The organism is Streptomyces sp. CB01580 (assembly GCF_001905795.1).
Classification (GTDB): domain Bacteria; phylum Actinomycetota; class Actinomycetes; order Streptomycetales; family Streptomycetaceae; genus Streptomyces.
The window spans coordinates 1-115,343 of the sequence record NZ_LIXJ01000004.1; the positions used below are offsets into that span (position 1 = coordinate 1).

Below are 115,343 nucleotides of genomic sequence, written 5' to 3' on the forward strand. Positions count from 1 at the left end.
TCGCCGCGAAAGCCGCCGAACTACAAGCCGCGGGCTGGCGGCACTGCTCGGCCGGCACCATCGAACGCCGCTACCGCGCCTGGCACCGGCACGGCCTGGCCGGGCTGATCCGCCGGACCCACGAGACACTAGGATTCCTGCCGCGACAACGGATCAAGTGAATTCCAGAGGAGAACCCGAATTGAGTTCGTCAATGATTCCACGCCGCCGGCTCGGCAATACCGGACTGGAGGTTTCCGCTCTCGGGTTGGGATGCATGGGGGTGAGTCAGACATACGGAATTCCGGACGATACGGAATCCACGAGGACCATCCATCGCGCCCTCGACCTCGGCTGCGATTTCTTCGACACCACGGAGGCCTACGGCCCGTTCGTCAACGAAGAACTCTTAGGCAGGGCACTGCGCGGCCGCCGGGACCGCGCGGTCGTCGCGACGAAGTTCGGCTGGGAGTACGAGGGCACCGCGCGGGGCACGCTCAACAGCCGGCCCGAACACATACGCGAGGCAGTCGAAGGGAGCCTGCGCTGGCTGGGCACGGACCGGATCGACCTGCTGTATCAGCACCGGGTGGATCTGGAGGTGCCGATCGAGGACGTGGCCGGGGCGGTCGGCGAACTCATCGCGGCCGGAAAGGTTCTTCACTTCGGGCTCTCGGAGGCGGGAGCGAGCACCGTCCGCCGGGCTCACGAGGTCTGTCCCGTATCGGTTCTCCAGACGGAGTACTCCCTCTGGGAACGCCATCTGGAGCAGGAGATCCTGCCGGTGATCCGAGATCTGGGAATCGGTCTCGTTCCCTATTCACCGCTGGGTCGAGGATTCCTGACTGGCACGGCAGTCCGCGCGGAGGAATGTCCGGAGAACGACTACCGAAGGCACGATCCGCGATTCCAGGGCGATAATTTCAGGATCAATTCCGCGGCCGCCGATGTGGTCCGGGACGTCGCCCGCGGGTGCGGTGCGACCCCGGCGCAGGTGTCGCTCGCCTGGCTGCTGCACCGGGGCGACGACATCGTGCCGATCCCCGGTACGAAGCGCAGGCAGACGCTGGAGGAGAACCTCGCGGCGGCGGAACTCACGCTCGGCCCTGACGAGCTGCGGCGCCTGGACGCGGCGCTGCCGCCGTCGGTGGTCGCCGGCAGCCGGTACCCCGAGAGCGTCATGCACATGAACGGCCGCTGAGGGCTGTCCCGTAATCCGTGGCGGATCGGCGCGCGGCGTCGGATGTGGCGCATCGCAAGACGGAGAGGTGCCCGCATACGGGACGTATGTGGGCGTTCCGACAACGCGGCGAGGTGCCGCAGCTGTCGTCGGGCGCCCGTCAGGGATTACGGGACAGCCCTGAGAGGCCGCCTCACCGGACCGCGGCGTACCCGGTACGGGAGGATGGGCAGGTGAGCGATGTGAGACATGTGCTGGTGCTGCCCGACCGCGATGCCGCGGAGGAGGTGGCCGGAGAGCTCGCCGACCGGTTCGGGGTCGCCGAGGAGCCCCAGCTCGTACGCGATGCGCTGGCCGGTGAGGACGATGCCGAGGACGCCCAGTGGCTGGTGGTCGTGGAGGACCCGTCCGGGCGGCTGGACTCCTCTGCGCTGGATGCCTTCGCCGCGGAGTACGAGGGGTGGCTCGAAGCGCCCTAGTGCTGCGACCGGAAAGGTTCACCGGCTCGCGACGCCCGGCACGGCACCTCGCCGCGTTGTCGCATCACCCGAGTACGTCCCGTACGAGGGCGATCCTCCGCCTTGCGATGCACCGCACCGGACGCCGCGAGCTTCCCGGCAAACCCTTCCGGTCACAGCACTAGCGAGGCACCCGCGGCTCAGGTCTTGGGGACGATCTGGATGTCCATGTCGATGGAGATGCTGGAGCCGACGGCGGCGATGCCCCGGGCCAACATGGTCTGCCAGGTGAGGGTGAAGTCCTCGCGGTGCAGTTCCGTGGTGGCCCGGCAGGCGGCGCGGGTCTCGCCCTCCAGGCCGTTGCCCAGGCCGAGGTACTGGGTGTCCAATGCGATCGTGCGGCTGACGCCGTGCAGCGTGAGTGCGCCGGTCACGCCCCAGCGGGTGCCGCCGCGGTGGACGAAGCGGTCGCTGTAGAACTCCATCGTCGGGTAGCGGCCGACGTCCAGGAAGTCGCCGGACCGCAGGTGGTCGTCACGCATCTGGACGTTCGTGTCGATCGACGCGGCGTCGATGACCACGTGCATGGCGGATTCCTCCATGCGGTCGGCGATCCGGACGGCACCCGCGAAGGTGTTGAACCGGCCGTGGATGCGCGCCATGCCGATGTGCCGGACCGTGAAGCCGATCTGCGAATGCGTCGGATCCACCTCCCACTCGCCCGGCGCGGGGAGCTGCGGGGGCGCGACGATCTGCAGGGTGATGTCGCCCAGGCCCGCGTGGCCGCCCTCGACGACCGTGGCCGCGCCGTGGAACGGGGTGAAGCCCTCGGCCGTGACGGCCAGTCGGTACTCACCGGTCGGGACCGTGGCGAGGATGTTGCCGTACGGATCCGTCTCACCGCCGACGACCTTCCGGCCCGCGCCGTCCGTGACGACGAACTCGGCCTGCTGGACGGCATCGTTGACCGGGTCGAGCACGCGGCAGCTGAGCACTCCGGCGGTGTGCGGCACATCCAGCCCGGTGAGGGCGTTGCCACGCGGAACGTTCGCCGATTCCCTGCTTCGCAGCCAGCGACCGAACATCTCTTGCCTACCCCCTCGGGCTGAGTCACCTTGGGGCCTGACGACTGGACATACGCGTCGGAGCACCGGCCCACCGACGAGCATGCATTCGACCACCCTTGTGGCGTTCGAGGCAAACGGAGCAGCTCGCAGGTGCTTGTGTAGAGGTGTTACCGAAGGTCCGAATTAGCCGTTCCGTCTGCGCCGCGGTCGGTGGCGCGGCACGCCGGCTCCCCGCTGACGAACTGCCCGGCCCACCGGTCCCTGCGGTCGACGTCACACCGCCTGGGCGCCCGGAACCTCCTCCGCCCGCACCCGACGTCCCACGACGGACCGCCGACGGCCGTCCGCGGCGGCTGGCGGCGGTCCGTGTGGCCGGGGCCACAGAACGGTCCACGACGGCCGACGGAGTCCGAGGCAGCCCGACGGCCTCCGCGTGGCCGTGGCCACGGAGCGGTCCACGGCCACGATCGCGGCCGCTCGCGGCCACGACGGCATGCCCGTGCGGGCAATCCGCATGACGGTACGTCGCGGTGGCGTTCACGAGCGACCGACCGCCCGCAGTGCCGCCCCGGCTCCCGAAACGGCGACCGCGCCGTCCGTGTCCGTGCGCAGCACCACCGCGCCGCCCGCTCTGAGCGCGTCGAGGGTGCGCGGGGAGGGGTGCCCGTACGGGTTGTCCCTGCCCACGCTCACCAGGGCGAGCCTCGGGTGCACGCCGCGTGTCAGAGCGGGGTCCTGATGAGCGGAACCATGATGGGCGACCTTGAGCACGTCCACGCGCGGCAGCTGCGGGTGTCTTCGCAACAACCCCTGCTGGGCCGGTGGTTCGAGGTCACCGAGGAGCAACAGCGTCGGCCCGCCGGTCCGGACGTACAGCGTGATGCTGGCGTTGTTGGGCTCCCTCGGCAGGAACTCCCCCGGCAGCACGGAGGCACCGCCCGCCGCCCCGCCCGGCCCCGCACCACCCGTCGGCCAGAGGACCTGCCAGTCGAGCGGGCCGAGCTGTCGCCGTTCACCGGGGACGGCCCGGATCAGGGGTACGCCCGACGCGGCGGCCGTTCTCCGCACGAACGCGGCCTGGTCCGGGGGTTCGTCCAGGCTCGTCGTCTGGATCGCCCCCACCGCTCGGCCGCGCAGTACCCCCGGCAGTCCCCGGACGTGGTCCGCGTGGAAGTGTGTGAGCACCAGGAGAGGCACCTCGGAGATGCTCAGGTCGTCCAGGCACCGGTCGACGAGCCCCGGGTCGGGCCCGGTGTCGACGACCACGCCCCTGGTACCTCCTGCGGCCAGCACCAGCGCGTCCCCCTGCCCCACGTCGCACATCGCGAACGCCCAGTCGGGAGGCGGCCATCCGGTCAACACTCGGGTGAGCGGCACCGGGCGGAGCACCGCGAGGACCAGCAGCAGCGCGGCTGCCGCACAGACCCAGGGGTGGCGCACCGCGCGACGGACGAACAGCACCACCAGGACCGTCAGCGCGGCGAGCAGCAGCGCCCCCTTCCCGCCATCGGGCCAGTCGATCGCCGCTCCAGGCAGCGCCGCCCCGGTGCGGGCCACCGAACCGATCCACCCGGCGGGCCATCCGGCGACCCGGGCGAGCGCCTCCGCCACCGGCATGGCCACCGGCGCGACGGCGAGCGCGGCGAACCCCAGGACCGTGGCCGGTGCCACCGCGAACTCGGCCAGCAGATTGCACGGGACCGCCACCAGACTGACCCGCGAGGCTAGCAGCACGACGACCGGCGCGCACACCGCCTGCGCGGCGGCGGCCGCGGCCAGTGCCTCGGAGACCCGGGGCGGGAATCCGCGCCGCCGCAGCGCGCCGCTCCAGTGGGGCGCGATGGTGAGCAGGGCCCCGGTGGCGAGCACGGAGAGGACGAAGCCGTAACTGCGCGCCATCCACGGGTCGTACAGCACGAGCAGCAGGACCGCTGCGGCCAGGGCCGGGATCAGCGATCTGCGGCGGCCCGTGCCGATGGCGAGCAGGGTGATCAGTCCGCAGGCCGCGGCCCGCAGCACGCTCGGCTCGGCCCGGCAGACGATGACGAAGGCGAGCGTGAGCCCTCCGCCGAGCACCGCTGTCAGCCGCAGCGGGATGCCCAACCGGGGCGCCAGGCCACGACGTTCGGCGCGCAGCGCGGTGCCCGGCGGCCCGATCAGAAGGGCCAGCAGGATGGCCAGGTTGGCACCCGAGACCGCCATCAGGTGGGTGAGGTCGGTCGCCCGGAAGGCCTCATGCAGTTCCGGCGAGATCCGGGACGTGTCGCCGACCACCAGGGCGGGCAACAGCGCCCGGGCGTCGGGATCGAGCCGCTCGGTCGCCCGCCGCAGACCTCCCCGCAGCGCACCCGCCGTGCGCTGGACCAAGGAGGGCGGCCCGATGATGCGGGGTGGGCCCTTGCCCTCCGGCCGCAGCACGGCGGCGCTGCGCTCCCCCTCGTGCAGGGGCGGCGCCAGCCGGCCGCCGATGCGCAGTCGGGTGGAGGGGAGCAACTGCTGCCACCGGGCCATCGATCCGCCGGGCGGGACGATCAGCAGCACCGGCGTGCTCAGCCGCGTGACCGCGCCGCCGGGCCCGGTCAGCCGCGTGATCTCGGCGTCGATGAGGAGCGAGACGGGTGTGCTGTGGTCCCCGCGCACCCGCGGCACGGTCCGTCGTGCGTCGGAGGTCACGGTCACCTCCGCCTCGACGCTCTCGAAGCGCTGCGCCAGGTCGCGCACCGGCCCCTTCCGCACGTCCGCGCTGTGCAGTCCGGCCGACGCGGCACCGGCGGCGGCACAGAACAACGCCGCCGCGATGGCGGTCGCGGTGGTGTACGGCCGCTGCCGGCCCGCCGTGCTCCCGCCGTCGGCCGCCTCTCCCTCGGTGCCGGCTCCGGGCTCGCGGGGACCACCGGCCGTCGAGACCCTCGGCAGCGCCAGGAACACCAGGGCCGTGCCGACACAGAGCATCGCGCCTGTGGCCGTCCACCACCCGGGCGCGCTCAGCGCGAGTGCCGCCCCGGCCCACGCCGCGATCGCCGGTGGGACCAGCCTCAGATCCGCCGGCCCCTCCCGCCGAGGGTCTGACACCCCGGGACGACCGCTCGACACCGGCCGACTGTCCGGCAACGCCTGGGTCTGCGCCGGATTCATGGCCCCACCAATGGCCGGAGGTCGGCGAACCGCCGTTCGCCGATGCCGTTGACCTCGCGGAGCTCGTCGACCGACCGGAAGCCGCCGTGCCGCATGCGGTAGTCGATGATGTGCTGAGCGAGCACCGGTCCGACGCCTGGCAGTGTGTCGAGTTGATCGACGGTCGCGCTGTTGAGGCTGACCGGCCCGGTCGCGGAGCCGGAACCGCCGCCCGTGCCGCCGGCGGATCCCCCGCCGTCGGCGACGGGAGTGCCCGGCGGGGCGCCCACCATGATCTGCTCCCCGTCCACGAGAACGCGTGCCCGATTGAGCCCGGTGAGGTCGACGCCCGACCGGGCTCCGCCCGCTGCCCGCAGCGCGTCGGCGACCCTGGCACCGGACGGCAGTCGCTGGATCCCCGGTCGCCGCACCTTCCCGCTCACGTCCACGACGACGTGAGCGGCCTCCTCTGCGACGGGCTTTGCTCCGGGCGACGGCCCGGGGACGGCGGCGTCACCGGGCGCCGGACGCACCGCCCCGGCCCGTGCGGCCTCGCCGACCAGGTCGGGTGGCCGTACGGGATGCGGACGCGCCGACCAGAAATGTGCCGTCGCGAAGCCCACGGCCACGGCGAGGACAACGGCCAGTGCGGCAAGGGTCCTGGGCTCCACCCCGCATCTGAGCTGAAGCCATACCGGAATCCGCTCCCGCAGCGCGGGCCCCAGCCGCGCCCGCAGGCCCGGCAGGGCGGAGCCGTTCCCCGGGGGCGGGGCCGGTGGGGGCGTCGTGCTCGAACGAGGGGGTGGCGTGGGGACGGCGTCCGATGCCGTCGCCGGTAACGGGCCCGGCGCCACGAGCGGGTCGGGGTCCGGACGGGTGGGCGCCTCAGGCACGGACCGCGTGCCCGGTTCACCGTCCGTCCCTCCCATGAGCACGTCCGCGCGACGGCGCGCGGCCGCCGCCACACTGTCCCTGCTCCTGCGCGACGCCCGCCGTCGTCCGGGGCCGAGACCGGAGCCGCCACGGCCTCGCCCCGGCCCGCTGCTACTGCCGCTGCCGCCATCGGTCGCGTGAAGTGTGCTGGTCGTACGGAGTGTTCGCAGAGTCATGCCTCACGACGGTAGGCACATTCACCCGAACCTGCTGAGCCGACCCGATTTCGGTGGACAACGGGCCAGTTGTGAATAACTCGGCCACACCGAGGAGTGAAATCCGGGGACCTGCCGGAACGCGGGCTGGCAGTCCCGAAGGCTGGAGACCTCGAGGCCCACCGGTCGCAGACCACGAGCCGGACATCGAACCCGAGGGCTGCGGCCCCGAACCGAAGACAGGATCCGCGGACTGCGGCTCCGAGCCGAAGGCGGGATCCGAGGGCCGAAAGCCGACGGGCGCGGGCCCATTGCCAACGGGCGCGGGCCCAGAGCCGGCGCGGTCGGGCCCGGAGTGGAAGGCCGGGAGCGGTCCGGCCTCAGCGTGGCGAGACCACCGCTCCGAGCAGACCGGGTCCGGTGTGCGCGCCGATCACCGCACCCACCTCGCTGACGTGCAGATCGACCAGGCCGGGCACCCGCTCGCGCAACCGTTCGGCGAGCCGCTCGGCCCGCTCCGACGCCGCCAGGTGGTGCACGGCGACATCCACCCGCGTGCTGCCCGCCGCCTCCGCGACGATCTCCTCCAGACGCGCGATCGCCTTCGACGCCGTCCGCACCTTCTCCAGCGGTTCGATACGGCCGCTCTCCAGCCGAAGCAGCGGCTTCACCGCGAGCGCCGATCCCAACAGCGCCTGAGCGGCACCGATACGGCCGCCCCGGCGCAGATAGTCCAGCGTGTCGACGTAGAAGTACGCGGATGTGCCCGCGGCCCGCTTCTCCGCGGCCGCGACGGCCTCGTCAAGGCTTCCGCCCTCCTCCACCGTCTCCGCCGCCTCCAGCGCGCAGAACCCGAGGGCCATGGCGACCATTCCGGTGTCCACCACACGTACCGGAACCGGCGCGTCCTTCGACGCGAGCAGCGCGGCGTCGTATGTGCCCGACATCTCGGCGGAGAGATGGAGCGAGACGATGCCGGAGGCTCCGGCGTCGGCCGCCGCCCGGTACGCAGCCGCGAAGACCTCCGGGCTGGGCCGGGACGTCGTCACGGGGCGGCGCTTCTGGAGCGCCGAGGCGAGCTCGCGGGCGGAGAGCTCCGTGCCGTCCTCCAGGGCCTGATCGCCGAGGACGACGGTCAGAGGCACCGCGATGATGCCGTGCCGCTCCATCGCCTCGGGCGGCAGATAGGCCGTGGAATCGGTGACGATCGCGACATGGCGGGACATGAGCGGGAGGTTACCTGGCGGGCCCACCGCTCGGCAGTCCGACCCCGACCGATGGACCGCTCCCGCTCACTTCGGGCCACATCCTGGCGCTTTCGGCCACCGAACGGTTCAGGTGGTCGTTTCCGGCCGAGCCGTCTTCTGCCACGGGTATTCGGGCTGGATACGGGGGTCCGGAGCCGGTATGGCCCGCTCCCGGCCGTCGGCCGCCCCGTGCTCGTGCCGCTGGTTCCCCTGCCCCTGCCCGCCACGGTCGGCCTGCCCCCGGCCCTCTGCCTGTGTGCGACCGTCGGCCCGTGTGTGAGCGTCGGGCCACGGGTCGTGGCTCCGCTCCCCGACGGGCTCGTTCGGCTCGACCGTCCAGTGCCGCAGCGCTCCGGCCTCCATGTCGATCTGCGCGTTCAGCGCCTCCAGATCGTCGTCGACGAACCGCCGTGCCCGGTCCCGGGCGGCCCAGCGCAGCGAGTCCGCCGAGTGCGTGATCCGCTCCGTGCGCTCCTTCAGCTCCGGCAGCAGCGCGGCGACCGTCGCCCGGTCGGGCTCGCGCTCCAGTCTTCTCAGATCCTCGTCGAGCTCGCGTCCGTGCACACTGAGCCGCCGGAAGAGGTCCAGTGACTCCGAGAGCGAGGCGTCCTCGACGACCCCCGCCCGCAGCGCCTCCTGCGTGGCCCGCATCGACGTGCGCAGCGAGAGCCGCAGCTGCGCGAGCTCTCCGCCCACGCCCGTCTGGCCGTAGCTCTTCGCGCGCAGCGTGGTGTCCTCGACCGCGCGGCGCGCCTGGACGATCGTGCGGTCCACACCCCGCTTCGCCGCGCCGATGGCCTTGACGCTCGCGTACACCCCCAGGGCGATGAACGCGAAAAAGAGCAATCCCAGGATCAGGATCACGGCTTCCATGAGCGCCCCTCGGGTGTCGTATCGGTGCCGGCCACTCCACCGTAAACGCTACGGGCAGGCCGAGGGTTCCTTCGGAACCCCCAACCTGCCCGTAGGGGAACGCCCCCAGTCACACGGGGCGGCCTGCCGGTCGCCTGTCCGTGCCCGTCACGCGGGGACGATCGGCGCCGTTCACGCGGGAACGATGTTGACCAGCTTCGGCGCTCGGACGATCACCTTCCGGATGCCCGCACCGCCCAGGGCGGTGACCACGGCCGGGTCCGCCAGGGCCTGGGCCTCCAGTTCCTCGTCCGAGATCGTCGGGGGGATCTCCAGGCGTGCCTTGACCTTGCCCTTGACCTGCACCACACAGGTCACGGTCTCGTCCACGACATACGCAGGGTCGGCGACGGGGAAGTCCTGGTGCACCACGGAGCCGGTGTGGCCCAGACGCCGCCACAGCTCCTCGGCGATGTGCGGGGCCAGCGGCGCCACCAGCAGCACCAGCGACTCGGCGACGCTCCGGGGCACCGGGCCGCCTGTCTTCGTCAGGTGGTTGTTCAGCTCGGTGACCTTGGCAATGGCGGTGTTGAAGCGCATGCCGGCCATGTCCCGGCCGACCCCGTCGATCGCCTTGTGCAGCGCGCGCAGCGTCTCCTCGTCCGGGTCCGCGGCGACGACCGTGACCGCGCCGGTCTCCTCGTCGACGATGTTGCGCCACAGCCGCTGCAGCAGCCGGAACTGACCGACGACGGCCCGCGTGTCCCACGGCCGCGACACGTCCAGGGGGCCCATGGCCATCTCGTACAGGCGCAGCGTGTCCGCCCCGTATTCGGCGCAGATCTCGTCCGGCGTGACGGCGTTCTTCAGGGACTTGCCCATCTTGCCCAGGACGCGGCTGACCTTCTCGTCCTGGTGGTAGAACTTCCCGTCACGCTCCTCGACCTCGGCCGCCGGGACCGCGATGCCGCGGCTGTCCCGGTAGACGTACGCCTGGATCATGCCCTGGTTGTACAGCTTGTGGAACGGCTCGGAGGACGAGATGTGCCCCAGGTCGTGCAGCACCTTGGACCAGAAGCGGGCGTACAGCAGGTGCAGCACGGCGTGCTCCTGGCCGCCGATGTACAGGTCGACGCCCCCGGTCGGCTGCCCCTCGCGCGGGCCCATCCAGTACTGCTCGATCGTGGGGTCGACCAGCTTCCGGTCGTTCCGCGGGTCCAGGTAGCGCAGCTCGTACCAGCAGGAGCCGGCCCAGTTGGGCATGGTGTTGGTCTCGCGGCGGTACTTCTTCGGGCCGTCGCCCAGGTCCAGGGTGACGTTGACCCACTCGGCGTTCCGGGACAGCGGCGTCTCGGGCTGGGTGTCCGCGTCGTCGGGGTCGAAGGTACGCGGCGAGTAGTCGTCGACCTCCGGCAGCTCCAGGGGCAGCATCGACTCGGGCAGCGCGTGGGCGACGCCGTCCTCGTCGTAGACGATGGGGAACGGCTCGCCCCAGTAGCGCTGCCGGCTGAACAGCCAGTCGCGCAGTCGGAAATTGACGGTGCCCTCGCCGACACCGTGCTCCTTCAGCCACTCGGTGATCTTCGCCTTGGCGTCGACGACGCCCAGTCCGTCCAGCGAGATCTCGTCGTTGGCGGAGTTGACCAGCTTCGCGTCGTACGAGGCGAAGGCGTCGTCCCAGGTCGAGGGGTCCGTGCCGCGGTCGTCCGACGGCTCGACGACACAGCGCATCGGCAGCTCGAAGGCGCGCGCGAAGGCGAAGTCGCGCGCGTCGTGCGCCGGAACGGCCATGATCGCGCCGGTGCCGTACCCCATCAGGACGTAGTCGGCGATGAAGACCGGGACCTTCTCGCCGCTGACCGGGTTGGTCGCGTACGCGCCAGTGAAGATGCCGGTCTTGTCCTTGGCCTCGGCCTGCCGCTCCACGTCGGACTTGGCGGCGGCCAGCTTGCGGTACGCGGCGACGGCCTCGGCCGGGGTGGCGTGTCCCCCGGTCCATACCGCGTGGGTACCCTCCGGCCAGACGTCCGGAACGATCCGCTCCACCAGCTCGTGCTCCGGCGCCAGCACCATGTAGGTGGCCCCGAACAGGGTGTCCTGCCGGGTGGTGAAGACGGTGATGGCGTCCGCGCCGTCGACCGGGAAGTCGACCCGCGCACCTTCGGAACGCCCGATCCAGTTGCGCTGCTGCAGCTTGATCGCCTCGGGCCAGTCCAGCCCGTCCAGATCGTTCAGCAGCCGGTCGGCGTAGGCCGTGATACGCATGTTCCACTGGCGCAGCTTGGCCTTGAAGACCGGGAAGTTCCCGCGCTCGGAGCGCCCGTCGGCCGTCACCTCCTCGTTGGCCAGCACGGTGCCCAGGCCGGGCGACCAGTTGACCGGCGCGTCGGAGGCGTACGCCAGGCGGTACTCGCTCAGGACGTCCGCGCGCTCGACGGCGCTCAGCGCGCTCCAGTCACGGCCGTCCGGGGTGGGGCGGGCACCGCTCTCGAACTGTGCGACTAGCTCGTCGATCGGACGGGCCCGGTCGGCCTCGGTGTCGTACCAGGAGTTGAAGATCTGCAGGAAGATCCACTGGGTCCACTTGTAGTACTCCGACTCGATCGTGGCGAACGAGCGGCGCTTGTCGTGGCCCAGACCCAGCCGGCGCAGCTGGGCCGTCATGTTCTCGATGTTGGCCTCGGTGGAGACCCGCGGGTGTGTGCCGGTCTGCACGGCGTACTGCTCCGCGGGCAGACCGAAGGCGTCGAAGCCCAGGGTGTGCAGCACGTTGTGCCCGGTCATCCGCTGGTGACGCGCGAAGACGTCGGTGGCGATGTAGCCCAGAGGGTGTCCGACGTGCAGCCCCGCACCCGAGGGATACGGGAACATGTCCATGATGAACTTTTTCGGTTTTGCGGCCAGCTCCGGGTCGCCCGCCAGGTCACCGGTCGGGTTCGGCGCCTCGTACGTGCCCTCGGCGTCCCAGAAGTCCTGCCAGCGTGCCTCGATGTCGGCGGCCATCGCCGCCGTGTAGCGGTGCGGCGCAGCCGCCTCGGCTGCGGAATTCGTCTCGCTCATGATCCTCAAAGCTCCATCGATCGTCATCTGCCGGCGCCCACGTCTACGGACACGCGTCTACGGAAACGAAAAATCCCCTCGCACAGGAGGGGACGCCGCGCCGATTCCGACCAGGCATTCTCACCGGTCGGGACTGATCAGCGCGGCTCGCTAAGCAGAAGGCGTACGGCACGCATGGCGCCAGGGTACCGCACGGCCCCGGAACCGGTCCGGGCGTGACCGGCCCCCGGACAAGCGGCAGGGCCTGCTCCGCACAGCTCACCTTCCACCGCCCGGGCGAACCCCCGCTTCGGGACATGCTTCCGCGCACGGCGCCGACCGACTCGCCCGGGCCGATGCGCCGGATCGGCCGCCCCGCGCGTGTCCGACGCACGGACCGGGACGCACGAGCCCGGCGTAGGTGTCCGATGTGCCCGATGCACGAGCCCGACACTCTCGATGCGCCCGGCGCTTCGGCGCCGCGCTCATCGCGCTGGAGCCCCCGGCATGCACATACGAGAAGCGGGTCACCCCTTGAAGGATGACCCGCTTCTCGTTCTTCACTGTGGAGCTAAGGAGAATTGAACTCCTGACCTCCTGCATGCCATGCAGGCGCTCTACCAACTGAGCTATAGCCCCGCGTTGTCGGCCTTCCGGTTCCCCGTGGCGACATCGAGAACATTACCGGTGACCCCGCCACTCCACCAAATCGTTTCGCGCCCGACCGGATCCGACCTGTTTTGTCGGCGTCATGAGCGTACCTGTCACGCGGGCTCAGGCGGTGGCGAAGGAGTAGAAGCGCTTGAGTGTGCAGTGCTCGTCCAGCAGCCGTCCGTAGATCGGCTCCCCCTCCAGCTCCCGGTAGGTCTCGATGGGATCGCCTTTTATGATCAGCGCCCGCGCGCACTCCTCGCACCAGTACTGGTACTCGGGATTGACCGGGTCCATGTCTCTGACGATGGGCGTACCGCTGCCGCACCAGTCGCACTTCCGCCTGTGAGCACCCATGGGTCAGCTCCGGCTTCGCTCGCCGACGGCGGACACGTGAAGGATCCGGCCGTCGTCGCCGAGCGCGCGGGGCCGACCACCGGTGGGCCGGTCGGCACGGGTGCCGTGGGCACGGATGCGACGTCTGGGGGCGAGGGGCAGGTCCGGGACCTCGTGGCGGCTCGCAGGCATCGCGCGCTCCCTCCCGTTCGGTCCGTAGCCCCCTCCGGCGTTCCGATTCTGCCATGAGCCTGCAAGAGGGGCAGCCCACCGCGGATCCGGCCGGTCACCACCGCCTCCCAAGCACCGGCCAAGGCCCCGCCAACCGGGATCCGCCGGGGCGAATCCGCCGGTGAACAGAGCCCCTTGGCATCGCACCGGTCGCGATCCGACCCGCACGGAGCGGCCCGGCCGGAACAGGAGCGAGCGGCCACGCCACGCCAACTCCCTTGGGGGACAACGATGACGAGGAACGTGGACGGTGACGATGCGTCAACAGGGCCGAAACCGACGGCATCTCGCCCTCGGGCGGCACCGGGAGAGGAACGAGGGGCAGAGGATAACGGGCGGACATCGTCGCCACGGGCGCCGCAGAACCGGGCGCTGAGCGGCTGGGCGGCGCAGCCGTACGGAGCCAAGACTCATGTCGACGGAAACGCAAGGATCCCGCCCCCTGACAGGGACGGGATCCTTGATTGTGGAGCTAAGGAGAATTGAACTCCTGACCTCCTGCATGCCATGCAGGCGCTCTACCAACTGAGCTATAGCCCCGCTGTCCGCTTTGTTTCTTGCGTTTCCGCCCCGCGAACAAGAAGAACTTTAGCCTGTGACCAGCCAGAAAGTGAAATCCGGCAGCTGCCGCCCCACACGAGGCCCTCCTGGGGCTCCGCAAGGACCTTCTTGCGGCGCCGAGCCCGGCGAGAGCCCTGCCACGAGGGCCCGGCTATGTGTCGTCGCCCAGCACCGGCTCGGGGAGCGTGCCCGCGTTGTGCTCCAGCAGTCGCCAGCCGCGCGCGCCCTCACCGAGCACCGACCAGCAGCAGTTGGAGAGCCCACCGAGCCCTTCCCAGTGGTGCGACTCCAGGCCCAGCAGCCGACCGATGGTGGTGCGGATGGTGCCGCCGTGGCTGACCACGACGAGCGTGCCGTTGTCGGGCAGCTTGTCGGCGTGTTCGAGTACGACCGGGGCGGCCCGGTCGGCGACCTCGGTCTCCAGCTCCCCGCCGCCGCGGCGCACCGGCTCGCCGCGCTTCCACGCGGCGTACTCCTCGCCGTACCGTCCGACGATTTCCTCGTGGGTGAGCCCCTGCCAGGCGCCGGCATAGGTCTCGCGCAGCCCCGCGTCGTGCGCGACCTCCATGCCGGTGAGCGCGGCGAGCTCGGCGGCCGTGGCGGTCGCCCGTCGCAGATCGGACGCGACGATCGCGTGCGGCCTCAGCGAGGCGAGCAGCCGGGCGGCCCGTCGGGCCTGTCCGACGCCTGTCTCGGTGAGCGGGATGTCCGTGGAGCCCTGGAACCGGTGCTCCAGGTTCCACGCTGTCTGGCCGTGTCGCCAGAGGACGATCTTGCGGCTTCTGCCGCTCCTGCTGCCGTTCAGCTCCGCTCGCCTTCCGTGCCGCCGGTGAGCTGGGCGTGCTCCTCGGCCTTGCCCCGGGTCTTGACGGCGTCCTCGGGGAGCTCGATCTCGGGGCAGTCCTTCCAGAGGCGCTCCAGCGCGTAGAAGACCCGTTCCTCGTTGTGCTGGACGTGGATGACGATGTCGACGTAGTCAAGGAGGATCCAGCGGGCGTCGCGGTCGCCCTCGCGGCGCACCGGCTTGGCGCCGAGCTCCTTCAGGAGCCGCTCCTCGATCTCGTCGACGATGGACTTGACCTGGCGGTCGTTGGGCGCCGAGGCCAGCAGGAAGGCGTCCGTGATCGACAGCACATCGCTGACGTCGTACGCGATGATGTCGTGCGCGAGCCGGTCGGCGGCAGCCTGGGCGGCGGTGTTGATGAGCTCGATGGAGCGGTCCGTGGCGGTCACAAGCAGGCTTTCGTCGGCGGTCGGTTCACCCTCGCGGGGGTCGCTGAGAACCTCCCGGAGGCTGCTGCTCGTCCCGGCCGTGTCGGCACGCGGCCGTCCGGTACGCACGACCGCGGTCCCCCGGGGCGGCCTCCTGGCGGAGCAGTCGGGCCGTTTCGGCGGCGCCGCAGACGTACGCGCCGGGCGTCGGGGCCCGGCCGAGATCTTCAGCACCCTCCTAGGGTCTCACGGACCACCGACAGCCCACACAACAAGCGTTCGGAGAGCTTCCGGCACCGGCGGGGGGGCGGACCCGCCCGGCCGAGCGACGGGGACCGGCCGGGCCCCGGTCCCGGACCCCGGGCCGAGTGGCCGAGGTCCGACACCGGGGCCCGGGGCCCGGCTCAGGTCATTTGGCCTGGTAGTCCTGCCCGAGCAGGACGGACACGGCCGCGTTGGAGAAGGGGCTCCCCTGCTTGACCGCACTCGTCGGCAGCCCCAGGGTCTTGGCGACCTGCGTCGCCGTCTCCTTGTCCTCGGGCTTCTTGTAGATCACCTCGGACGACGCCGAAGTCTCGGTCGCGCTGCCGCCGACGAAGATGTACCCGCCGTTGACCAGCTTGATCCGGGCGGATTCCGAGTTGCCCTTGTCACCGGTGGCGTTCTTGATGGCGACACGTACCGCCGCACCGGCCTCCGGAGCCTTCACCGTGCCGCCCAGGATGTCCTTGACGACACTCTCGGCGGCCGTGTCACTGAGCGTGCCGTCGGCCTGCGCCGCCAGCAGCGTCGTCTTGTGGTCACCCATCTTGGCGTGCCGGGCGAGCTTCGCCAGGGAGACGCCGAGGTCCTTCTCGGGAAGCGAGGGATCGAGGATCTGCGCCAGGGTCTGCACGGTGACGGTGGCGGCCTTCGGGTCGTCCGAGATCTTCCGCAGCACGCCCCGCAGCACCTCGCCGAACCGCATGAGCTGCTTCGCCTCGTCCTCGCCCGGTGCCTGGTAGGTGGCGTACGCGACGGCCATCCGGCCGCTCAGGGTCTGCGCCTCCCCCTTCTTCACCAACGGAGAGGCGTCCTTCTTCGTGTCGGGCACGTCGGTGTCGGTGTCGATGTCGATGTTGCCGACGAGGTCGACAAGGGTCTCCAGGTAAGGAGTGTCGAGCCGCCACGTGCCACTGATCCTGGTGCCGAGCAGCGTGTCGATCGACTCTCGGGTGCCGGTGGTGCCGTCGTCCTCGACGGACTTGCCGAGGGTGGTCGTGGCTCCGTCGTCGTCGGCGACCGCGAGGGAGTTGGGGAGCAGGACGGTGCTCCCCTTCTTGGCCGTCACGTTGTCGACGAGCAGCGCCGTGGAGGTGCCGCCCTTCTTGGTGTCGTGGAGGTGGACCACGATGACGTCCCGCTGCTGCGGGCCCGTCGACGCGGTGCCGTCCTTCTCCGAGTCGGAGAGACCGGGGAGCATCCCGGCGGACCACAGATAGCCCACCCCGCCGACGATCACGAGAGCCGCCACGACTATCAGCGCGACCATGCGGTTGCGGCCGCGGCGTCGCGCCTCCTCGCGCCGTTCGCTGCGGCTCTCGGTGAACTTGAGCCAGTCGATGACGTCTTCGGAGTCCTCGTCGGGCTCCTCGATGAAGGAGAACTGCTCGGTGCGGTAGTCCGGACGGCGCTGCCCCGGAACCGTCGACTCCGATTCGACCCCGGACTCCGGCCGCTGTTCCGGCTCGGCCCGGTCGGGAGCCGGTGCCCCTGGCGCGGTCGGCGCCGACGCCGTGGACGGCACCGCTTGCGCGGCGGACCGCTGCTGCGCATACGCCTCGGCCTCCTGCGGGGGAGCCGCCGCCTGCTGCGGGATGTTCCACTGCTGCGTGGTGTCGACGGCGGCGGGCTGCCGACCGGTGTCGTAGCCGTAGCCGTCGTAGCCGCCGTACGTCTGCTGTTCAGGCTGGTGCTGCTGGTGGGATTGGGTCTGATGTGCCTGCTGGGGCGTCTGGGCGGCATAGGGGTCGTACGTCTGCGGCTGAGCCGGATGCGCCTGCTGGGGCTGCGCGTAGGGGTCGTACCCGTACGCCTGACCCGTTCCGTAGCCGCTCTGATCAGTGCCGTTGCCGCTCTGGCCGGTTCCATGGCCACCCTGGTCGGCAGGGTACGAGTGCTGCTGGGGCTGCTGCGGGTGCTGAGTCTGCTGGGACGCGTACGGGTCGTAGGTGTCGTACGCCTGCGGTCCGGCCTGCTGGTACACCGGCTGCCCGTACTCGTCGTAGCCGACGATCTGCGGCTGCTGGTAATACGGGTCGTACGGGTTCTGTCGGTCGTTCACCGGTGCCCCTCTGGCTCATTCGCCGCGGTACAGCTGGCGCTTGTCGATGTAGCGAACCACACCGTCCGGCACCAGATACCAGACCGGCTCCCCCTGCGCGACCCTCTCGCGGCAGTCCGTGGACGAGATCGCGAGCGCGGGCACCTCCACGAAGGAAACGCCGCCCTCCGGCAGTCCGGGGTCGGTGAGCGTGTGGCCGGGTCGTGTCACGCCGATGAAGTGGGCGAGCGAGAAGAGTTCGTCGGCGTCCCGCCAGGTGAGGATCTGGGCGAGCGCGTCGGCACCGGTGATGAAGAAGAGATCCGCGTCGCCGTGGATCGCGCGCAGATCCCGCAGCGTGTCGATGGTGTACGTCGGTCCGCTGCGGTCGATGTCGCTCCGGCTGACCGAGAACTGCGGGTTGGAAGCCGTCGCGATGACCGTCATCAGATAGCGGTCCTCGGCCGGGGAGACGCGCTTGTGGCTCTTCTGCCAGGGCTGCCCGGTCGGAACGAAGATCACCTCGTCGAGGCGGAACTGGGCGGCCACTTCGCTGGCCGCCACCAGGTGTCCATGATGGATCGGGTCGAACGTCCCGCCCATCACGCCGATACGGCGTTTTCCGCTGCCGGTAGGCATTTCCTGCTCTTCCATGCATGCAGAGCCTACTGGCACAGTTGTTCGCCTTCGCTTCAGCGGTCGCGGTTGAAGCGGGTGGTGATCCACAGCAGGAGCATCAACGCGATGAACGCGCCGCCGCCGACGACGTACGGGCTGAGGCTCGGGTGGTTGCCACCGTGCTCGCCGCCCTCGGCGGCAAGGGTGACCAGCTGGTGCGCGGTGCTCGTGAGGCTCATCTTCGGCAGGACCTTCGATCGGGGGTCGGAAGCAGGACGTCGCGCACATCGTATGCGGGCGCCCCGGGCGTGCTCACGGCGACTCAGTCGTTGTCGCCGTCATCACCGTTGCCGCGGTACCCGCGGAGCAGGAACCAGGCGAGCAGCACGGCTCCGACGAGCGCGGCGAGCAGCACGATGCGGAACGTGCCGCCGAGCCCCTGGTCCTCGGAAGCGGCGGCGAGCAGGGCAACGGTGTGTGGCATCTCCGGCGTCTCCTCAGTTGTCCACAGCCCCCCGCACACCGTAGCCCCAGCGCCTACGCTGGGATCCGTCAGGGGGCGAGCGACGTCTCGTACGAACAGGGGGCCCATTCATGACCGAACACAACTACGAGAGCGGCGAGAACGTGCCGAGCAGGCAGCGTCGGCGTTTCGCGGGGATCTCGTCCCGGGCCTACGAACACCCGGCGGACCGCTCGGCCCTCGTGGCCCTGCGCAAGCTGAGCGGTTTCGACACCGTCTTCAAGACGCTGAGCGGTCTTCTGCCCGAACGCAGCCTGCGGCTGCTCTTCCTCTCCGACTCCGTCCGGGTGAGTGACGCGCAGTTCGTCCATCTCAACGACATGCTGCGGGACGCCTGTTACATCCTGGACCTGGAGAAGGTCCCGCCGATGTACGTCAGCCAGGATCCGCAGCCCAATGCCATGTGCATCGGTCTCGACGAGCCGATCATCGTGGTGACCACGGGGCTGGTGGAGCTGCTCGACGAGGAGGAGATGCGGGCCGTCATCGGCCACGAGGTGGGACACGCCCTCTCCGGCCATGCCGTGTACCGCACGATTCTGCTGTTCCTCACGAACATCGCGTTGAAGGTCGCCTGGATCCCGCTCGGCAATGTGGCGATCATGGCGATCGTGACAGCACTGCGCGAGTGGTTCCGCAAGTCGGAGCTGTCGGCCGACCGCGCGGGGCTGCTGGTCGGACAGGATCTGCAGGCGTCGATGCGCGGACTGATGAAGATCGCGGGCGGCAACCATCTCCACGAGATGAACGTGGACGCCTTCCTCGCGCAGGCCGACGAGTACGAGAAGGGCGGCGACCTGCGCGACTCCGTGCTCAAGATCCTCAACCTGCTGCCCCGCTCGCACCCGTTCACCACGGTGCGCGCGGCCGAGCTGAAGAGGTGGTCCGAGAGCCGCGACTACCAGCGGATCATGGACGGTCACTACGCGCGGCGGGAGGAGGACAAGGACACCTCGGTCACGGATTCCTTCCGGCAGTCCGCGGCGCACTACGCGGACGCGGTGCGGACCAGCAAGGATCCGCTGATGAAGCTCGTCGGCGACATAGCGGGCGGTGCCGGGGACCTGGGGGGAAGGCTCCGCGACAAGTTCACCGGTCAGGGCGGGGGCGCGGCCGGAAAGGGCGGTGCTACGGGTGACTCCCCGGGCTCGGCGCGGCCGGATGAGCCCCGGGACCCCGAGGGGCCGGAGCCGACGGGGAACTGACCACGAGCGTTCCGCAGAGCGCCCCCGTGGGCCGGCCCGTGTCGTACGGGTCGGTGCCCGCGGGACCGCGCGAGGCGGCGCGCTCACCGGCGAGCAGGGGCCGCAGGACGCCCGTGGTGTCCGACGGGCAGGCCTGCGGCCCGGCCTGGACGTAGCTGGTGCGCAGCTCCAGCCGGTGCAGGCGCAGGTCCTCCCGGTCGAAGCGGAAGTGCAGCTCGCGCCGCACGGTGAAGAGCGAGGCACCGCCCATGCGCTGGGATCCGGAGGCGGCGGGCCGGAGCGTGTACGTGAAGGTGTGGTCCGACACCACCTCCAGCGTGTCGGCCCCCGCCTCGCTGTAGCTCAACGTGCCCCGGACACGGATGTCGGGACTGGCCAGGGCCACCTTCGCCGGGTCGAAGCGGACCAGCCAGCCGGCGGGTGCGTGCTGCCCGTCGTCGTCCGGCCGGTGCATGCTGCGCTCGAACTGAGCCATCTGGTCGGGGTCGAGCAGCATCTCCACCGGCCGCAGCGCGTGCCCGGTGAGGACGTCGGGGTCGAGCGAGGACGCGACCAGGTAGTCCTTGACGGTGGCCAGGGCCATCGCCACCTGGTTGTCCGAGAAGTTGTCGGTGGCCCTGATCGGCGGCGAGTTGATGCCCGCGGCGCCCTTCGCGAACTGTGCGGCGGGGCTCCGGGAGAGGAGGTCGGAGGCCGTTCCGCCGGGTACGGGCTCGCGCGGGGCCAGCGGGACGACGGTCGATCTCAGCACTTCGGCCTTTCGGCCGACGGGCGTCTGGTAGGGGTGGCGAAGGCCCATGTACACGGCCGTTCCGAAGGCCAGCGCGATCAGGAGGACCAGGGCGATGGCGGCTCGGGAGCCGGCCTTGAATCTTCGGGGAGGGAGACTGCGCACGGCAGGAGTGTGATCGGTGATGCGTTCCTGTGCGGAGAATTCCTTCAGGCGGGCAGCCCGAACGAACGACTCGTCGAAGACGAGTGACCTGTACTCGTCCTCACTGCCGCCCGGTGTGTTCTCGGACGGGCCTTCTGGTGGTTCTCCGCGGTGTGCCATGACTTCTCCCGACTCCACGTCACCGACCGAGGTCGAAACGCATCGCTCTGTCTCGGCCGATGGCTTCGGACAGGGCCCGCCCGTCATGGCGCGTACGGCGCCCCATGACCACCCGTGTGCGGACGAGTGAGAAGCCCCCTCGGAGAGAGGGGTCACACCTTCAGGGTAGGTCGATTGCGGCCGCGGTAAACGCGGAGGCGTGAGAGAACCGCCCGGGGCGTGAGAGAACCGTTCGGGAGCGGTACGCGAAGGCTCGGACACCCGGGCTCGGTGCGGGGACGCCCCGGGCAACGACCCGGGCGCGGCACGGGGCCACCCCACGAAGCCGGACATGCGCCGGGCGCGGCCCGGGAAGGTCCAGCACACGGACCGGGCGCGGTGAGGGGGCCCGTGCCGCGCGGGAAGCGGCCCGGAGACCGGACGGGAAGCGACCCGGAGACCGGAGGGGAAGGCTCGCGCCGCGCGGGCAGAGCAGCACGGGGTACGGAGAGGGTTGGCCGAGCGGTGCGGAGGACGGCCCGGGGCGCGGGCAGCGGGCCCCGAGGGGCTCGGTGGGCGGTCCGGCGGGTCAGCCGCTGCTGGGGATCGCGGAGGCCGTGAGGCGCGGCTTGTGGACCGATACCGAAGGCAGGGCGGTGGGGGCCGGCCCGGGCACCGTGTCCACGCCCGTGGTGGCGGGTGGCGGGACGGGGTTCTGCCGATTGCCCGACGCGTTGCGGTAGACCGCCCCGAAGGCCAGCGCGACCATGCCGATGCCCATCAGCACGGCGAGGATCCAGGCCACGGGCCGGTGCCAGCGCGCCGACCCCCGGTAGGGGCGCAGCGCCCCTCCGTGGCGGCCGTAGGGGCCGCCGTCGGGGTCGAGCGGGTCGTAGGAGACTCCTTCGCCGCCGTACGGGCCGTCCTGGCCGTACCCCTCGCCGGAGAAATCGTCGTCCAGCGGGCCACCGCCCGCCCGGGAACGGCTCGCCTCGGCCTCCGCCCGTGCCTGCGCGGCCGCGAGCAGCCGTTCCACGGCAGTGGGTTCATGGATCTCTGCGGCCCGTACGAAGTCCTCGTCGAACACCACGGAGGCGAAGTCCTCGTCCGCGCCCCCGCGGTCGTCGTCGGGCTCCCAGCCGTCCGGGAACGGCCTGCCCCCCACGTCGTCCGGCACGGCCCCAGACTAGCCCCGGCGGGTCGTTCTGGGCAGGGAGCCCGCGTGACATTCACCGAACCCGGGCGGTCACCCGGTCACCGCACGTGACCGTCGCCCGTGACGATGTACTTCGTCGAAGTCAGCTCGGGCAGCCCCATCGGGCCCCTGGCGTGCAGCTTCTGTGTGGAGATGCCGATCTCGGCGCCGAAGCCGAACTGCCCGCCGTCGGTGAAGCGCGTCGAGGCGTTCACGGCCACCGTCGTGGAGTCGACCAGTTGGGTGAATCGGCGGGCCGCGGCCTGGGAGGTGGTCACGATCGCCTCGGTGTGGCCGGAGGACCAGAGCCGGATGTGCGCGACGGCCGCGTCCAGCGAGTCCACGACGGCCGCGGCGATGTCGTAGGAGAGGTACTCAGTCTCCCAGTCCTCCGGGGTCGCCGGCACCACCGTGGCCTTGGAGCCCGCGGCGTGTCCGAGGACCCGTTCGTCGCCGTGCACGGTCACCCCGGCCTCGGCCAGCGCGTCCAGGGCGCGCGGCAGGAACTCCGCGGCCACGTCCTTGTGCACCAGGAGCGTCTCGGCGGCGTTGCAGACGCTGGGGCGCTGGGCCTTGGAGTTGACCAGGATGTCGACGGCCATGTCGATGTCGGTCCGCGCGTCCACGTAGACGTGGCAGTTGCCGGTGCCGGTCTCGATGACCGGAACGGTGGACTCCTCGACCACCGTGCGGATCAGCGAGGCGCCGCCGCGCGGGATGAGGACGTCGACGAGACCGCGGGCCCGCATCAGCTCGCGCACCGAGTCGCGGCTCTCGCCCGGCACCAGCTGCACCGCGTCGGCCGGGAGGCCCGAGCCGCCGACCGCGTCGCGGATCACCCGTACCAGTGCGGTGTTGGACGCGTATGCCGAGGACGAGCCGCGCAGCAGCACGGCGTTGCCGGACTTCAGGCAGAGCGCGGCGGCGTCGACCGTGACGTTCGGGCGGGCCTCGTAGATGATGCCGACCACGCCGAGCGGCACCCGGACCTGTCGCAGATCGATGCCGTTGGGCAGGGTGGAGCCCCGGACGACCTCGCCGACCGGGTCGGGCAGCGCCGCCACGTCGCGTACGTCGGCGGCGATGGCGCGGATCCGCTCCGGGGTGAGGGTGAGGCGGTCGACGATCGCCTCGCTGGTCCCGGCCTCGCGGGCGCGGGCGACGTCCTCGGCGTTGGCCTCGACGATCTCGCCCGTCCGCACCTCCAGCGCGTCCGCGATCGCGAGCAGCGCGTCGTCCTTCGCCGCGCGCGGCGAAGGCGCGATGTCGGCGGCGGCGGCGCGCGCCCGGTAGGCGGCCTGGGCGACCGGGGACATGTTGTCGTACGGCGAGAGCGTGGTCATGCCCGCAGCGTAGTGCGCACACTGCGGGCATCCATCACGTATCCCGTGATGCGAGACGACTGCCCCGGGGCCGGTCATGCCCAGAACCCGTGCCGGATCGCCCGTGGCGGGGCATGCGCGGAATCCGTGCCGCGTACCCGCGCGCCGACCCGTGCGCGAACCTGTGACCGGCCGCACGCGGGACCCGTGCCGAACACCCGTGACCGGCCGCGCGCGGGATGCGTGCCGACGCCCCTGGCCGATCGTGCCGGGGCCCCGGGCAGTCGCGCCCGGGGCCCGTGGCCGGTGCTACGGGTACTCAGAAAGGATGCACGCCGACCGGGGCCGCCGGGGGCGGCCCGTATCCCTCGGCGACGCGCTGGTGGTACGTCTCGCGGTCGATGACCTCCAGACCGACGATCTCCCAGGGCGGGAGCCCGGCGGTGGAGCGGTGCTCTCCCCAGAGCCGCAGCGCGACCGCCGCGGCGTCGTGCAGGTCGCGGGCCTCCTCCCAGTAGCGGATCTCCGCGTGGTCGTTGGCATACCGGCTGGTCAGCAGGAAGGGGTGGTCGTGCGCGAGCTGTTCGAGGCCGCGCCTGACCTCCCTGAGCGGGATCTCGACACCCGAGACGCTCAACGTGATGTGCCAGAGCCTCGACGGGGTGCGCTCCGGGGCACGCCCCTCGCCCGTCGGCCCCGGTTGCACCGCTGCGGGCCCGAACCCGGTGGTCCGGTCGTCCGTACGGTCCGCGGACCGGCTCCCGTCGAAGTCGGCACCTGCTCCGACACTGGTCAGGGCCCGGCCACCCGTTCCTCGGGGCGGCGCCCCCGGGCGCGCTCGTCTCACCGGCGGCCTCCTGTGTATGCGTTTACTGTGCGGTACCCCGCTGTGTCCCCGTTACAAAGTTGACCAGCCCGCGGCCCGGGATGGGGTGGTTTTCATGAAGGTCTCCGTCCTGGGACGGGACTTTCAACCGTTTCAGGGGGTCTGTCAGCGGTGCAGAACGACAAGATCGTCCCTGTGTACGATCTCGCGCTCGTACGCCGGACCGAGTTCCCGTGCCAGGTCGCGGGTGGAGCGGCCGAGCAGTTGCGGGATCTCCTTCGCGTCGAAGTTGACGAGCCCGCGGGCCACGGGACGCCCTTCGGCATCGCGCAGTTCCACCGGATCACCGGCGGTGAACTCGCCCTCGACCGCCACGATCCCGGCGGGCAGCAGCGAGCCGTGCCGCTCGACGAGCGCGCGGACTGCCCCGTCGTCGAGGGTCAGCGAGCCCTGCGGGGTGGAGGCGTGGGCGAGCCAGAGGTGCCGGTCGGCGGACCGCCGCCCGGTGCGATGGAAGTACGTGCCGGTGTCGCGTCCGGCCAGGGCGTCGGCGGCCCGGCTCGCCGAGGTGAGGACGACGGGGACTCCGGCGGCGGTGGCGATCCGGGCGGCCTCGACCTTGGTGACCATGCCTCCGGTGCCGACGCCCGCCTTCCCCGCGCTGCCGATGACGACCCCCGCCAGATCCTCGGGACCGGCCACCTCGGCGACCCGCGAGGCGCCCGGGACGCTCGGATCGCCGTCGTAGAGACCGTCCACGTCAGAGAGGAGGACCAGCAGGTCGGCGCGGACCAGGTGGGCGACGAGGGCCGCGAGCCGGTCGTTGTCGCCGAACCGGATCTCGTCCGTGGCCACGGTGTCGTTCTCGTTGACGATCGGGAACGCGCCCATGTCCAGGAGTTGGTCGAGGGTGCGGCAGGCGTTGCGGTAGTGGGCGCGGCGGCTGGTGTCGTTGCTGGTCAGCAGCACCTGCCCGACGCGTACGCCGTACCGCGCGAAGGAGGCGGTGTAGCGGGCTACGAGCAGCCCCTGCCCGACGCTGGCCGCGGCCTGCTGCCTGGCCAGGTCCTTGGGCCGCCGGTGCAGGCCGAGCGGGGCGAGCCCGGCGGCGATGGCGCCGCTGGAGACGAGCACGATCTCGCGCTCCCCGCCGCTGCGCACCTTGGCGAGCACGTCGACGAGCGCGTCGACCCGGTCGGCGTCGAGGCCGCCCGCCGCCGTGGTGAGCGAGGAGGAACCGACCTTGACCACGATCCTGCGGGCCTCTGTGACGCCCTGCCTTGCCCCTGACACGTCCATCCCCAATGATTCGGCCTCGCCCAGCCCCCGCAATCTACGCGAAAGAGGGGAACGGGCGCCCACGCGTTTCGCCCCGTGGACGCACGGGCCCCGGTTCTCCCGTTCCCGGACGGTCCCAGCGCATTCGCACATACGTCATTCGTACATGTGTTGGTACGTATGCGGTACGGCCATCCCGGAACAGGCCGCCCCACCCCCTGTGGATGTCGTAGCCCTGTCGCCCCGCCCCGCGCCCTTACGTCATTGCCTCCGACCTCATGAGCCCTTTCCCCCGTACGCGTACACCCTTGCCCGCACGCCTGTGCGCTTTGTCCGATGCCTGCGCGGAACTGCGGAAACGCATTCGAAACGGCCGTCTTCCCGGCGGTGTGCGTCCGCGCCGAGGGGCACGGAAGAATGCCGGCGCACGCCGAACTCCGCGCAACCATCGGGTCACTTCGTTCATCTAAGAGCCGATAGGGTGCAATGCGGCGGCCCTCCCCCGTTCGCTTCGGCAGTGGCAGTGTCGGCCCCGCATCCGCCGCCATCTCCAGAGACCTACCAGACATGGGACAGCAGCGATGCCAGTCAAAGTTAGTGTCGTCATTCCGGTGTACAACCCGGGCAAGTACATCGACCCCTGCATCGACTCGCTCCTGCGGCAGTCATTGCCCCCGGAAGAGTTCGAAGTTCTGTTCGTGAACGACGGGTCGACGGACGACACCGCTGCGCGGCTGGAGAAACTGGCGGCGGAGCACCCCCATTTCCGGCTGATCACCATCCCCAATTCCGGCTGGCCGGGAAAGCCCCGCAACATCGGCGTGGACGAGGCGAAGGGCGAGTACGTCCAGTTCGTCGACCAGGACGACCACCTCGCCTCGGACGCCCTGCGCCGTCTGTACGAGATGGGGCACCGCAACGGCTCGGACATCGTCATCGGCAAGGTGGCCAGCAACTTCCGCGGTGTGCCGCACGGCGTGTTCAAGAAGGACCGCGAGAAGTGCTCGCTCCACGACGCGCCCCTGTACGACAGCCTCACGCCGCACAAGATGTTCCGTACGGCGTTCCTCCGCGAGAACGGCATCGCCTATCCCGAGGGCAAGCGCCGGCTGGAGGACCAGCTCTACATGATGCAGGCGTACTTCCCCGCGAAGGCCGTCTCGATCCTCGGGAGCTACACCTGCTACTACTACTCTCGGCGCGACGACGGCAAGAACGCGGGATCCGCCAAGATCGTCCCGTCCCAGTACTACGGGAATCTCCGTGAGGTCCTGGACGTCGTCGTGGCCAACACCGAGCCCGGCCCCTTCCGGGATCTGCTGCTGCGCCGCTTCTACCGGGTCGAGATGCTGGGCCGACTGAGCGAGCCCTCGATCGTCAAGTACCACCCCGAATTCCTCCACGAGATGGTCGACGCGATCAGGCCGCTGGCCCTCGACTTCATGGGCGACGGCGTGCACGACGGCCTCGGCCCGCTGCTGCGGGTGCGGTCGACGCTCCTGCGCAAGGACGACCGGGAGGGTCTGCTCCGGATCGCCCGGTTCGCCGGCGGCGTCAAGGCGGCGGCCCGGCTGGAGGAGTTCGCCTGGCAGCCGGACGGCCGCGTCGCCGTCACCGTGACCGCCCGGCTGGTCCACGGCGACGACCAGGAGCCGGTGAGGCTGCTGCGCCGCGACGGCCGCTACTTCCTGCATCCGGACACCGGTGGCGGTCTGCTCCCGCACGACGAACTGCTGGACGTCACCGACGACATCGACGGCTTCTCCGCCGAACTTTCGCTGCGCAACCGCGAGACGGCCGTCGAATGGCCCTGCCCCTCCTCGTTCACCACCGAGATCGACGATCTCGGCGACGGCGTCTGCGAGGTCGTGCTGCGCGGCGGTGGCCAGGTCAGCTCGGAGGCCGTCAAGGGCCGCGGCCGGGTCTCCCGCGGCTTCTGGGACATCTGGGTACCGCTGCGCGGCCTCGGTCTGGTCCGCAAGGCACGGCTCGGCGCCGACCGCGCGCCGGAGGTGGACGCCGCCTGCCTGCCCGCGTCGCTCGGTTCACCGGCGCGCGCCGTCATCCCGTACTTCACCGACCCGCACGGCAATCTCACACTCGACGTGAGCCGCCGCGGCAAGAAGCTCGCCGCCTATCTGGACGGGCGTCCGGTGCTGCGGGTCCCGGGCCGCCGGACCGAACTCCGGCTGGACCTCTTCACCACCGACACCACCGCCACGTCCGAGGCCCGTCTGGTCCTGACCCCGGCCGACGGGAACGGCACGGACGCACACACGCTGCGCACCACGCTGCACCCGACGAAGGGCCGGGCCCACCTCGTCCTCCCGGACCGCGCGCCCGGCCTCGCGGCGGGCGACTGGAACCTCTCCGTCCGGCTGGACGGGGAGAAGAACCCCGCGCTTCCCCTGTGCTCCGTCACGATCGGAACGGGCGGGCGGATCCAGCCGGCCCCGGAACTGGCCGAGGCCCCGGCCTCCGTCATGGCGGGCGTCACCGCGCAGCGCCGGAAGGCGACACTGCGACGGGCGCTGCGCACCATCGGCGGCCCCGTCGTGCGCAGGCTCCCTCCGCAGGGCCGGAAGCGGGCGCGCCGCCTCGCCGAGCGGCTCCTCGCCGGCTGACCCCTCGGCCGCCCCGCACGCCGATGGGCGCCGTCGGCCGATCCCCGCGGGCCGGTCGACACCCACCGGTCGGCCCCGGGCGAGACCGCATCACCACCGCACCACCAGAAGCACCAGAAGCACCAGAAGCACCAGAACACACGGAACGAGGACGTGATCGCATGCGGCAGCTCTCCATCGCAGGGGCCTGGGTGCACGAACCCAAGGTCTTCCCGGACAGCCGCGGCAGCTTCCACGAGTGGTTCAGGGCCTCCGACCTCGGCGAGGCCGTCGGGCACACGCTGAGCCTCGCGCAGGCCAACTTCTCCGTCTCCGGCCGCGGAACACTGCGCGGTGTCCACTTCGCCGACGTGCCGCCGAGCCAGGCGAAGTACGTCAAGTGCGTGCGCGGCGCGGTGCTGGACGTCGTCGTGGACATCCGGGTCGGCTCCCCCACGTACAAGCGGTGGGAGGCCGTCCGGCTCGACGACGTGGACCATCACGCCGTCTACATCTCCGAGGGGCTCGGTCACGCCTTCATGGCCCTGACGGACGACACGTCGGTGGTGTACCTGTGCTCCGAGGGCTACGCGCCCACCCGCGAGCACGGCATCGACCCGCTCGATCCGGAGCTGGGCATCGAGTGGCCTGAGAGCATCACGCCCCTGCTGTCCGACAAGGACGCCGCGGCCCCCTCACTGGCCGAGGCCGAGAAGCAGGGGCTGCTGCCGTCGTACGCGGCGTGCGAGGCGTACTACGCGGAGCTGCGCGCCCGGGGCTGAACCGGGCGGGAACGGCGAAAGCCCCGTGATCCGCCTGTATCACGGGGCTTTCGCTCGGCCCGTCCCCCTCCACTGTCCTGGCGGGGGCGGGCCCGTCACGGCCGCGATCCGTCGCGGACCGGCCGCGGGAACGGCGCAGCGGCGGTCACGGCCGCACGCCGGCAATGCCGCGCTCCGGTCACCGCCGCGTGGCGGTCACGGACTCGATGCTCCGGCGCAGGGGCGCGAACGCCGAGCGCGGACGGCGCAGGTTGCGGGCACGCACCAGAGCGGGCCAGAAGTCTGCGCGCAGCAGCGCCTCGGGCTGGACGGCGTTCTTCCGCACCAGCACCTCCTCGGGCACCTCCTGCGGATCGGGTACGACGTACTCCTCGATGATCCGGTCGTACTCGTTCTTCAGGATCCGGTTCTCCGGGTCGGCACCGAACACGACGACCACGCCGGTCGGGGCCGTGTCCACCTCGACGACGACCAGGTCGGGGCGGAAGCGGCGGAGCACCTGCACCACCTTGTAGACGTCACCGGTCCAGAACTTGGTGTGACGGTCGCGGGCCGCCTCGTCGACGTCGCGCGGCAACATGTCGTCCAGCACGATCACGCTCGACCAGCGGGAGTGCTTCTCGACGTTCATGAAGTCGCGCAGGGCGTACTCGAAGAGGTGCATGCCGTCGATGAAGGAGAGTTCCAACTTCGGGTCCCCGCCGAACAGATTGAGCGGGTCGCGGCGGGCGAGGGCGCGGAACGGATTGCGGCCGTTGCGCAGGTGCAGGAGCGGGTCCTTGCGGGCGAAGAACTTGTCGCTCGTCGCCTTGACCAGGTGAACATCGCAGCTGATGTCCGTGATCACCCGGAAAGCGGGGTCGACGGCGACGGAGGGCACTCGTGAAAGAGCCAGACTCCTGCCGTCGTTGACCCCGATTTCCAGATAGTTCCGGGGACGGTAGATGCGGTGCAAATGACGCAGAAAGTCATGGCGGTTCACGTGGGAGCAGCCCTTCGGAGGCACCAATGGGTCCGGTCCCGGCGAAGTTACCGTATGAACATACTGCGACGTAAGCGTTTCTCCGTTTCAAACCCTCGTTTTCACATATTTGAAATTCGGCCGGAATCAGACCATCGGAACACGCATCCGAAACTCACCTGAACGCTCGCGCGAAGTCCGTCCGGGGCTCCTCACGGCCGCTCCGCCGCGACGAGTGCTGGAAAGGCCGCCTCCAGGGCCTCCCGCCAGTCCCTGATCGGTTCGATTCCGGCCACCGACCAGCGGTCGTGCCCCAGCACGCCGTACGCGGGCCGCGGGGCCGGCCGCGCGAAGGCGGCACTGGTCGTGGGACGGACGCGCTCCGGATCGGCGCCGAGCAGCCGGAAGATCTCGCGGGTGAGGCCGAACCACGTGGTCTCGCCGCCGCCGGTGCCGTGGTAGACACCCGCGGGGGCGGTGCCCGCAAGAGCCGCCTGCCCGAGCCGGACCAGCCGGTCGGCCAGATCGACGGTCCAGGTGGGCTGTCCGCGCTGGTCGTCCACCACGTCGAGGGTGTCCTTCACCCCCTCCAGCCTGATCATGGTCCGGACGAAGTTGCCGCTGCCCGCGCCGTACAGCCAGGCGGTGCGGACCACGTAGCCGGTGTCCGGCAGGGTGCCGAGCACGGCCCGCTCACCGGCCAGCTTCGTACGGCCGTAGGCGCTGCGCGGCCCGGTGGGGTCGTCCTCGGCGTACGGCTTCTCGGCGTCACCGGCGAAGACGTAGTCCGTGGAGACCTGGAGGAGGACGGCGCCGTGCTCGCGGCAGGCCGCGGCGAGGACCTCGGGCCCCGTGCCGTTGACCAGCAGCGCGGAGGCTTCCATGGTCTCGGCGTCGTCGACGGCGGTCCAGGCGGCGCAGTTCACCACGACGGCGGGGCGGTGCTCCTCGAAGGCCGCCCGCACCGATCCGGGGTCGGCGACGTCGACGGCCTTCCGGTCCGCGGCGACCGCGGTGACGTCCTCGTCGGCGAGCCGGGCCAGGACGTCCCGGCCCAGCATCCCGGCGGCTCCGGTGACCAGCCAGACGGCACTCACAGGGCGGCCCTCTCCTTCAGCGGCTCCCACCAGGCACGGTTGTCGCGGTACCACCGCACGGTCTCGGCGAGACCGGTGCGGAAGTCCTTGCGGGGCTCGTAGCCCAATTCCTCGCGGATCTTGGTGCAGTCGACCGAGTACCGGCGGTCGTGGCCCTTGCGGTCCTCGACGTAGGTGACGCTGCTCCAGTCGGCGCCGCACGCCTCCAGCAGCAGGGCGGTCAGCTCCTTGTTGGACAGCTCCGTGCCGCCGCCGATGTTGTAGATCTCACCGGCCCGGCCCTTCGTCCGGACCAGTTCGATGCCCTGGACGTGGTCGTCGATGTGCAGCCAGTCGCGGACGTTGCCGCCGTCGCCGTAGAGCGGGACCGTCCCGCCGTCCAGCAGGTTGGTGACGAAGAGCGGGATGACCTTCTCGGGGAAGTGGTGGTGCCCGTAGTTGTTGGAGCAGCGGGTCACGCGCACGTCGAGGCCGTGGGTGCGGTGGTACGAGAGCGCGATCAGATCGCTGGACGCCTTGGCGGCGGAGTACGGCGAGTTGGGCGCGAGCGGGTCGGTCTCGGGCCAGGAGCCCTCGTCGATCGAGCCGTAGACCTCGTCCGTGGAGATGTGCACGAAGGTCTTGACGCCGGCCAGGTGCGCGGCGTGGATCAGGGTGTGGGTGCCCACGACGTTCGTACGGACGAACTCGGCGCCGCCGTCGATGGAGCGGTCCACATGGGACTCGGCGGCGAAGTGCACCACTTGGTCGTGCTCGGCCATCAGTCCGGCGACCAGCTCGGCGTCGCAGATGTCGCCCCGCACGAACCGGAAGCCGGGGTGGTCGCGCACCTCGTCGAGATTGGCGGGATTGCCCGCGTAGGTGAGCTTGTCGAGCACGGTGACGGCGACGTCACCGGGGCCCTCGGGGCCGAGCACCGTACGGACGTAGTGCGAGCCGATGAATCCGGCGCCGCCGGTCACCAGGATGTGGGTGGTCATGAGGAGATCTGCACCTTGCTGTGGTCGCCGAGCACGAGTCGGTGGGCGGACGGGGAACGGGGCGCGGGGGTCACCTCGACGTCGCGGCCGATGAGCGAGGCCTCGACGCGGCGGACGCCCGCGACGGAGGCGCCCCGCAGGACGATGGAGTACTCGATCTCGCTGTCCTCGATCCGGACGTCCTCCGAGATCGAGGTGAACGGGCCCACGTACGCGTCGCTGATCACCGACCGGGCGCCGATGATCACCGGCCCGACGATGCGGCTGCCGCTGACCTTCGCGCCGGGTTCGATCCGCACCCGGCCGATGATCTCGGTGTCGTCGTCGACCTCGGCCCCGTCCTGGGCGGGCTCGACGGTCTCCAGGACCGTGCGGTTGACCTCCAGCATGTCGGTGACGTTGCCGGTGTCCTTCCAGTACCCGCGGATCGTGGTGGAGCGGACGTCGCGCTCCTCGTCGATCAGCCACTGGATGGCGTGGGTGATCTCCAGCTCGCCCCGCCAGGAGGGCTCGATCGAACGGACCGCCTCGTGGATGGCGGAGGTGAACAGGTAGACGCCGACGAGCGCCAGGTCGCTCTTGGGTTCCCTCGGCTTCTCCTCCAGGCCCACCACCCGGCCCTCCGCGTCGAGCTCCGCGACGCCGAAGGAGGTCGGGTCGGGCACCCGGGTCAGCAGGATCTGCGCGTCGGGCCGCTCCTTTCGGAACCCGTCCACCAGACCGGTGATCCCGCCGACGATGAAGTTGTCGCCGAGGTACATGACGAAGTCGTCGTCCCCCAGGAAGTCTCGGGCGATCCGCACCGCGTGGGCGAGGCCGAGCGGCTGTTCCTGCGGGATGTACGTGACGTCGATGCCGAGCCGGGAGCCGTCGCCGACCGCTTCACGGATCTCGTCCGCGGTCTCGCCGACGATGATGCCGACCTCGGTGATGCCCGCTTCCTCGATGGCTTCCAGGCCGTAGAACAGCACGGGCTTGTTCGCCACCGGCACCAGTTGTTTGGCCGAGGTGTGCGTGATGGGACGCAGGCGTGTGCCGGCCCCTCCGGACAGTACGAGAGCCTTCACGTGACCAGTCCTCACGGTTGGGAAATCCGACGTGCCGCGGCCGCGACCCGATGGGCGACTTTACTGAGAATCGCCGCGCGTTTCCCGGTGCGTCAACTTCATGAACAAAACCCGTCAACTTCATGAACGAAATACAGAACACGCGCCCGGAATCGGATCGGTCATATGTCCGGGGCTGGAACTGTCATATGCCCGAGGTCGGAATGGCCGTCCGGGACCGGGCCGGACGCATCGCCGGATTCGGGTCGGACGCACGTGCGGACCGGACCGGCCATCGCTCAGCGCGCGACGATCCGCGACTTCCAGCGCCGTACGTCCCGCCGCACGCGTCGGGCGAGACGCCGGGACAGCGACGCCCTGCGCGCCGCCGCCGCGGGCCGCTCGATGCGCTTGCCGTCGTGCCAGTCCGGCACGGTGACCTCGAAGTCCGCGTCGAGGAGCCCGCTCGACCGGTCCCGGAAGTGCGGGTACGCCAGGAAGAGCTTGTCTCCCTTGCGCGAACGCACCACGTCCGGCACGGACTTGTCCCGCACGAAGGTCAGCATGTCCACCAGGACGTCGGACCTGCCGCGTGCCACGGCGGCGAGCCGCAGCCGCTCGGCGACCTTGATCAGGTGCGCCACCCCGCTGTCCCAGTAGGCGTCCATGAGCGGGGCCGCGAGCTCCAGTTTGTGCCGCCGGACCTCCTCCGAGTCGCGGAGGAAGACCGGGCCGAACTGCTGCAGCATCCCGACCGTGAAGGGGCGGACCATCAGGAAGTCGCGCTTCGGCCCGGCGGGTTCGAGGCGGTGGATGAGCTGCATCATGGCGCGCATGGAATCGAAGCGCCATTCGTAGGTGCCACTCTTGGTGACGTGCTTTCCGTCGTCCCGGCCGACGAGGTAGTAACAGGTGTAATCGGAGACGACGGAAATCCCGGCGCCCCGCAGATACGCCTCCATGGTGAAAAGCGCGTCCTCGCCCGTCTTGAGTCCCTCGTCGAATCTCAGACCGAGACGCTCCAGCAATGCGCGCCGGAAAAGCTTCTGCGCACTGAGCGTGTATATGACCTTGGAGTTGTAGACGTCGACACGTTCCCTGGTGGCCGACCACATCGACTTCGGCGCGCCTCTGTTCACACCGACGACCTTGCCCAGCACCACATCGCTGCCCGCCCGGTCGGCCATCGCGACCATGCGTTCCAGAGCCTCCTCGCCGAAATAGTCGTCGGCGTCGAGGAAGAAGACGTAACGGCCGCGGGCCATCCCGAGGCCCACGTTGCGCGGCCCGCTGGGACCGCCGGAATTCGCCTGTCTGACCACCCGGGTCGGCACCGCGGACCGCGCCGCGAACTCCTCCAGGTACTCGCCGGTGCCGTCGGTCGAGCCGTCGTCGACCGCCACGATCTCGATCCGGTGGGCGCCGATGGTCTGCGCCTCCACCGATTCGAGGCAGCGCACGAGGTAGGGCATGGCCTCATAGGCACCGACGACCACGGTCACGTCAGGGATTGGCATGTCGTTCACATCAACAGAAGACAGGTGACATCACGCGTTGGTTGCCCCACACTCTCACCCCAAAGAGTGGCGCTCATCACAAAAGCCCGGCACAACCCTTTTCGGGCTATGCCGGGCATGATGATGTGTGCTATTTAGACACGCCGATTTCAGCCACTCACGGGCTCGCCGACGTTCCTCGCCACCCGTGCGTTCCGGGCCGCCGACCTGGCCGCGAGCGCCTCGACGGCCCTGTTGAACTGCACGATCGAGGTGGGCTCGTCCGGACCGAGGAGGTATTCCTTCAGCTCGCGCCGGTCGGTGGCCAGGGTGTCCGCCGCAGGGTCCGACACCGCCGCGAGCAGGGCGCCCAGCTCGGTCGCCTCGTTGGACAGGATGACCGCGGCACGCACCGCGGTGTTCTGCCGCCGGAACTCGTCCTCGCCCAAGGCCGCCGAGTCGGTGACCGCGTACGGCTTCCCGCTGGCGATGAAGTCCGACACCACGCTGGAGATGTCCGAGACCATGGCGTCCGACTCGTTGAAGCAGTCGTACAGCCGCATCCGGGCGCCCGTGACGACCTTGTGCTCCCACCAGCCGAGCGCGCGCCAGGACGCCGCGTTCCACTCGTCCCTGAGCCGTGCGATCTCGGCCTCGCGCGCCGGGTCGGCCAGCGAGTCGCGGGACAGTTCGGCCTCGTCCCCGAAGGTCTGTCCGCCGCTCGTCAGCACGTCGAGGCGCGCCTCGATACGGGTCAGTTCGGCCCGTGCCTCGGCCTGCACCGACCGGAGTGCCGCGGCCTCGTCCGCCCAACGGGGGTCGGTGGCCCGCTCGGCGGCGGCCTTCTCGATCATCGCGGTGATCCGCTGGTGCGCGGCCTTGGCCTTGGCGCTGCGGGTGCCCGTGAAGGGGTGCGGCTTGTAGAGCAGCCGGACCGGCTTCTCGGCGTTCAGCAGGCGCCGGACGATGTTCTCGCCGGCCAGCAGCAGCGAGGTGTTGCCCGGGTTGTCGTCCCAGCCCTCCCAGGTGGGGGCGTACAGCACGGTCGGGATCGGGTTCTTCGGCGCGCCGGACCACGACCGGATGGGGGCCAGCTGCGGGCGGCCCACCTCGGCGATGTCCTCGTCGCGCACCCCGACGTCCGCCAGTGCGTAGCGGTCGCGCCCGGCCCGGCCCGCGGTCCACACCTCGTCGTACGCCTTGCTGTACGGGTTGACGCTGGCGATCTTGTCGCTGTCGCCGTGGCCGATGAAGACGTGCTTCATCGTCGGCACCCGGAGCAGGTGGATGTTCTTGCCGACGTTGGCCGCGTACAGCGCGACCCGCACCGACGAGAGGTCCAGGTTCATCAGGTGCACGCCGCCGGGCACGCAGATCACCGGCACCGACGTCGTGTTCAGCTGGGGCAGGATGACCCGCTCGCGCAGCAGGATCAGCGGGCGGCCCTCGACCTGTGCCATGGTCTCCAGCCACATGTTGACCTGGTAGGCCGAGTCCTTGGAACCGGAGAAGTAGAGCACCACGGTCGGCTGGTACTCACGCAGCCAGGTGTCCACCGCGCCGAGCACCTTGGCGTCGGGCCCCACGATCCGCTTCGGCCGGAGGTACGGGACCAGCGCCGCCAGGTAGCAGGCCGCGAGCACCAGGGTCACGGCCAGGCCCGCGTAGGCGATGACGTGCACGTCGGTCTCCACCGCGACCAGGACGCCCACCATCGCGAAGACGTCCAGGTGGAGCATCTTCTCCGCGGCCCGGTTCATCAGCAGCGGCCGCGGGGCGTCGGGGATCCGCACCCGCTCCAGGTCGACGTTGCGGGTGACGACCGGGAGCCTGCGACGGTTCTTGATCAACGTCACTATCGCGCTCTGCGGTGCCTGGAGGGCGTAGAAGGCCAGCAGGCAGGCGACGGTCGTGTAGAACAGCGTCGCCTCGCCGTACCCCATGCGGGTGAGCAGCAGGATGAGCAGGAGCTGACGGACCAGGAAGCGGATCGAGAGCCCCGCGCGGACGGCGGACAGCCGGTTGATGAGATAGCTGCCGCGCCGGTGCAGGTGCCGGTCGGCCAGGTAGGTCACCGCGGCGGCGCCGGCGAAGAGCCAGAGATCGGGGAGCAGGGCCGCGAGCATTATGCATGGGAAACCCAGAGCCATGAGAAGAGCTGCGGCCAGCTCCGAAGCGCTGCCCACCCTGGCCAAGCGCATGGCTTTCGAAATCACGAAGTACCGCTCCCGAGGGTGCCGACTGGTTGCCTTGCGAGGAAATTGTGAAGCCGGAGTTTCACGAATTCGGACCCCTGGAATTCGCCGCAGGCGACTTCAGGGGTCCGAATGGTGGATTGTCAAGCAGTATTACACATCGGCCTGTCGGTCCAGGACGGCGGCCAGCGCCTGTTCGAAGCCCGATGCCTCCGAGGCACCGCGGGTCGGGTCCTGCTGCCGTACGTCGATGACATGGCCGGTCATCTCGGAAAGCAGGACGTCGAGGGAGGTCCTCGCGACCGCCTCGGAGGAGAGCAGGGTACCCGCGGGCTCCTCGCCGAACGCCTTGGTGCGCATCGGCGTGGCGGTGCGCTCGGGGTTCACGCAGTTCACCCGCACGCCCTCGTTCGCCCACTCGTCCGCGAGGGCCTGGGTCAGGTTGACCATGGCGGCCTTGGTGGACGAGTAGAGGCTGTACTCCGCGCGGCCCCGGGTGTAGCTGCTGGAGGTGTAGAGGAGCAGCTGGCCCTTGGTCTCGGCGAGGTACTTGTGGGAGGCGCGGGCGATCTGGACCGGTGCCAGGTAGTTGACGTTCAGCGCTTCCTGGATGGTCGTGTTGTCCGTCTCGGCCAGCTTGCCGATGCGGAGTACGCCCGCGGTGTTGACCACGTAGTCGATGCGGCCGGTGTCGGCGTAGGCCTTGGAGAGCGCGTCGTCGATGTGCTCCGGGTTCTCCACGTGCGTGCCGGTGGTGGAGCGGCCCAGGGCGTAGACGGTGGCGCCGTAGGACTCGGCGAGCGACGCGATGTCCGCGCCGATGCCGTACGAACCGCCGAAGACGACCAGGGTCTTGCCGGACAGCAGCTCGCGGTAGGCGGCGTCGTCCGTCGGCTGCGGAACGGCCGTGGACGCCAGCTGGAAGAGCTTGTCCGCGATGAAGACGTCGACCGGCTGGGTGACCTTCATGTTGTACTCGTCGCCCGCGACCACGTAGATCGGCACGTCGGGGAGGTACTTCAGGACCACCGAACAGTCGTCGGTGGCCTGGAAGTTCGGGTCGCCCGCCGCGATCTCGTACGCCCTGCGGATCGTGGACAGCTTGAACGCCTGCGGCGTCTGGCCACGACGCAGCCGGGAACGGTCGGGCACATCGGTGATGAACTCGCCGTCGCCGCCGTGGGTACGCGTCACGATGATCGTGTCCGCGGACGGGATGGCGACGTCCACCGCCTGGTAGCGCTCCAGGGCGTCGACGCAGTCCTTGATGACCCGTTGCGAGAGCAGCGGGCGCACGGCGTCGTGGAACAGGACGTTGCGGTCCTCGCCCTCGGCCAGACCCTCGCCGAGGGCCGCGATGGCCAGCTCGGTGGTCTCGTTGCGGGTGGAACCGCCCTCGATCACCTTGACGACCTTGCCGAGCCCGGCCTTGGCGACGATCTTCTCCACGTCGGGCACGTACCCGGGAGCCATCAGCACGATGATGTCGTCGATGGAATCGGCCTGTTCGAAGATCGACAGCGTGTGCTCGATGACCGCCTTGCCCGCGATCTTCAGCAGCTGCTTCGGGATCGACAGACCCACGCGCTGGCCGGTGCCTCCGGCGAGCACGACTGCTGTGGTTCGGGCTTTGGCTATGTGCTGAGCAGACACGGACGACCTACCTTGAGGGCTGGGAGATACAGCGATGGTTGCACTCTCCGTTACCGTCTCGCAAGGTGGACGTAGACCACCGCACGCCGCGCCGCAACCTTGCGTTGCCCTGCGATCAGGGAAAACACCGGGATTGACGCTTCCTTGACGGGTGATCGACGCCACACGGTCGAGCGGCATGAATCACTCTTGAGCGCGTTCTGTTCGTCAGCTGGCTGACGCGGAGTGCTCACCGGACCACCGGACGGTCGTACGGAACAGGCCGGTTCGGCACTTGACGGAACGGCCCGGCACCGGGCGGCCGGGCCGGCCCTTCCGGAACCGGAACGGCTCGGAGGGAACCGTTCGGGACCGGGCCGGACGCCCGGATCGTCTAGTGCCGTGACCGGCAAGGTTTGCCCGGAAGGAGCGGCGTCCAGTGCGTGCGATCGCAAGGCGGCCGAAAGCCCTCGGATGGGGTCTCCCCTGCTCGAACGAAGTCGAGAGCTTGGGGAAGGGCTACGTGGGCTTTCGGCCAACGCCGAAGGGGGTCCCCCCTGGCCCTTAAGGCCTTGGGGGAGTGCGTGCCGGGCGGTGCGACGGGGCAAACGTTGCCGGGAGCGGCACTAGAACGGGTCGAAGTCGTCGAACTCCCGCTCCGCCTCGTCGCGTTCGGCCTCGCGGTCGCGGCGGCGCTGCGCGGCCGGGCGGGGCGCCTCGAAGCGGTGGTCCTCGCCGCGCCGGCCGAGCATCTCCGCGCCGGACGCCATGGTCGGTTCCCAGTCGAAGACGACCGCGTCGTCCTCGGCGCCGATGGCCACACCGTCGCCCGCGCGGGCACCGGCCTTCCTCAACTCGTCCTCGACACCGAGGCGGTTGAGCCGGTCGGCCAGATAACCCACGGCCTCGTCGTTGTTGAAGTCGGTCTGCCGCACCCAGCGCTCCGGCTTGCCGCCGCGCACCCGGTAGAGGCCGTCCTCCTCCTTGGTGACGGTGAATCCGGCGTCGTCGACGGCCTTCGGGCGGATGACGATACGGGTCGCCGCCTCCACGGGCCGGGCCGCACGCGCCTCCTCGATGACGCCCGCGAGCGCGTAGGAGAGCTCCTTCAGCCCGGTACGGGCGACGGCCGACACCTCGAGGACGCGGTAGCCGCGCGCCTCCAGGTCCGGGCGGATCATGTCCGCGAGGTCCTTGCCGTCCGGGATGTCGATCTTGTTGAGGACGACGATGCGGGGCCGGTCGTCCAGACCGCCGTACTGCTTCAGCTCCTCCTCGATCACGTCGAGGTCGGAGACCGGGTCGCGGTCGGACTCCAGCGTCGCGGTGTCCAGGACGTGCACGAGGACCGAGCAGCGCTCCACGTGCCGCAGGAACTCCAGGCCGAGGCCGCGGCCCTGGCTGGCGCCCGGGATCAGACCGGGGACGTCGGCGATGGTGTAGACGGTGCTGCCCGCGGTGACCACGCCGAGGTTCGGCACGAGCGTCGTGAACGGGTAGTCGGCGATCTTCGGCTTGGCCGCCGACAGGACGGAGATGAGCGAGGACTTGCCCGCGCTCGGGTAGCCCACCAGCGCGACGTCGGCGACGGTCTTGAGCTCCAGGACGATGTCCCGGGCCTCGCCGGGCTCGCCGAGCAGCGCGAAACCGGGGGCCTTGCGCCGGGCGGAGGCCAGCGCGGCGTTGCCCAGACCCCCGCGACCGCCCTGGCCGGCCACGAACGTGGTGCCCTGGCCGACGAGGTCCGCCAGTACGTTGCCGTGCTTGTCGAGCACGACCGTGCCGTCGGGCACCGGCAGGACCAGGTCCTGTCCGTCCTTGCCGGAACGGTGGCCGCCCTCGCCGGGCTGCCCGTTGGTGGCCTTGCGGTGCGGGCGGTGGTGATAGTCGAGGAGCGTGGTGATCGACTGGTCGACGACCAGGGTCACGTCGCCGCCGCGCCCGCCGTTGCCGCCGTCCGGCCCGCCCAGCGGCTTGAATTTCTCACGGTGTACGGAGGCGCAGCCGTGGCCTCCGTTACCCGCGGCGACATACAGCTCGACGCGGTCCACGAAGGTGGTCATGGTGGGAACCTCCAGTTACATACGTACAGAAATGTCTCACTCGTGCCGTCCCGCGCAGGAGAAGGCCGTCTCTCATGGGAGAAACACGCGAAAGGCGGACCCGCTTCCCGTGGGGGAAGTGAGGTCCGCCTCCGCAGAAATCGCTCGACGAGCGCCGTGAATCAGGCGGCGATCGGAACGATGTTCACGACCTTGCGGCCACGGTGCGTGCCGAACTGGACCGCACCGGCGGTCAGCGCGAACAGCGTGTCGTCGCCACCACGACCGACACCCGTGCCCGGGTGGAAGTGGGTGCCGCGCTGGCGGACCAGGATCTCACCGGCGTTGACGGCCTGGCCGCCGAAGCGCTTCACACCGAGCCGCTGAGCGTTGGAATCGCGACCGTTCCGGGTGGACGATGCGCCCTTCTTGTGTGCCATGTCTCCTCAGTCCCTTACTTCGCAGCCGTGGGGATGCCGGTGACCTTGATCGCCGTGTACTGCTGACGGTGACCCTGGCGACGGCGGTAGCCGGTCTTGTTCTTGTAGCGAAGGATGTCGATCTTCGCGCCCTTGTGGTGGTCCACGACCTCGGCCTGGACCTTGATCCCGGCCAGCACCCACGGGTCGCTGGTCACGGCGTCGCCGTCGACCACGAGCAGGGTCGAGAGCTCGACCGTGTCGCCAACCTTGGCAGTGGAAATCTTGTCAACCTCAACGATGTCACCGACAGCAACCTTGTGCTGACGGCCACCGCTGCGCACGATGGCGTACACGCGGATCTCTCTCTCGCTCGGAACGGGTCCCCTGATGCCAGCCGCTCGCGCGGGCGGAAGCCCACGACGATCCGGAAGGACGAGCGGCCTCTCCCGCCGGACGGGTCCACCGGGAGGAATGTGCTCAGGGGGTGGGCGCGCATGGAAACACGCCGAGGGTCAAGATTACGGTTGCCTGGGCAAGGGGTCAAACCGGGCCGGGCGGCCCCGCCCCGTCGCACGCCCGAACGGGACGAAACATCCGATCACGGCCGCACCCACCCGCCCGGCCCCGGGCGCGGGCGGACCCGCCCGTTCGGCCGAACGGGTGCACTGGCATGCTCCTCGCGGGACGTGCGCACGCCGGGGAGACCACCGGCTCGACCGGCCCGGACCTCACGCACCACGCACACGACTCGCCCGTTCCCACCGCTCGCAGCCGCCCGAGGGTACCGATGCCCCGCTCCGCGCCGCCCGGCCGTGTCTGGCCGACGGCCCTCCTCGTCTCCATCGTCTATGTGCTGTTACAGCTGACCGCGGGGACTTCCTGGACTCTCTATCCCGATTCATATCGATATGCGCGTGCGGCCGAGGAATACACCGGCGCCGACCGGGACCAGGCGCACCGCACCGCGCTCACCGCCTTCTGCGCGAGCCGCGCGGACGCGGCCGCGCGGAGCAAGGCCCTCGATCCGCTGGCCTCGAAGAAGGACCCCGGTGCCTCCCGCTCCGCAGCACGGACCACGTGCATGGAGCGATGGCGGGACGCCCCCGACATCACCACCGGGGACCCCCGCTATCAGTCCATCTTCTCGTCCCGGCCCGGATATCCCCTGCTCCTGGCCCCCTTCGTCGCGGCGCTCGGGGTGCTCGACGGCATGCGGACGCTCGGGCTGCTGCTCGCGGTGGGCGGTTCCCTGGCCGTCTGCGGGCTGCTGCGGACGGCCGGGCTGTCCGCCGCAGCGGCCGTGACCGGCCAGATCGCCTTCCTCGCCACTCCGCTCGGCCGGTGGAGTCTCCAGCCGCTCGGCGAGGGGCTCGTCACGGCCTGTGTCGTCGGCGCCGTCTGGGGAGGAGTCCTCGTGGCCCGGAACCGACGGGCCGCAGGGATCGCGCTGTTCGTGGGTTCCATGGCCCTCTGCGCGGTCACGCGCTACTCGACGGCGCTGGTCGTCACCGCCACGATCGCGGTCGCGATGTGCGTCTTCGGAGCGCTCCGCCGGTCCCGGACGGATCTGCTCCTCGCCGGGGTGTCGGCCGGATGCTCCGGCGCCGTCGCGGTCGCGATGAAACTGCTCGCGCTCCCCTCGTCGGAGGTCACCCTCCAGGACACCTTCACCCGCCACTTCCGCTCCCCCGACGTTCCGGACCCCTGGGCCCGGCTCGTCGATCTCAACCTGACGTACTGGGCCCACTGGCTCGCCGAGCAGATCGCGATGCCGCTCTTCCTGGCGGCCGCCGCGTTCTCGCTGTGGGTGCTGCTGCGGCGCGGCGGTGTACTGGGTCCACTGGCCTGTGCGGTCGTACTGACCGGTGCCGCCCAGGTCGCGGCCCATCCCCTGGTGCAGGAGGCCGACCGGTTGGGCGTGCTCATGTGGGTGCCGGTGACTCTCGGAATTCCCTTGATCACGGAGGCAGTTCGCGACTTTCCCTCGCGCGCGTTTGACCGTACGGTCCCAGTTCCCGCCTCGACAGTGGAGCCTTCCCGTGCCAACACCACAGATCCCTGATGAACTTCTGGCCAAGACCGCCCGACGGGCGATCTCCAGACTGACCCGCACCGACCGGCCGTTCGTCGCCGAACGCGTTCTCGGGGTCTGCGCGCACCGCGTCCAGGACCGGCGGCTCAAGGCCGAACTGCTCGGGGAGGCGGCCGCCGCCCAACTCGGCCGAGGGCTCGTCCCGCGCCACCTCGTCCAGGCCTACGGCGCCGAACTGGCGTATGCGGACAGCGAATTCAAGGCCGGCCGGGAAAAGGAAGCCACGGCGGCCTTCGTCCGGGCGCTGATGCTGGCGTTCCACCGGGTCCCGCACGTCGACCGGCTCCACTCCCCCCTCTCGGACGACCCGGCAGGCTTCACCGCCCGTCTGCGCGCCTGCGCCGTCGGGCGCGCGGTGACCGCGCCGCGCGGCCGGAGCGTGCCCGCGGCCGCGCCCCCGTCCGACCGGCCGTTGCGGCTGCTCGTGGTGACCCGGGCCAACGCCAACTTCCTGGGACTGCTCACCGACCACTACGCGAACCACCCCGGCGTCGAACTGCGCACCCTCGACCTGGCAACCGACCCGGACCTGGCACCGCTGGCCAAGGGTCTGCGGCGGATGGTCGAGGCACCCCTCGGGCTCCAGGACCCGTACGCGGCACAGGTCGAAGCGGCCCTTCGTCCCCATCTGGACTGGGCGGACACCGCCTTCGTCGAATGGTGCTCCACCGCCGCCGCGTTCATGACGCTGGTCGACCCCGGGAGCACCCGGGTGGTCGTACGTCTCCACAAGTACGAATCGTTCACGTACTGGCCGCACATCATGGACTTCACCCGCGTCGACGACATCGTGTTCATCGCGGAACACATGCGGGAAATGACCACCGCCGCCGTTCCCCGGCTGCTCGAACCCGACGCACCGCGCCTCCGTTTCCTGCACAACGCGCTGGACCTGCGGCGGTTCGACCGGCCCAAGGACGAGGACGCCCGGTTCACCGTGGGCCTGGTGGGCATCGGGCAGATCGCGAAGGACCCGCGCTGGGCCCTGGAGGTGATCAGGCTGCTGCGCGCGGCGGACGAGCGGTACCGCCTGCTCATGGTCGGCAGCGGCATCGACCCCGCGCCCAGTGCGGCGGCCGCCGCCTACCACACGGCCCTGGAGCGGGATCTGGCCGAGCTGGAGCCGACGGGCGCGGTGCGCAGGCTCGGGCCGAGCGACGACGTGCCCGGCGTCCTCACCGGTGTGGGGGTGATCCTCAGCAGCTCGGTCCGCGAGGGCTGCCACGTCGGCCTGATGGAGGGGGCGGCGTCCGGTGCGGTGCCGGTGGTCCGGGACTGGCCGTTCGTGGCCGGACGCCCGCACAGCACCCGTACCCTCTTCCCCGAGGACTGGGTGGTCACCACGCCGGAGCAGGCCGTCGAACGCATCCTGGCCGTCACCGCGTCCGAGGAGGTCCGGGCCGCGGCCGGGCGCGAGGCGTCGCGCCACGCGCTCTCGGTCTGGGACTGGGAGACCGTCCGGGACGACTACGACCGGCTGCTGCTGGGCGGGGACCAGGACGTATGCTCACCGGGCGAAGTCGCGCTCCGGAAGGCACAGAAGTGAGTTACAGAGTCCAGCCCACCGCCCAGGTCGACCAGACCGCCGAGATCGGCGACGGCAGCAGCGTCTGGGAGCTCGCCCAGATCCGCGAACAGGCTCGCCTCGGCGAGGGCTGTGTCGTCGGACGCGGCGCCTACGTCGGTACGGGCGTCCGGATCGGCGACAACGTCAAGATCCAGAACTATGCGCTGGTGTACGAGCCCGCCGAACTGGCCGACGGTGTCTTCATCGGCCCCTCGGTGGTCCTCACCAACGACCACAACCCTCGCTCCGTGGACCCCGACGGCAAGCAGAAGCGCGGCGAGGACTGGGAGGCCGTCGGGGTCAAGATCGCCGAGGGCGCGTCGCTGGGCGCCCGTTCGGTCGCCGTCGCCCCGGTCCGGATCGGCCGCTGGGCCATGGTCGCGGCCGGTGCCGTGGTCACCAAGGACGTCCCCGACTTCGCTCTCGTCGTCGGCGTCCCGGCCCGCCGGATCGGCTGGGTCGGGCGTGCCGGCGTGAAGCTCGTGGAGAGCACGGACGAGCAGGGCGTGTGGGAGTGCCCGCAGACCGGTGCGCGCTACCGCGAGACCGACGAGTCCACGCTCGTCGAACTCTGACGAAGAACCCTGACCGACCGCGTCGTAGGCGCTCGGCGGGGAACGTGCGAGGGGCCCCGACCGCATCGGCCGGGGCCCCTCGCACGTGCGTGGCGTGATCAGCCGCCGATGACGACGCGGCGGACGCCCTCCCAGCGGGCCGGGTCCGTGGTGCGGCGGCCGTCGACCAGGACGCGGACGTCCGGCAGGTCGGCGGCGGACAGCTCGCGGTACTCGGCGTGGTCGGCCTGGAGGATCGCGGCGGTGACGGCCTGGCCCTCATGCGGGACCAGACCGTGCGCGGCCAGCTCCTCGGCCGTGTACATCGGGTCCGAGACGAACGGAACCGCGCCGCGCGCCTTCAGGGCCTCGACGGTCGGGAAGACGCCGGAGAAGGCCGTCTCCTTCACGCCGCCGCGGTAGGCGGCGCCCAGCACCAGCACGCCGACCCCGTCCAGGTCGCCGTAGGCGGCGGCGAGCAGGTCGACCGCGTACTCGGGCATGGCGGCGTTGGCCTCGCGCGCCGAACGCACCACGGTCGCCGAGGGGTCGTTCCACAGGTACATCCGCGGGTAGATCGGGATGCAGTGGCCGCCGACGGCGATGCCCGGCTGGTGGATGTGGCTGTAGGGCTGGGAGTTGCAGGCCTCGATGACCTTGAGGACGTCGATGTTCTGCTGGTCGGCGAAGCGGGCGAACTGGTTGGCCAGGCCGATGTTGACGTCCCGGTAGGTCGTCTCGGCGAGCTTGGCCAGCTCGGACGCCTCGGAGGTGCCCAGGTCCCAGACGCCGTTGGCGCGGGGCAGGTCCGTGCGCTCGTCGAAGTCCAGGACCGACTCGTAGAACGAGACGCCGTGCGCGGTCGACGCCTCGTCGATGCCGCCGACCAGCTTCGGGTAGCGGCGCAGGTCCGCGAAGACCCGGCCGGTGAGCACCCGTTCCGGGGAGAACACCAGGTGGAAGTCCTCGCCGGCCTTGAGGCCGGAGCCCTCTTCGAGCATCGGCGCCCAGCGGGTGCGGGTGGTGCCGACCGGCAGCGTGGTCTCGTAGCTGACGAGGGTGCCCGGCTTGAGCCCGGCGGCGATCGCCCGGGTCGCGGAGTCCATCCAGCCGAAGTCGGGGGTGCCCTCGGCGTCCACGAAGAGCGGGACGACGACCACGACGGCCTCGGACTCGGCCACGGCGGCGGTCGTGTCGGTGGTGGCGGTCAGCAGCCCCGCGTCGACGGTCTCCTTGAGCTTGACGTCCAGGTCGTGCTCGCCGGGGAACGGCTCGACACCGGCGTTGACCAGCTCCACGACCTTCTCGTTGACGTCGGCGCCGATCACCCGGTGGCCCTTGGCCGCGAACTGCACGGCGAGCGGCAGGCCGATCTTGCCCAGGGCGACTACACAGATGTTCATGGTCACTTCCTCTTGGAGCGCTTGGCACCGGTCAACAACGATCGCAGTCGCGATCCCAGCGATTTCTTGGGCGGACGAAGCGGGCCGGTCCTGACCACCATGCGCCCCTTCGTATTCACCCGGGCCGAGACACGGTAAGGGACGTCGCCCGCCCAGAGCCGGGCGAGCGGCATCGGGCGGCCCTTGCCGCGTACCGGGATCTCGTAGGTCCGGCCCGCCACGTCGACCGAGACCCGGAGGCCCAGCTCGGTCCGGACCCGGCGGAGCGGCATCCTGGAGGTGATCAGGGTGCCGTTCTCGCCCGGCACCAGGGCACGGGCGGCGGCACCCACCGGGTCGGGGAGTCGTTCGCCCTCGTCCAGGCGGCGGGCGCCCGCGCCGTCGGCGGACTTGGGCATGGGGCCCGAAGCCAGCCTCATCTGCAGCGACTCCGTCTCGCCCAGCACGGGAACCCGTACGGTCACGTCGAGCGCGAAACCGTCGCCCTCCTGGTGCCAGTCGGCGGACTCGAGCACGGTACCGGAGCCGAGCCGCCCCGTTATCGCGCCCCGCAGCTCGAAGCTGCTGTCGGGCAGGGAGTACCGGCTGTCACGGAAGCCGGGATAGCGGGCATACGCGTGATCGCCCTCCAGCACGGTCGGCGGCATCGCCCCCGAGGTGTCCAGGTGGACCAGCTCGGCCAGCTCGTCCACCCGGCCCTCGAACACCCAGCGGAACCGGAGCCGTTCGGGGACGGTGAGCCGGTGTTCCACGGAATCGAAGGAGGTCCCGTAGTACTCCTCCATGAACCGCCCGGTGGCACGTACGCACTCGGCGCGGCGCTCCGGCGTCATGGCCAGGAAGTTCGTGCCGAAGATCCAGGCCAGGTCGACCTTGAGGAGCCGTATGGCGAAGGCGTCGTAGAGATCACCCGGGCCCGCCAGATCGCGGAGCTTGTCGAGCGCGTACGCGCAGACCTTCAGACGGTTCTCGAAGCGTGCCCGGTAGGTGATGTTGCTGTCGTCGTCACGCCGGACCGCGTAGTAGCAGTCGTAGTCCGCGACCACCGAGACGGTCCTGGACCGGACGTACATCTCCAGCGTGAACGGCATGTCGCAGCTGACCGGCAGGTCCTCCGCGTACCGGATGCCGTGCTCCTCTATGAGGGAGCGCTTGTACATCTTGGTGTTGGAGATCGCGTAGAGCGCCCCGGAACCGATCAGCGGTACGTTCGCCTCGGTGGAACGGAAGATCGCCCGCGGCACGGACCGGTCGCCGACGGCCACCATCTTGCCGAGCACGACGTCCGAGTCGTTCGCGTCGGCCATGGCGACCATGCGCTCCAGCGCTTCGAGGCCGAGGTAGTCGTCCGAACCCACGAAGAAGACGTAGCGCCCCGTCGCGTTGGCGAGCGCGACGTTGTTGGGCCGGGCCGGCCCCCCGGAGTTCTCCTGGTGGATCACCTTGAAGGTTCCGGGGAACCGCTCGGCGAAGCGGTCGAGTTCCTTTCCGCTGTCATCGGTGGACCCGTCGTCCACGGCGACGATCTCGATCCGGTCGAGTCCGATGCTCTGCCGGACGAGAGACTCCAGACACTCGGTCAGGGCAGGCATCGTGTTGTACACGGCCACGACGACCGTGACGTCGGGAACATCGGATCTGTCGGTCACACGGTCACCTCGGCCGCTTTCTCGACGGATGGGCGCCTGCTGCCGGGGAGAAGCCCCGTGTACACCTCGTCGAGCACCGCCGCCTGGGCCTCCCAGGTCCACTCGTCGAGCATTCCGGGCTTGTCGTAGACGTCGCCGTACTTCTTCGGGTCCGCCAGGACCGCCTTCACCGCGCGGACGTAGTCCGCCACGTCCTCGGCCTTGAACACCTCGCCCTGTCCGGTCTGCGCGACCATGGCGCCCATCGTCTTCACGTCGCTCACCACGAACGGCAGCCGCGCGTGCGAGTACTCGAAGAACTTGGTGATGAGCGCGATCTCGTGATTCGGCCAGTGGTGGATCGGGATGACACCGAGGTCCGCCGCCGAAAGGAAGCGCACGACCTGGTAGTGCGGAACGTACGGGAGGATGTGCACGCGGTCGCCCACGCCGAGTTCCTCGGCACGCTGCGCCAGACCGGTCATGTACGGCGAAGCCGGGCGCAGCACGATGAACGCGACGTGCACGCCCGGAAGCTGCGGCAGCGACTCGACCATGATGTCCAGACCGCGCTGCGGGGCTGCCGCACCGCTGTAGACGGTCAGCGGCACATCGGGGCCGATGCCGCACAACTCGCGCAGGTCGGGCACCGGCTCCGCGGCCTGCTCGGGCGAGACCTGCCCGTCGGGGGCGTTCAGCACCACCGCGGGCTTCTTCGCCAGTCCGTGCCGCTCGGTCAGCATGTCCGCGAGGGTCGCCGAGACCGTCGTCACCGCGTCGGCGTGCTTGGAGTAGGCGAGCTCGTGCAGGCACTGCGCGACGTGCCAACGCGGGTGCGGGTCCCACGGCTTGATGCCGGGCAGGAACTCGTGCGCGTCCCAGACGAGCTTGACGTTCCGCTTCGCCGCGCGGGCACGCAGCACGGCCCGCGCGCCTATCCCCAGCATGCGGAAGTCGTTGGCGTGGATCAGGTCGGGCTTGAGCTCGTCGATCACCTTGCCGAAGGCCAGGTCGAGGTCGAGCAGGTAGGGGTCCAGCTTCCGCCAGGCACGTCGGCCCATCGCGCGCAGCCAGAACGCCGTGGTGAAGCGGTCCAGCGGGGAGTTCATCCGCTTGCGCCGGGCTTCCAGCGCGTTGGTGCGCCGGACACGCAGCCCGACCCAGCGGCTGGCCGCCTTCGCGAAGACCCTCTGCGGCAGCAGCCAGAGCTTCGCCAACGGCGCGCGGCTCTCGGTCGCCTCGATGAGGCGGATGTTGAGGTCGGCCCGCCACGCCTTCATCTTCTGCTTGCGATAGGCGGCGAGCGGTCCGGGGCGGTAGGCGAGCGGCGACCGCAGCATCGGGCTCCGGTACTCGTGCCTGCGCCGCTGCATGGGTCCGGGCACCTTCAGCAGCCGGACGTTCGCCTCGCCGATCTGCCAGTGCTGCTCGGACTTGCCGGGCGACTTGCCGAGAAGGATCACGTCCCAGCCCGCGTCGGCCGCGGAGCGTGCTTCCTTCTGTACACGGGAGTCGCCGTTCACTCCGTTGTCGACGAGCATGACGATCCGGCCGCGGGTGCCGGACCGCGGTGCCGCGGTGTTCTCAAGATCCATGTGATACGAGTTCTTCCCCGGAGATCGTGACGGTGTTTCCGCTGCGGGCCGACTCCAGCACGGCAGCGGCCACTTCCACCGTTCGGAGCCCTTCCCGCAGCGTGCAGATGTCCTTGGAGACGCCCCGTACGGCGTCCCTGAAGAGTTCGTGCTCGACGAGCAGCGGCTCACGCTTCGGTATGGCGTAACGGATCATGTCGCCCTCGGAGACCCCGCGGAACGCCTGGAGGGCCTCCCATTCGGTGGCCACCGCCGCGTTCGAGTGGAAGGTGAGGTCCGCGGTGAGGGTGTCGGCGATGAAGGTGCCGCGTTCGCCGGTGACGGAGGTGAAACGTTCCTTGAGCGGGCTCAGCCAGTTGACCAGGTGATTGACCATGGTGCCGTCGGAGAGCCGGCCCACGGCGGAGACCATGTCCTCGTGCGGGCGGCCGGACTTCGAGACGGTGTGGGCGGCGATCGACGTGTAGGTGCGGCCGGTCACCCAGCCGGTCAGGTCGATGTCGTGGGTGGCCAGGTCCTTCACCACGCCGACGTCGGCGATGCGGTGCGGGAACGGGCCCTGACGGCGGGTGACGACCTGGTACACGTCGCCGAGCTCGCCGGCCTCCAGGCGGGCGCGCATCGAGCGGAGCGCCGGGTTGCAGCGTTCGATGTGGCCGACGCCGGCGACCAGGCCGCGCGCCTCGAACGCCTCGACGAGGCGGCGGGCGCCCTCGACGGTGTCGGCGACCGGCTTCTCGACCAGCGCGCAGATCTCGGCCTCGGCGAGCTGGAGGCCGACCGGTTCGTGCAGGGCGGTCGGGCAGGCCACGACCGCGTAGTCGACTCCGAGCGCGATCAGTTCGTCGACCGAGGAGAGCACGGGGGCGCCCTGCGCCCAGCCGTTCTTGTCCCCCATCGGGTCGACGACGCCGACCAGCTCCACGCCTTCGAGTCCGGCGAGGACACGGGCGTGGTGGCGGCCCATGGAGCCCAGGCCGACGAGTCCGGCCCTCAGTGTCGCGGCGGTCACAGGTTCTCCCCCAGCGCGTTCACGGCGGCGGCGATGCGCTCCAGGTCGTCCGCCCCGAGGGACGGGTGCACGGGCAGCGAGACGACCTCGGCCGCGGCGCGCTCGGTCTCCGGCAGGTCCCAGGTGCGGCCGGCCTTCTGGTCCGGCTCCCAGTACGGCTTGAGCCGGTGGATCGGGGTCGGGTAGTAGACGGCGTTGCCGATGCCCGCCTCGGTGAGCTTCGCCATCGCGGCGTCGCGGTCGCCCCGCACCCGGATCGTGTACTGGTGGTAGACGTGCCGGGCGCCCTCGGACACCGGCGGCGTCGTGACGCTCGGGGCGGTGATGTGGGCGTCGAGGTAGGCGGCGTTGGCGCGGCGCTGCTCGGTCCAGCCGGCCAGCTTCGTCAGCTGTACGCGGCCGACGGCGGCGGCCACGTCCGTCATGCGCATGTTGGCGCCGACGATCTCGTTGGCGTACCGCTGCTCCATGCCCTGGTTGCGCAGCAGCCTGAGCGTGCGCGCGACCTCGGCGTCGGCCGTGGTGATCATGCCGCCCTCGAGGGAGTGCATGTTCTTGGTCGGGTAGAAGCTGAACGTTCCGCCGGAGCCGAAGGCGCCGACCGGGGTGCCGTTCAGGGACGCGGCGTGAGCCTGGCAGGCGTCCTCGACCACGGCGAGCTTGTGCTTCTCGGCGATGGGCATGAGCTTGTCCATCGCGGCCGGGTGACCGTACAGGTGCACCGGCATGATCGCCGCCGTGCGCGGCGTGACGGCGGCCTCGACGGCGGCCGGGTCCAGGCCGAAGCTGCCGGGCTCGATGTCGGCGAAGACCACGTCGGCGCCGGTCAGCCGGACGGCGTTGGCGGAGGCGGCGAAGGAGAACGACGGGACGATGACCTCGTCGCCCGGGCCGATACCGAGGGCGAGCAGCAGCAGGTGGAGCGCGGAGGTCCCGGAGTTGACCGCCACGCAGTGGCGTCCGGCGACCAACTCGGAGAAGCCCTCCTCGAAGGCCGCGACCTCCGGGCCCTGCACGACGCGACCGCTGCGCAGTACGCGTACCACGGCCTCGATCTCTTCGTCACCGATCGCCGGTCGGGCAGCAGGGATGGTCTCCCTGTTGTCGCTCGACATGGACATCCTCCTTGAACACCGCAAGAGCTGTGACCGGCGAAGGTTCGAGGGCGGGCGAATGCCGGCTGAGGCTCCGCCGCCTCGGCGCACGGCCGATTCTTTGACAATATATTGCGCTCAAATCACCCTTTTCCCCCGAGGGCAGCGCACTTGGGGTTCGGAGGGTGGTCTGTCCTGCCGGAAGTGGACCGACGCGCCGATGAGCATTCTCAGGAATGGCATATCTAGCGTCAGCCGCGTCACATTATCAGGCTTTTCATACCGCGTTTCGTTCAGGTTGGGGCTGTCGAGACGCGGTCCATGTGATACCGCATCGAGCCGGGATGCGCCGAAGAGGCACGGCCCTCATGAGAGGGTCGCGCCTCTTCGGCGTCATCCGACGGTCGGCTCGTCCGACGGTCAGCTCTCGGTGTCGGCCGACACGGAGGGCTGCGAGGACTGCTCGGCCGCGACGGTCTTCTTCGCCGTCGCCTTCTTCGCCGTCGTCTTCTTGGCCGTCGTCTTCTTGGCCACCGTCTTCTTCGCGGCGGTCTTCTTGGCCGTGGTGGTCTTCTTGGCAGCCGTCTTCTTGGTGGCCGCCTTCTTGGCCGTGGCCTTCTTGACCGCCTTGCGGGCCGTCTTCTTGGCCGGAGCCTCGGCCTCCGGAGCCTCGCCGTCCGAGATCTCGGCGGCGCTCTCCAGTGCCTCGGCCGGTACGGTCGCGGGCTCCTCCGACACGGCCGGCACGGCCTCGGGCTCCGCCACGACGCTGCCCGTCACCACGACGACCTCCGCCGCGTCCGCTCCCGCGGGCGAGCCCGCGGGGGCGGTGACCTTGCGGGTCACGCGACGACGGGCGCGCGGCGGGGCAGGCTCGGCGACGGCCTCCACCACAACGACCTCGGGCTGTGCCGCCTCGGCCGCCGATGCCTCGGCATCGGCCGGGGTGAGCACGGTCATGACTTCCTCGACCGGCTCGGCCGAGGCCGGCGAGCCCGCCGGAGCGGTCGCCTTGCGGGTCGCCCGCCGACGCGTACGGCCCTTCGGGGCCTCGGCCGCCGGAGCCTCCGCCGCCACGGGGGCCTCGGCGACGGGCTCGGGCTCCGCCACCGGTCCGGGCTCCACGACCACGGCCGGCTCCGGTTCCGGCTCGGCCACCGGAGCGGCGGGAGCCTTCGCGGCCTTCGGGGCCCCGGCCGGTGCCGTTGCCTTGCGGGTCGTACGGCGTCGGCCACGGCCGCGCGCCGCGGCCGCCTCGGCCTCGGCGGCGCTGCTGTACAGCTCCTCGTCCGGGGCGAACTCCGGCTCGGGCAGCGCGACCGGAGCGGCCACCTCGGCAGCGACCTCGGCAACGGTCTCGATCTCCGCCGCTGTCCCGGTCCCGACGGCGGCCTCGGCCGCGGCTTCGGCCGGCGCCTCGGTGACGTGCTCGGGTCCGTGCTCGTGCTCATGGACGGCGCCACCACGACCGCGCTTCTTGGAGCGCTTGCCGTTGCCGCCGCCGATCGAGGCCGGCTGCGGCATGTGCACGATCACACCGCGCCCGTTGCAGTGGACACAGGCCTCGGAGAACGACTCCAGCAGCCCCTGCCCCACCCGCTTGCGGGTCATCTGGACCAGGCCGAGCGAGGTCACCTCGGCGACCTGGTGCTTCGTACGGTCGCGTCCCAGGCACTCCAGCAGGCGCCGCAGCACCAGGTCCCGGTTGGATTCCAGCACCATGTCGATGAAGTCGACGACGACGATGCCGCCGAGGTCGCGCAGCCGCAGCTGGCGCACGATCTCCTCGGCCGCCTCCAGGTTGTTCTTGGTGACGGTCTCCTCGAGGTTGCCGCCCTGACCGGTGAACTTGCCGGTGTTGACGTCGACCACGACCATCGCCTCGGTCTTGTCGATCACCAGCGAGCCGCCGCTCGGCAGATAGACCTTCCGGTCCAGCGCCTTCATCAGCTGCTCGTCGATCCGGTAGGTCGCGAAGATGTCGACCTCGGAGGTCCACCGCGACAGGCGCTCCGTCAGGTCCGGCGCCACCTGGGAGACATAGCCGTGGATGGTCTCCCACGCGTCGTCACCGCTGACGATGACCTTGGAGAAGTCCTCGTTGAAGATGTCGCGGACGACCCGGACGGTCATGTCCGGCTCGCCGTAGAGCAGCGTCGGCGCGCTGGAGCCGCTGGTGCCCTTGGCCTTCTTCTGGATGTCGTCCCACTGCTGCTGCAGCCGTTCGACGTCGCGGCGCAGCTCGTCCTCGCTCGCGCCCTCCGCGGCGGTACGGACGATGACGCCCGCGTCCTCGGGGACGATCTTCTTGAGGATGGTCTTCAGCCGGGCCCGCTCGGTGTCGGGCAGCTTGCGGCTGATACCGGTCATCGAGCCCTCGGGCACGTAGACCAGGTAGCGGCCGGGCAGCGAGACCTGGCTGGTCAGGCGGGCGCCCTTGTGACCGATCGGGTCCTTGGTCACCTGGACGAGGACGGACTGACCGGACTTCAGCGCGGTCTCGATGCGGCGCGGCCCGTGGGCCATGCCGAGCGCCTCGAAGTTCACCTCACCGGCGTACAGGACGGCGTTGCGGCCCTTGCCGATGTCGACGAAGGCGGCCTCCATGGACGGCAGTACGTTCTGCACCTTGCCCAGGTAGACGTTGCCGACGTAGCTGGTGGCCTGCTCCTTGTTGACGTAGTGCTCGACGAGCACGTTGTCCTCGAGGACACCGATCTGGGTGCGCTCGCCGTTCTGGCGGACGACCATCACGCGCTCGACGGCCTCGCGGCGGGCCAGGAACTCGGCCTCGGTGATGATCGGGACGCGGCGGCGGCCCTGCTCACGGCCCTCACGGCGGCGCTGCTTCTTCGCCTCCATACGGGTCGAGCCCTTGATGGACTGGACCTCGTCGAAGCCCGTGCCCGGCTCCCGCTCCTCCTTCTTGCGGGGCTCGCGGACCTTGACGACCGTGCGCTCCGGGTCGTCCGCGCCGACCTCGACGTCGGCGGCGAGGTCCCCGCTGCGACGGCGACGGCGCCGACGGCGGCGGCTGCTGCTCGTGCCGGAGGCGGCCGTCTCGTGCTCCTCCTCCTCAGCCTCGGTCTCCTGGGCGTGTTCCCGCTCGTCCTCGGCCTGGTCGGCCGCGGCGGCCTCCTCGCCGTGCTGCTCAGGGGTCTCCTCGCCCTCGTGGTTCTCACCGCGACGACGACGGCGGCCTCCGCGACGGCGGCGGCGCGTGGGCCGGTCGCCGTACTCGTCCGTCTCCTCGCCCTCGACCTCGGCCTCGGCCTCGTGCTCGGCTTCGCCCGCGTCCTGCGGCTCGGGCTCGTGCTCTTCCTCGACGGGCTCCTCCGCCGCAGGGGCGGTCTGCTCGGGCTCGACGGCCTCACCGCGACGGCGGCGACGGCGGCGCGAACCGGCCGACGGCGCGGCCTCGGCGGCGGGCTGCTCCTCGACCGTCCCGGCCTCCTCCTCGGCCTCGATCTCCGCGTGGCGCGAAGCGGCAGCGGCGGCGGCCGCACTCTCCGGGGTCTGGAACATGGGCTCGGTGAAGACCGGGGCCTGGAACACGGCCACGGCGGGACGCGTCGCGCGACGGCTCTTGCGCACGGGCTCCTCGTCCTTGCCCGTGAACTCGGGCCGGCCGGCGGAAGCAGTGACGCGGCGGCGACGGCGGCCGTGCGGCGCGGCGTCCTCGGCCTCAGCAGCCGGTGCCTCGGCCGTGGGCTCGGTCCGGGCGGCGGTCTTGGCCGCCGTGGCCGCGGCCACGGGCTCGGACAGGCTCTCCGCGGTGTCGGCGGCGGCCCCGGTGGCCTTCGGCGCGCCCGCCGGGGCGGTCGCCTTGCGGACGGCACGACGGCGGGTGCGCGCGGGCGGCGCGGCCTCGGCCTGCGGCTCGGTCTCCGCTTCCTCTTCCGCCTCCGGAGCGTTGTCGGCCGAGGACGTGTCGGTGACCGCGACGGGCTCCTCCACGGATCCGGGCTCCGCGACGGCCTCGGCGGTCTGCGGGGAACCGGCCGGAGCCGACGCCCTGCGGCGAGTACGTCCACGCGGCGCGGCGGCGGGCGCGGGCTCGGCCACCGCCACGGCGGCCGCCTCCTCGACGCTCTCGCCGTTCTCCACGGCCTCGACGATCTCGACGGGCTCGACCGCCTTCGGCGAACCCGCCGGAGACGTCGCCTTACGAACAGCACGACGACGCGGACGGGCCGGAGCCGCCTCCACAACCTCCGGCGCGGCCTCGGCCACCTCCTCGACCTGCGCCTCAACGATCTCGACAGGCTCGACCGCCTTCGGCGAACCCGCCGGAGACGTCGCCTTACGAACAGCACGACGACGCGGACGGGCCGGAGCCGCCTCCACAACCTCCGGCGCGGCCTCGGCCACCTCCTCGACCTGCGCCTCAACGATCTCGACAGGCTCGACCGCCTTCGGCGAACCCGCCGGAGACGTCGCCTTACGAACAGCACGACGACGCGGACGCGCGGGCGCGGCCTCCGGCTCCGGGGTGCTGTCGGTCTCGGCGGTGGCGATGTCGGTCACCATGACGTCGACGGCCGTTATGGCCGGGGCGTCGACATCCTGCGTCTCCGTCACCGGCGGACCGGCCGGGCGGGACGCGGCGCGGCGCCTGCGGCGCGGTGGCAGCTTGTCGCCGGGTGCGTTGTTCTCTTCGATGTTCTCGATGTTCCCGGTCGTGCCGGGTTCGTTGGCCTGGGGCATGCGGGCGTTTCTCCCGTCAGGCTCCCGGGCGCCGCGTCTGGTTCCGGTCCGTCGCGGTTCGCGTGATGTGCGCGATACCGCCGTCCGGGGCGCGGGCGCCGCACGGGAGCTCGGTGTCTGGCTCGCCGGTTCCGTACGCGAGGTGCGCACGGCCTGGCGAAAGTCTTATTGGTCATCGCGCGGTCCGACCCAGGTGGCTCCCGAGTCTCAGGGCTGCGCTGCAACGACCGCCTTACGCGGAACCTGCACCTTCCGGCGCCGTCGCGACAGCGGTCCCGACGGCCGTGGGTGGGGCGGCCGGGGCTGCCTCGCGGTCGGGCGCGAGCGGGTCGGTCACCGTGCCGGACTCCTCGTCGAAGAGCCCCTGCGCCAGCCTGGTCACCGCTACCGGGACCGGCGGCGCCAGGTCGGCCACAACGCGGAGACCGGACAGGACGTCGTCAGGTCGGACGGCAGGTGTCACGTGCCGAACAACCAGCCGCAGTATCGCACAGGGCCTGCCCTCGAACCCATCAGGCAGGGAATCGAGGACCCGCAGGTCGACCACGGCGGCGCGGGCGTCGAAGGTCCGCACGCCGTTCTTCGCCCGGCGCTGCACCTCGACGATCTCCGCCCCGTTGAAGGCGCCCACGGCCGCGGTCGCCTCCTCGGCGGGAACCCCGTCGAGACGAAGCTCCCACACGGAGGCGGCCAGCCGCTCGGCGAGACCCGACGTACGGGCCTCCACGGCGTCGACGACGTCGAGGCCGTCCGGCAGCGAAGCGTCGAGCAGTTCACGCAGAACGGCCGGGTCCCGCGCCTCGGTGAGGGCGATCTCCAGGAACTCGGCCTCGCTGCCCGTGCCGGTGGGGGCGGCATTGGCGTACGACACCTTCGGGTGCGGGGTGAACCCTGCCGAGTAGGCCATGGGCACCCCGGAACGGCGCAGTGCCCGCTCGAAGGCGCGCTGGAAGTCGCGGTGACTGGTGAACCGGAGGCGGCCGCGCTTGGTGTAGCGCAGTCGGATGCGCTGCACCGCCGGTGCGGGCGGCGGGCCTTCGGGCTGTCGCTTGCCCAGTGGTTCTTCTCCTCAGTGCGGGGCGGACGCGGTGGCATACCGCCCACGAAATGCGGGGTGGCCCGGGGTGTCCGTCCGGCTCACGCCCGCTCGGTGGTCTGTCCTCCGAGCGGGGAGATCTCTGGTGCGGGCGCCGCGCTGGGCACAGTCGTTGCAATACCCAGAGTACGCGCAAGGGCGCTCCCGGGTTCCCAGGGCTCGGGCGCCCCCGCTCCGCCACCTGCCGTCGGCAGGCGTCACGGAGCCCCCAAAACCCCTCTCCCCGCACCGCGCGCCCCACCGCTCCCGGCCCTTCGCCGGGCACCCGTACGACCGGAACCCCGACCCGGACCGGGCCGGGGCCCGGTGCGGGGTGCGGATCCGGGCCGGGACCCGAGGACCGGGCGTGGTCCCGGGTCACGGCCGCGCCCCGACCTCGTGTCATGTACGGGCTACGCTGTCGGCCCGGGCGGGGCCGTAGCGCAGAGGTCGTCGCGCGCGGTCTCCAAAACCGCGAGGACGCCGGTTCGAATCCGGCCGGTCCCGTCCGCGCCGTCCTCCGGTCGCCCGTCCGACAGCCTCGGTCGAACGGCGTCGCGCTGCTGCCGCTACTTCTTCACCATCAGCGGCAGCAGCTTCTTGCCGGTCGGGCCGATCTGGATGCTGGTGTCCATCTGCGGGCAGACGCCGCAGTCGAAGCACGGGGTCCAGCGGCAGTCCTCGACCTCGGTCTCGTCGAGCGCGTCCTGCCAGTCCTCCCAGAGCCAGTCCTTGTCCAAGCCCGAGTCCAGGTGGTCCCAGGGCAGGACCTCCTCGTAGGTGCGCTCACGGGTGGTGTACCAGTCGACGTCCACGCCGTACTCGGGCAGCGTCTTCCCGGCGGCGACCATCCAGCGGTCAAAGCTGAAGTACTCGCGCCAGCCGTCGAAGCGGCCGCCGGACTCGTAGACCTCTCGGATGACGGAGCCGACGCGGCGGTCGCCGCGCGAGAGCAGGCCCTCGACGATGCCGGGCTTGCCGTCGTGGTAGCGGAAACCGATGGAACGGCCGTACTTCTTGTCGCCGCGGATCTTGTCGCGGAGCTTGGCCAGCCGGGCGTCGGTCTCCTCGGCGCTCAGCTGCGGGGCCCACTGGAACGGGGTGTGCGGCTTGGGCACGAAACCGCCGATGGAGACCGTGCAGCGGATGTCGTTCTGGCCGGAGACCTCGCGGCCCTTGGCGATCACGTTGACCGCCATGTCACCGATCTGGAGGACGTCCTCGTCGGTCTCGGTGGGCAGTCCGCACATGAAGTACAGCTTCACCTGGCGCCAGCCGTTGCCGTAGGCGGTGGCGACCGTGCGGATCAGGTCCTCCTCCGAGACCATCTTGTTGATGACCTTGCGCATCCGCTCGGAGCCGCCCTCGGGCGCGAAGGTGAGTCCGGAGCGGCGGCCGTTGCGGGTCAGCTCGTTGGCCAGGTCCACATTGAACGCGTCGACGCGAGTGGACGGCAGCGAGAGGCCGATCTTGTCTTCCTCGTACCGGTCGGCAAGCCCCTTGGCGATGTCGCCGATCTCGGTGTGGTCGGCGGAGGACAGCGAGAGCAGCCCGACCTCCTCGAAGCCGGTCGCCCTGAGCCCCTTCTCGACCATCTCGCCGATGCCGGTGATGCTTCGCTCCCGCACGGGACGCGTGATCATGCCGGCCTGGCAGAAGCGGCAGCCGCGGGTGCAGCCGCGGAAGATCTCGACGGACATCCGCTCGTGGACGGTCTCGGCGAGGGGAACGAGGGGCTGCTTCGGGTACGGCCACTCGTCGAGGTCCATCACCGTGTGCTTCGACACCCGCCACGGCACGCCCGACCTGTTGGGCACGACCCGGCCGATGCGCCCGTCCGGGAGGTACTCGACGTCGTAGAAGCCCGGGACGTACACGCCGCCGGTCTTCGCGAGGCGGAAGAGGATCTCCTCGCGCCCGCCGGGGCGGCCCTCGGCCTTCCAGGCACGGACGATGTCGGTGATCTCCAGCACGGCCTGCTCGCCGTCACCGATCACCGCGCAGTCGATGAACTCCGCGATCGGCTCCGGGTTGAACGCGGCGTGGCCGCCGGCCAGCACGATCGGGTCGTCGACGGTGCGGTCCCGGGCCTGCAGCGGGATGCCCGCGAGGTCCAGCGCGGCGAGCATGTTGGTGTAGCCGAGCTCGGTGGAGAAGCTCAGCCCGAAGACGTCGAACGCCTTGACCGGCCGGTGGCTGTCCACCGTGAACTGCGGGACCCGGTGCTTGCGCATCAGCTCTTCGAGGTCCGGCCACACGCTGTACGTGCGCTCGGCGAGGACACCCTCGCGCTCGTTGAGCACCTCGTAGAGGATCATGACGCCCTGGTTGGGGAGCCCGACCTCGTACGCGTCCGGGTACATCAGCGCCCAGCGGACGTCGCATTCGTCCCACGGCTTGACGGTGGAGTTCAGCTCACCGCCGACGTACTGGATGGGCTTCTGCACATGCGGGAGCAGAGCTTCGAGCTGTGGGAAGACCGAATCGACAGACATCGCGAACTTTCGAGAGCCGGCAAGGGTGACCATCCAGCGTACCCCGGCGCCCGGTCTCCCAGCGCCCTGCGCCGGGCCCCTCGCGGGCCCGCTCCGCCCGCCTCTCCCCCCGTCCGCTCCGGCTCGCCCCGCCCCGCCCCGCTCAGCCTCCCAGGGCCCTGCGCACCTTCGGTCGCGCGGCCCGCTCCCACACCGCCGGAAGCTGCCGCTCCTCCTCGGCGGCCGTCGCCTCCTCCCGCCCGTGGAGCAGCCCCCAGGTGAACCCCTGCTCACCCGCCGCATGCGCCTGGACGGCCAGATTCCGCAGGGCGTCACGGGCCACCACGCTGTCCTGATGGTCCCCGAGAAGGGTCTGCACGGCCTTCACCCGCGAGGCGAACCGCCGGGCCGGCCTGCCCAGCGCCGGACCGGCCGCCTCCGCCGCGTAACGGGCGCGCTTGGCTGCCTTGCGGGCGTCGTGCAGAGCGAGGTTCCGGTCGTGGCCGGGCGGGAGTTCCAGGGCGTGGCCGACGCGGGCCGCGAGGCGCCCGTACTCCTTGAGCACGGCGCGGGGCAGCGCGCGCCCGGGGGCGTGGGACGCGGCGGACCGCAGCGGCGGGTCGGCGAGCAGGGCATCGAGGCGGTTCAGCAGGGTCAGGTACCGATCGCCGTCGAGCACCGCGACGGTACGGCTCCGGGAACCGCCCCGGCCGGCCCCCGACCAGATCTGCAGCCGGGCGCGGACGGGGCCGAGGACCAGGGTGCGGGGCAGGGTGTCCAGGGCCGCGCGCAGCCGGGCGTCGAGGACCTCCTGGTCGCGGTCGATCCCGAGCTCGGCGGCCAGCCATTTCAGCTCGTCGCCGATCGGGTCGGTGACGCCCCGGTCGAGGATCCTGCGGTACGTCCGCAGCGCGCTGCGGAACCTGCGGGTGGCGACCCGCATCCGGTGCACGGAGTCGGGGAGATCGCGGCGCACGGCCGGGTCGAGGGCGACGATTTCCTCGGTCTGGGCGCGGAGGTACGCGAGGACGTGATCGCCGGCGGTGACGGGTCCGGCGTCCTGCCGGGTGCCCGGAGCGGTCCTTTCACGCGCCTCGTCCTTCCGGACGCCCGGAACGGTCTCAACGGCTTCTTGGCGTGCGGTGTCCTCCCGGGAGGACGGCGGGGTCCCCCGGCGTGCGGCCCGCGCGTCCTCGGTCCCCCGCCCGTCTCCCGTCCCCCGCCCGGCTCCCGGGTCCGTCTCGGCGAGTGCACGCGCCGCCTTGGACGGGGCCGCGGACGGGCGGACGCCCGCCTTGCGCAGCCGCTTCTCGACGGCGTCGAGGAGGGTGGGGTCGGTGCCGTCGGCCAGTTCGACCTCGATCTCGGTCCAGACGGCCGTGCCGCCACGGCCTGGCTGCCGTCCGGCCTCGCCGCCGATCAGCCGTTCGGCGCGCACGGTGTCGACGGAGACCTCGGCGAGCGACGACCCGTCGGCGCCGGTCAGGCGGTGGACGTCGCGGGCGGTGCGCAGCCGGACGACGGGGACGAGCGCGCCGTCGCGCACCCGGGAGCGGACCAGTCCGGCCAGGGAGCGCGGCAGGGTGTCGGAGAGCGGTTCGCGCAGCTCGTCGCGGATGCCGGAGGCGACCGGGAACTTGAGGTGCCACCCGGCGTCGTCGCCTCCGGTGCGGCGGCGCAGGGTGATGGAAGCGGCCGCGAGCCGGAGGTCCTCGGTGTCGTAGTAGACGGCGTCCAGTTCACCGACGCCCTGGTGGACGACGGACGAGACTCCGGTCACCCGGCTCAGATCGGGGAGCCGGGTCTCCGCGGTGGCTTCGTATTTGCGCTCGATCTCACGCTTCGAGTCCGCCATAGACCGAATCTAGCGCTCCGGCCGGGAAGGTTCACCGGCTCGGAGCCTGCCGGGTGGTCTCCGACCGGGCGATCGAGGGCCGCCCGACAGGCTCTCAGGCGCTTATCGGCCGCTGCACCCTGATCGACTGGAGCAGCCCGACGGCGACCCAGACGGCGAACATCGAGGATCCCCCGTACGACACGAACGGCAGCGGGAGCCCGGCGACCGGCATGATGCCGAGCGTCATCCCGATGTTCTCGAACGACTGGAAGGCGAACCAGGCGATGATCCCGGCGGCGACGATCGTGCCGTACAGCTCGCTGGTCTCGCGGGCGATCCGGCAGGCGCGCCACAGGACGACGCCGAGCAGCACGAGGATCAGCCCGGCGCCGAGGAAGCCGAGCTCCTCGCCCGCGACGGTGAAGACGAAGTCGGTCTGCTGCTCGGGGACGAACTGGCCGGTGGTCTGGGTGCCCTGGAACAGGCCCGTTCCGGTGAGACCGCCGGAACCGATCGCGATGCGGGCCTGGTTGGTGTTGTAGCCGACGCCCGCGGGGTCGAGCGCCGGGTTGGCGAAGGCCGCGAAGCGGGCGATCTGGTACTCGTCGAGCAGACCGAGCTGCCAGACCGCGACCGCCCCGGCCACACCCGTGCCGAGCAGGCCGAACACCCAGCGGTTGGAGGCACCTGATGCGAGCAGCACCCCGAGCACGATGACGGCCATGACCATCACGGAGCCCAGGTCGGGCATCCCCATCACGACCGCCATCGGCACGGCCGCCAGGCCCAGCGCCTTGGCGACGGTCCGGTGGTCCGGGTGGAGCTGGTCGCCCGCGTCGACGCGCTCGGCGAGCAGCATCGCCATGATCAGGATGATGGTGATCTTGGTGAACTCGGACGGCTGGATGGAGAAGCCGCCGCCGATGATGATCCAGGCGTGCGCGCCGTTGACGGTGGCACCGAGCGGGGTGAGGACCGCCAGCACGAACAGCACCGAGACGCCGTAGAGGATCGGCACGGCGCCGCGCAGGGTGCGGTGGCCGAGCCAGATCGTGCCGACCATCAGGGCGAAGCCGATGCCCGTGTTGAGGGCGTGCCGGAGCAGGAAGTAGTACGGGTCGCCGTGGGTGAGCGAGTCCCGTCCCCGGGTCGCCGACCAGACGAGCAGCGAGCCGATGAACGAGAGCGCGAGCGCGGACCCGAGCAGCGGCCAGTCGAGCCGGCGGACGACGGAGTCACGGGCGACGAGCTTGCCCCAGGCGGAGCGTTCGGGGGTGTAGCGCGAGACGGAGAAGCCGGCCATCAGTCGCGCCTCCCCAGGACGGCCGCGAGGGTCTGCTCCTGCGCGGGCTTCTGCGAGGCCGGGTTGTAGGGCTTGATCTCCGGGGCTTCGATGGAACCGTCCGACTGGATCTTCGGCAGGGACTTCTGCGGCGTGGGCAGCAGAGCCTTCTTCAGGTCCTGCTCGCCGGAGTCGTCGAGGCCGTAGATGGCGTCGTAGATGTTGCGCACGGCGGGCCCGGACGCGCCGGAGCCGGTGCCGCCCTGGGAGATCGTCATGACGATCGAGTAGTCCTTGGTGTACGTGGCGAACCAGGAGGTCGTCTGCTTGCCGTAGACCTCCGCCGTGCCCGTCTTGGCGTGCATCGGGATCTTGTCCTGCGGCCAGCCGCCGAACCGCCAGGCGGCCGACCCCCGGGTCGCGACTCCGGCGAGGGCCTCGTCCATCTCGTTGCGGGTCTTGCGCGAGAAGGGCAGCTTGCCGTGCGACTTGGGCCTGATCTCCTTGACCGTCCTGCCGTCGCCGCTGACGATCGCCTTGCCGACGGTGGGGTCGTAGAGGGTGCCGCCGTTGGAGATCGCGGCGTAGATGGTGGCCATCTGGATCGGGGTGACGAGGGTGTCGCCCTGCCCGATCGAGTAGTTCACCGAGTCACCGGCGCGCATCCTGTCGCCTTCGAGGCAGTTCTCGTACGCGATCTTCTCGACGTACGAGCCGTCCTTCTTGCCCTGCTTGCACCAGGCGTCCTTGTTCGCCTCGTAGAACTTCTGCTTCCACTGGCGGTCGGGCACCCGGCCGCTGACCTCGTTGGGGAGGTCGATGCCGGTCTCCTTGCCGAGGCCGAACTGGTGGGCGGTCCTGTAGAACCAGTCCTTCGCGTTCTTCTTCGGCTTGTTGCCGCCGTCCTTCTGCCACTCCTTGTGCGCGATGCCGTAGTAGACGGTGTCGCAGGAGACCTCCAGGGCACGCCCGATGGTGATGTCGCCGTAGCCCTGGGACTCGAAGTTCTTGAACACCTGCCCGCCGATGCTGTACGAGCTGGGGCAGGGGTAGTGGCCGTCGAAGGGGTATCCGGCGTTGACCGCCGCGGTCGAGGAGACGACCTTGAAGATCGAGCCGGGGGCGGCCTGGCCCTGGATGGCCCGGTTCAGCAGCGGGAAGTTGGACTTGGGGCCGGTGAGCTTGGCGTAGTCCTTGGCGGAGATGCCGCCGACCCAGGAGTTGGGGTCGTAGTTGGGCAGCGAGGCCATCGCCACGACGCGCCCGGTCTTCGCCTCCATGACGACGACGGCGCCGGAGTCGGCCTTGTAGTTCTCACCGGTGTTCTTGTCGAACGACTGGCGGGCCACCTTCATGGCCTCGTTGAGCTCGTACTCGGCGACGGCCTGGACCCGGGCGTCGATGGAGGTGACGACGGAGGAGCCGGGCTGCGCCTCGTCGTTCTTGGCCTCGCCGATGACCCGGCCGAGGTTGTCCACCTCGTAGCGGGTGACCCCGGCCTTTCCGCGCAGTTCCTTGTCGTAGGTGCGCTCCAGGCCGGAGCGGCCGACCTGGTCGGAGCGCAGGTACGGGGAATCGGTGTCCTGGGCCTTGGTGATCTCCTGGTCGGTGACCGGCGAGAGGTAGCCGAGGACCTGTGCGGTGTTGGCCTTGCCGGGCGCGGGGTAGCGGCGCACGGCGGTGGGTTCGGCGGTGATGCCGGGGAAGTCCTCGGCGCGCTCGCGGATCGTGAGGGCCTGCTGTGTGGTGGCCTCGTCGGTGATCGGGATCGGCTGGTAGGGCGACCCGTTCCAGCAGGGCTGGGGCGTCTTCGCGTCGCAGAGCCGCACCTTGTCCATGACCTCGCGGGGCTTCATGTCGAGGACGCCCGCGAGCCGGGTCAGCACGTCCTCGCCGTCGTCCTTCATCTTCATCAGCTCGGTGCGGCTCGCGGAGACGACCAGCCGGGTCTCGTTGTCGGCGAGGGGCACGCCGCGCGCGTCGAGGATGGAGCCGCGGACGGCGGGCTGCACGACCTGCTGGACGTGATTGCTCTTCGCCTCGTCGCTGTACTCCTGGCCGTTGCGGATCTGGAGGTACCAGAGCCGCCCGCCGAGGGTGAACAGCAGCGAGAACACGAGAACCTGGATGACGACGAGACGGATCTGGACCCTGGGGGTCCGGCCGGTCTCGGGGATGTTGCTCACAAGGCGCCCCCGAGGGTGGTCGGGCTGGAGATGCGGTGCGTGCCGCCATGACAAGGCGGGCCGGGGGTACGGGGCGCGCCCGGGACACGGTTCGCGCCCGGGGTGCCCGCCCGGTGGTGCGGCCTCACAGTCGCTTGACTCCCTTGACCCGTCCGGCGCGTGCGGCCCGGTTGCGGGTGGCCCTGACGCGCAGTCCGCCGCGCTGGTCGCCGACCCGCAGCCCGGTGCCCGAGGCCAGCCATCCGGAGGACACGTCACCGCCGCCGGACGCCTCGGCGACCGGGTCGTTCACGGTCCGTCTGGCGATGGCCATGATCAGCGGCACGGTGAACGGGGCGAGCAGCAGGTCGTAGAGGGCGGCGGTGAACAGCAGGCTGCCGAGGCCCACATGGCGGGCCGCCGTGTCCCCGACGAGCGCGCCGACCAGCGCGTACAGCAGGGTCGAGCCGATCGCCGCGCCGACGACCGCGACCATCGGCACGGCGGCCGACCTGAGCTGCCCGCTCTCCGGCTTGACCAGTCCGGCGAGGTAGCCGATGACGCAGAGGACCAGGGCGTAGCGCCCGGCGGCGTGGTCGGCGGGCGGTACCAGGTCGGCGAGGAGGCCCGCGCCGAAGCCGATCAGGGCCCCGCTGGTGTGTCCGTAAACGAAGGCCAGGGCGAGGACGACGAGGAGCAGCAGATCGGGCACGGCGCCGGGGAGCTGGAGGCGGGCGAGCACCGAGACCTGGACGACGAGCGCCACCACGACCAGGACGGTGGAGAGCAGAATCCGGTTCAGACGCATGGGGATCGGCGCTACCTCTGCTCGTCGTCCGCGGCGGTGCGGGCACCCGGGCTGCCGCTCGGGTCGGGGCCGCCGCTCGGATCGGGGCTCTCGTGGATGTTGCCGACGACGTTGCCGTCGGTGTCGACGATGTCGCCGTTGGGCGAGATCGTCACGGTGACGGTCGGCGTGGGCTTCGGCTTGGCGGGCTTGGCCGGGGCCTTCGGCAGGACCATGTCACGGGGGTCCTCGCGCGGGGCCTGGACGACGACGCCGACGATGTCGAGCTTGGTGAACCCGACGTACGGGCGGACGTAGACGGTACGGGTCAGGCCGCCGCCGGACGGGTCGACGCGGACGACCTCGCCGACCGGGACGCCGGGCACGAACGGCTTGCCCTTGCTGGAGCCGAAGGTGACCAGGCGGTCGCCCTTCTTCACCTTGGCCTTGCCGTTGAGGAACTGGACCGACAGCGGCCGGGAGCCCTGGCCGGTGGCGAAGCCCAGTTCGTCGGTCTTCTCCATGCGGGTGCCGACGGTGAAGTCGGGGTCGTTGGCGAGGAGCACCGTGGCGGTCTCCGGGCCGACGGTCGTGACCCGGCCGACGAGCCCGTCGCCGTTGATGACGGTCATGTCGCGTCGGATGCCGTCGCGGGAGCCCGCGTCGATGGTGACCGTCCAGGAGAAGCCCTGGGCGGCTCCTATGGCGATGACCTCGGCGGCCTTGATGCCGTACTGCCCGGTGGCCGACTTCTTGAGCATCTTGTCGAGCTCGCGGACCCGGTTGCGGTTGCGGTCGTCGCTGCCGAGCGCGGTCTTGAGCGCGGCGTTCTGGCGCTCCAACTCGGCGATCCGGTTGTGCCGGGTGCCGGAGTCGCGCACCGCTCCTATGGCGTTGCCCACCGGATCGACGGCGGCCGCGACGCCGTTCTCGACCGGGCCGAAGACGGCGGCGGCGGCCCGCCTGGCGCCGTCCACCGGTGATCCCTCGCCGCCTCGGATGTCCACCGTGATCAATGCGAACGCGATGGCGATCAGCAGCACCAGGAGCAGCTGGCTCTCTCGTGTGTCCCTCACGTGCGGCGGCCGTGCCTTCCTCGTCGGAATGTTCGTGCCTGTATATCAGCGATCCGCCGTACGGAACTCGGGGGTCCGTACGACGGACTGCCGGGTTGTCCACCCGCGTGCGCCCGTCCGCCCGCGGGCTCGTGCCCTGCCGTCTACCGGCGGGGCTGGGCGTCCAGCACCTGCTGGAGCGCCTCGAATTCCTCGACGCACTTGCCGGACCCGAGCGCCACCGAGTCCAGCGGGTCCTCGGCGATGTGGATCGGCATGCCCGTCTCGCGGCGCAGCCGCTCGTCCAGCCCGCGCAGCAGCGCGCCGCCGCCGGTGAGGACGATGCCGCGGTCCATGACGTCGCCGGAGAGCTCCGGCGGGCACTTGTCGAGCGTGGTCTTCACGGCGTCGACGATCGCGTTGACCGGCTCCTCGATGGCCTTGCGGACCTCGGCGGCCGAGATGACCACGGTCTTGGGCAGTCCGGAGACCAGGTCGCGGCCCCGGATCTCGGTGTGCTCGTCCTTCTTCAGGTCCTCCGCCGAACCGATGGTGATCTTGATCTGCTCGGCCGAGCGCTCGCCGAGGAGGAGCGAGTACTCCTTCTTGATGTGCTGGATGATCGCGTTGTCCAGTTCGTCGCCGGCGACCCGGATCGACTGGGCGGTGACGATGCCGCCGAGCGAGATGACCGCGACCTCGGTGGTGCCGCCGCCGATGTCGACGACCATGTTGCCGGTGGCCTCGTGGACCGGCAGCCCGGAGCCGATGGCCGCCGCCATGGGCTCCTCGATGATGTGCACCTGCCGGGCGCCGGCCTGCGTCGACGCCTCGATGACGGCGCGGCGCTCGACGCCGGTGATGCCGGAGGGCACGCAGACCACGACCCGCGGACGGGCCAGGTAGCGGCGCTTGTGGATCTTCAGGATGAAGTAGCGGAGCATCCGCTCGGTGATCTCGAAGTCGGCGATCACGCCGTCCTTCAGCGGGCGCACGGCGACGATGTTGCCCGGAGTGCGCCCGATCATCTTCTTGGCCTCGGAGCCGACTGCCAGGATGCCGCCGGTGTTGGTGTTGATGGCCACGACGGACGGCTCGTTCAGTACGATGCCGCGCCCCCTGACGTACACCAGCGTGTTGGCAGTCCCGAGGTCGATAGCCATGTCACGACCGATGAACGACATTGAGTTCCCCTTGTTCCCCATGAGGATGCGTCGGGCCTCCCAGGAAAGCGATGATGGCTTGTTCTGGTCGGCGAGGTGGGCGCTGTGGGCGTGGAAGATTCCATCGTAGTGCCGTGTGCACGGACACCGCGCGAGGGTCCTTCGCCATTGTGGGCGGAACGGGTGGCCGTTCCACTCATGGTGACGTTACGTCGGAGTGATGCGTTCCCGCGACCCCGACTCGTATGCCGAAGGGCGACCGAATTAATTCGGTCGCCCTGGGTCATGAGCGCTGTTCGGCTGATTCGAGGTCAGAAAAGTCCGGGAAAGAAAAGCTTCAGTTCCCGCTCCGCGGACTCCTCCGAGTCCGACGCGTGTATAAGGTTCTCCCGGACGATCGAGCCGAAGTCGCCGCGGATGGAACCGGGCGCGGCGGCGATCGGGTCGGTGGGTCCGGCCAGTGTACGGACGCCCTCGATGACCCGCTCGCCCTCGGCGACCAGCGCCACGACCGGACCGGACAGCATGAACTCGACGAGCGGCTCGTAGAACGGGCGGCCCACGTGCTCGTCGTAGTGCTGCTCCAGGGTGGCGCGGTCGAGGGTGCGCAGCTCCAGCGCGGTGATCCGCCAGCCGGCCTTGCGCTCGATCCGCCCGACGATCTCGCCGACCAGTCCGCGCCGGACGGCGTCGGGCTTGAGCAGAACGAGGGTGCGCTGGGTCATGGTGTGCGGCTCCTTGCGGGCATGCGAGTGCGGTGAGGCGAGGCTACAGGGCTGTGGGGACGGGTCCGCGACCGGGTTTGGCCAAAGGATGACGGATCAGCCACCGGCGGGAACCTCTGCCGACTCCTCCGCCGCCGCCCAGCGGGCCTTGGTCTCGTCGATCTTCCGGCCGTAGTGGACGGAGGCCCACCACAGACCGCCGAAGACCACGCCGAGAACGAACATCATCGGGACGAAGAAACCACTGGCCACCAGGGCGATCTGGAGGGCCCAGCCGAGCTGTGTGCCACCGGGACGGCCGAGCATCCCGCACAGCAGCACGGAGAGCAGCATGCCGATGCCGCAGACCGTCCAGACCGTGGAGGTCGTGAGGTCGTCCGATTTCATCGCGACGAGGCCGGCGAATCCGATCACGAAGAATTCACCGATCAGCGTCGACGCGCAGAGCATTCGCACGGGTCAGCGCCTTCCCAGAAGCAGTCGGGCCTCGCCGACCGTGATCACGGAACCCGTCACGAGCACGCCCGCGCCCGAGTATTCGGCCTCCTCCTCGGCGAGGGTGATCGCCGCCTCCAACGCGTCGTCGAGACGGGGTTCGACCTGGACGCGTTCGTCGCCGAAGACCTCGACGGCGACGGCGGCCAGGGCGTCGGCGTCCATCGCGCGGGGGGTGGAGTTCTGGGTGACGACGATCTCGGCGAAGATCGGTTCGAAGGCTTCGAGAAGGCCCTTGACGTCCTTGTCCTCGCTGACGCCGACGACCCCGATGAGCCGGGAGAAGCCGAACGACTCGGTGATCCCGTCGGCGGTGGCGCGGGCGCCCGCCGGGTTGTGGGCGGCGTCCAGGACGACGGTCGGGCTGGAGCGGACCACTTCGAGGCGGCCGGGCGAGATCACCGAGGCGAACGCCGCGCGGACCGTGTCGGGGTCGAGCGGGCCGGGTCGCTCGGCGCCGACCCCGAAGAACGCCTCCACGGCGCAGAGCGCCACCACCGCGTTGTGCGCCTGGTGGGCGCCGTACAGCGGGAGGAAGACCTCCTCGTACTCGCCGCCGAGCCCGCGCAGTGTCAGCAACTGGCCGCCGACGGCGACCTCCCGGGAGACCACGCCGAACTCCATGCCCTCGCGGGCGACCGTGGCGTCCACCTCGACGGCCTTCTTCAGCATGACCTGCGCCGCGTCGACCGGCTGCTGCGCGAGGACGACCGTCGCGTCCTGCTTGATGATCCCGGCCTTCTCACCGGCGATCTCGGCGGGCGTGGCGCCCAGCCGGTCGGTGTGGTCCAGCGAGATGGGGGTGATCACGGCGACCGGGGCGTCGATGACGTTCGTCGCGTCCCAACTGCCGCCCATGCCGACCTCGACGACGGCGACGTCGACCGGCGCATCGGCGAACGCCGCGTACGCCATGGCCGTCAGCACCTCGAAGAAGGAGAGCCGGTAGGGCTGCCGGCTGTCGACCAGCTCCACGTACGGCTGGATGTCCCGGTACGTCTCGACGAACCGCTCCGGGTCCATCGGGGCGCCGTCCAGGCTGATCCGCTCGGTGATCGACTGGACGTGCGGCGAGGTGTAGCGGCCGGTGCGCAGGTCGAAGGCGCCGAGCAGGGCCTCGATCATGCGGGCCGTGCTCGTCTTGCCGTTGGTCCCGGTGATGTGGATCGAGGGGTAGGCGCGCTGCGGTTCGCCGAGCACGTCCATCAGCGCGGCGATGCGCGTGACGGAGGGCTCCAGCTTCGTCTCGCCCCAGCGCCCGGCGAGCTCCTGCTCCACCTCGCGCAGCGCCCTGTCCACCTCGGGGTCGGCGGGGCGGGCGGGGACGGCCTGGCCCTGCGGCGGGCCCGAGCGGGTGCGCAGCGTACGGCTCCCGGCCTCGATCACCGCCAGGTCGGGGTCGCGCTGGGTCGCTTCGTCGACGATGTCCGCGAAGGCGTCGTCGGAATCGGAGGCGTCGTGCCGGTCGGAAGGGCGGGGCTCACTCACGGGTCCAGTCTACGGATCGGCGACGGCGACACGCGCGGCGCCCGGCGGCGGGACGGCGACGGCTCCGGTCGCGGGCCCGGTGACGCGCCGGAGCCCCGGCCGTGCGGTCCCGGGCACGGGCCCGGACGCCGGAGCCCCGGCCGTACGACGTCCGACGGCCGCCGACGGGCTCCCGGCGCTCCCCTCGTACGCGGGGAACGGCGAAGCCCCCGCCCGCCCGCGCCTCGGCGGGGGTACGGGGGCTTCGTCGGGACTCCGCTCAGCCCTGCGGCAGGTTCGCCAGCTGGGCGGTGATCCGCTCGATGTCCGCCTCGGCCTTGGCGAGACGGCCGCGGATCTTGTCGACCACGTTGTCCGGGGCCTTGGCGAGGAACGCCTCATTGGCCAGCTTGCCGTTGGCCTGGGTCTTCTCCTTCTCGGCGGCGCCCAGGTCCTTCGTCAGGCGCTTGCGCTCGGCCTCGACGTCGATGGTGCCGGACAGGTCGAGGGCGACGGTGGCCCCGGCGACCGGCAGCGACGCGGTGGCGTGGAAGCCGTCACCGGCGGGCTGGAGGCGCAGCAGCTGGCGGATGGCCGCCTCGTGCGGGGCGAGCACCGTACCGTCGAGGGTGAGTTCGGCCGGGACCTTCTGACCGGGCTGGAGGCCCTGGTCGGAGCGGAACCGGCGGACCTCGGTGACGACCTGCTGGACGAGCGCGATCTCCTGCTCGGCCGCTTCGTCGCGGAAGCCGCGGTCCTTCGGCCAGTCGGCGACGACGACGGACTCCTTGCCGGTGAGCGTGGTCCACAGCGTCTCGGTGACGAACGGCACGACCGGGTGCAGCAGGCGCAGCATCACGTCGAGGACCTCGCCGAGGACCCGGCCGGAGACCTTAGCCTGCTCGCCGCCCGCGAAGAACGTGGTCTTGGACAGCTCGACGTACCAGTCGAAGACCTCGTCCCACGCGAAGTGGTAGAGCGCCTCGCTGAGCTTGGCGAACTGGAAGTCGTCGTAGTACGCGTCGACCTCGGCGACGGTCTTGTCGAGGCGCGACAGGATCCAGCGGTCGGTCACCGACAGCTGCTCGACGGGCGGGAGGTCGCCCTCGACCGTGGCGCCGTTCATCAGCGCGAAGCGCGTGGCGTTCCAGATCTTGTTGGCGAAGTTGCGCGAACCCTGGACCCAGTCCTCGCCGATCGGGACGTCGACACCGGGGTTGGCGCCGCGCGCAAGGGTGAAGCGCAGCGCGTCGGAGCCGTACTTGTCCATCCAGTCCAGCGGGTTGACCGCGTTGCCGAAGGACTTCGACATCTTCTTGCCGAACTCGTCGCGGACCATGCCGTGCAGGACGACGGTGCGGAAGGGCGGGACGCCGTCGTTGACGTACAGGCCGAACATCATCATCCGGGCGACCCAGAAGAAGAGGATGTCGTAGCCGGTGACCAGGACGGAGTTCGGGTAGAACTTCGCGAGGCTGTCGGTCTTCTCCGGCCAGCCGAGCGTGGAGAACGGCCACAGGCCGGAGGAGAACCAGGTGTCCAGGACATCGCTGTCCTGCGTCCAGCCCTCGCCGGTGGGGATCTCGTCGTCGGGGCCGACGCAGACGACCTCGCCGTTCGGGCCGTACCAGACGGGGATGCGGTGGCCCCACCACAACTGCCGTGAGATGCACCAGTCGTGGAGGTTGTCGACCCAGTCGAAGTACCGCTTTTCCATCTCCTGCGGATGGATCGCGACCTTGCCGTCGCGGACCGCGTCGCCGGCGGCCTTGGCGAGCGGGCCGACCTTGACCCACCACTGCATGGACAGGCGGGGCTCGATGGTGGTCTTGCAGCGCGAGCAGTGGCCGACGGAGTGGGCGTACGGCCGCTTCTCGGCGACGATCCGGCCCTCGGCGCGCAGGGCGCCGACGATCGCCGAGCGGGCCTCCAGACGGTCCAGGCCCTGGAAGGGGCCGGGGGTGGTGATGACGGCGTGCTCGTCCATCACGGCGATGGACGGCAGGTCGTGGCGCTGGCCGATCTCGAAGTCGTTCGGGTCGTGGGCCGGGGTGACCTTGACCGCGCCGGTGCCGAACTCGGGGTCGACGTGCTCGTCCGCGACGACCGGGATGGAACGGTCGGTCAGCGGCAGCCTGATGAGCTTGCCGATCAGGTGCTGGTAGCGCTCGTCCTCGGGGTGGACGGCGACGGCCGTGTCACCGAGCATGGTCTCGGCGCGGGTGGTGGCGACGACGATGGCGTCGTCCCCGTCGCCGTACTTCATGGAGACGAGCTCGCCGTCGTCGTCCTGGTACTCGACCTCGATGTCCGAGATCGCCGTCAGACAGCGGGGGCACCAGTTGATGATGCGCTCGGCGCGGTAGATCAGCTCGTCGTCGTAGAGCCGCTTGAAGATGGTCTGGACGGCCTGGGACAGACCCTCGTCCATGGTGAAGCGCTCGCGGGACCAGGCGACGCCGTCACCCAGACGGCGCATCTGGCCGGAGATCTGTCCACCGGACTCGTTCTTCCACTTCCAGACGCGCTCGACGAAGGCCTCGCGGCCGAGGTCGTGGCGGGACTTGCCCTCCTTGCCCAGCTCGCGCTCGACGACGTTCTGGGTGGCGATGCCGGCGTGGTCCATGCCCGGCTGCCACAGGGTCTCGTGGCCCTGCATGCGCTTGCGGCGCGCGAGGGCGTCGATGAGCGTGTGCTCGAAGGCGTGGCCCAGGTGGAGGCTGCCCGTGACGTTCGGCGGCGGAATGACGACCGCGTACGGCGGCTTGTCGCTCTTCGCGTCCGCCTCGAAGTAACCCCGTTCTACCCAGCGCTCGTACAGCTTCCCCTCTACCTCGGCCGGTGCGTACTGGGTCGGCAGTTCGGGGTTGCTGGCTGGCGTCTGCTGAGTGTTCTCGGTCACGGGGGACAGTTTACGGCTGTCACAGTCGTGCGCCGAAACCGGTTTGTTCGGTAACGGTGTACCACCCGATCGCCCATACGGACGCCCTTTCCGTCAGGATGTTCGGAACACATAAGAGGTCGCGCGCATAGGTGGGGCGGAGGAAGGAGCGGGGCGAGGGGCAAGCCCGGCAAGGCGGAGGAGGGAGGTGACGCGGAGCGTCGTCGACCGACGACAACGCCGCCAGGCGCCGCCCATCGGCACGCGACGCCGCCCCGCCTATGTGCGCGACCTCTAAGCAGTCACAACGCCTCCGGTGAGCACTTCCGAACAGGGGACACCGCACATGAGCCACAACCAGCCCGGTCCGTACGGCCAGCAGCCCCCGCAGGGCCAGCCCAACCCCTACGGGGCCCAGCCGCCGCAGGGCCAGCCCGGACCGTACGGCCAGCAGCCGGGTCCGTACGGGCAGCCCCCGCAGGGCCAGCCCGGTTACGGCTACCCGCAGCAGGCCCCGGGCCCGCAGGGCGTCCCCCCACAGCAGCCCCAGCCGGGCTACGGCCACCCGCAGCCCCAGCAGCCCGGCCCCTACGGCCAGCAGCCGCCCACTCCCCCGTACGGCCAGGCCCCGTACGGCGGCCAGATGCCGGTACCGCCGCCCCAGCCGAAGAAGAAGACGGGCCTGATCGTCGGCGGCATCGTGCTGGCGCTCGCGGTCATCGGCGGCGGGGTGTACTTCGCCCTGTCGGGCAGCGGCGGCGCGAGCAACAGCGATGTCGCGGACTCCACCAAGGGGTACAAGATCACCCCGGCGGAGTCGGTGGACGACTACAAGAAGGCCCCGTCCGGGTCGGGACAGACCGAGGGCCCGCTGACCGGCGAGGCCAAGACCAGGGCGGACAGCCTGGGCATCAAGAACCCTCAGGGGGTCGGCACGTCGTACCAGTCCGGTTCCGAGACCGACCTGACGAACATGAAGTCCCTGACCTTCTCGGGCATCTGGGGTGAGGTCACCGACCCCGCGAAGGTCATCAACAGCGCCTTCACCGACGCCGAGTCGCTGTACAAGAAGGACGACAAGGACATGGAGGCCGAGCTCGACGGCAGCCCCAGGGCGGTCACCCCGGAGGGCTTCAAGGGCGCGCTGATGAAGTGCCAGGACATGAAGGTGACCAACAAGAAGGGCGACGGCACCCCTCAGAACGGCCCCAAGGAGTTCACGGTCCCCATCTGCGTCTGGGCCGACTACAGCACGATCGGCACCGTCGTCGGCATCGACCTGAAGCTCGCCATGGCCGGCAAGGGCATGCCCCAGGACTCGCTGGCCGACCTGACCGCCAAGCTCTACAACACGTCCCGCACCAAGCTCTGACCGCACCACGACACCCCGAGGGGCGCCCGGCGGACGGATCCGCCGGGCGCCCCTCGGGTGTGCGGGCCTCAGAGCTTCACGGACACGTTGCCGACCGTGGCCAGTATGGTCAGCTCGCCGCCGATGGCCCGGAGGTAGGCCGCCATCGTCGACGTGTCCAGACGGACGCCGCCCCGCTCGATCTGACTGACGCGCCCTTGGGTCACGCCCATCGCCTTGGCGACCTGGACCTGCGTCATGCCCTGCGCCTTACGGAGAGCGGCAAGCTCGTGGCCCCGTTCGGCATCGACCATCTCCCGCTTGATCTCGTCGATGCGGGCGCGCTTCTCCGGAGTGATGTCGGCCGTCAGATCGGCCATGCCGCCGAGCTTCATGATTCGTCCTCCTCCGTCAGAGCCTCAAGGTAGGAACGGTACTTGGCGTCCGCCTCTTTGACGGCCCTCGGGTACCAGGCCGCCCACCGACGCCCACTGGCCTTGTTGCCCGCCACGAGGAATACCGCTCGGCGCACCGGGTCGAAGACGAACAGCATCCGGATGCTGACCGACCCTCCGCTTCTCGGGCGGAGTTCTCGCATGTTGCGGAACTGACTGTTCTCGATCGCTCCGACCGTCGGGCGGCGGAGCGCGGGCCCCGCTTCCTGTAACCGCTCGAGGGCCGCGATGACGTGATCATGACTGTCCGGATCCTCCTTGGCAAGCCTTTGAACCCATTCGAGGACGTCGGCGAAGAATCGCAGCTCATATGGCCCATCCACACCACGAAATATTAGCACCAACTAATATTCTTGAGCAAAAGAAGGCGCCCGGCGGACGGATCCGCCGGGCGCCCCTCGGGTGTGCGGGCCGCTACGCGGACTTCTCGTGGCGACCGCCGTCGTTCTTGCCGATCGTGCGCGGCTCGCGCGGGACCAGCGTCGGGTTCACGTTCTCGCGGACGACGTCCGCGGTGATGACGACACGGGCGACGTCCTTGCGGGACGGGACCTCGTACATCACGGACTGGAGGACCTCTTCCATGATGGCCCGCAGGCCACGCGCACCCGTGCCGCGCAGGATCGCCTGGTCGGCGATGGCCTCCAGTGCCGGGCGGTCGAAGTCCAGCTCCACACCGTCGAGTTCGAAGAGACGTTGGTACTGCTTCACCAGGGCGTTACGCGGCTCGACCAGGATCTTGAGCAGCGCCTCGCGGTCCAGGTTGTGGACCGAGGTGAGGACGGGGAGACGGCCGATGAACTCCGGGATCATCCCGAACTTCACCAGGTCCTCCGGCATGACCTCCTGGAACTGGTCGCTCGCCTCGATCTCGCGCTTGGAGCGGATCGTCGCACCGAAGCCGATGCCCTTGGCGCCGGCACGCGACTCGATGATCCTCTCCAGCCCGGAGAAGGCACCGCCCACGATGAACAGCACGTTCGTCGTGTCGATCTGGATGAACTCCTGGTGGGGGTGCTTCCGGCCGCCCTGCGGCGGGACGGAGGCGGTGGTGCCCTCCAGGATCTTCAGCAGGGCCTGCTGGACGCCCTCGCCGGAGACGTCACGGGTGATCGACGGGTTCTCGCTCTTGCGGGCGACCTTGTCGATCTCGTCGATGTAGATGATCCCGGTCTCGGCCTTCTTGACGTCGTAGTCCGCCGCCTGGATCAGCTTGAGCAGGATGTTCTCGACGTCCTCGCCGACGTAGCCGGCCTCCGTCAGCGCCGTCGCGTCGGCGATGGCGAACGGGACGTTGAGCATGCGGGCCAGGGTCTGCGCGAGCAGTGTCTTCCCGGAGCCCGTGGGGCCCAGCAGAAGGATGTTCGACTTGGCCAGCTCGATGGCGTCGTCACGGCCCTGTGCGCCGCTGTTCTCGCGCGCCTGGACCCGCTTGTAGTGGTTGTACACAGCGACCGAGAGGGCCTTCTTCGCGGGCTCCTGCCCGACGACGTACCCCTCGAGGAACTCGTAGATCTCGCGCGGCTTGGGGAGTTCCTCCCACCGCACCTCGGAGGTCTCCGCGAGCTCCTCCTCGATGATCTCGTTGCAGAGATCGATGCACTCGTCGCAGATGTACACACCGGGTCCCGCGATGAGCTTCTTCACCTGCTTCTGGCTCTTTCCGCAGAACGAGCACTTGAGCAGATCGCCGCCATCACCGATGCGTGCCACGAGGTGCTTCCCCTTCGCCTGGGAGCAGCTTGGTTCAGCGGCTCCTGGTGCCTCTATCCGACGGTACCTTGCCTTGCCCCCCGTTCGGGCCCCCCTTGGCGCGGTTCACGCGGTTCGCGCGGTCCAAGCGTCCTCAAACCGCCCGAATCCGCCGCGCCAAGGGCTGAAGGCCGACGTCAGGCGGCCGCTCCGGCCGTGCTCTTGCGGGTCGAGACGATCTGGTCGATCAGACCGTAGGCGAGGGCGTCCTCGGCGGTCAGGATCTTGTCGCGCTCGATGTCGTCGCGGATCTTCTCCAGCGGCGTGGTGGAGTGCTTGGCCAGCAGCTCCTCCAGCTGGGTGCGCATCCGCAAGATCTCGTTGGCCGCGATCTCCAGGTCGGAGAGCTGCTCACGGCCGGTCTGCGAGGACGGCTGGTGGATCAGCACCCGCGCGTTGGGCAGGGCCATCCGCTTGCCGGGCGTGCCCGCGGCGAGCAGGACGGCCGCGGCCGAGGCGGCCTGGCCCATGCAGACGGTCTGGATGTCCGGCTTCACGAACTGCATCGTGTCGTAGATCGCGGTGAGCGCGGTGAACGAGCCGCCGGGGCTGTTGATGTAGACCGAGATGTCACGGTCCGGGTCCATCGACTCCAGGCACAGCAGCTGGGCCATGACGTCGTTGGCCGAGGCGTCGTCGATCTGCACGCCGAGGAAGATCACGCGCTCCTCGAAGAGCTTCGCGTACGGGTCGTACTCGCGCACGCCCTGCGAGGTGCGCTCCACGAAGCGCGGGACGATGTAGCGGTTGTCCACCTGCAGGCCAGTGTAGAGGCCGCTCGCGGAGGCGCCGGGGAAGTTGTTCATGTGGGTGTTCACCATCCTGGTGGCGTTCTGTGGCTGGGTGTCTCGGCGTACGAGAGGTGCGCGTGGCGCGGAGCCGGTCCGGTGGGTGCCGGATCAGGCGCCGGTGCCGCCGCCGCCCGGAACGCCCGATGCGAACGAGATGATCTCGTCGATGAGGCCGTACTCCTTGGCCTCCTCCGCGGTGTACCAGCGGTCGCGGTCGCCGTCGCGGATGATCGTCTCGACCGTCTGGCCGGAGTGTCGGGCGGTGATCTCCGCCATCCGCTGCTTGGTGCGCAGCAGGTACTGGGCCTGGATCTTGATGTCGGAGGCCGTACCGCCGATGCCGGCCGAACCCTGGTGCATGAGGATGTCGGTGTTCGGGAGCGCGAAGCGCTTGCCCGCGGTACCGCCGGTCAGCAGGAACTGGCCCATCGAGGCCGCCATGCCCATGCCGATGGTGACCACGTCGTTCGGGATGTACTGCATGGTGTCGTAGACCGCCATGCCGGCCGTCACCGAGCCGCCGGGGCTGTTGATGTAGAGGTAGATGTCCTTGTCCGGTTCGGCGGCGAGAAGAAGCAGCTGCGCGGTGATCTTGTTGGCGATCTCGTCGTCGACCTGCTGGCCGAGGAAGATGATGCGTTCGCCGAGCAGCCGGCTGTAGACCTGGTCGCCGAGTCCTCCACCGAGGGACGGCTCTCCGGCGGCGTAAGGCATCAGATTCGTCACGTGTCCACCTGCTCGTCTCTGACGGCTCCGGCCGTCTCAGCGTCTTCGTACCGGGTGGGCGGGGACTCCCCTGCCCTTCCTATTCATGGACCCTAACGCGCAGGTGGGACAACGCCATCCCGCTTCCCCAACTGTTCGCTGGGAGCGCAAGCTCCTCAGTCCGCACAAGGGTTGTGGGGCATTGCGCGCCTGCCGCCGACGGCCTCGACCGGTGGTCCGCCGGTCCAAGTCGACGGGCTCCGGACGCACAGCGTCCGGAGCCCGTCGTACGGATCGTGCGAGGCTCAGGCCTCGTTCTTCTCCGCGGCGGCCTCGGTCTTCTCCTCCGCCTTCTCGGCGGCGTCGGTGGCTGCCTCGGCGACGGCCTCGGCGGAGCCGTCGGCGGCCTCGACCGTCTCGATGGCCTCCTCCTCGTCCTCCAGGTCGACGGTCTCACCGTTGGTGTCGACGACCTTGGCGGCCTCGACGACCACGGCCAGCGCCTTGCCGCGGGCGACCTCGCCGACGAGCATCGGCACCTGGCCGCCCTCGACGACCGCCTGGGCGAACTGGTCGGGGCTCATGCCGGAGGAGGCGGCACGGCGCATGAGGTGCTCGGTGAGCTCCTCCTGGTTGACGTTCAGCTTCTCCTTGTTGACGATCTCGTCCAGGAGGAACTGGGTCTTGATGCCCTTGACCGCCTGCTCGGAGGTCTCGGTCTCGAACTCCTCGACCGTCTTGCCCTGGATCTCCAGGTACTTGTCGAGGGTCAGGCCCATCTGACCGAGCTGGTGGTGCTCCAGGTTGTGCCGACGGGTCTGGACCTCGTCCGCGAGGAGCTTCTCCGGGATCGGGACCTCGGCCAGCTCCAGCAGGGCGTCCAGGACGCGCTCCTGGGCCTGGGTGGCCTGCTCGTACTGGCGGCTCTCCTCGAGGCGCTTGCGGCTGTCCGCCTTCAGCTCGTCGAGGGTGTCGAACTCGCTCGCCATCTGGGCGAACTCGTCGTCCAGTTCGGGGAGCTCACGGGCGGCGACGGCGGTGACCTTGACGGTGACCTCGGCCTCCTTGCCGGCGGCCGAGCCACCCTTCAGCTCGGAGGTGAAGGTGGCCTCGCCACCCGCCTCCAGGCCGGTGACGGCGGCGTCGATGCCGTCGAGGAGCTCACCGGAACCGATGGTGTACGAGACACCCTCGGCGACGCCGTCCTCCAGGACCTCGCCGTCGACCTTCGCCTGCAGGTCGACCGTCACGACGTCGCCCTCGGCGGCGGCGCGCTCGACCGGGCTGGTGGAGGCGAAGCGCTCACGCAGCTGCTCCACGGCCTTCTCGACGTCCTCGTCGCCGACCGCGACGGCGTCGACGGTGACCTCGATGCCGGAGTAGTCCGGGATCTCGATCTCGGGGCGTACGTCAACCTCGGCGGTGAAGGCCAGCAGCTCGCCGTCCTTCAGCTCGGTGATGTCGACCTCGGGCTGACCGAGGACGTTGAGCTCACCCTCGTTGACGGCCTCGGTGTAGAACTTCGGGAGCGCGTCGTTGACGGCCTCCTCCAGCACCGCGCCGCGGCCGAACCGCTGGTCGATGACCCGCGCGGGGATCTTGCCCTTGCGGAAGCCCTTCACCGTGACCTGCTGGTTGATCTTCTTGTACGCCGCGTCGAGGCTGTCCTTGAGCTCCTCGAAGGGCACCTCGACAGTGAGCCGAACCCGGGTCGGGTTCAGGGTCTCCACGGCGCTCTTCACGGTTCGGTCTCCTTGTGGCTGACTTCTTGGGGTTCTGCTCCGCCGCACGGGAGGCGGCTTCGCGGACCGAGCCCGGTACATCAGACACACGGGCACGCATTTTGCATAGTAACGGCAAGGAGACGGACTCCCACAATGCGCTCTCGCCGGTGCTCCGCGATCCCGCCGGGGCGATCCCGGCCGGTTCTGCCGGTGGTCCGTGATCTTGCCGGGTGGTCCGTGTACGTGCCGGTGGTCGGGGTGGCCGGATTCGAACCGACGACCTTCCGCTCCCAAAGCGGACGCGCTACCAAGCTGCGCCACACCCCGTCGGTGCGACACGTAGGGTACATGCAGACGGGCGGCGCATCGGCCGCTTTGCGCGAGCGGCTCGCAACGGGCGGCTCGCACGGGTCGCGTTCCGGACGCGACGACCGGAGGAGCGGCTATCAGGTGTGCGGGCAGCACCCACGACCCGCTACGATGCTTCTCGTGCCGCCGGTCACCGGACCAGCGGTGCGACGTATGCGGGCGTAGCTCAATGGTAGAGCCCTAGTCTTCCAAACTAGCTACGCGGGTTCGATTCCCGTCGCCCGCTCCACGCCAGGGCCCGGTCCGACGAGATCTCGTCGGACCGGGCTCTTTGCGTCGGACCGTCGGCGCCCGCGACTGCCCTCGGGACCGGGACGCGGGCCGGGGCGGGGTCAGAAGCTGATCTGGTTGATGGTGTGCGCTATCGAGTCCATGAAGCGCTGGATCGTCGGCGCCAAGCCGGTCGAGGCGAGGAAGAAACCGAAGAGGGCGGCGACGACCGCGGGGCCGGCCTTGATGGATCCGCCTCGGATCATGACCACCAGGACGATCGCCAACATCAGCACCACAGACAGCGAAATGGCCACAACTGATCACACCCTCGGTCGGTCCGCCTTGCCGGCCCGGAGGCGTGCGGCCGAGCACCCCTCCGATCCGTCCATCGTGCCATCAACTCCCCTCCGGCCGCCGCCGAGTGACGGATCGCACTGACAGGATCACGCCATCCTTGCGCCCCCCGCGCCTCGCGTGCGCCCCCAGGCGCACAGCCGCACGGGCCCCCGCACCACGGCGATCCGGCCACGGGCCCACGCTCCTGTGAATCACCTGTGCGTCGAATCATCCGGGCACCGAATCTCCTGTGTGCCGAATCACCCGCGAGCCGGAAAATCACAACAGCACATGAACATAATGGTTTCCGCATCCGCACACTTCATTCACACGCAATTCTCAGATTCACGCACCGCGAAATACCCCTCCACCGAAGAGCCTTCGATACGCCCCGTTCTGGGGGGATAAATACGGGCATATCAGGCAGTACTCTGCGGTTTCGTCAGCGAGTGGACGCGGACATGTAATTCCAGCAGGCGGTTTTACGAATTGCGATCGGGGCGTCTATGGTGCTTTGGATGTTCCAAGCTCCGAACGTATTTCAGAGGGCCCCGCTCCCATCGGCGACCCGGGAGTCGGAGCCCAGACAGCAAGGGCCGATTTCCTCTGCGACAGCGGCCGGTACCGCGACGGCCGATCCCGCGACGGCCACGCACGGGAATCCGGCGGCGGCTCCGGCGAAGAAGCGGGATCCCTACTTCGACAACGTCAAATATCTCGCCATCGTGCTCGTGGCGATGGCACACGCGTGGGAACCGGTGATGGAGGGAAGCCGGACCGCCCGCGCGCTGTACATGGTCGCGTACACCTTTCACATGCCGGCGTTCATCGTCGTCTCCGGATATTTCTCCCGCTCGTTCGACATGTCGGCCGCCAAGGTGAAGCGTCTGGTCACCGGAGTCGCCGTGCCGTATGTGGTGTTCGAGACGGCGTATTCACTGTTCAAGCGATACGCGGACGACACCCCCGATCATCCGATCAGCCTGGTCGACCCCTGGTACCTCACCTGGTTCCTGGTCGCCCTGTTCGTCTGGCGCCTCACCACACCGCTGTGGCAGGCGCTGCGCCATCCGCTTCCGGTGGCGCTCGTCGTCGCCGTGCTCGCCTCCTTCTCACCGACCATCGGCGACGATCTCGACCTCCAACGCGTGCTCCAGTTCCTGCCGTTCTTCGTGCTCGGTCTCCGGCTGAGGCCCGAGCACTTCGACCTGGTGCGCCGTCGCGAGGTGCGGATGCTCGCCCCAGCCGTGTTCGCCGCGGCCGGGGTGTTCGCGTACTGGGCGGCGCCGCGGATGCAGCTGGGCTGGTTCTACCGCAGCAACAGCGCGCAGGAGATGGGCGCTCCGTGGTGGTCGGGCGCCGTGATGACCCTGCTCATGTTCGGCTGCGCGCTGCTGCTCACCGTCGCCTTCCTGTCCCTGGTGCCGCGCCGCCGCACATGGTTCACGGTGCTGGGCGCCGGAACCATCTGCGGCTATCTGCTGCACGGTTTCCTGGTCAAGGGCGCCGGATACGCCGGGCTGTTCGACGCCTACGACTGGCTGTCGTCGCCCGCCGGGCTGGTGCTCGTGTCCGTGGCGGCGGCCGGTGCGGTGACGCTGATGTGCACGCCTCCGGTGCGGCGGCTGCTGCGCCCGGTGACCGAGCCGGAGATGGAGTGGGCGTTCCGGCGGGGCGGTGCCGGACGCTGATGCGGTACGGACCGGTCCGGGGGCGGACGCCTCGCCCCGGACCGGTTCACCATCCCGGACCGGTTCACCATCCCGGACCGGTTCACCATCCCGGACCGGTTCACCATCCCGGACCGGTTCACCATCCCGGACCGGTTCACCATCCCGGACCGGTTCACCGTTCCGGATCGGCTCCTCGTCAGCGATCGGTGCCGTGCCGGGGTCGGTCGCCCGCGGGATCGACGCCTTCTCCGGGATCAGTCCTCGCCATGTTGGCTTGAATTCAGTGCATGGTGGGCGATTCGCCCGAGGTGAGGCCGAGCAGTCGCCGGACGTGTGCATATTTCTCGGTCAGCCGGGTACGCGTCGCCGGCTCCAGTACGGCGAGGCGGGCCGGATCCGCGTTGTGCGCCAGGTCGGACTCCTTGATCAGCAGGGCGCCCGGGGTGTCGAGAATGCGCCGGGTGTACGCGCCGAGGTCCTCGCCGTCGCGCTTGGTGACGGCGAGGACCATGTCCTTGACCTGCTGCGGAAGTGCGGCCCCGGCCAGCCATTCCTCCGACAGGACCTCGTCCTCGACCGCGTCGTGCAGCCAGGCGGCGGCAATCTGTTCGTCGGTCCCGCCCCTGGCCCGGACCCCCTCGGCGACGGCGTGGAGGTGTTCCGTGTACGGGCGTCCGGCCTTGTCCGTCTGCGTGCGGTGGGCGGCGCGGGCGATCGCCTCGACTTCGGCCAGGTCCAGGTCTCTGCGTGGCGTGGTCATGACCCGACCCTAGAGCAGCCCTCAGGGACGGGCGGCCGCCCCGCGCAGGGCCGCCCGGGCCGGGATCGTCGCGGCGGCGAGCCCGAGCCCGAGGGTCACGGCGACGAAGGTCCCGTACAACACCGGTGGGACGTACGGGGGTTCACCGGTCAGCCCCTTCATCATCGGATTCAGCGTGGCCAGCGCGATGGCGGTGCCGAGCCCGGCCCCGGCCACGGTGACGAGCAGCGCCTCCCAGCGGATCATGCCCATGATCTGGCGGCGGGTGGAGCCGACGAGGCGGAGCAGGGTCAGTTCGCGGCGGCGGTCGAGCACGGTCATCACCAGGGTGTTGACGGCGGCGACGGCGGCGAATCCGCCGAGGACCGCGGCCATGACGGTGTTGGCCCAGGCGTTGAACTCGCGGTCGCGGTCCCGCGCGGCCGCGTAGCCGGAGGCGTCGGTGACGGTGCCGAGCGCGGCGAGCTTCCGCGCTGCGGCGGGGGTGGCCCTCACCAGCAGTTCGGAGGCGTACGGCGCGGTGACGCGGGTTTCGAGGTCGGCGGCGGGCAGCGTGACGAGGCCGGTGCCCAGGCCGCGGCCGTAGACGGCGACGATCTTCGGGGACGCCCGGGTGCCGTCCGGGAGACGGAGTTCGAGGCGGTCGCCCGTCGTCCGGCCCGCGGAGTCGGCGAGGGTGGTGTCGATGGCGACGGTGCCGGGGCGCAAGCCGTCGAGCGAGCCGGTCCGGACGTCGAGGTCCTGGACCCCGGTCAGTGCGTCCCCGGTGCCGATGACGCCCTGTGCGGGGGCATTGCGCATCATGCGCTCGTCGCCCGAGCCGACGGTCACCAGGACGGAGGTGCGGAGCAGGCCGACGGCGGGGGAGACCCCGGGGGTGGCGGTGGCGCGTGCGGTGGCGTCGGAGGCGAGTCCCCCGGGGGCGGTGACGACGTGGTCGGCGACGACAGCGTCGCGCTGCTGGTGCGCGATCACCCGCTCCTCGCTGGTGTGCATGAACACGAGCGTGGAGGAGAAGGCCATGGCGAGCACGATCGGGGTGATCGCGGAGGCCAGTCGCCGGGAGTTCGTACGGGAGTTGGCGGCGGCCAGCGAGCCGGAGGCGCCGGCGCCGCGCAGCGGGAGGCCGATGACGGCGGCGCAGAGCCGGGCGATCAGCGGGCCGAGCAGGCCGACGGCGAGCATGAAGAGCATGACGACGCCGAGCGCGGCGTTCGCCGAGTCCTCGCCGCTGCCGGCCCCCGCGACACCGGCGAGGGCGATGCCGCCGACGAGCGCGGCGAGCCCGAGCGGGGTCCGGATCCAGCCGTACGGCGGCTGTTCGACCGCGGACTGCGCGAGGGCGAGCCCGGGTTCGGTCCGGGACGGGCGGCGGGCGGCGAAGTAACCGGCGGCGAGCGCGGTGAGCATGGTGGTGGCCGTGGCGATGGACAGCGGCAGCCAGGACACATGCAGGACGACCGCCTCGGGGACGGCGCCCTTGTCCCGGAGCTGCCCGAACCACCAGTGGGCCAGGACGGTTCCGGGCAGGCAGCCGAGCGCTCCGGCGAGCGGCGCGATGAGCAGCGACTCGCAGGCGATGGCGCGGCGCAGCTGGCCGGGGGTGGCCCCGATGGCGCGCAGCATGGCGAACTCGCGCCTGCGCTGGCCGACGGAGAGGGCGACCGTGCCGGCGGCGGTGAAGACGGCGACCGTGGTCGCGACGCCGCCGAAGGAGCCACCGAGCGCGATGAGGAGTTCCTCTGCGTTCGCGAGGCCCGGGTCCTCGACGCCTCCGCGGTCGTCGCCGGTGTGGACCCGGGCCCCGGCGGTGCGGCCGACGCTCGCGCGTACCCGGTCGGCGAGGGTGGCGGTGTCGGTGCCGGGGGCGGCGAGCACGGCGATGGCGTCGACCCGGCCGGGGTGGCCGGACAGCTTCACGGCCTCCCGGTCGCCGAACCAGACGGTTCCGGTTCCGGTGCCGTTCTTGGTGGTGGCCGGGGCGTCGGCGGTGCCCGAGACACGGAACCTCCCGGCGCCCGCGGGGGTGTCGAGCGCGAGGGTGTCGCCGACCCGCGCCCCGGTGCCGGCGGGGACGACGACCTCGCCGGTGCGGGGTGCCTCGCCGGTGATCAGCCGGGTGCCGGTGAGGGCGGCGGAGCCCCAGCCGTGGGCGGTGAGGGGGGCGCCGTCCCGGCGTACGGGGTAGCCGACGTCGCCGATCGCGGTGGCCGCCCCGGGGACCGAGGCCGCCCTGTCCACCAGGGACTCGGGGAGCCGTGCGGTGTCCGGTACGAGCGCGCCCACGTCGACCTCGCTCCCGCCGCGTCCGACCGTCATGTGGACCCGCTGGTCGGCGGCGACCACGACGGGCGCCTTCGCGTAGCGGTCGGCGGGAACAGAGGCGCGCAGGCCGGTCTCCAGCAGGATGCCGCAGGCGGAGACGATCGCGGCGGCCAGCAGGAGGGCGACGAACGTGCCGACGAACGCCGCGGGTCTGAAGCGGACGGCCGCGCGGGCGAGGCCGTTGGGAACGCGTGGGATGAACATCAGGCCGCCGCTCCCGCACCGGCGCGGGCGGTGGCGTCGCCCTGGGCGGCCGGCGCGGTCGCCGTGGTCAGTGCGGTCAGCCGGGCGGCGATCCGTGCGGCGTCGGCGCGCGGCAGGCTGTCCACGATCGACCCGTCGGCCAGGAAGAGGACCCGGTCGGCCCAGGCGGCGGCGGCCGGGTCGTGGGTGACCATGACCACGGTGGCGCCGAGGACGTCCACCGCGTGCCGGAGCAGGCCGAGGATCTCGGCGGCGGTGGTGGTGTCGAGTGCGCCGGTCGGCTCGTCCGCGAAGATCACGTCGGGGCGGGTGATCAGGGCGCGGGCGACGGCGACGCGCTGCTGCTGGCCGCCCGAGAGTTCGCCGGGGCGGCGGGCCCCCTTGTCGCCGAGGCCCACCGCGGCGAGCATCTCGGCCGCGGCACTGCGGCTGCGGGCGCCGCCGGTGCGCTGTCCGGCCAGGCGCAGGGGCAGCAGGACGTTCTGCTCGACCGTCAGGGACGGGAGCAGGTTGAACGCCTGGAAGACGAAGCCGAGACGGGCGCGTCGCAGTTCGGTGAGGCGGTTCTCCTTCATCCCGGTGATCTCGGTGCCGCCGAGGCGGACGGAGCCGGCGGTGGGGCGGTCGAGCCCGGCCGCGCACTGCAGGAAGGTCGACTTCCCTGAGCCGGAGGGGCCCATGACGGCGGTGAAACCGGCGCGCGGGAGGGCGAGGTCGATGCCCCGCAGGGCATGCACGGCCGCCTTGCCCCGGCCGTACTGCCGCCGGACGCCGCGCAGTTCGACCGCGAACTGCGTGCGGTCCGCGTGGTTCGTGCGGTCCGAGCGGTCGGCGACGTCCGCGGACTGCGAGGGGCCCGAGGGGCCCGTGAGGTCCGTGCGGTACGCCGGCTCCGTGCCGTCGGTGAGGTCCGTGCCGCCGCCCCGTGTGCGCACGCCCCGCTCGTCCCGCTCGTCCCGCTTCTGCGCGCCCTGCCTGGTGCGCCGCAGCGCCATGATGTCCGCCTTCCGTTGCTCACCGACCGCTTCTCCGGCCGGCGATTCGAACGTACGGACAAGGGGCAGGCGCGGACCATGGCGGCTACTGGCGGATCGGGGGTGGGGCAAACCCGAGATCGGTGATCGGGAGCCCGGGTCATAGTTACAACGTCAATTGTTCGGTAAACTAATTACTGACGATTCCTTGACGCTCTCTTGACCCGAAGAAGGATCAGGCTCATCGGACACGCAGACACGCTCATCGCCATGGGCGGCGCCTTCCTCGCCGCCGCCGTTCTCGCCCGTGTCGGCAGCCGCATCGGACTGCCGACCATTCCCCTGTTCATCCTGGCCGGGATCCTGCTCGGCCCGCACACCCCGGGCATCGTGCTGGTCGCCGACCCGCACGACCTGGAGATGCTCTCGGCACTCGGCCTGGTACTGCTGCTCTTCTACCTCGGCCTCGAATTCCACCTCGACGACCTCAAGGCAGGCGGCCGCAAGATGGTCGTCGCGGGCTCCGTCTACCTGCTCCTGAACGTGGGGGCCGGACTCGGATTCGGCTTCGCGCTGGGCTGGGGCACCTCGGAGGCCCTGGTCATGGCCGGGGTCATCGGCATCTCCTCGTCGGCCATCGTGACCAAGATCCTCGTCGACACGAAGCGCCTGGGGAGCCCGGAGACCAAGACGATCCTCGGCATCATCGTGGTCGACGACATCTTCCTCGCCCTCTACCTCGCCGCGCTCCAGCCGATCCTGTCGCGCTCGGACAGCCTCGGCGCCGCGCTTCTCGACGGGGGCAAGGCGTTCGGCTTCCTGCTGCTCCTGGCGCTCACCGCCCGGTTCGGCACGAAGCTCGTCAGCAAGCTCATCCACACCTCGGACGACGAGCTGCTCGTCATCTCCTTCCTCGGTGCCGCCGTGCTCGTCGCCGGGGTGTCCGAATGGTTCGGGGTCGCGGACGCGATCGGCGCGTTCATGATGGGTCTGATGCTCGGCAGCACGACGTCGGGCGGGCGCATCCTCAAGCTGGTCCATCCGCTGCGCGACGCCTTCGGGGCGATCTTCTTCTTCGCCTTCGGACTGTCCATCAACCCCGGCGACCTGCCGGGCGTGCTGTGGCCGGTGCTGGCCGCCGTGGTGCTGACCGTGGTGATGAACGTGCTCTCCGGGATGGTCTCGGCACGGGTCTACGGCTTCGGCGCGCAGGCCGCGGCGAACATCTCGACCACGCTGACGGCCCGCGGCGAGTTCGCACTGATCCTCGCCACGATGGCCGCGGGTGCGGGGCTGGACGAACGGCTCCCGCCGTTCATCGCCGGATACGTGCTCGTCCTCGCGGTCCTGTCGCCGCTGGCCGCCGGACGCTCGTACTGGCTGGCCCGCGTCCTGCCGGGCGGCCGGGACCGGGGTCCGGACCAGGGAAGCGGCGGGGGTCGTGGCGACGACAGCACCGAAGAGGTCCCGGTCCCGGCCTGAGACGTACGGGCGGCCGGTTCGTCGACGGGTACCGGGCCGGTGCCCGGACCCGCCGGGTCCGTCGCGCGGGCCACGGGCCGCTCGGGTGCCGTACGCGTACGGCTCGGGGTGCGCCCGGCTCGGACGGTCCGTCCGGTACCGGGCGCCGACGACGGGGTCAGGCGGTCCGCGACAACAGCAGCAGCGCCCGGTCGTCGTTGACGTCCTTGGCACACGCCTCGATCAGATGCCAGGCCGCGCCCTCGAATCCGGTCGTGACATGACGGTCGGCCTCGCCGGTCAGCCGGTCGATGCCCTCCGCGATGTCACGGTCGGACGCCTCCACCAGGCCGTCGGTGAACAGCATCAGCACGTCTCCGGGGGCCAGCGAGCCCTTCACCGCATCGAACTGCGCCCCGTCGTACACCCCGAGGAGCGGCCCCTCGGCGGCCTTCTCCTCCCACTGGCCGCTGCCCGAGTGGAGTTGCAGGGCCGGCGGGTGCCCCGCGGAGAAGAGTTCGTAGTCGCCCGATTCGAGGTCCAGGACCAGATGGATCGAGGTGGCGAAGCCCTCCTCCCAGTCCTGGCGCAGCAGATAGCCGTTGGCCGCGGGCAGGAAGCCGTGCGGGGGCAGCGAGCCGAGGAGACCACCGAAGGCGCCGGACAGCAGCAGGGCGCGCGAGCCCGCGTCCATGCCCTTGCCGGACACGTCGGTGAGGACGGCCTCCAGGGTCCGGCCGCCGTTCGTACGGGCCGCGACGACGAAGTCGCCGGAGAAGGACTGCCCGCCCGCCGGACGCAGCGCCATCTCGCGGTGCCAGCCCTGCGGCAGCCGGGGCAGGGCGCTCTGCACCCGGATGCGTTCGCGCAGGTCGAAGAGCATGGTGCTGCCGCGTCGCCACGGCACCCCGACCCTGGCCCGGAACTGGGCGAGGACCAGCCCGAAGAAGCCGCAGGCCGCGACCACCAGGACGATGCCGGGCGTCACCCGGGCCGGACCGTCCTCGTACGGGCCGAGTCCGAGCGACTCCACGATCAGGGCCAGGGCGGCGGTCGCGTACACGCCGAGCAGGCTCGCGGGGCGCAGCAGCAGACCGCCCGCCACGATCGGCAGGCCGAGCGCCGCCGGCGAGAACCACACGGGGTTCAGCAGGGTGGCGCAGGTGATGGCCGGAACGGTGAGCAGCAGACCGGCCAGCGCGATCCAGTCGGCCCCGTCGCCCCGGAAGTAGTCGACCCCGGATTTGCGCAGCGCGATGCGCGCCCGGTGCACCGATTTCCGCAATCGGGCCGGGTACGTCTCTGCTCCTGCGCGACGGGCCATTGCGGGGACCCTATCCACCCGACGGCTTCCGGCGCAGGGGGACCCCCGTGACAATGCGTTCGAAATCGGGTCGACCAGGTGCTGGGCCCCTGATAGGTATGAACCATGACGACCGAGCTTCGCGTACTGCGCCCCTCCGAGTGGAACCAATGGTTCGAGTCCCTGGAACTCGCGTTCGGCGGAGTCGCGGAGCCACCGGAGCAGCGCGAGCTGGATGAGCAACTGACCGAGCCCGAGCGGTCGCTCGGTATCTGGGACGGTTCCGACGTGGTCGCCACGGCGGGGGCGTTCAGCTTCCGGGTCGCCGTGCCGGGCGGGGCGCTGATACCCGCCGCCGGGGTCACGATGGTGAGCGTCGCGTCCACGCACCGCAGGCGCGGGCTGCTGACCTCCATGATGCGTCGGCAGCTCGACGACGTCCGGGCGCTGGGTGAGCCGTTCGCCGTTCTGACGGCGTCGGAGCCCGTGATCTACGGCCGGTTCGGCTACGGGGCGGCCAGCCGGCAGATGTCCCTGACGATCGACACGGACCGGGTGCGGCTGACGGTGCCGGAGGGCACCGACGCGGTGCGGCTGCGTCACGCGCGGCCGGACGAGGCGGTGGCCGCGTGCGAGAGCGTCTACGCGCAGTTGGTGTCCGGTCGTCCCGGCACCCCCGCCCACGGCCCCGGCTGGGAGCGCAAGCCGATGGTCGATCCGCCGAGCGGACGTCAGGGGGCCTCCGCGCAGCAATGCGTGCTGGCGGAGCTGGACGGCGAGGTCGTCGGCTATGTGACGTATCGCATCAAGCCCGACTGGGACATGGCGGGCCCCCGGGGCACGGTGATCGTGAACGATCTCGACGCGCTGGACCCGGCGTCGTACGCGGCGCTGTGGCGGTTCGTCTTCGACATCGACCTGACGTCGACGGTGGAGGCTCGGAACCGGCCGGAGGACGACGCGGTGCTGCATCTGGTGTCGGACGTGCGGCGGTGCGACGTCCGGCTCCGGGACTCGCTCCACGTACGGCTGGTGGAGCTGGGTGCGGCGCTGGAGGCGCGGACGTACCGGGCGCCGGTGGACGTGGTGTTCGAGGTCGAGGACACGTTCTGCCCCTGGAACGCGGGGCGTTGGCGGCTCACGGGCGACGCAAAGGGCGCGGCGACCTGTCGGCGGACCGAGGACCCGGCCGACCTCGCGCTGTCGGTAAGGGAGTTGGGCTCGGTGTATCTGGGTGGCGAGTCCCTGACGGCACTGGCGCGCGCCGGACGGGTGCGGGAGCTGCGGCCGGGCGCGCTGGCGCAGGCGTCGACGGCGTTCTCGTCGGACGTGGCACCGTGGCTGCCCCGGGGGTTCTGAACCGGGGTGCCGTGCCCGGGGGTTTCGCCCCGGGGTGCCGGCCCGGCGGTTCGGGGACGGCCCCTTCCAGGGGGCTCCGGCTCGTGGGAGGTCCGGTGGCGGGCTCAGGCCTGCTGGCAGCCCGGGCACCAGAAGAGGTTGCGAGCGGCGAGATCGGCGGTGCGGATCTCGCCGCCACAGATGTGGCAGGACTGCCGGGCCCTGCGGTACACGTACACCTCGCCGCCGTGGTCGTCGACGCGCGGCGGGCGGCCCATGGCCTTTGGGGTGTGCTCGGGACGGACCGTGTCGATCCGGTTGTTCCGCACGCCCTCGCGCATCAGCGCCACCAGGTCGGCCCAGATCGCGTCCCACTCGGCGCGCCGCAGGTCCTTGCCCTGGCGGTAGGGGTCGATGCCGTGCCGGAACAGCACCTCCGCGCGGTACACGTTGCCGACGCCCGCGATGACCTTCTGGTCCATCAGCAGGGCGGCGACCGTGATCCGGCTGCGGGAGATCCGCCGCCAGGCCCGCTCGCCGTCCTCGTCGGTCCGCAGCGGGTCCGGGCCGAGGCGGTCGTGTATCGCGCGCTTCTCGGGTTCGGTGATCAGGGCGCAGGTGGTGGGGCCGCGCAGATCCGCGTGGTGGTCGTCGTTCACCAGGCGCAGCCGGACCGTGTCGGTGGGCGGCGGGGCCGGGGTGGTCCCGAAGCCGAGCTTGCCGAAGAGGCCCAGGTGGATGTGGACCCAGCCGATGTCCCCGAAGCCGAGGAAGAGGTGCTTGCCGTGGGCGTCGACGCCGGTGAAGGTCCGGCCGTCGAGCAGCGCGGCGCTGTCGGAGAACTTGCCCTGCGGGCTGCTCACCCGCACCGGCCGCCTGGCGAACCTGTCCCGGTGGTCCGCCGCGAGGCGGTGGATCGTGTGTCCCTCGGGCACTGCGGCGGCTCTCCTCGGTGACGGTGGCGGTAGCGCCGACAGTGGCAGTGGCGGTGCCGCCGACGGCGGTGATGACGTCGCCGACGGCTGGTGCTGCGACCGGAAGGGTTCACCGACTCGCGACGCCCGCAAACCTTTCCGGCCACAGCACTAGTGCCGCTCCCGGCAACGTTTGCCCCGTCGCACCGTCCGGCACGCACTCCCCCAAGGCCTTAAGGGCCAGGGGGGACCCCCTTCGGCGTTGGCCGAAAGCCCACGTAGCCCTTCCCCAAGCTCTCGACTTCGTTCGAGCAGGGGAGACCCCATCCGAGGGCTTTCGGCCGCCTTGCGATCGCACGCACCGGACGCCGCTCCTTCCGGGCAAACCTTGCTGGTCACGGCACTAGGGGCGCGACGGGCCGGACACGGCTGTGCCGCCGGGGGCTTCCGGCGGCACAGGGGCGGTCGTCGGTCAGCCCTGCTGCGGGTGGTGGGCGGGGATCGGCGGGAGTTCGCCGGTCGTCTCGTACGCCGTCAGCATCTCGATGCGGCGGGTGTGGCGCTCCTCGCCGGAGTACGGGGTGGCCAGGAAGATCTCGACGAACTTGGTGGCCTCGTCCAGCGAGTGCATCCGGCCGCCGATGGCGACCACGTTGGCGTTGTTGTGCTCGCGGCCCAGGGCGGCGGTCTGCTCGCTCCAGGCGAGCGCGGCACGCACGCCCTTGACCTTGTTGGCGGCGATCTGCTCGCCGTTGCCGGAGCCGCCGATCACGATGCCGAGGCCGTCCGGGTCCGCGGCCGTCCGCTCGGCGGCACGCAGGCAGAACGGCGGGTAGTCGTCCTGGGCGTCGTAGATGTGGGGGCCGCAGTCGACGGCCTCGTGGCCCTGGGCCGTCAGCCACTCGACGAGGTGGTTCTTGAGTTCATAGCCGGCATGGTCCGAGCCGAGGTACACGCGCATGTCTCCGAGTGTGGCACGAGCGGCGCCGGACAGCCGTCATCGGGGTCATGTCACGGTGTCCTCCGGGCCCGCCGGACCCGGAGGCCGCCCCGACGGCCCCGCGTGACCTACGACACACCCTCATGCGGCGCGACATGACGTCGTGTGAGGCACGACACACCCCCACGTCGAGCACGGTTCGTCCCGCGATGCGGTAGAACGCGCGCGGTCAAACGGTGTCGCACGGGCGGAACCCGCACGGGAAGCACCCCGCGCGGGGCTGGTCGCCCCTGTGTGGTTCGTGTGCGCGCCGTGTGTGGGGAACGCCTCACCGGCAACTTTTCTGCCAAGAAATCGGAATGAAGGGTTCCGTTCTTGGTGTCCGAGGAGCTTCAATGCACCACGCCCTGCTCACGGCATCCGCGAGCCGGGCGACCGCGCCCCACCGCGGTATTCGTGGCCGAGCGACCGCGCCCCACCGCGGCATTCGCACGGCGGCCGGGGCGTGCTCGAGTGATCGGCACAGGTAAGGACTCCAATCCCATGACGTCGCAGACGACTCCGACCAGGCCGGGCCGGCCCGGCGAACAGGACCGGTCCGACGGGGCGGCCCCGGCGAACTCCTCCGGCGGACTCCAGGCGGGCCTCAAGAACCGCCACCTCTCGATGATCGCCATCGGCGGTGTCATCGGTGCGGGCCTCTTCGTCGGTTCCGGGACCGGCATCGCCGCGGCCGGACCGTCCATCCTGATCTCGTACGCCCTGGTCGGCCTGATGGTCGTCTTCGTGATGCGGATGCTCGGCGAGATGGCGGCGGCCCGCCCCAGTTCCGGTTCCTTCTCCGCCTACGCCGACCAGGCGCTGGGCCGCTGGGCCGGCTTCTCGATCGGCTGGCTGTACTGGTTCTTCTGGGTCGTGGTGCTCGCCGTCGAGGCGACGGCCGGCGCCAAGATCCTGGAGGGCTGGGTACCGGGCGTCCCGCAGTGGGCGTGGGCGCTGATCGTGATGGTCGTGCTGACCGCGACGAACCTGGTCTCGGTCGGGTCGTACGGCGAGTTCGAGTTCTGGTTCGCCGGGATCAAGGTCGTGGCGATCGCCGCGTTCGTGGTCGTCGGCCTGCTGGCCGTCTTCGGGGTGCTGCCCGGAGCGGACAACCCGGCCACGGGGTTCGCCCATCTCACCGACTCGGGCGGGTTCTTCCCCGCAGGGGTGGGCGCCATCCTCACCGGTGTGCTGATGGTCGTCTTCTCCTTCATGGGCAGTGAGATCGTCACCCTCGCCGCGGGCGAGTCCGAGGATCCGCAGCGCGCCGTGCGGCAGGCCACGAACAGCGTGATCTGGCGGATCGCCGTCTTCTACCTGGGCTCGATCTTCGTCGTGCTGGCCCTGGTGCCGTGGAACGACCCGTCGCTCGTGAAGGACGGCAGCTACGTGGCCGCCCTCAACGCCATCGGCATCCCGCACGCCGGCCAGGTCATGAACGTCATCGTGCTGACGGCCGTGCTGTCCTGTCTGAACTCCGGCCTCTACACCGCCTCGCGGATGGCGTTCTCGCTCGGCGAGCGCGGGGACGCGCCGAAGGCGTTCGCCCGGGTGAACAAGCGGGGCGTGCCGCAGACGGCCATCCTGTCGTCCGTCGTCTTCGGCTTCGTCGCGGTGTTCTTCAACTACCAGTGGCCCGACACCGTCTTCCAGTTCCTGCTGAACTCTTCCGGCGCGGTCGCGCTGTTCGTCTGGCTGGTCATCTGCTTCACGCAGTTGCGGATGCGGGGCATGATCCTGCGCGAGTCGCCGGAGAAGCTGGTCGTGCGGATGTGGCTCTTCCCGTACCTGACCTGGGCGACCATCGCGATGATCTCGTTCGTCCTGGTCTACATGCTGACCGACGACAGCGGGCGTGAGCAGGTGCTGCTCTCACTGCTCGTGGCGGCGCTGGTGGTGGCGATCGCGCTGGTGCGCGATGTCCGGCACCGGAAGGCCGCGGGATCCGTGCAGGCCGTGAACGCCGTGGCCGCCGCGGAGGCCGCGGCGGGCGGGGCGGGCGGGGCGGCGCAGGAGGCCCGGGCCTGAGCGCCGCTCCGGATCCGGGCGCGGCCTCTTCGCGCGTTGCGGGCGTACCCGGGGATGGTGCGGGCCGGGGGTCAGCCCCGGCGGCCGGCCAGCTTCCAGGCCGCGGGCAGCGCGCCCATGGCGAGCGCGGCCTTCAGCACGTCACCGAGCAGGAACGGCACCAGGCCGGCCGCGATCGCGGCGCTCGCCGACATGCCGGTGGACAGTGCCAGGTACGGAACGCCGACCGCGTAGATGACCGCGGAGCCCAGCGCCATCGTGCCCGCGGTGCGCAGCACGGACCGGTCCCCGCCACGACGAGCGAGGGCGCCGACCACGACGGCGGCGAGCAGCATGCCGAGGACGTAACCGAACGACGGGAAGCCCATCCCGGACCTGGCCTCGGCGAACCACGGCATCCCCGCCATGCCGACGAGCGTGTACACGGCGAGGGAGAGGAAGCCGCGACGGGCGCCGAGCGCGGTGCCGACGAGGAGCGCGGCGAAGGTCTGGCCCGTGACCGGGACCGGCGAGCCGGGGATCGGGACGGCGATCTGGGCGGCGATCCCGGTGAGCGCGGCGCCCCCGAGGACCAGGGCCGTGTCGACGGCGTAACGGTTCCGGGCGGCGGGCAGCAGGTCGGCGAGGACCGCTCCGGTACGGACGGGGGCGGCGGCAGCAGTGCTCATCGGGACTCCGCGGGGTGAGGACAGGAAGGGACAGACCGGACCGACGTTAGCCCACGGGTCAACGGCCGATCACCGTCAGCGGCCGACAAGCACCGATCGAGGCATTGGTGGAGTTCACACAAAGACACTCACGCAATCACACGGTGACGTGATGCTCGTCACTGAGGTGGGGGCCGGATCACACGGTCGCTCGCTCACGGGATCCACCCGAGAAGAACTGTAGGTTCCCCCCAAAAGCCGGTGCGGGCGTTCCTCCCGGCTCGCGACGTCGGCGGCGCCACGTGCCCGTATGCGCACGATGTGTGAGCATCGTGCCCGTATGGCGGACACCGGTTCCCGGTCGATGACATGCGCGCCCAGACTGTGCGCGACGTCCCCCACGCCCCACGTCGCGTCCCCCCATGTGTCGCCTACCGAACAGAGCACGTCCATGTCGCGGAATCCCGCTTCTCCCCCCACGGAAGACCCCGCGGAACCCCGGGCCGGAACCGGCACCGGTTCGGGTTCCCCCGTCACCGTCCCCGGCACCCCCACCGACGCCGTCCTCACCCACGGGCTCAAGCAGCGGCACCTGTCGATGATCGCGCTCGGCGGTGTCATCGGCGCCGGGCTGTTCGTCGGCTCGGGCGCCGGCATCGCCGCCGCGGGCCCCTCGATCGTCGTCGCGTACGCCGTCTCCGGGCTGCTGGTCATGCTCGTGATGCGGATGCTCGGCGAGATGTCGGCCGCGAACCCGGCCTCCGGTTCCTTCTCCGTCCACGCGGAACGGGCGATCGGGCCGTGGGCGGGGTTCGCCGTCGGCTGGGCGTTCTGGGTGCTGCTCTGCGTCGCCGTCGGCCTGGAGGGCATCGGCGCCGCGAAGATCGTCACGGGCTGGCTGCCGGGCACCCCGGAGTGGGCCTGGGTCGCGCTGTTCATGGTGGTCTTCCTCGGCACGAACCTGGCCTCGGTGAAGAAGTTCGGCGAGTTCGAGTTCTGGTTCGCGACGCTCAAGGTCGTGGCGATCACGCTCTTCCTCGTCCTGGGCGTGCTGGCGATCCTCGGTCTGCTGCCCGGTGCGGACGCCCCCGGCACCAGCAACCTCCGCGGCGAGGGCGGCTTCCTGCCGAACGGCGGCGAGGGACTGGTGATCGGCCTGCTCGCCTCCGTCTTCGCGTACGGGGGTCTGGAGACCGTCACCATCGCCGCGGCCGAGTCCGAAAACCCGGTACGGGGCGTCGCCAAGGCCGTACGGACCGCCATGTGGCGGATCGCGCTGTTCTACGTCGGTTCGATGGCCGTCGTCGTGACGCTGGTGCCGTGGGACGATCCGCAGATCGTGAAGGTCGGCCCGTTCTACGCGACCCTGAACCACCTCGGGATCGGTGGCGCCGCGCAGATCATGAACGTGGTCGTCCTGGTCGCCCTGCTCTCCGCGATGAACGCCAACATCTACGGCTCCTCGCGCATGGCCTGCTCGCTGGTGGCCCGTGGCCAGGGGCCGCGGCGGCTCGGCCGGATCTCGTCGGGCGTGCCGCGCAACGCCGTCCTGGCCTCGTCGGTGTTCGGCTTCCTGTGCGTGCTGCTCAGCTACTGGCGTCCCGACGACGTCTTCCCGTGGCTGCTCAACATGATCGGCGCGGTCATCCTGGTCGTCTGGATATTCATCGCCGTCTCCCAGCTGATCCTGCGCGGTCGGCTCCAGCGCGAGGCCCCGGAGAAGCTCGTCGTACGGATGTGGTTCTTCCCGGTGCTGACGCTGGTGGCACTGCTGGCGATGGCCGGGATCTTCGTCCTGATGCTGCGCCAGCCGGGCACGCGCGACCAGCTGGTGGCGAGCGGCGCCCTCACCGCCGTACTGATCGTCGCCGGTGTCGTACGGCAGCGACGGGCCGCGGCGGTCACGGGCTGACGCCGGGGGCACGGGGCGCGTCCGTCGCGTCCGGCACGGCGGTGCCGTCCGGGGCGCACGGCACCTCGGGGTCGTCCGGGGCGCACGGCACGTTCAGGGAGAGCAGCGCCCCGCCCCGCTGCCCGATCCGTACCTCGCTGATCGCCGTGTTCCGCAGCTTGGGGAAGACCCGGCGGTAGGCGCCCAGCGGGATCGACAGCAGTTCGCAGAGGACGAGCCTGAGCAGGGTGTTGTGGGCGACGACGAGCACCCGCCCGCCCGGGTGCTCGTCCGCGATGCGGCGCAGTGCCGTCGCGCCCCGGGCAGCCGCCGCCCGGGGGTCCTCGGCCCCGGGGAACGGATGGGCCACCGGGTCGGCGCGGTACTCCCGGCCCTGCCGGGGGTGCTCGGCCTCGAACTCCGCCAGGGTGCGCCCCTCCACCTCACCGAAGTCGCACTCGCGCAGGTCGTGGTCGCGCCGGGGCGTGAGACCGAGCGCCCGGCACGCGGGCCGCGCGGTCTCGATCGCGCGGCTGAGCGTCGACGTCCGGATCGCGTCGACCGGGTGCCGGGCCGCCCACTCCCCCAGCCGCCGGGCCTGGCGGCGCCCCTCGTCGGTGAGCGCGATGTCGCTGACCCCGGCGTAGCGGTTCTCCGCATGCCAGACGGTCTGCCCGTGGCGGACGAGCAGCAGGGTGGCCGGGCTCCTGGTCATGGCTTCTCCGTTCGGGTACGGGCGGTCATAGTGGTCTTCCGTTCGTACGGGTCGAGGTGCGGGCGGCCGAGAGGCGCCCCCAGGCCCTCACGCGCGCCGGGGGCACGGCTTCCCGGGACCGCCGCGGTCACGGTTCCCCCGCGCGGTCACGGGCATGGGCGGCGACGGGACCGGGCAGCCAGCCGCGCCGCTCCAGCTCGTCGACCAGCGCGACGTACGGCTCGGTGTACCACGCGGTGCGCGCCGGATGCGGGCGCAGCACGTGCCGCAGTCGTACCATCCGGTTCGCGGCCCCCGCCAGGGTGTCGGCGGCCCGCGCGCCGTACGCGGCGAGGACGGCCATGCCGAGCGCGGGTTCGGCGGAGCGCGGAATGTACACGGGCCGGCCCAGGATGTCGGCGCGCAGCCTGCTCCAGTAGCCGCTGCGGACCGCGCCACCGGTGAAGGTGAGCCGGCCGTGCAGCGGGGCGCCGAGCAGGTCGAGGTAGTCGAGGCAGAGCCGTTCGACCAGTCCCGTCCCGGTGAGCAGGGCCGCCCAGTGCTCGGCCTCGTCGGCGGGCTCGCCGAGCAGGAAGCCGGTGGCCCCGGGCGCGGCGAAGGGGAAGCGTTCGCCCGTTCCGGCGAGGGGATAGGCCACCGCCCGTGCCGGTTCGCTCGTGCGGGCCAGCGCGTCCATGCGGGCGGGGTCCGCGCCCGGGAACGCGGCGGTCAGCGCCCCGCCACCGACCCCGGAGGCGCCGCCCGGCAGCCAGCCGCCGTCCGGGGCGCGGTGGTTGTAGACCACCCCGGCCCGGTCCACGACCGGCGACGAGGTGACCCCCTTCAGGACCAGCGTCGTGCCGAGCACCGAGTTCCAGGAGCCCGTGGTGAGCGCGCCCGAGGCGATCTGCGCCGCGCAGCCGTCCGTCATCCCGGACACCAGGAGCGTCCCCGCCGGGATGCCGGTCTCCTCCGCCGCCGCCCGCCCCACCTCCCCGATCCGCCGGCCGGGCCGCACCACCTCCGGGAACAGCTCCCGCGACAGACCCAGCCGGCCGAACCCGCGGTGCGGCCAGTCGTCACGCTCCAGGTCGTACCCGGTCTTCAGGGCGTGGCTGGAGTCGGTGGGCAGCGGCGTCCCGGCGAGCCGGGCCAGCACCAGGTCGGCCTGGTGCATGACGCGCACCGTGTCGCCCACGCGGCCCCCGTGCGCCCGCCCGTACTCCCGCAGCAGCCACATCACCTTGGGCAGGGCCCAGCTCGGCGGCGTCCGGGCCCGGACGGCCTCGGCCGCGGCCCGTCCGTCGTCGTACATCACCCCCGGCGTCAGCGGCCGTCCCGCCCGGTCGCCGAGCAGGACCGTGCCGGAGGTGGCGCAGACGGCCAGCGCGCGGGGCGGGGCGGGGTGGTCGCGCAGCGCTTGGCGGCAGGCCGCGCACACCGCCGTCCACCAGTCGACGGGCCGCTGCTCGTGCCGTACGCCGTCGCGTCTTCCGGTGAGCGGGGCGGAGCCGCTGCCGAGGATCTCGCCCCGGTCCCCCGCCACCACCGCGCGGACGCCCTGCGTGCCGAGATCGATGCCCATCCACATATCGGTCCCTCCTGTGAACTTCTCACTCTGCACCGAGAATTTCCGTTGCGCGAGGGATTGACGGTCAACTACGCCTGTTCCAAGCTCTGTTAACCAGTCGATCTGGTGTGTGAGCGGGCCCCGCCCGTGAGGAATTTCGGAAGAATTCGGGAATCAGAGGGATCAGCACGTGAGCAGCGTTCCGCAGCGGGGGCCGGCCCCGCGTCAGGCATCCATGGCCGAGTACGTCCTCGCGCAGGGCGAGGCGAGCGCCGCCGAACTGGCGGAGCGTTTCGACGTCAGCCTGATGACCATCCACCGGGACCTGGACGAACTGGAGCGACAGGGCATCGTCCGCAAGTTCCGCGGTGGGGTCACCGCACAGCCGTCCGGGGTCTTCGAGTCGAACGTCGCCTACCGGCTGAAGGCGATGCGGGCCGAGAAGGCCGCCGTCGCCGCGCGGGCCCTGGAACTGGTCGAGCCGGGCATGGCGGTGATGCTGGACGACTCGACGTCCACGCTGGAGATCGCGCGCGGGCTGCGGTCCATCACCCCGCTGACCGTCGTCACCAACTTCCTCGAGGCGATCAATCTGCTGTCGCACGAGCGCGGCATCCATCTGATGGGGCTCGGCGGCGACTTCGACCCGCTGCACGCCTCCTTCCTGGGTGTCTCGTGCGTGGAGGCGGTGCAGTCGCTCCAGGTCGACATATGTTTCACGTCCACCTCCGCCGTGTCCGGCGGTTTCGCCTACCACCAGGAGCAGCGCATCGTCTCGGTCAAGCGGGCGATGCTCGACTCGGCGAGCCGCAACGTGCTGCTGCTCGACCATTCCAAGCTGGGCCGGGTCGCCCTGCACCGGCTGGCCCCGCTCTCCCGTTTCGATCTGCTGCTGGTCGACGACGGGGCCTGTGAACGAGCGCTGCGCGAACTCGACGAGCACAAGGTGCCCTACGAGGTCTGCCGCACCGGCCGGGAGCCGGGGACGGGAGGCCGCGATGACGGCTGACCGGGCCGGTCCCGCGCGGTCCCGGACGGGTCCGTGCCGGTGGCACCGCCCCGCCCGGACGGGCGTCCCGGCGTCCCGCCGCCGCGAGCCCGCACCGGACGTCCCCTCGCGGCCCGTTCCCCGGACGGACGGCATGCCGCCGTCCGGGGCGGTGCCCGCCACCCGCCGCACCGCCCGGCGGCGGGTCGCCCGGGGATGCCCCGCGTCCGCCCGGAAGATCTTCGTACGCGTCACCGCCGCTCCACACGGCACATCCATGTCTTCGACGCCAGGACAGGAGACGCTCCGCGATGACCCGTCCCATGACGCCCGACCCGACGGCGCCCGCCGACTCCACGACGCCCCGCTCCACGGCATCTCCCTCCACCTCGCCCCGTCCCACGACGCGGGTGCTCGCCGCCGGTGACCACTTCGTCCGCAACTCCCTGATCACCCAGGCCCTGCTGCGCGCCCTCGGCCCGCTCGGCACAAAACCGCTGATCACCGAGCTCACGCTGCCCTGGCCCCTGGAACCCTTCGGGAAGGTCGCCGAGGTCGACGAGGCCAGCCACGCCGAGGACGCGCTGATCGGCGCCCTGGACGGGGTCGAGGTGTGCGTGACCCAGATGGGCCCGTTCACGGAGCGGGTCCTCGCCGCCGCCCCCGATCTGCGCCTGGTCGTGGTCTGCCGGGGCGGCCCGGTGAACGTGAACGCCGCGGCGGCGCGGGCCCGCGGGGTGCGGGTGTGCTTCGCTCCCGGGCGCAACGCTGCCGCGACCGCCGAGTTCACGGTGGGCCTGATGCTGGCGGCCCTGCGCCGCATCCCCGACGCGCACCGCTCGCTCACCGCGCACCGCCGCTGGGACGCCTCCCACTACACGTACGAGCAGTGCGGTCTGGAGCTGGAGGACACGCCCGTCGGCCTGATCGGCTACGGCGCGGTGGGCAGCCGGGTGGCCCGGGTGCTCGCCGCGTTCGGCGCGCGGGTCGAGGTGTACGACCCGTATGTGCGCGGCGACGTGCACGGCATGCGCGCCCCCTCGCTGGAGGCGTTGCTCACCCGCTCCCGGGTCCTCACCCTGCACGCCAGGCTGACCCCGGAGACCCGGCATCTCGTCGGCGCCCGCGAGCTCGCCCTGCTGCCGCGCGACGCGGTCCTGGTGAACGCGGCCCGGGGCGGGCTGCTGGACGCGGAGGCGCTGTGCGACGCCCTGGACTCGGGACGGCTGCGGGCCGCGGCGCTGGACACGTACGAGCAGGAGCCGCCGTCGCCCTCGTCACGGCTGTTCCGGACCCCGAACCTGCTGATGACGCCTCATGTGGCGGGCGCCAGCCGGTCCGTCGCGCGGAAGGCGGCGCGGATCGCGGCGGCCGAGGTCGCGCGCTACGTGCGGGGCGAGCCGCTCGCCCACGCGCTGTGACGGGAGGCGGGCCCATGACGACGTACGGAGGCACCCCATGACGACGTACCGGACCACGCCCCCCGCACCCACGGCCGACGCCCCCACCCGGTACATCGGCATCGACGTCGGCACGTCCGTGGTGAAGGCCGCGGCCTTCGGCCCGGACGGCCGCACGCTCGCCGTCGAGTCCCGCCCGGTGGGGCTCACGATCCGCGACGGATTCGTGGAACAGGACATGGACGAGGTGTACAGGGCGGTCCGTGAGGTCCTGGCCGCGCTGGGCTCCGACGGGGTCGCGTTCGCCGGTCTCACCGGCCAGGGCGACGGGGTCTGGCTGGTCGACGCGGCGGGCCGGCCGGTCCGCACCGCGATCTCCTGGATGGACGGCCGCGCCCATGAACTCGTCGACGCCTGGCAGGAGTCGGGAGTGTTCACGGCCGTGTACCGGCGCACCGGCAGCGCGATGTTCCCCGGCTGTCCGGGACCGGTGCTGGCCTGGCTCGACCGCCACGACCCCGCCTCGCTCGACGCCGCCACCACCGCGCTGTACTGCAAGGACATGGTGTTCCAGCGGCTGACGGGGGTCCGGGCCACGGACGTCTCCGACGCGTCGATGCCCTTCCTGAACCCGATGACGCGTACGTACTCCTCCGATGTCGTGGCGGCGCTCGGCCTCGGCCACCGGGCCGCGCTCCTCGCCCCGGTCAGCGACCCGGTCGCCACCGCCGAGCTCCCCTCGGGCGTACGGATCTCCAACGGCCCGTACGACCTGCCGGCCTGCGCGCTGGGCGCGGGCGTCACCCGGCCCGGCGACGGTCTGCTGATCGTCGGCACGTGTCTGGCCGCGCTGGTGGCGACAAAGCGGCTCGACCTGGACGGCGAACCCGCGGGCCTGCACATCTCCACCGACCGTCCCGGTCACTGGCTGCGCGCCATGCCCGCGATGGTCGGCACGGCGGCCCTCGACTGGGTCCTGGCCACGACCGGCGTACGCCACACGGACGTCGACCGGCTGCTCACCGCCACCCCGCCGGGTGCCAACGGCGTACGGGTGCTGCCCTACTTCGCCCCCTCCGGCGAACGCGCCCCCTTCGTCGAGCCCAGGCTGCGCGCCGAGCTCGTCGGGGTCTGTCTGGAGACCACCCCGGCGGACCTGGTCCGCGCGGTCTGCGAGGGCATCGGTTTCGCCGCCCGCCACTGCCTGGACGCCGCGGGCCTCACTGGCACCCTGGCGCTGTGCGGCGGCGGCACCCGCTCCCCCGCCTGGACCCGGCTGTTCGCGGACGTGCTGGGCCGCCCGGTGCGGATCGTCGAGGGCGAGGTGGGCGCGCGGGGCGCGGTCCTCGCGGCGGCGCGGCGCTTCGGCGCGGAGCTGGACACGGCCGCCTGGACGGCCCCCGCGGAGGTGGTCGAACCGGACCCCGCGCGTGCGGCGTTCTACGCGAAGGCGTACGAGAACCACCTGACCCGCCTCGCCGAGGCCCGCACGCGAGCCCGCGCCTGAGGCCGGGCCCGCGCCCGGAGCGGTTCCCGCGCCCGAAGCCGGGACCGTGCCCGGAGCGGGCCCCGCCCCCGGGGCCGGCGTGGCGACACGGTCCCGGACCTAAGTCGAAGGACTGATCACCATCGGCACGCCCTGCTGTTAGCCTGCTCCTGCTCTTGCATAGAGTTTGCAACAACAACAGGAAAGCAGCTGGAGGGTTCGAACCATGGCCACGTACACGCTTCCGGAACTCCCGTACGACTACGCGGCGCTCGAACCGGTCATCAACCCGCAGATCGTCGAGCTCCACCACGACAAGCACCACGCCGCCTACGTGAAGGGGGCGAACGACACCCTGGAGCAGCTGGAGGAGGCGCGCGACAAGGGGACGTGGGGCGCGATCAACGGGCTCCAGAAGAACCTGGCGTTCCACCTCTCCGGCCACATCCTGCACTCGATCTACTGGCACAACATGACCGGTGACGGCGGCGGCGAGCCCCTCGCCGCGGACGGCGTCGGCGACCTCGCGGACGCGATCACGGAGTCGTTCGGTTCGTTCGCCGGTTTCAAGGCCCAGCTGACGAAGGCCGCGGCCACCACGCAGGGCTCCGGCTGGGGCGTCCTGGCGTACGAGCCGGTCAGCGGCAAGCTGATCGTCGAGCAGGTCTACGACCACCAGGGCAACGTCGGCCAGGGCTCCACCCCGATCCTGGTCTTCGACGCCTGGGAGCACGCCTTCTACCTCCAGTACAAGAACCAGAAGGTCGACTTCATCGACGCCATGTGGGCCGTCGTCAACTGGCAGGACGTGGCGAAGCGTTACGCGGCGGCCAAGGAGCGCGCCGACGTGCTGCTGCTCGCCCCCTGACCGGGAGGCGCGTGAACGTCCTGCCTCGTGATCGTCTTCTCAACCTTCACCGGGCAGGCGGATGAAAGGAGGACCCCCGCCAGGACGTGACTGGCGGGGGTCCTTCCATCGTGTCGCCCGGCAGGGCGTCAGGGCGCGGGGACGTGCTTCAGCAGGGCGCCCAGCACCTGCTCGGCATGGGTCCAGAGCAGGGATCCGCCCGCGTCGGGCACGAGGTGCCGGACGGCGCCCGGGATGCGCGCGGCCAGCCCTTCGCCGTGGTCGGGCGAGTGACCGGTGTCCTGTTCCCCGTACCAGAGGTCGACGGGCACGGCGATGTCCGACAGCGCGATCCCCCAGTGCCCCATGGCCAGGACGGTGTCCCGGGCGTATCCGTCCGCACCCTGTGCGAAGGCTTCGTCGAGGGCGCGGCGATAGGCGGCGGCGAACGCGGGCTGCCGGTAGACGGCCAGATCGCGGTCCGGGCTGCCGGACATGACCATGTCCCACATCGCCTGCGGGGTGAACCCGGCGAAGATCTTCTCGGCGGCGGCCGGATCGGACACCGCCAGCTCCACGAGGCCCCGCAGGTCCTCCGGGAGCGCCTCGGCGAACCGCGGCTCGGCCACCTCGTCCGCCCCGGAGACCACGGCGAGCGCGCCGACCGCTCCGGCGGCGGCACAGGCGAGGGCGAAGGGCGCTCCCTGCGAATTGCCGACCACCGGCGGCCGGCCCAGTCCGCGCAGGGCGGCGAACGCCCGGACGTCGTCGGCGAAGTCCCCGAACGTACGGCCGGGCAGCGGCGAGGAGGCGCCGAGCCCGGGGCGGTCGACGGAGATCAGCCGCACACCGAGCCGGTCCAGCGCGTCGGTGCCGAACCCGAGGTGCCTGCTGGTGGCCGCGCCGGGCGACAGCAGCACCGGCACACCGTCCTTCGGTCCCCATTCCGCCCAGCCCAGCAGCCGCCCTCCCGGCAGTCGCTCCGTACCGATACGAACCGGGTCGTTCACGCGCAGATCCATGCGACTCATCCTGAGCAGGCCCCCGGGGCCTGTCGAACGAATTACGCCGACCGATGAACCTCCCGGTCACCACACCGGACCTGCCCGGTGACCAGGGCCAGCATCAGTCCGTCGTAGCCCTTGGCGCCGACGGTCTGCAGCGCGGTCGCGCTCAAGGCCGGCTCGGCGGCGACGAGTTCGGTGAACCGGCGCACGCCCCGCACCTTCGGGTCGTCGCTCCCGCCGTCGACCACCTCGCCGTCCCGCACCACGTTGTCGGCGATGATCAGGCTTCCGGGACGGGTCAGCCTCAGCGACCAGGCCAGATAGTCGGGGTTGCTCGGCTTGTCGGCGTCGATGAACACGACGTCGAACGGCCCCTGCCCCTCCGCCGCGAGCTCCGGAAGCGTGTCGAGCGCGGGGCCGACCCGTACGTCGACGACGTGCGCGAGCCCCGCCCGCGCGATGTTGGCCCGCGCGACCTCGGCGTACGCCGGATCGGCCTCCAGCGTGACGACCCTGCCGCCCTCGGGCAGCGCCCGCGCCAGCCAGATCGTGCTGTACCCGCCCAGGGTGCCGATCTCCAGCACGGTCCGCGCCCCGCGCAACCGGGCCAGCAGATGCAGCAGCTTGCCCTGATTGGCGGCGACCTGGATGGCCGGGAGCCCGGCCTCGTCGCTCGCCGCGACCGCCGCGTCCAGGGCTTCGTCCGGGCCCAGGAGCAGGCCGTTGAAGTAGTCGTCGACCTCGGTCCACCGTGCCGATTCCATGCGCGTTCCCCTCCGAAGCATAGAGTTCCCAAAAGGAACTTACCCCAGACGGCCGGATGCGATGATGGGGGCCATGAGTCCCGCCCCCGATAACCCAACCGCCCCTGCGGCCCCTGCGGCCCCTGCGGCCCCTGCCGATCCCACCGTGCTCCATCCGATGCCGGGACAGCCCAGGGTCGTGCTGCTGAAGCCCCTGGTGAAGTCCGGACTGATCGAGGTCGGGGACTTCTCGTACTACGACGACCCGGACGACCCGACCGCTTTCGAGACCCGTAACGTGCTCTACCACTACGGCCCGGAGCGGCTCGTCATCGGGAAGTTCTGCGCGCTGGGCACCGGAGTGCGGTTCATCATGAACGGCGCCAACCACCGGATGGACGGCCCGTCCACGTTCCCGTTCCCGTCCATGGGCGGCTCCTGGGCCGAGCACTTCGACCTGCTGACCGGACTGCCGAACCGGGGCGACACGGTCGTCGGCAACGACGTCTGGTTCGGATACGGCGCCACGGTGATGCCCGGCGTGCGGATCGGACACGGCGCGATCATCGGCGCCGGTTCGGTCGTCACCTCCGACGTGCCCGACTACGGCATCGTCGGCGGGAACCCCGCCCGGCTGATCCGCACCCGCCACGACGAGGAGACCGTCGCCCGGCTGCTCGCCGTGGCCTGGTGGGACTGGCCCGTCGACCATCTCACCCGCCACATCCGCACCATCATGTCCGGCAGCGTCGACGAGCTCGAAGCGGCCGCCCCGGAGGGGACACCGTGACCATCACCGTTCGCGAACTCACCTACTACCCGGTCAAGGGCTGCGCCGGAACCGCCGTCGATTCCGCGCGGGTCCTGGGAACCGGTCTCGAACACGACCGCACGTTCATGGTGGTGGACGCGACGGACGGCGCGTTCCGCAGCCAGCGCACGCACCCCGCGATGGCCGCGATCGGGGTCGAAGTCCTAAACAGCGGCGCGGCGTTGGCGCTCTCCGCCGAGGGCGTCGAGCCGCTGCGGGTGGACGTCGTCCCGGACGGCCCGCGCCGCGAGGTCAGCATGTTCGACCGCCCGCTCGGCGTCGCCGCCGACCAGGGGGACGAGGCCGCGGAGTGGTTCTCGGACGCCCTCGGCGCCGAGTCCCGCCTGGTACGAGTGGCGCCCGGATTCGACCGGGACGGCTGGGGCGACACCCCCGGCAAAGTCAACTTCGCCGACGCGCACGCGGTGCTGGTCGCCTCGGCGGCCTCCCTGGACGGTCTCAACTCCCGCATCACCGCCCGGGGCGACGCGGCGCCCGTCCCGATGGACCGCTTCCGCGCCAACATCGTCCTGGCCGGCGACGACGAGCCGCACTTCGAGGACCGGGTGCGCCGGATGACCCTCGGCACAGTGGAACTCGCCCATTCCGTACGGGCGACGCGGTGCGCCGTCCCGATGGTCGACCAGCGCACCGGCCGCCGCGCGGGCCCGGAGCCGATCCGGACCCTGTCGACGTACCGCCGCGAACCGGAGTACGGGAACAAGGTCAGCTTCGGCGCGAAGAACGCGGTGGTGCGCGAGGGCGTGGTGAGCGTCGGGGACACCGTCGAGGTCGCGGAGTGGCTCGGTCGCTGAGAGTCCATACGGTCGCCCCGACCTGGGCCGGAACGAACCGGACCGGGTCGGGGCGAGGCGAGGCGAGCGAAGGAGTGGTCAGGGCAGGAGGTAGCCGAGCGTCCCACCCATGATCTGCCCCTCGCAGTCGGCCTGGTGGGACTCGAAGATCTGCCGATTCTCCTTGCGCAGGCAGCGCAGCAGCGGCAGGCTCGGCGTCCCGGCGGGCGGTGCGGCGTACAGCCAGCCGAGGCGCGTCACATACGTCTGGCCCTCGCAGCCGACGTCGGTGGTGGCGAAGTGGTCCCCGCGCACCTGGCAGAGGTAGAGAGGCATGGTGTCCGGGTTGGACGCGGTGAACAGGGTGCCCAGCGGGCCCTGGAGGTCGTAGCCGACGGGGGCGTCCCACGGGGTGCTCAGGGTGTCGGACTTCTTGTGGTAGCGGTAGAGCACGAAGGTCGGGGAGCCCACATTGGGCTCCCCGGTGCACAGGTACTCGATGTGCACCTGCACCCACCCGTTCGGGAGCGAGTTGACGACGGCGGGGCCGGCGCTCACCCGGCAGTCGGAGCGCGCGAAGCCGCGGGCGACCGCCGCATCGAGTCCGCTCTGCCGGGCGGACTGCTCGGCGACGTTCAGCGGGCCGCTGCCGAAGCCCTTGACGTAGAGCTTGACGGGCCCGACGGACGCGGTGGCGGCCGGGGCCGCAACGGATGCGGGTGCGGCCCCGGCCGCGACGGCGGTGCCGCCGAACGCAGTCAGGGAGAGCGCTGTGGCGAGAGCGGCGGCGGACCGGCCGATGGCGCGGCGGAACAACCTCACGGGCATACCTCGTTCCGGCAGGCCGGTGCGCGCCTTCCCTACGAGGCCATGCGCACCGGCGGGGTCAGTACGACAGGCCATGACTATCAAGCGGAATAGACGCTGTTGGCACACGTCACGCGGTATGTCCGGTTCCGTGAGGATGCTGGCCGAATGGACACTCTTGACCGCGCGCCAGCTGCCCGGGCAGGGGGCCAGGGCAAGTTCCCCGCCGGGCACGCGTAGAGGGTCGTTCCGGGGTACGGGTCCCGCCCGCACGCCAAGCCCGGCACCCTCTCGCGTCAACCACGCCTACGCCTTTCGGTCCGAGTCAGCCGCTGAAGGCATCGGCCTTCACCCCGTCGATGAACGCGGCCCAGCCCGCCGGGGCGTAGAACTGGAGCCCGCCGTCGGGGTTCTTGCTGTCGCGCACGGCCCGCCCGCCGTCGGCGGTCTGGGCGACCTCGACGCAGTCCTGGCCTGCGCTCTGGGAGGCACTGGCCTTCTTGAACGCGGTCACGATTTCCTGGTGCTTCATGCCTCTTCCTTTTCGCTCTCCGGAATGCCACGCAGAGTCTTCCTGATGAACTCAAGACTCTGTTCCGGGGTCAGGGCCGACGCCGCCAGAGCCTCGAAGATCCGCGTATGGCCCGCCATCTCCTCCAGATCTTCGAGAAGCACGGTGCTGGTTGTCGTGTCGTAGGCGACGACCTCCGGCGCCGGTTCGGGACCGAAACTGAGCATCACGAAGTGTGACGACAGGTGAGCCGCGCGCCACTCGGACAACGGGAGCACCTGAACACGCACGTTCTGCCGCTGTGCCACACACAGGATGTGCTCAAGCTGTTCGCGGTGAACCTTCGGTGAAGGCATGGGCGCCATAAGCACCGGTTCCCAGATGATCGCCGCGAACCGTGCGCCGCCTTCCTCGATGAGGCTCCTCCTCATAGCCCTCATCGCCAGCGCCTCGTCCACCGATTCAGCCGAATGAACGGTGAGGTCCGAACTCATCAACGTTCGGAGGTAGTCATCGGTTTGAAGCAGACCCGGCACGAAGAGCGGCTGCCACGTCCGAATGAAGGTGGCATCGGTCTCCAGCGTGATGAAGTCGGCAAACCCCGCCTCCCGGGTCACCCAACTGAAGTTGAGCCACCATCCGCGCTTGTTCGAGTCACGCGCCAACTGCTCCAGGCGCCGGTACACCGCAGGGTCTTCGACCCCGTACAGCTCCAGGAGCAGCCGCACATCGCCAGGGCGGGCCGACACCTGGCCAGCTTCAATCCGGCTGATCTTGGCCTTCGATCCCACGATGTGATCGGCGGCGTGCTGTTGATCGAGCTTCGCCGCCTCCCGGTACCTCCTGAGCGCCGCACCCAGCCGCCTACTGCGCACAGTAGGGCGTCCACCTGCGGGCATGTCCCCTCCTCTTACCGCGTGTGACCAGTCTGCACGTCAACGAACGCTACACGCCAGGAACTTGCCACCTGAGAGTGACGTGCAAATTCTCGATGACTCGCTGTTGCATTCAGGCGGATTCGCGATCTACCGTGAGGTGCATCACGAAGCGTGCTCGTTAGCGCACACTCCGTGACCACGATTCCGTCTGCCCACGCTCACCCACGACCTTGGGGGACCCATGTCCGGGCGCACGTACATCAAGAGATTCCGGGTCCGCAGGGACTCCGTTCCAGCGGCCCGGCGCCACGCCGAGCACGTCCTGACCGAATGGAGACTTGGCGGGCTCATCGACGACACCGCCCTGATCGTCAGCGAGTTGACGACCAACGTCGTCAGCCATGCCAAGGGCACCGGTGACTACTTCGAGCTGGGTCTACGCCGTCGTCACGGCGCCCTCGTGCTGGAGGTGTCCGACTCCTACCAGTGGCACATGCCCGAACTGTGCACGCCGTCACTGGACGACGTTTCGGGCCGGGGCCTGGTCATCGTCGATGCCCTCGCAGCGAAGTGGGGCGTACGGCCGCGCGATCCGGGCAAGACCGTGTGGGCGCAACTGCCCATCGGGCGGCGCGAATCGCCCTGAGGGCCGGGCTCCCCGGCCGTGGACCGTCCGGCCACACCCGCAGCACGTACGTACGGGTGCGGACGGGGCCCTGCCCGCAGGTGCGGGCACGTCACCGGCTCAACGAGCCCCTGTGTCCACGCTGTTGTCCCTGCCCGTGTCGAGGGAGTCCGCGATATGGGTCATGACGGACCAGATGATCTCCTTGCGGCACCGGCTCATGCCCTTGGACCCGATGTACAGGGTGTTGTCCCTGCCGACCCGGTAGTTGTCCCGGCTGCCGTCCGCCTTGAGCTTGACGCCCTCCATGCGGCGCAGGAGATGAGGAACGGTGATGGCGATCTCGTCGTCCCCCACGCCGATCCGGGTGACCTCGTCCCAGGGGATCTCGTCGGCGGCGCCGTCGAGGTAGAAGTACGTGGCGCCGATCTCGAAGGGGCTGTACTTGACGTCGCCGCCCTCGGCCAGTTCGCGCAGGACGAGCCGCACCCGGGCCTCGACGACGCGGTCGACGATCCCGGGGAACATCGATGTCAGATTGCCCGTGGAACGCAGGAACGTGTGCAGGAAGCCACCGCCGAGGTCGGGCAGGAAGTAGTTTCCGGACAGTTCCTCGCTCCCCGGCCCGGGCGCCGTCTCCATACGGGCGACGACCTTGTCCGACAGCGGTCGCGACGACCCGTTGACGTACGTGGCCTCGCGGGTCAGCGTGACGTCGTGGAGCTCCTCCCACTTGTACGCCCACCGCACCTTGCGCCGCCCCCGGTAGACGATCCCGTCCTCGTACAGGTCCAGCCAGGAGACGAAGGAACGGATCAGTCTGGCCGCTCCCCAGACGGACAGCAGGACGCAGACGGTGTCGAACACGAGGTGACCGATGCCGTGCGTGGCGAAGGACTCGCCCAGGAACAGGAAGAACGCGACCATCGGGACGACGGTCATGGCGAGCTTTCCCATCGTCGGGCGTTCCCGGTAGCGCGCGATCATCCGGCCCAGCTCCGCCGGGTCCGCCGTCCGCCGCCCCTTTCCGCCCGTGCCGCTCCCGCCGCCCCTGCCGCGCTCGCCGCTCCGGTCCGCCATGGTCTCTCCCCCTCGCTCGACCCCTTGTCGTCTTCGTTCGCTCAACGGCGGGTGCGGCGACCGGCGTTCGGCGCCCATCGCCTCCCGGCTCCGATGTGCTGTCCGCAGCCTATGCCCGCCCCGGGCGGGCGGCGGGCCCGGCGTCCACCAGCACGTCCCCCGCGTCCGTACGGAAGTACAGCACCGACCGACCGGCCCGGCGCCGGTCCACCAGACCGGAGTCCAACAGCACCTTGAGATGGCGGCCCACCGAGCCCAGGCCCTGTCCGGTCAGCGCCACGAGCTGGGTGGTGCTCTTGGGTTGCGCGAGGAGGACCAGGACCGCCGCCCGCGCGGGGCCGAGCAGCCGGCCCAGGGCGTCCGGCGCCCGTGCGCGGTCCGCGTCGGCCAGGGCGCCCGAGCACGGGTAGACGATCGCGTAGCGCAGGGCGTCGTCGGCCCAGGACACCCAGCCCGCCTTCTGCGTGACCGGTACGAGGAGCAGCCGCGCCCCGGACAGTTGCTTCGGCGGGTAGTCGTGCGCGTTGATCCGGAGCCGGCTGCCGCCGAGCCACCGCATCCCCGGGCGCAGACCGCTGAGGGCGGCGGCCCAGCCGTCCCGGCTCAGCTGCCCGGTCCGTGCGACCACGTCCGCCTCGATGATCCGGCGGCGGCGCGACCAGTCCGGCAGGACGGTGTGCCGCCAGACCCAGTGCAGGACGTCGGCGGCGGACCGGGCCAGGTCGTCGCGGTCCAGGAGCCGCGGGAACGGCCGGTCGCCGAGGGACGGCACGAGGTCGGACCGGGCGCGCTCGGGTGTGGTGGCCCGGACCGGGGCCAGCTCCTCCTCGAAGGTCGGCGTGCCCTCGCCCGTCGGGGTGGGGGTGATGAAGTCCGCGTTCCAGCTGCCGCAGAGCGCCACCGGTACGAGAAGTGCCGCCACCGGGTCGGCGGCCTGCCGGGCCCGGTAGGCGGGCAGATGGGCGTCGAGCCAGGACCGTTCAGCGGGGTGACCGGCGCTCCCCCGCTCCAGGGACTTCAGGGCGGCGACGGTCTCGGCGAGCGGTGAGACGACGAACCGGCTCCCGGCGAGCGTGTCCGTGTTGATCTCCCACAGGCCCATGACGTTTCGCCTCCGCGCGAAACAGTAACGGCCCGCGCCGACGCCCGCCCAGACTCCCCGCATGCGCACCTACCGGGAACTCTTCCGGGTGCCGCGGTTCCGGCCGTTCTTCGCGATCAGCGCCCTGCAGGTCGCCGCGTCGACGGTGAGCGGGCCGGCCCTGGGCACCCTCGTCTACTCCGCCACCGATTCGCCGCTGCTGGCCGCCCTGTCCATGTTCGGCCCCTCGCTCGCCCAGGTGATCGGGGCGACCCTGCTGATGTCGGCGGCGGACCGGCTGCCGCCCCGGGCCGCGATGAGCGGCATGGCGCTCGCCTTCGCGGCGGCGACCGCCATGCTCGCCGTACCCGGGCTCCCGCTGCCGGGCGTCTTCGCGATCGTCCTGGTCCAGGGGGTGGTCGCCGCGGTGGGCGGCGGGGTGCGGTACGGACTGCTCCACGAGATCCTGCCCAAGGACGGCTATCTGCTGGGGCGTTCGGTGCTGAACATGTGCACCGGTCTGGCGCAGGTCGGCGGGTACGCGGTCGGCGGGCTGCTGGTGGTGGCGCTGTCCGCGCGCGGGACGCTGCTGGTAGCCGCCTGCCTGTACGCGGCGGGGGCGGCCGTGGCCCGGTTCGGGCTGGCGCGCCGTCCGCCCCGGTCCTCCGGGCGGCCTTCGGTCGGCGAGACGTGGCGGGTCAACCGGATGCTGTGGTCCTCGGGCCCGCGCCGCCGCACGTATCTCGCGCTCTGGGTGCCGAACGGGCTGGTCGTCGGCTGCGAGTCGCTGTTCGTCCCGTACGCCCCCGGGCACGCGGGGCTCCTCTTCTCCTTCGCCGCGCTGGGGATGCTCGTCGGGGACACGGTGGTGGGCCGGTTCGCCGCTCCTTTGCGGCGGGGACGGGCGGCCACACCGCTGCTGCTGCTCCTGGCCGCGCCCTACCTGGTGTTCGCCGCACGTCCGGGGCTGCCCCTCGCGCTCGCCCTGGCCGCGCTCGCCTCGGTCGGGTTCGGGGCGAGCCTGCTGTTCCAGGAACGGCTGATGGCCCTGACCCCGGACGGGATCACCGGCCAGGCGCTCGGGCTGCACGCCTCCGGCATGCTCACCATGCAGGGGGTCGCGGCGGCGCTCGCGGGCTCCGTCGCCCAACTGACCTCGCCGGCAACGGCGATGGCCGTGATGGCGGGGGCCTCCCTCACGGTCACCCTGGCCCTGGCGGCGGCCGGGCGACGGGACACGGAAGCGGCGGGCACCGGGCCGACGGACACCGGTCCCGTCGGCCCCGGTCCCGTGGATCCCGGTACGGCGGACGCGGGGCCCGGTACGCGGCGGGGTGTCAGCGCGGAGTGAGCACGTACTCCATCAGCGGCAGCACGCGCCCGGGGATCGAGCCCGACGGGGTCTCCCCGATCCGGACCGCGCCCATCGCCCGGTAGAACGGCTCCGCGTTCGGGTCGGCGTCGATGGTGAGGCGGGCGAAGCCGAGGCGTCGGGCCTTTGCCGCGGTGTGCTCGAACAGGCGCCGCCCGATGCCCCGGCCGATCGCGCCGGGGGCGATGAACATCATGCCGAGGGCGCCCTCGGGCGGGATGCCGTCCAGGGTGGTGAAGCCGAGGACGCGCCCGTCCTCCTCGGCGACCGTCGTGCGACGGCGCTCGACGTCGGCGGGAATCAGGGTGAGCTCGTCGCGGCAGGCGGCGAGGAACGCCTCGTCGTAGTCCCAGTACCCCTTCGACTCCAGTGCCAGTTCGGTCAGCAATCCGGCCTCGTGCGCCCGTGCCGGTCGCAGGTCCATGTCCGCCCCTCCGTCGTCCCCGTGCCGTCGGTCCCTCGTCCCGTCCCGCTCCGGTGTTCCACCCCTCCGCTCGGCTCCTTCGCCGCCGTCGGGGGCTCGCCGGGCCGGGACTGCCGGACCATGATCCATGCTGTCGCTCATGGACGCCACGGACTTCCGGCGCCCGACGGCCGCCTCCTGCCGCGCCGTACGCCTGACGGGCCGCCCGACGGGCCGCCCACCGTGCGCAGGGGCACGGGGTGCGTGGGGCCGGCTCATGGCCCGGTCCCACGCACCCCCGTCGTCACCCCGTCGTCACGTCGTCGGCGCCGCCTTCGCCGGGCGGTCACCGCGCTCAGTCGAAGATCGGGCCCTGCGTACGCGTCCGCTTGATCTCGTAGAAGCCGGGGATCGACGCC

The 115,343-nt window shown here is 70.8% G+C and carries 94 protein-coding genes and 5 tRNA genes (1 of these 99 running past the window's edge); 24 read left to right on the forward strand and 75 right to left on the reverse strand.

What is annotated here, in order from left to right:
• Positions 1–193: 193 nt before the first annotated feature.
• Both AMK22_RS08155 and AMK22_RS08160 read left to right on the forward strand, forming a co-directional pair.
• Positions 194–1,180 (forward strand): aldo/keto reductase, encoded by a 987-nt coding sequence (locus tag AMK22_RS08155; protein WP_073782907.1) that lies wholly within the window; start codon positions 194–196, stop codon positions 1,178–1,180.
• 212 nt (positions 1,181–1,392) lie between these two features.
• Positions 1,393–1,638 (forward strand): hypothetical protein, encoded by a 246-nt coding sequence (locus AMK22_RS08160; RefSeq protein ID WP_199883160.1) that lies wholly within the window; start codon positions 1,393–1,395, stop codon positions 1,636–1,638.
• Between the two features lie 179 nt (positions 1,639–1,817).
• On the opposite strand, the gene AMK22_RS08165 is transcribed toward AMK22_RS08160, so the two are convergent.
• The 16 genes from AMK22_RS08165 to AMK22_RS39970 form a co-directional block, all read right to left on the reverse strand.
• Positions 1,818–2,702: a YceI family protein gene (locus AMK22_RS08165; protein WP_073782911.1), complete on the reverse strand. Its 885-nt coding sequence runs from the start codon at positions 2,700–2,702 to the stop codon at positions 1,818–1,820.
• 519 nt (positions 2,703–3,221) lie between these two features.
• A complete protein-coding gene (locus tag AMK22_RS08170; protein ID WP_073782913.1) occupies positions 3,222–5,819 on the reverse strand; it encodes a ComEC/Rec2 family competence protein in 2,598 nt (865 codons plus the stop codon).
• A complete protein-coding gene (locus AMK22_RS41995) occupies positions 5,816–6,469 on the reverse strand; it encodes a ComEA family DNA-binding protein (RefSeq protein ID WP_338014143.1) in 654 nt (217 codons plus the stop codon). Before AMK22_RS41995 ends, AMK22_RS08170 begins: the two co-directional genes overlap by 4 nt.
• Before the next feature lie 797 nt (positions 6,470–7,266).
• Positions 7,267–8,112: a DegV family protein gene (locus AMK22_RS08180; RefSeq protein ID WP_073782915.1), complete on the reverse strand. Its 846-nt coding sequence runs from the start codon at positions 8,110–8,112 to the stop codon at positions 7,267–7,269.
• Between the two features lie 108 nt (positions 8,113–8,220).
• Entirely contained in the window at positions 8,221–9,006 is a 786-nt protein-coding gene (locus tag AMK22_RS08185) for a hypothetical protein (RefSeq protein WP_073782917.1), read from the reverse strand.
• 171 nt (positions 9,007–9,177) lie between these two features.
• Positions 9,178–12,045 (reverse strand): leucine--tRNA ligase, encoded by a 2,868-nt coding sequence (gene leuS, locus AMK22_RS08190; protein WP_073782919.1) that lies wholly within the window; start codon positions 12,043–12,045, stop codon positions 9,178–9,180.
• A gap of 545 nt (positions 12,046–12,590) precedes the next feature.
• Positions 12,591–12,663 (reverse strand) — tRNA-Ala (locus tag AMK22_RS08195).
• 135 nt (positions 12,664–12,798) lie between these two features.
• Positions 12,799–13,032 carry a hypothetical protein gene (locus tag AMK22_RS08200; RefSeq protein ID WP_026277450.1) on the reverse strand — a complete coding sequence of 78 codons (234 nt, stop codon included), beginning with the start codon at positions 13,030–13,032 and terminating at the stop codon, positions 12,799–12,801.
• Between the two features lie 3 nt (positions 13,033–13,035).
• Positions 13,036–13,203, reverse strand: a complete 168-nt coding sequence (locus AMK22_RS39445; RefSeq protein ID WP_158072032.1) for a hypothetical protein — start codon at positions 13,201–13,203, stop codon at positions 13,036–13,038.
• 506 nt (positions 13,204–13,709) lie between these two features.
• Positions 13,710–13,782: transfer RNA gene (locus AMK22_RS08205), tRNA-Ala, on the reverse strand.
• A gap of 172 nt (positions 13,783–13,954) precedes the next feature.
• The gene (locus AMK22_RS08210; protein WP_073782921.1) at positions 13,955–14,608 is read right to left on the reverse strand and encodes a histidine phosphatase family protein; all 654 of its coding nucleotides are present in this window, start codon (positions 14,606–14,608) and stop codon (positions 13,955–13,957) included.
• Positions 14,605–15,036: a ribosome silencing factor gene (gene rsfS, locus AMK22_RS08215; protein ID WP_073783528.1), complete on the reverse strand. Its 432-nt coding sequence runs from the start codon at positions 15,034–15,036 to the stop codon at positions 14,605–14,607. The genes AMK22_RS08210 and rsfS overlap by 4 nt, the downstream gene beginning before the upstream one ends.
• A 388-nt stretch (positions 15,037–15,424) precedes the next feature.
• The gene (locus AMK22_RS08220) at positions 15,425–17,338 is read right to left on the reverse strand and encodes an LCP family protein (RefSeq protein ID WP_073782923.1); all 1,914 of its coding nucleotides are present in this window, start codon (positions 17,336–17,338) and stop codon (positions 15,425–15,427) included.
• Positions 17,339–17,353: 15 nt separating this feature from the next.
• Positions 17,354–17,971, reverse strand: coding sequence for a nicotinate-nucleotide adenylyltransferase (gene nadD / locus AMK22_RS08225; protein ID WP_073782925.1), 618 nt, complete (start codon positions 17,969–17,971; stop codon positions 17,354–17,356).
• A 38-nt stretch (positions 17,972–18,009) separates the two neighbouring features.
• Entirely contained in the window at positions 18,010–18,174 is a 165-nt protein-coding gene (locus AMK22_RS39965; protein WP_199883161.1) for a hypothetical protein, read from the reverse strand.
• Positions 18,175–18,257: 83 nt separating this feature from the next.
• Positions 18,258–18,419 (reverse strand): hypothetical protein, encoded by a 162-nt coding sequence (locus tag AMK22_RS39970; RefSeq protein WP_199883162.1) that lies wholly within the window; start codon positions 18,417–18,419, stop codon positions 18,258–18,260.
• A 110-nt stretch (positions 18,420–18,529) separates the two neighbouring features.
• Between AMK22_RS39970 and AMK22_RS08230 the strand changes: the two genes are divergently transcribed.
• Positions 18,530–19,663 carry a M48 family metallopeptidase gene (locus AMK22_RS08230; RefSeq protein WP_073782927.1) on the forward strand — a complete coding sequence of 378 codons (1,134 nt, stop codon included), beginning with the start codon at positions 18,530–18,532 and terminating at the stop codon, positions 19,661–19,663.
• Here AMK22_RS08230 and AMK22_RS08235 read toward each other — a convergent pair.
• The 5 genes from AMK22_RS08235 to proB all read right to left on the reverse strand — a co-directional run bounded on the left by AMK22_RS08235 (position 19,587) and on the right by proB (position 25,290).
• Entirely contained in the window at positions 19,587–20,717 is a 1,131-nt protein-coding gene (locus AMK22_RS08235; protein WP_073782928.1) for an SCO2583 family membrane protein, read from the reverse strand. The genes AMK22_RS08230 and AMK22_RS08235 overlap by 77 nt on opposite strands.
• Positions 20,718–21,285: 568 nt before the next feature.
• On the reverse strand, positions 21,286–21,873 hold the full coding sequence (locus AMK22_RS08240) for an SCO2584 family spore wall biosynthesis protein (protein ID WP_073782930.1): 588 nt from the start codon (positions 21,871–21,873) through the stop codon (positions 21,286–21,288).
• A 77-nt stretch (positions 21,874–21,950) separates the two neighbouring features.
• A complete protein-coding gene (locus AMK22_RS08245) occupies positions 21,951–23,234 on the reverse strand; it encodes a glutamate-5-semialdehyde dehydrogenase (RefSeq protein ID WP_073782932.1) in 1,284 nt (427 codons plus the stop codon).
• A gap of 298 nt (positions 23,235–23,532) precedes the next feature.
• Entirely contained in the window at positions 23,533–24,060 is a 528-nt protein-coding gene (locus tag AMK22_RS08250) for a hypothetical protein (RefSeq protein ID WP_073782934.1), read from the reverse strand.
• A 144-nt stretch (positions 24,061–24,204) separates the two neighbouring features.
• Positions 24,205–25,290, reverse strand: coding sequence for a glutamate 5-kinase (gene proB, locus AMK22_RS08255; protein ID WP_242433904.1), 1,086 nt, complete (start codon positions 25,288–25,290; stop codon positions 24,205–24,207).
• A 608-nt stretch (positions 25,291–25,898) separates the two neighbouring features.
• On the opposite strand from proB, the gene AMK22_RS08260 reads away from it, so the two are divergent.
• Positions 25,899–27,941, forward strand: a complete 2,043-nt coding sequence (locus AMK22_RS08260) for a glycosyltransferase family A protein (protein ID WP_073782938.1) — start codon at positions 25,899–25,901, stop codon at positions 27,939–27,941.
• A 161-nt stretch (positions 27,942–28,102) separates the two neighbouring features.
• Positions 28,103–28,702 (forward strand): dTDP-4-dehydrorhamnose 3,5-epimerase, encoded by a 600-nt coding sequence (rfbC, locus tag AMK22_RS08265; protein WP_073782940.1) that lies wholly within the window; start codon positions 28,103–28,105, stop codon positions 28,700–28,702.
• Positions 28,703–28,880: 178 nt separating this feature from the next.
• Here rfbC and AMK22_RS08270 read toward each other — a convergent pair whose 3' ends face one another.
• The 10 genes from AMK22_RS08270 to rplU form a co-directional block, all read right to left on the reverse strand.
• Positions 28,881–29,684 carry a methyltransferase type 11 gene (locus AMK22_RS08270; RefSeq protein WP_073783530.1) on the reverse strand — a complete coding sequence of 268 codons (804 nt, stop codon included), beginning with the start codon at positions 29,682–29,684 and terminating at the stop codon, positions 28,881–28,883.
• A 191-nt stretch (positions 29,685–29,875) separates the two neighbouring features.
• Positions 29,876–30,724, reverse strand: coding sequence for a dTDP-4-dehydrorhamnose reductase (gene rfbD / locus AMK22_RS08275; RefSeq protein WP_384415109.1), 849 nt, complete (start codon positions 30,722–30,724; stop codon positions 29,876–29,878).
• A gap of 32 nt (positions 30,725–30,756) precedes the next feature.
• Entirely contained in the window at positions 30,757–31,740 is a 984-nt protein-coding gene (gene rfbB / locus AMK22_RS08280) for a dTDP-glucose 4,6-dehydratase (protein ID WP_073782944.1), read from the reverse strand.
• On the reverse strand, positions 31,737–32,807 hold the full coding sequence (locus tag AMK22_RS08285) for a glucose-1-phosphate thymidylyltransferase (protein WP_073782946.1): 1,071 nt from the start codon (positions 32,805–32,807) through the stop codon (positions 31,737–31,739). The genes rfbB and AMK22_RS08285 overlap by 4 nt, the downstream gene beginning before the upstream one ends.
• 278 nt (positions 32,808–33,085) lie before the next feature.
• The gene (locus AMK22_RS08290; protein ID WP_073782948.1) at positions 33,086–34,303 is read right to left on the reverse strand and encodes a glycosyltransferase family 2 protein; all 1,218 of its coding nucleotides are present in this window, start codon (positions 34,301–34,303) and stop codon (positions 33,086–33,088) included.
• Between the two features lie 149 nt (positions 34,304–34,452).
• The gene (locus AMK22_RS08295) at positions 34,453–36,483 is read right to left on the reverse strand and encodes a hypothetical protein (protein ID WP_242433905.1); all 2,031 of its coding nucleotides are present in this window, start codon (positions 36,481–36,483) and stop codon (positions 34,453–34,455) included.
• Positions 36,484–36,630: 147 nt separating this feature from the next.
• The gene (locus AMK22_RS08300; protein WP_199883163.1) at positions 36,631–38,130 is read right to left on the reverse strand and encodes a bifunctional cytidylyltransferase/SDR family oxidoreductase; all 1,500 of its coding nucleotides are present in this window, start codon (positions 38,128–38,130) and stop codon (positions 36,631–36,633) included.
• Positions 38,131–38,735: 605 nt separating this feature from the next.
• Positions 38,736–40,172 carry a GTPase ObgE gene (obgE, locus tag AMK22_RS08305; protein ID WP_073782953.1) on the reverse strand — a complete coding sequence of 479 codons (1,437 nt, stop codon included), beginning with the start codon at positions 40,170–40,172 and terminating at the stop codon, positions 38,736–38,738.
• A 161-nt stretch (positions 40,173–40,333) separates the two neighbouring features.
• Positions 40,334–40,591 carry a 50S ribosomal protein L27 gene (gene rpmA, locus AMK22_RS08310; protein ID WP_073782955.1) on the reverse strand — a complete coding sequence of 86 codons (258 nt, stop codon included), beginning with the start codon at positions 40,589–40,591 and terminating at the stop codon, positions 40,334–40,336.
• Positions 40,592–40,605: 14 nt separating this feature from the next.
• A complete protein-coding gene (rplU, locus tag AMK22_RS08315) occupies positions 40,606–40,926 on the reverse strand; it encodes a 50S ribosomal protein L21 (RefSeq protein ID WP_045947825.1) in 321 nt (106 codons plus the stop codon).
• Positions 40,927–41,360: 434 nt separating this feature from the next.
• On the opposite strand from rplU, the gene AMK22_RS08320 reads away from it, so the two are divergent.
• From AMK22_RS08320 to AMK22_RS08330, 3 genes are read left to right on the forward strand one after another with little or no spacing between them, the layout of a single operon-like run.
• On the forward strand, positions 41,361–42,635 hold the full coding sequence (locus AMK22_RS08320; RefSeq protein WP_143203529.1) for a hypothetical protein: 1,275 nt from the start codon (positions 41,361–41,363) through the stop codon (positions 42,633–42,635).
• Positions 42,613–44,211 (forward strand): glycosyltransferase family 1 protein, encoded by a 1,599-nt coding sequence (locus tag AMK22_RS08325; protein ID WP_073782959.1) that lies wholly within the window; start codon positions 42,613–42,615, stop codon positions 44,209–44,211. Before AMK22_RS08320 ends, AMK22_RS08325 begins: the two co-directional genes overlap by 23 nt.
• Positions 44,208–44,807: an acyltransferase gene (locus tag AMK22_RS08330; protein ID WP_073782961.1), complete on the forward strand. Its 600-nt coding sequence runs from the start codon at positions 44,208–44,210 to the stop codon at positions 44,805–44,807. The genes AMK22_RS08325 and AMK22_RS08330 overlap by 4 nt, the downstream gene beginning before the upstream one ends.
• Positions 44,808–44,905: 98 nt before the next feature.
• On the opposite strand, the gene AMK22_RS08335 is transcribed toward AMK22_RS08330, so the two are convergent.
• From AMK22_RS08335 to AMK22_RS08365, 7 genes are all read right to left on the reverse strand, one after another.
• Positions 44,906–46,189 (reverse strand): nucleotide sugar dehydrogenase, encoded by a 1,284-nt coding sequence (locus tag AMK22_RS08335; protein ID WP_073782963.1) that lies wholly within the window; start codon positions 46,187–46,189, stop codon positions 44,906–44,908.
• 2 nt (positions 46,190–46,191) lie between these two features.
• The gene (locus AMK22_RS08340) at positions 46,192–47,838 is read right to left on the reverse strand and encodes a glycosyltransferase family 2 protein (protein WP_073782964.1); all 1,647 of its coding nucleotides are present in this window, start codon (positions 47,836–47,838) and stop codon (positions 46,192–46,194) included.
• Entirely contained in the window at positions 47,835–49,412 is a 1,578-nt protein-coding gene (locus AMK22_RS08345; protein ID WP_242433880.1) for a glycosyltransferase family 4 protein, read from the reverse strand. Before AMK22_RS08345 ends, AMK22_RS08340 begins: the two co-directional genes overlap by 4 nt.
• Positions 49,402–50,424, reverse strand: a complete 1,023-nt coding sequence (locus AMK22_RS08350) for a Gfo/Idh/MocA family protein (RefSeq protein WP_073782966.1) — start codon at positions 50,422–50,424, stop codon at positions 49,402–49,404. Before AMK22_RS08350 ends, AMK22_RS08345 begins: the two co-directional genes overlap by 11 nt.
• Positions 50,421–51,539 carry a DegT/DnrJ/EryC1/StrS family aminotransferase gene (locus AMK22_RS08355; protein WP_073782968.1) on the reverse strand — a complete coding sequence of 373 codons (1,119 nt, stop codon included), beginning with the start codon at positions 51,537–51,539 and terminating at the stop codon, positions 50,421–50,423. Before AMK22_RS08355 ends, AMK22_RS08350 begins: the two co-directional genes overlap by 4 nt.
• Positions 51,540–51,938: 399 nt before the next feature.
• Positions 51,939–56,225 (reverse strand): Rne/Rng family ribonuclease, encoded by a 4,287-nt coding sequence (locus tag AMK22_RS08360; protein WP_073782970.1) that lies wholly within the window; start codon positions 56,223–56,225, stop codon positions 51,939–51,941.
• 232 nt (positions 56,226–56,457) lie between these two features.
• Positions 56,458–57,240 carry a TIGR03936 family radical SAM-associated protein gene (locus AMK22_RS08365; RefSeq protein ID WP_073782972.1) on the reverse strand — a complete coding sequence of 261 codons (783 nt, stop codon included), beginning with the start codon at positions 57,238–57,240 and terminating at the stop codon, positions 56,458–56,460.
• A gap of 492 nt (positions 57,241–57,732) precedes the next feature.
• Between AMK22_RS08365 and AMK22_RS08370 the strand changes: the two genes are divergently transcribed.
• Positions 57,733–57,807: transfer RNA gene (locus tag AMK22_RS08370), tRNA-Trp, on the forward strand.
• Between the two features lie 62 nt (positions 57,808–57,869).
• Here the strand turns inward: AMK22_RS08370 and AMK22_RS08375 are convergent.
• The 11 genes from AMK22_RS08375 to AMK22_RS08425 all read right to left on the reverse strand — a co-directional run bounded on the left by AMK22_RS08375 (position 57,870) and on the right by AMK22_RS08425 (position 73,652).
• Positions 57,870–59,795 (reverse strand): TIGR03960 family B12-binding radical SAM protein, encoded by a 1,926-nt coding sequence (locus tag AMK22_RS08375; RefSeq protein WP_073782974.1) that lies wholly within the window; start codon positions 59,793–59,795, stop codon positions 57,870–57,872.
• 142 nt (positions 59,796–59,937) lie between these two features.
• A complete protein-coding gene (locus AMK22_RS08380) occupies positions 59,938–61,629 on the reverse strand; it encodes a CYTH and CHAD domain-containing protein (protein WP_073782976.1) in 1,692 nt (563 codons plus the stop codon).
• A 94-nt stretch (positions 61,630–61,723) separates the two neighbouring features.
• Positions 61,724–62,914, reverse strand: a complete 1,191-nt coding sequence (rodA, locus tag AMK22_RS08385) for a rod shape-determining protein RodA (protein ID WP_073782978.1) — start codon at positions 62,912–62,914, stop codon at positions 61,724–61,726.
• On the reverse strand, positions 62,914–65,079 hold the full coding sequence (mrdA, locus tag AMK22_RS08390; protein WP_073782980.1) for a penicillin-binding protein 2: 2,166 nt from the start codon (positions 65,077–65,079) through the stop codon (positions 62,914–62,916). The genes rodA and mrdA overlap by 1 nt, the downstream gene beginning before the upstream one ends.
• Before the next feature lie 124 nt (positions 65,080–65,203).
• Positions 65,204–65,866, reverse strand: coding sequence for a rod shape-determining protein MreD (gene mreD, locus AMK22_RS08395; protein WP_073782982.1), 663 nt, complete (start codon positions 65,864–65,866; stop codon positions 65,204–65,206).
• 11 nt (positions 65,867–65,877) lie between these two features.
• Positions 65,878–66,921: a rod shape-determining protein MreC gene (mreC, locus tag AMK22_RS08400; protein WP_073782984.1), complete on the reverse strand. Its 1,044-nt coding sequence runs from the start codon at positions 66,919–66,921 to the stop codon at positions 65,878–65,880.
• Positions 66,922–67,064: 143 nt separating this feature from the next.
• A complete protein-coding gene (locus tag AMK22_RS08405) occupies positions 67,065–68,084 on the reverse strand; it encodes a rod shape-determining protein (protein ID WP_073782986.1) in 1,020 nt (339 codons plus the stop codon).
• A gap of 290 nt (positions 68,085–68,374) precedes the next feature.
• Positions 68,375–68,788, reverse strand: coding sequence for a nucleoside-diphosphate kinase (gene ndk, locus AMK22_RS08410; RefSeq protein ID WP_073782988.1), 414 nt, complete (start codon positions 68,786–68,788; stop codon positions 68,375–68,377).
• Positions 68,789–68,884: 96 nt separating this feature from the next.
• Complete coding sequence (locus AMK22_RS08415; RefSeq protein ID WP_073782990.1) at positions 68,885–69,244, reverse strand: DUF4233 domain-containing protein; 360 nt, start codon at positions 69,242–69,244, stop codon at positions 68,885–68,887.
• Positions 69,245–69,247: 3 nt separating this feature from the next.
• The gene (folC, locus tag AMK22_RS08420; RefSeq protein WP_073782992.1) at positions 69,248–70,771 is read right to left on the reverse strand and encodes a bifunctional tetrahydrofolate synthase/dihydrofolate synthase; all 1,524 of its coding nucleotides are present in this window, start codon (positions 70,769–70,771) and stop codon (positions 69,248–69,250) included.
• A gap of 259 nt (positions 70,772–71,030) precedes the next feature.
• On the reverse strand, positions 71,031–73,652 hold the full coding sequence (locus AMK22_RS08425; protein ID WP_073782994.1) for a valine--tRNA ligase: 2,622 nt from the start codon (positions 73,650–73,652) through the stop codon (positions 71,031–71,033).
• A 325-nt stretch (positions 73,653–73,977) separates the two neighbouring features.
• Here AMK22_RS08425 and AMK22_RS08430 point away from each other — a divergent pair, with 325 nt between their 5' ends.
• Positions 73,978–75,003, forward strand: coding sequence for a hypothetical protein (locus tag AMK22_RS08430; RefSeq protein WP_073782996.1), 1,026 nt, complete (start codon positions 73,978–73,980; stop codon positions 75,001–75,003).
• Positions 75,004–75,071: 68 nt separating this feature from the next.
• Here AMK22_RS08430 and AMK22_RS08435 read toward each other — a convergent pair whose 3' ends face one another.
• The 7 genes from AMK22_RS08435 to AMK22_RS08465 form a co-directional block, all read right to left on the reverse strand.
• The gene (locus AMK22_RS08435) at positions 75,072–75,377 is read right to left on the reverse strand and encodes a helix-turn-helix domain-containing protein (RefSeq protein ID WP_073782998.1); all 306 of its coding nucleotides are present in this window, start codon (positions 75,375–75,377) and stop codon (positions 75,072–75,074) included.
• A complete protein-coding gene (locus tag AMK22_RS08440; protein ID WP_242433881.1) occupies positions 75,374–75,778 on the reverse strand; it encodes a type II toxin-antitoxin system RelE/ParE family toxin in 405 nt (134 codons plus the stop codon). The genes AMK22_RS08435 and AMK22_RS08440 overlap by 4 nt, the downstream gene beginning before the upstream one ends.
• A gap of 73 nt (positions 75,779–75,851) precedes the next feature.
• The gene (gene clpX, locus AMK22_RS08445; protein ID WP_073783002.1) at positions 75,852–77,150 is read right to left on the reverse strand and encodes an ATP-dependent Clp protease ATP-binding subunit ClpX; all 1,299 of its coding nucleotides are present in this window, start codon (positions 77,148–77,150) and stop codon (positions 75,852–75,854) included.
• Between the two features lie 176 nt (positions 77,151–77,326).
• Positions 77,327–78,010: an ATP-dependent Clp protease proteolytic subunit gene (locus tag AMK22_RS08450; RefSeq protein ID WP_073783004.1), complete on the reverse strand. Its 684-nt coding sequence runs from the start codon at positions 78,008–78,010 to the stop codon at positions 77,327–77,329.
• 78 nt (positions 78,011–78,088) lie between these two features.
• Complete coding sequence (locus AMK22_RS08455; RefSeq protein WP_199883178.1) at positions 78,089–78,694, reverse strand: ATP-dependent Clp protease proteolytic subunit; 606 nt, start codon at positions 78,692–78,694, stop codon at positions 78,089–78,091.
• Between the two features lie 296 nt (positions 78,695–78,990).
• A complete protein-coding gene (tig, locus tag AMK22_RS08460; RefSeq protein ID WP_073783008.1) occupies positions 78,991–80,427 on the reverse strand; it encodes a trigger factor in 1,437 nt (478 codons plus the stop codon).
• Positions 80,428–80,659: 232 nt separating this feature from the next.
• Positions 80,660–80,736, reverse strand: a tRNA-Pro gene (locus AMK22_RS08465).
• Positions 80,737–80,933: 197 nt separating this feature from the next.
• Here AMK22_RS08465 and AMK22_RS08470 point away from each other — a divergent pair.
• Positions 80,934–81,007, forward strand: a tRNA-Gly gene (locus AMK22_RS08470).
• A gap of 103 nt (positions 81,008–81,110) precedes the next feature.
• On the opposite strand, the gene AMK22_RS08475 is transcribed toward AMK22_RS08470, so the two are convergent.
• Positions 81,111–81,305, reverse strand: a complete 195-nt coding sequence (locus AMK22_RS08475) for a hypothetical protein (protein WP_073783010.1) — start codon at positions 81,303–81,305, stop codon at positions 81,111–81,113.
• A gap of 540 nt (positions 81,306–81,845) precedes the next feature.
• Between AMK22_RS08475 and AMK22_RS08480 the strand changes: the two genes are divergently transcribed.
• Positions 81,846–83,018 carry an acyltransferase family protein gene (locus tag AMK22_RS08480; protein WP_073783012.1) on the forward strand — a complete coding sequence of 391 codons (1,173 nt, stop codon included), beginning with the start codon at positions 81,846–81,848 and terminating at the stop codon, positions 83,016–83,018.
• A gap of 262 nt (positions 83,019–83,280) precedes the next feature.
• On the opposite strand, the gene AMK22_RS08485 is transcribed toward AMK22_RS08480, so the two are convergent.
• From AMK22_RS08485 to AMK22_RS08495, 3 genes are read right to left on the reverse strand one after another with little or no spacing between them, the layout of a single operon-like run.
• Positions 83,281–83,760, reverse strand: coding sequence for an HD domain-containing protein (locus tag AMK22_RS08485; RefSeq protein WP_073783014.1), 480 nt, complete (start codon positions 83,758–83,760; stop codon positions 83,281–83,283).
• Between the two features lie 21 nt (positions 83,761–83,781).
• Positions 83,782–86,289, reverse strand: coding sequence for an ABC transporter permease (locus AMK22_RS08490; RefSeq protein ID WP_073783016.1), 2,508 nt, complete (start codon positions 86,287–86,289; stop codon positions 83,782–83,784).
• Positions 86,289–87,284: an ABC transporter ATP-binding protein gene (locus AMK22_RS08495; RefSeq protein ID WP_242433882.1), complete on the reverse strand. Its 996-nt coding sequence runs from the start codon at positions 87,282–87,284 to the stop codon at positions 86,289–86,291. The genes AMK22_RS08490 and AMK22_RS08495 overlap by 1 nt, the downstream gene beginning before the upstream one ends.
• 249 nt (positions 87,285–87,533) lie before the next feature.
• Between AMK22_RS08495 and AMK22_RS08500 the strand changes: the two genes are divergently transcribed.
• On the forward strand, positions 87,534–88,745 hold the full coding sequence (locus AMK22_RS08500) for a cation:proton antiporter (RefSeq protein ID WP_073783018.1): 1,212 nt from the start codon (positions 87,534–87,536) through the stop codon (positions 88,743–88,745).
• Between the two features lie 157 nt (positions 88,746–88,902).
• On the opposite strand, the gene AMK22_RS08505 is transcribed toward AMK22_RS08500, so the two are convergent.
• Positions 88,903–90,048, reverse strand: coding sequence for a PP2C family protein-serine/threonine phosphatase (locus AMK22_RS08505; RefSeq protein WP_073783020.1), 1,146 nt, complete (start codon positions 90,046–90,048; stop codon positions 88,903–88,905).
• 105 nt (positions 90,049–90,153) lie between these two features.
• Between AMK22_RS08505 and AMK22_RS08510 the strand changes: the two genes are divergently transcribed.
• Positions 90,154–91,386 carry a GNAT family N-acetyltransferase gene (locus tag AMK22_RS08510; protein ID WP_073783022.1) on the forward strand — a complete coding sequence of 411 codons (1,233 nt, stop codon included), beginning with the start codon at positions 90,154–90,156 and terminating at the stop codon, positions 91,384–91,386.
• Positions 91,387–91,490: 104 nt separating this feature from the next.
• Here the strand turns inward: AMK22_RS08510 and AMK22_RS08515 are convergent, their stop codons facing one another.
• Entirely contained in the window at positions 91,491–92,300 is an 810-nt protein-coding gene (locus tag AMK22_RS08515) for an Fpg/Nei family DNA glycosylase (protein WP_073783024.1), read from the reverse strand.
• 451 nt (positions 92,301–92,751) lie between these two features.
• Positions 92,752–93,240 carry a ribose-5-phosphate isomerase gene (locus AMK22_RS08520; protein ID WP_073783026.1) on the reverse strand — a complete coding sequence of 163 codons (489 nt, stop codon included), beginning with the start codon at positions 93,238–93,240 and terminating at the stop codon, positions 92,752–92,754.
• 522 nt (positions 93,241–93,762) lie between these two features.
• Between AMK22_RS08520 and AMK22_RS08525 the strand changes: the two genes are divergently transcribed.
• Positions 93,763–95,289 (forward strand): amino acid permease, encoded by a 1,527-nt coding sequence (locus AMK22_RS08525; protein WP_079185991.1) that lies wholly within the window; start codon positions 93,763–93,765, stop codon positions 95,287–95,289.
• 71 nt (positions 95,290–95,360) lie between these two features.
• On the opposite strand, the gene AMK22_RS08530 is transcribed toward AMK22_RS08525, so the two are convergent.
• Positions 95,361–95,957: a biotin transporter BioY gene (locus AMK22_RS08530; RefSeq protein WP_073783028.1), complete on the reverse strand. Its 597-nt coding sequence runs from the start codon at positions 95,955–95,957 to the stop codon at positions 95,361–95,363.
• A 430-nt stretch (positions 95,958–96,387) separates the two neighbouring features.
• On the opposite strand from AMK22_RS08530, the gene AMK22_RS08535 reads away from it, so the two are divergent.
• A complete protein-coding gene (locus AMK22_RS08535) occupies positions 96,388–97,848 on the forward strand; it encodes an amino acid permease (RefSeq protein WP_073783030.1) in 1,461 nt (486 codons plus the stop codon).
• On the opposite strand, the gene AMK22_RS08540 is transcribed toward AMK22_RS08535, so the two are convergent.
• A complete protein-coding gene (locus tag AMK22_RS08540; RefSeq protein WP_079185992.1) occupies positions 97,838–98,542 on the reverse strand; it encodes a histidine phosphatase family protein in 705 nt (234 codons plus the stop codon). The two genes, AMK22_RS08535 and AMK22_RS08540, sit on opposite strands and share 11 nt — an antisense overlap.
• 127 nt (positions 98,543–98,669) lie before the next feature.
• Positions 98,670–100,112: an FGGY-family carbohydrate kinase gene (locus tag AMK22_RS08545; RefSeq protein ID WP_073783032.1), complete on the reverse strand. Its 1,443-nt coding sequence runs from the start codon at positions 100,110–100,112 to the stop codon at positions 98,670–98,672.
• Positions 100,113–100,326: 214 nt separating this feature from the next.
• Here AMK22_RS08545 and AMK22_RS08550 point away from each other — a divergent pair, with 214 nt between their 5' ends.
• The 4 genes from AMK22_RS08550 to AMK22_RS08570 all read left to right on the forward strand — a co-directional run bounded on the left by AMK22_RS08550 (position 100,327) and on the right by AMK22_RS08570 (position 104,833).
• Positions 100,327–101,100: a DeoR/GlpR family DNA-binding transcription regulator gene (locus tag AMK22_RS08550; protein ID WP_073783034.1), complete on the forward strand. Its 774-nt coding sequence runs from the start codon at positions 100,327–100,329 to the stop codon at positions 101,098–101,100.
• Between the two features lie 290 nt (positions 101,101–101,390).
• Positions 101,391–102,500 (forward strand): NAD(P)-dependent oxidoreductase, encoded by a 1,110-nt coding sequence (locus tag AMK22_RS08560; RefSeq protein ID WP_242433884.1) that lies wholly within the window; start codon positions 101,391–101,393, stop codon positions 102,498–102,500.
• Positions 102,501–102,537: 37 nt separating this feature from the next.
• On the forward strand, positions 102,538–103,986 hold the full coding sequence (locus tag AMK22_RS08565) for an FGGY-family carbohydrate kinase (RefSeq protein WP_073783040.1): 1,449 nt from the start codon (positions 102,538–102,540) through the stop codon (positions 103,984–103,986).
• Between the two features lie 205 nt (positions 103,987–104,191).
• Positions 104,192–104,833, forward strand: a complete 642-nt coding sequence (locus tag AMK22_RS08570) for a superoxide dismutase (protein ID WP_073783042.1) — start codon at positions 104,192–104,194, stop codon at positions 104,831–104,833.
• A gap of 128 nt (positions 104,834–104,961) precedes the next feature.
• On the opposite strand, the gene AMK22_RS08575 is transcribed toward AMK22_RS08570, so the two are convergent.
• Positions 104,962–105,834 (reverse strand): alpha/beta fold hydrolase, encoded by an 873-nt coding sequence (locus AMK22_RS08575; RefSeq protein ID WP_199883164.1) that lies wholly within the window; start codon positions 105,832–105,834, stop codon positions 104,962–104,964.
• Between the two features lie 41 nt (positions 105,835–105,875).
• Positions 105,876–106,583 carry an O-methyltransferase gene (locus AMK22_RS08580; protein ID WP_073783044.1) on the reverse strand — a complete coding sequence of 236 codons (708 nt, stop codon included), beginning with the start codon at positions 106,581–106,583 and terminating at the stop codon, positions 105,876–105,878.
• Between the two features lie 157 nt (positions 106,584–106,740).
• Between AMK22_RS08580 and AMK22_RS08585 the strand changes: the two genes are divergently transcribed.
• Together AMK22_RS08585 and AMK22_RS08590 are read left to right on the forward strand one after the other, a co-directional pair.
• On the forward strand, positions 106,741–107,352 hold the full coding sequence (locus AMK22_RS08585) for a CatB-related O-acetyltransferase (RefSeq protein WP_073783046.1): 612 nt from the start codon (positions 106,741–106,743) through the stop codon (positions 107,350–107,352).
• On the forward strand, positions 107,349–108,188 hold the full coding sequence (locus tag AMK22_RS08590; RefSeq protein ID WP_073783047.1) for an MOSC domain-containing protein: 840 nt from the start codon (positions 107,349–107,351) through the stop codon (positions 108,186–108,188). Before AMK22_RS08585 ends, AMK22_RS08590 begins: the two co-directional genes overlap by 4 nt.
• Positions 108,189–108,266: 78 nt before the next feature.
• Here the strand turns inward: AMK22_RS08590 and AMK22_RS08595 are convergent, their stop codons facing one another.
• The 3 genes from AMK22_RS08595 to AMK22_RS08605 form a co-directional block, all read right to left on the reverse strand.
• Positions 108,267–108,989 (reverse strand): hypothetical protein, encoded by a 723-nt coding sequence (locus AMK22_RS08595; RefSeq protein ID WP_242433885.1) that lies wholly within the window; start codon positions 108,987–108,989, stop codon positions 108,267–108,269.
• Positions 108,990–109,299: 310 nt separating this feature from the next.
• The gene (locus AMK22_RS08600; RefSeq protein ID WP_073783048.1) at positions 109,300–109,506 is read right to left on the reverse strand and encodes a DUF397 domain-containing protein; all 207 of its coding nucleotides are present in this window, start codon (positions 109,504–109,506) and stop codon (positions 109,300–109,302) included.
• Entirely contained in the window at positions 109,503–110,384 is an 882-nt protein-coding gene (locus AMK22_RS08605; protein WP_073783049.1) for a helix-turn-helix domain-containing protein, read from the reverse strand. The genes AMK22_RS08600 and AMK22_RS08605 overlap by 4 nt, the downstream gene beginning before the upstream one ends.
• 220 nt (positions 110,385–110,604) lie before the next feature.
• Here AMK22_RS08605 and AMK22_RS08610 point away from each other — a divergent pair, with 220 nt between their 5' ends.
• Entirely contained in the window at positions 110,605–111,009 is a 405-nt protein-coding gene (locus AMK22_RS08610) for an ATP-binding protein (RefSeq protein ID WP_073783050.1), read from the forward strand.
• A gap of 99 nt (positions 111,010–111,108) precedes the next feature.
• Here AMK22_RS08610 and AMK22_RS08615 read toward each other — a convergent pair whose 3' ends face one another.
• Both AMK22_RS08615 and AMK22_RS08620 read right to left on the reverse strand, forming a co-directional pair.
• A complete protein-coding gene (locus AMK22_RS08615) occupies positions 111,109–112,068 on the reverse strand; it encodes a hypothetical protein (protein WP_073783051.1) in 960 nt (319 codons plus the stop codon).
• A gap of 109 nt (positions 112,069–112,177) precedes the next feature.
• Positions 112,178–113,170, reverse strand: coding sequence for an ArsR/SmtB family transcription factor (locus AMK22_RS08620; RefSeq protein ID WP_073783052.1), 993 nt, complete (start codon positions 113,168–113,170; stop codon positions 112,178–112,180).
• A gap of 61 nt (positions 113,171–113,231) precedes the next feature.
• Between AMK22_RS08620 and AMK22_RS08625 the strand changes: the two genes are divergently transcribed.
• Entirely contained in the window at positions 113,232–114,500 is a 1,269-nt protein-coding gene (locus AMK22_RS08625) for an MFS transporter (protein ID WP_079185993.1), read from the forward strand.
• On the opposite strand, the gene AMK22_RS08630 is transcribed toward AMK22_RS08625, so the two are convergent.
• Together AMK22_RS08630 and AMK22_RS08635 are read right to left on the reverse strand one after the other, a co-directional pair.
• Positions 114,487–114,945 carry a GNAT family N-acetyltransferase gene (locus AMK22_RS08630; RefSeq protein WP_073783053.1) on the reverse strand — a complete coding sequence of 153 codons (459 nt, stop codon included), beginning with the start codon at positions 114,943–114,945 and terminating at the stop codon, positions 114,487–114,489. The two genes, AMK22_RS08625 and AMK22_RS08630, sit on opposite strands and share 14 nt — an antisense overlap.
• 334 nt (positions 114,946–115,279) lie before the next feature.
• Positions 115,280–115,343, reverse strand: the 3' portion of a protein-coding gene (locus AMK22_RS08635; RefSeq protein ID WP_073783054.1) for a mycothiol-dependent nitroreductase Rv2466c family protein. Its footprint extends 587 nt past the window's final position; only the last 64 of its 651 coding nucleotides appear in the window; the start codon falls outside the window, past its right edge — the gene reads right to left on this strand; it ends in the stop codon at positions 115,280–115,282.

Bases quoted from the DNA above. Each gene is read 5' to 3' on its own strand.
- AMK22_RS08155 (WP_073782907.1), top strand. From the start codon at position 194: ATGATTCCACGCCGCCGGCTCGGCAATACCGGACTGGAGGTTTCCGCT.
- AMK22_RS08165 (WP_073782911.1), bottom strand. From the start codon at position 2,702: ATGTTCGGTCGCTGGCTGCGAAGCAGGGAATCGGCGAACGTTCCGCGT.
- AMK22_RS08170 (WP_073782913.1), bottom strand. From the start codon at position 5,819: ATGAATCCGGCGCAGACCCAGGCGTTGCCGGACAGTCGGCCGGTGTCG.
- AMK22_RS08180 (WP_073782915.1), bottom strand. From the start codon at position 8,112: ATGTCCCGCCATGTCGCGATCGTCACCGATTCCACGGCCTATCTGCCG.
- AMK22_RS08185 (WP_073782917.1), bottom strand. From the start codon at position 9,006: ATGGAAGCCGTGATCCTGATCCTGGGATTGCTCTTTTTCGCGTTCATC.
- leuS (WP_073782919.1), bottom strand. From the start codon at position 12,045: ATGAGCGAGACGAATTCCGCAGCCGAGGCGGCTGCGCCGCACCGCTAC.
- AMK22_RS08200 (WP_026277450.1), bottom strand. From the start codon at position 13,032: ATGGGTGCTCACAGGCGGAAGTGCGACTGGTGCGGCAGCGGTACGCCC.
- AMK22_RS39445 (WP_158072032.1), bottom strand. From the start codon at position 13,203: ATGCCTGCGAGCCGCCACGAGGTCCCGGACCTGCCCCTCGCCCCCAGA.
- nadD (WP_073782925.1), bottom strand. From the start codon at position 17,971: ATGGAAGAGCAGGAAATGCCTACCGGCAGCGGAAAACGCCGTATCGGC.
- AMK22_RS39965 (WP_199883161.1), bottom strand. From the start codon at position 18,174: ATGAGCCTCACGAGCACCGCGCACCAGCTGGTCACCCTTGCCGCCGAG.
- AMK22_RS39970 (WP_199883162.1), bottom strand. From the start codon at position 18,419: ATGCCACACACCGTTGCCCTGCTCGCCGCCGCTTCCGAGGACCAGGGG.
- AMK22_RS08230 (WP_073782927.1), top strand. From the start codon at position 18,530: ATGACCGAACACAACTACGAGAGCGGCGAGAACGTGCCGAGCAGGCAG.
- AMK22_RS08235 (WP_073782928.1), bottom strand. From the start codon at position 20,717: ATGGCACACCGCGGAGAACCACCAGAAGGCCCGTCCGAGAACACACCG.
- AMK22_RS08245 (WP_073782932.1), bottom strand. From the start codon at position 23,234: ATGACCACGCTCTCGCCGTACGACAACATGTCCCCGGTCGCCCAGGCC.
- AMK22_RS08260 (WP_073782938.1), top strand. From the start codon at position 25,899: ATGCCAGTCAAAGTTAGTGTCGTCATTCCGGTGTACAACCCGGGCAAG.
- rfbC (WP_073782940.1), top strand. From the start codon at position 28,103: ATGCGGCAGCTCTCCATCGCAGGGGCCTGGGTGCACGAACCCAAGGTC.
- rfbD (WP_384415109.1), bottom strand. From the start codon at position 30,724: ATGCTGGGCCGGGACGTCCTGGCCCGGCTCGCCGACGAGGACGTCACC.
- rfbB (WP_073782944.1), bottom strand. From the start codon at position 31,740: ATGACCACCCACATCCTGGTGACCGGCGGCGCCGGATTCATCGGCTCG.
- AMK22_RS08290 (WP_073782948.1), bottom strand. From the start codon at position 34,303: ATGCCAATCCCTGACGTGACCGTGGTCGTCGGTGCCTATGAGGCCATG.
- AMK22_RS08295 (WP_242433905.1), bottom strand. From the start codon at position 36,483: ATGCGCTTGGCCAGGGTGGGCAGCGCTTCGGAGCTGGCCGCAGCTCTT.
- obgE (WP_073782953.1), bottom strand. From the start codon at position 40,172: ATGACCACCTTCGTGGACCGCGTCGAGCTGTATGTCGCCGCGGGTAAC.
- rpmA (WP_073782955.1), bottom strand. From the start codon at position 40,591: ATGGCACACAAGAAGGGCGCATCGTCCACCCGGAACGGTCGCGATTCC.
- AMK22_RS08320 (WP_143203529.1), top strand. From the start codon at position 41,361: ATGCCCCGCTCCGCGCCGCCCGGCCGTGTCTGGCCGACGGCCCTCCTC.
- AMK22_RS08335 (WP_073782963.1), bottom strand. From the start codon at position 46,189: ATGAACATCTGTGTAGTCGCCCTGGGCAAGATCGGCCTGCCGCTCGCC.
- AMK22_RS08345 (WP_242433880.1), bottom strand. From the start codon at position 49,412: ATGGATCTTGAGAACACCGCGGCACCGCGGTCCGGCACCCGCGGCCGG.
- AMK22_RS08355 (WP_073782968.1), bottom strand. From the start codon at position 51,539: ATGTCGAGCGACAACAGGGAGACCATCCCTGCTGCCCGACCGGCGATC.
- AMK22_RS08360 (WP_073782970.1), bottom strand. From the start codon at position 56,225: ATGCCCCAGGCCAACGAACCCGGCACGACCGGGAACATCGAGAACATC.
- AMK22_RS08375 (WP_073782974.1), bottom strand. From the start codon at position 59,795: ATGTCTGTCGATTCGGTCTTCCCACAGCTCGAAGCTCTGCTCCCGCAT.
- AMK22_RS08380 (WP_073782976.1), bottom strand. From the start codon at position 61,629: ATGGCGGACTCGAAGCGTGAGATCGAGCGCAAATACGAAGCCACCGCG.
- rodA (WP_073782978.1), bottom strand. From the start codon at position 62,914: ATGGCCGGCTTCTCCGTCTCGCGCTACACCCCCGAACGCTCCGCCTGG.
- mreD (WP_073782982.1), bottom strand. From the start codon at position 65,866: ATGCGTCTGAACCGGATTCTGCTCTCCACCGTCCTGGTCGTGGTGGCG.
- AMK22_RS08405 (WP_073782986.1), bottom strand. From the start codon at position 68,084: ATGTCGTTCATCGGTCGTGACATGGCTATCGACCTCGGGACTGCCAAC.
- ndk (WP_073782988.1), bottom strand. From the start codon at position 68,788: ATGACCCAGCGCACCCTCGTTCTGCTCAAGCCCGACGCCGTCCGGCGC.
- AMK22_RS08430 (WP_073782996.1), top strand. From the start codon at position 73,978: ATGAGCCACAACCAGCCCGGTCCGTACGGCCAGCAGCCCCCGCAGGGC.
- AMK22_RS08435 (WP_073782998.1), bottom strand. From the start codon at position 75,377: ATGAAGCTCGGCGGCATGGCCGATCTGACGGCCGACATCACTCCGGAG.
- AMK22_RS08450 (WP_073783004.1), bottom strand. From the start codon at position 78,010: ATGGTGAACACCCACATGAACAACTTCCCCGGCGCCTCCGCGAGCGGC.
- AMK22_RS08455 (WP_199883178.1), bottom strand. From the start codon at position 78,694: ATGCCTTACGCCGCCGGAGAGCCGTCCCTCGGTGGAGGACTCGGCGAC.
- AMK22_RS08480 (WP_073783012.1), top strand. From the start codon at position 81,846: ATGTTCCAAGCTCCGAACGTATTTCAGAGGGCCCCGCTCCCATCGGCG.
- AMK22_RS08485 (WP_073783014.1), bottom strand. From the start codon at position 83,760: ATGACCACGCCACGCAGAGACCTGGACCTGGCCGAAGTCGAGGCGATC.
- AMK22_RS08490 (WP_073783016.1), bottom strand. From the start codon at position 86,289: ATGTTCATCCCACGCGTTCCCAACGGCCTCGCCCGCGCGGCCGTCCGC.
- AMK22_RS08495 (WP_242433882.1), bottom strand. From the start codon at position 87,284: ATGGCGCTGCGGCGCACCAGGCAGGGCGCGCAGAAGCGGGACGAGCGG.
- AMK22_RS08500 (WP_073783018.1), top strand. From the start codon at position 87,534: ATGGGCGGCGCCTTCCTCGCCGCCGCCGTTCTCGCCCGTGTCGGCAGC.
- AMK22_RS08505 (WP_073783020.1), bottom strand. From the start codon at position 90,048: ATGGCCCGTCGCGCAGGAGCAGAGACGTACCCGGCCCGATTGCGGAAA.
- AMK22_RS08510 (WP_073783022.1), top strand. From the start codon at position 90,154: ATGACGACCGAGCTTCGCGTACTGCGCCCCTCCGAGTGGAACCAATGG.
- AMK22_RS08520 (WP_073783026.1), bottom strand. From the start codon at position 93,240: ATGCGCGTGTACCTCGGCTCGGACCATGCCGGCTATGAACTCAAGAAC.
- AMK22_RS08525 (WP_079185991.1), top strand. From the start codon at position 93,763: ATGACGTCGCAGACGACTCCGACCAGGCCGGGCCGGCCCGGCGAACAG.
- AMK22_RS08530 (WP_073783028.1), bottom strand. From the start codon at position 95,957: ATGAGCACTGCTGCCGCCGCCCCCGTCCGTACCGGAGCGGTCCTCGCC.
- AMK22_RS08535 (WP_073783030.1), top strand. From the start codon at position 96,388: ATGTCGCGGAATCCCGCTTCTCCCCCCACGGAAGACCCCGCGGAACCC.
- AMK22_RS08540 (WP_079185992.1), bottom strand. From the start codon at position 98,542: ATGACCAGGAGCCCGGCCACCCTGCTGCTCGTCCGCCACGGGCAGACC.
- AMK22_RS08545 (WP_073783032.1), bottom strand. From the start codon at position 100,112: ATGTGGATGGGCATCGATCTCGGCACGCAGGGCGTCCGCGCGGTGGTG.
- AMK22_RS08550 (WP_073783034.1), top strand. From the start codon at position 100,327: ATGGCCGAGTACGTCCTCGCGCAGGGCGAGGCGAGCGCCGCCGAACTG.
- AMK22_RS08560 (WP_242433884.1), top strand. From the start codon at position 101,391: ATGACCCGTCCCATGACGCCCGACCCGACGGCGCCCGCCGACTCCACG.
- AMK22_RS08565 (WP_073783040.1), top strand. From the start codon at position 102,538: ATGACGACGTACCGGACCACGCCCCCCGCACCCACGGCCGACGCCCCC.
- AMK22_RS08570 (WP_073783042.1), top strand. From the start codon at position 104,192: ATGGCCACGTACACGCTTCCGGAACTCCCGTACGACTACGCGGCGCTC.
- AMK22_RS08575 (WP_199883164.1), bottom strand. From the start codon at position 105,834: ATGGATCTGCGCGTGAACGACCCGGTTCGTATCGGTACGGAGCGACTG.
- AMK22_RS08580 (WP_073783044.1), bottom strand. From the start codon at position 106,583: ATGGAATCGGCACGGTGGACCGAGGTCGACGACTACTTCAACGGCCTG.
- AMK22_RS08585 (WP_073783046.1), top strand. From the start codon at position 106,741: ATGCCGGGACAGCCCAGGGTCGTGCTGCTGAAGCCCCTGGTGAAGTCC.
- AMK22_RS08600 (WP_073783048.1), bottom strand. From the start codon at position 109,506: ATGAAGCACCAGGAAATCGTGACCGCGTTCAAGAAGGCCAGTGCCTCC.
- AMK22_RS08605 (WP_073783049.1), bottom strand. From the start codon at position 110,384: ATGCCCGCAGGTGGACGCCCTACTGTGCGCAGTAGGCGGCTGGGTGCG.
- AMK22_RS08610 (WP_073783050.1), top strand. From the start codon at position 110,605: ATGTCCGGGCGCACGTACATCAAGAGATTCCGGGTCCGCAGGGACTCC.
- AMK22_RS08615 (WP_073783051.1), bottom strand. From the start codon at position 112,068: ATGGCGGACCGGAGCGGCGAGCGCGGCAGGGGCGGCGGGAGCGGCACG.
- AMK22_RS08620 (WP_073783052.1), bottom strand. From the start codon at position 113,170: ATGGGCCTGTGGGAGATCAACACGGACACGCTCGCCGGGAGCCGGTTC.
- AMK22_RS08625 (WP_079185993.1), top strand. From the start codon at position 113,232: ATGCGCACCTACCGGGAACTCTTCCGGGTGCCGCGGTTCCGGCCGTTC.
- AMK22_RS08630 (WP_073783053.1), bottom strand. From the start codon at position 114,945: ATGGACCTGCGACCGGCACGGGCGCACGAGGCCGGATTGCTGACCGAA.